The following is a 115,343-nucleotide window of genomic DNA, read 5'->3' as shown; positions in this document are numbered from 1 at the left end:
GGGGGAAGAGCTGCTGCGGGAATCTGCCGTTCCTGTTCAGCGTCAGCGACTTGCGACGGCAGGAGGGGCAGATCTGACGGCCCTGGCCGTCTACCGCAGCTCCGACATCGCAGCGGTCCGGCGACTCATCCGGATCCAGACTTTCGCCCTGGCGGTGCGAGCGCAGATCTGCGCGTTGCGGGAACACCTCGTTGCATCGCGTTGGTCGGCGCTGGATGCTCTGGCGCTGTGCGCGTTTGTGGTGGATTCCAGAGTTCGACGAAGGCGGTGAACCTGGTGCGCTCGCCACCGAAGAACGCGAGCGGCGCGGGCTGTCGTCAACGCCGGTCGACTGAAACTCACCAGGACCCCTGCGGTGGGCTCAATCTTGATGCCTGCACGTTCATTTCGGTCAGTCGATAGTCGAGCCAGTTGGCTGGCAAGATTGGACCATGCGTGGCCCGACTTCGATTCATGCTCACGCCCGGTAATGGGCGCGCGAGGTTGAGCCAACCCTGAACGTGCCGTAATCTATGAGCATGTGCACCCGAAATGGTGCACCGATGATACGTATAAGAGTTCGAATCCCCCTCGGGCACCAAATTTCGTGGAAAGTCACGACAAGTAGGTGAGAGCAACTGTCTCATTTGGGCTTACTTAGGGTCCAATTCGGTTGACAGGAAATGGCGTCCGTTCGCGGCGCGCTGACCGTCGCAGATTGGCAGTGCCGGGGCCTGCGCCTCCCGAAGGGACCTTCCCGCTACCGGAATCGGAGCGGAAAGGTCCCTTCGTCACGTCTCAGAGCGTAAGGGTCCAGGTGTTGATGTAGCCGGTGTCACCGGAGAAGACATCTCGCACTCGAAGCAGCCAGGTGCCGTTCGCCGGCTCGGTGGAGAGATTCGCGGTATAGGTGGTGTTGACGTTGTCGGCACCGTCGAAGAAGCTCTGGTTCTTCAGTCGGTAGGCCGTACCGTCCGGTGCCACCAGATCGATGATCAGGTCGCCGCGGAAGGTGTGCACGATATTGACGGCCACCGTGGACGCCGAGGAGGCGTTACGGTTGCAGTCGGTGATGACAATGCCGCTGGTCACCGCCGTGTTGCTGTCCGGTATCGCCACATCGGTGCCGTTGGTGCCCGAGCAGCCGCCGCCGCCCGAACCGGTCACTGTCAACGAGTAGGTGGCGCTGCGCGTACCCGCAGTACCGGCACCTGTGACACTGACGCTGTAGGTGCCGGAAGGAGTGCTCGCCGAGGTGGCGATGGTGAGCGCGGACGAGCTGCCCGAGGTCACCGTGGCTGGACTGAACGAGGCGGTGGCGCCACTCGGCAGCCCGCTCGCCGACAGGCTCACCAACTGCGCCGAGCCGCTGGTGGTCGCGGTAGTCACGGTGGCGCTGACCGAGCCGCCCGGCGCGGTCGAGCCGGCTGCCGGCGACACCCCGACGGAGAAGTCGTCCGCCGGTGGAGTGCCGTCGTTGACCACGTAGAGCAGCTTGTTCGGAGAACCGGTGCCGGGGTTGGTCACCACGTTGTTTGTCGCGTTGTTCACCAGGTAGTCCCGGACCTGCTGGGGGGTCCAGGTGGGGTTGGCGGAGGCGACCAGGGCAGCGGCACCGACCACGTGCGGGGTGGCCATCGACGTACCGCTGATCGTGTTGGTCGCGGTGTCGCTGTTGTACCAGGCCGAGGTGATCGATGAGCCGGGCGCGAAGATGTCCAGGCAGGTACCGATGTTGGAGAAGGACGACCGGGCGTCGGTGCTGGTGGTCGAGCCGACCGTGATCGCCTCTGTCGTCCGGGCCGGCGAGGTGTTGCAGGCGTTGGCGCCGTTGTCGTTGCCCGCGGCGAGACCGTAGGTCACACCCGAGTTGATCGAGTTGCGGACCGCAGTGTCGAGCGAGGAGTTCGCCCCGCCGCCGAGGCTCATGTTCGCCACGGCCGGCTTGATCGCGTTCGCGGTGACCCAGTCGACGCCGCCGATGACGCCGGCGTTGGTGCCACTGCCGGAGCAGTTCAGCACCCGTACGCCGACCAGTTGCACGCCCTTGGCCAGGCCGTACGAGGAGCCGCCGACGGTGCCGGCGACGTGCGTGCCGTGCCCGTTGCAGTCGTCGGCGGACCCGCCGTCGACCGCGTCGTAGCCGCTGGTGGCCCGGCCGCCGAAGTCGTTGTGGGAGAACCGGATGCCGGTGTCGATGATGTACGCGTGCACGTTGGTCGCGGTGTTCGGGTAGGTGTACGAGTTGTCCAGCGGCAGGTTGCGCTGGTCGACGCGGTCCAGACCCCAGGACGGGGGGTTCGGCTGTGTCCCGGAGATGCGGACCGTGTGGTTCTGCTCGACGTACGCGACTTCGGGATGCGCGGCGATCCTGGCCGCCGCCTTGGCACCGGCCGTGATCTCGAAGCCGCGCAAGGCCGTGGAGTAGGTCCGGACGACCGCTCCGCCGTGCTGGCCAACCAGTCCACTGGCGGTGGCGCCGACCTGCGCCCGACTCACCGCGCTCTCCTTGAACACCACGATGTAGCTGTCGCTGACAGCCGTGGCACCGCCGGCACTACGGATGTTGCCCTCCGGTTCGGCCGCCGCGGCTGGCGTGGCGGCTGTGAGTGCCAGCATCGCGACGGCGCCCACCACAATTGATCTTTTCGGGAGACTCATTCTCCCCTCCCTCCGATCGGCACCCGTTCGTCCGCTCGCCCACGACGAGGAATCGACGATGTCCGATTGAGAAGAGATTACTCAATGATGGCGGCAGAAGACAGATGTCAAATCTTCCATATCGCTCGTGAGATGGAAGTCGAGGTATGGCAATCCATTCCAGGCCGCAGGCATGGTGATCATTTCGAGGCGCGCTATCGATTCGTCGACAGCGCCACGCCACCTGAGGTGCCCGACCCCTGAACCAAGCGATTCGGCTACTGATTTTGATGGTTGACAGGCCGTACAGCAACGTGCGAGTGACCTCCGGTCAGCTGACGGCCCTCTGGTTCGCGCCTAACGCCAGCTGGGCGACGTTCCTCGACAAGGTCAAGCAGTTGTAGACAGCGTCGTTCGTCGCCGGTTCGCTTGACGCGCCGATTACCCGCGTCAGACAGCGGCTGGCCTCCCTGCCTTCGTCCTTGCGCGTCGGGTGCCTCCTCCGCCTGCCCGGCCGGTGAGGGCGGCGTGGCCCACATCGGCATCGGCTCCGCCTGAAAACTGGCTCTGGCACACAGCCGCCCCCTTTCCGTAGGTCAATTGGTGTCGACGATCATTCCGGCAGCGATGGTGCGGTTGGTGGTTTCGTCGATGAGGATGAAACCACCGGTCGTGCGGTTACGCCGGTATTCGTCGGCGAGGAGCGGGACGGTCGTACGCATGCGAACGCGGCCGATTTCGTTGAGTCCGAGTTCGGTGGCAGCCTCGTCACGATGCAGCGAGTTCACCTCGAGCCGGTAGTGCAGTTCGCGGATCACGGCCCGGGCGGTACGGGTGGTGTGCTTGATGGCGTACTTCGCGCCGGGGCGCAGCGGGGTGCTCTCGTCCATCCAGCAGATCATCGCCTCGATGTCCTGCGCGACCGCCGGGCCGTTGTTCGGCCGGCAGATCAGGTCGCCCCGGGAAATGTCGATCTCGTCGGTCAACCGGACCGTGACGGACATCGGCGGATACGCCTCGGTGACCGGTCCGTCCGCGGTCTCGATCCCCGCCACCCGGGAGGTGAGCCCGGAGGGAAGAACCAGAACCTCGTCCCCCGGCTTCAGCACACCCGAAGCGACCTGCCCGGCGTAACCCCGGTAGTCGGTGATCGTGGTCGACTGCGGGCGGATCACATACTGCACCGGGAACCGGACGTCGACCAGGTTGCGGTCACTCGCGATGTGCACCCGCTCCAGGTGGTGCAGCAGCGACGGGCCCTCGTACCACGGAGTGTGCTCCGAGCGCGTCACGATGTTGTCGCCGTGCAACGCCGAGACCGGGACGACGGCGAGATCCGGCACCTCCAACTTCGCCGCGAACGCGGTGAACTCATCCGAGATCCGCTCGAACACCTCCTGCGACCAGTCGACCAGGTCCATCTTGTTGACACACAGCACCAGGTGCGGCACCCGCAGCAACGAACACAGGAACGCGTGCCGGCGGGACTGCTCGACCAGACCCTTACGGGCGTCGACCAGGATCAACGCCAGGTCGGCGGTGGAGGCACCGGTGACCATGTTGCGGGTGTACTGGGTGTGGCCCGGGGTGTCGGCGATGATGAACTTCCGCCGGGGGGTGGCGAAGTACCGGTACGCCACGTCGATCGTGATGCCCTGCTCCCGCTCCGCCCGCAGGCCGTCGGTCAGCAACGCCAGATTCGTGTACTCGTCGCCCCGGGCCGCACTGACCGCTTCCACCGCCGCCAACTGGTCGGTGAACAACGACTTCGTGTCGTAGAGCAACCGGCCGATCAGCGTGGACTTACCGTCGTCGACACTGCCCGCCGTCGCGAACCGCAACAGGTCCATCGCCCGCCCCTCGGGCGCCGCGCCCTCGACCACCGGAACCGCGGTGCTGCTCATTAGAAGTAGCCTTCCCGTTTGCGGTCTTCCATCGCGGCCTCACTCACCCGGTCGTCACCCCGGGTCGCCCCGCGCTCGGTGATCCGGGTCGCCGCGACCTCCTCGATCACCAGGTCCACCGTGTCCGCCTCGGACAGCACCGCCGCCGTGCACGAGGCGTCGCCGACGGTCCGGTACCGCACCCGCGCCTTGAACGGCTCCTCCGACCTGCGGGGCGCGATGAACTCGTTCACCGCGTAGAGCATCCCGTCGCGTTCGATCACCGTACGTTCGTGGGCGTAGTAGATCGACGGCAACGCCAACCGCTCCCGGGCGATGTAGTGCCAGATGTCGAGCTCGGTCCAGTTCGACAACGGGAACACCCGGATCGACTCACCCCGGTGGTGGCGCCCGTTGTACAACGACCACAACTCCGGCCGCTGGTTCTTCGGATCCCACTGACCGAAGTCGTCCCGGAAGCTGAACATCCGCTCCTTGGCCCGGGCCTTCTCCTCGTCCCGCCGCGCCCCACCGAACGCCGCGTCGAACCGGTACTTCTCCAGCGCGGCCAACAACACAGGCGTCTGGATCCGGTTGCGCGTCCCGTCAGCGGGCTCGCGGACCAGGCCCGCCTCCAGCGCCTCCGGCACGCTCGCCACCACCAACTGCAGGCCGAGCTCGGCCACCTGCTGGTCCCGGTAGTCCAACACCTCGTCGAAGTTGTGCCCGGTGTCGACGTGCAGCACCGGGAACGGGATCTGGGCCGGTGCGAACGCCTTCTGCGCCAACCGCAGCATGACTATCGAGTCCTTGCCACCCGAGAACAGCAGCACCGGGCGTTCCAGTTCGGCCACCACCTCGCGTATGACGAAGATGCTCTCCGCCTCGAGCGCGTCCAGGTGCGACACCTGGTATGCCGCCGGAGTGGTCATGTCCACCGTATCCATCGGGGGTCAGCCGGCTGCCGTGGCCGTTGCCGGCGTGCGGGTCAGGTGTTGCCGCAGCGCGGCGAGGAGCGGGGTGGCCAGATCCGGCTGGCACACGACCAGATCCGGCAGCCGCGGATCGGCCTCGTTGTAGCTCAACGCTGTTCCATCGATGCGGGAAGCGTGCATTCCCGTGGCCGTCGCCACCGCCACCGGCGCCGCCGAATCCCACTCGTACTGACCGCCCGCGTGCACGTACGCGTCGACCTCGCCACTGATCACCGCGGCGATCTTCGCCCCCGCCGACCCCATCGGCACCAGCTCCGCCCCGACCTGATCCGCCAACTCGGTCAGGAACGCCGGCGGCCGACTCCGACTCACTGCCAAGCGGATCGTCCGACCGCCGACCGCCGTCGGTCGGGGTGGGGGTATCTCGGTGCCGAGGGTACGGAGCTGGGCCGGCAGGGCGATGGCACCCGCGACGAGGCGGTGCTCCGTCGCCGCGTTCCGTTGCCAGAGTGCGACATGCACCGCCCAGTCCGTCCGGCTCGGCTCGGAGAACTCGCGGGTCCCATCCAACGGATCGATGATCCACACCCGGTTGGCGGCCAGCCGCTCCGGCGGAGGGCCGGCCGCATCCGTGGCCCAGGCCTGCCGTGCGCCGTCGTCCTCCTCCGAGAGCACGGCGTCGGCGCTCCTGCACCGGGCCAGCTCATCGCGGAGCAGTTGGTGCGACGCCCGGTCACCCGCGCGCTTCAACGCGGCCGGGTCGGCGTGACCATGTTCGGCGCGGACGCGCAGCAGCAACCGGCCGGCCCGCTCGGCCAGCCAGGCGGCGAAAGCGCCATCCGACGCGGGGGCTTCGGACCTGGGGGGTTCCAGCACGTTCATCGACGAGCACCTCCGGTAGACGCGGGGACCGTGCCGTTCACTGGACGGCACGCCGACTGAAACTTCGTACGCTGGTGACCGTGACCATCGCGGCCACCCCGGTCAGGACCAGCAGACAGACCCAGGCCGGTATGTGCGCGACGTTGGGCAACATGGCCCCGCGTACGCCCTCGGAGACGTAGGTCATCGGGTTGAGGGCGGTGACCGTCTGGAACCAGGGCATCGAGGAGAGCCGCGGCCACGGGTAGTGGATGCAACCGGTCCAGATGATCGGGGTCACGACCAGCGAGAACGTGATGTTGATCCGTTGGATGGGCAGAATCGTCGCCAATGTCATGCCGATGCCGCCCCCGATCCATCCGCCGAGCAGGACCGTCAGCAGGACCATCGGCAGCCGTCCGGGCTGCCAGGGTGCCGAGCCGACCATCAGCGCGCCCAGTGGGTATATGAGGGCTGCGGCGATGAGCCCGCGCAGCATCGCGACCACGAGCTTGCCGACGGCGACCAGGTTCGTCGACAGCGGGGCGAGAAGCCGGTCCTCGATCTCCCGGGTGAAGCCGAACTCCTTCACCAGTGGCAGTGCGACGCTCTGCAACGCGGTGGTGAGCGCGGCGAGCGCGATGATGCCGGGCAGGAACAGGTCGGCGAAGTTCCCGGCGACGACGCCCTGCCCGCCGAGCACCTTGACGAAGACGAAGAGCATGAACAGTGGGGTGAGGCCGACCTGGACCAGGATGACCCAGAGTTCCTTACCGGTGACCAGCAGGTCCCGGCGCAGGATGGCCAGGAAGACCCGGTGCGCGCTGGGTCTCGGAGGTGTCGCGGTGGTGCTCGTCGCCGCTGCCGGCGGAGCGTCGAGGTCGGTCACCGTGGGTCCCTTCCGGTCAGTCCGATGAAGACGTCTTCGAGGCTTGGCTCGGCGATGTGGACGTCGGTGAGGGTCGCCGACCGGGTGGTCACGATGGCGAGCGCCGGCCCGAGCACGGCGGCGGGGTCGGTGGCGAGATGCAGCCGGAACCGGACGCGCTGACGCCCGCCGGGGTCGGGGGTGAGCGTGGCGACCGCCCGTTCCCGGCGGGCCAGTGCGGCCAGTGCGGCAGCCGGTGTACCCGCGCCGAACCCCGCGCCGCCCCCGAGGCCGAGGCCGGAGCGGAGGTTGGCGGCCCCACCGCCGGGCGGTGCGGCCGCGGCGAGCCGTTCACCCTTGCGTACGCCGGCGACCTCGGACAGCGCACGCAACAGCTCGTCCGGTTCGTCATGCGCGGCCGGGGTGACCGTCAGGTCGAGGATCGAACGTCCGGCGAGCCCTCTGACCAGGTTGCCCGGCGTGTCCAGGGTGAGCAGCCGGCCCTGGTCGACGATGCCGACCCGGTCGATCAGGGCAGCGGCCGCGTTCATCTGGTGCGTGGTCAGCACGACCGTCACGCCGCGCCCGCGCATCTCACGGATCTGGCTCCAGATCGACCGCCGGGACTGCGGGTCCAGCCCGTTGGTGGGCTCGTCGAGGAAGAGCACCGCCGGTTCGTGGATCAGTGCCCGGGCGATCATGAGCCGTTGCGCCATGCCGCCCGAGTACGCCTCGATCCGCTTGTCCGCCCGATCCGTCAGGCCGAAACGGTCCAGCAGCGCATCGGCCCGGGCGTTGCGTACGGCGCGGCCGACACCGTGGTACGCGGCGTGGTACAGCAGGTTCTGTCGTGGAGTCAGCGAGCGGTCCAGGTTGTTGTGCTGGGGTACGACGGCCAACTGGGCACGGGCCGCGACCGGGTCGCCGACCACGTCAACCCCGCCGACCAGCGCCCGGCCCGCGGACGCCCGCAGCCGGGTGGTGAGGATGCCGATGGTGGTCGACTTGCCGGCACCGTTCGGTCCCAGCAGCCCGAAGATCTCGCCGGGGGCCACGGTGAAGGACAGCCCGTCCACGGCTGGGGTCGTGCTCCCGGGATAGCGTTTGACGAGGTCGGCGACCTCGACCGCGGCCGGGCTGCCACCACTGCTGGGCATCTGCTGCTCCCTGTCCTGAGTTGTCGGGTGGATGGGCGTCGGTCGGGTCAGCCGCCGGTTCGGGGGTGTGCCTCGAAGAAACGCCAGATGGTCTCGGTCGCGTCCAGTGCGGTCGCGGGTGGATCCAGGCCGAGGAGGCGTTGCGCCTCCGGTCTGGGGCCGGCGGCGCCGGGCCACTGGTGGCCGGCGTCGTCGACGGTGACCAACTCGACAGCCCGTCCCCCGGGGCAGGCGGCGGTCGAGGTACTGACCGGGCCCGCGGCGGTGGTCACCGGCGCGTCGCATCCGTCGGTCTTCCGCCACTGGCCGAGCAGGTCGGGGATGGGCGGGCCGTCGATCTTGACCGGATTGCGTCCGGTCCCGTCGTTGTCCCGTTTGCCCGGGCCACCGTCGAGCGGCACCGTCTGGTCCGCCTTTCCGTGGATGTGGATCACGGAGGTCGGTGCGGGGGACGGGCAGGGGCCGAGTTGGGTCGCCGCCACCGGTCCGATCGCGGCGAACAGCTTCGTGTCGCACGCCAGGCGGTATGCGAGCATCCCGCCGTTGGAGATCCCGGTGGCGTAGACGCGGGCGCGGTCCACCGGAAGCTGGTCGGCCACGGAGGAGACGAGTTGTTGGATGAAGGCCACGTCGTCCACGCCGTCGCGGGCGGGCGGGCCGCAGCAGTCCGGGCTCACCGCCCAGGAACGGCTCAACCCGTCGGGGTACGCGACGACAAAGCCCTCGCGGTCCGCCATCGCGTTCCAGCCGTACGCGGTTTCGGCCTGACTGCCCGTGCCCAGCGCGCCGTGCAGCATGACCACCAATGGGACTGCGGTCGACCGGGCGAGGTTCGCCGGCAGGTAGAGGCGGAAGCCGCGCTCCTGCCCGTCGATCACGAGGGTGTGCGTCGAGGTGCCACTCGGCATGGTGGACACCGGTCCGACGTCGTGCGGCTTCGGGTCGTCCCGGAACATCCCGCAACCGGCCAGCAGGGTGAGCGCTCCGACGAGCGGCAGGACCGCGAGCAGGTGTCGCCACCGGCCGTACCGAATCGAACGGCCAGTCCAAGATCTACTAATTTGCGTCATATTCGCACCCTGGCATAGGGATGTTCGAGATTTGTAAGGATTCGTACTGGATGGTGTATCCGTGCGGTCGGCCCCGCCCGTGGCTGTCGCGACGCACGGACGGGGCCAGCCGGCTAACAGTGCTTCACACTGAGTTGGATCAGTTCCCAGCCGCCCTCGGGAACGTCATCGTCGGGGTCCGTACGCAGGTTCATCGGATTGGCCATGCCAAGGTAGAGGGTCGACCCGTCGGCGACCATGTTGCGGATCCCGTAGTTCAGGTAGTTGCCGAGCCCGCTGTTGTCCACCACCGTGGCCGGCTTGCTGGTCGAGTCGAACACGAAGAGGTCGCCGCCGTAGACCGGTGCCGGCGGGGGGTCGTCGGCCAACACGGAGGCGTCGCCGAGCTCGGCCGCGGCCGGACCGGTGACACCCAACAGCCGGGCGGTCTCCTGGCCCAGATCCTTGGAGATGTAGCTCCAGTCCATGGTGCCCACGTAGAGTTTCCCGCCGGCCACCGCCATCTTCCAGGTGTAGTTGTTGTACGGGTTGCCCATGCCCGAGGGGCCGTACAGCGGGGTGTAGCCGGTCGAGGCGGCCGCCCACAGGCCCGCGCCGCCGTTGCCCGCCGGGTCGTAGGCGGGCAACTGGGGTGCGCCGTACAACAGGTCCACCCGCTGGTGGCTGCCGCCGAAGCTCTTACCTCGGAAGATGCTGATCGCCCGCTGCGTGCTGCGTACCGTGGCGCGTAGCGCGGTCTCGTCCGCCGGTGGGTAGGTCGCGATGTGCACGGTGGTCGCCTTCATCGGCACGTGCATCGTGCCCCAGTAGAGATAGCCGTTGAAGGAGGCGAGCCCACCCAGCGCGTAGGTGCGGGCCACCACCGGGTCGGGCTCGTACCCGTCGACCGACCAGACCTGGGTCCAGCTGTCGGCGTCGGCCGGTGTGAGACCGCGTTCCCCCTGCGACAGCTTCGGGCTCATCCACACCCCGGCGACCCCGGACAGCGGCTCGTCGGTCGTGCCGGGCACGGCCGCCGCCAGGGCGTCGTCACCGGAACCCGTCCAGGTCGTCACGAAGATCCGCCCGTCGTGCACGGTGAGATCCGCGGCCTGGGCCGGCAGGTTCGCGACCTCGACGAAACTGAACGGGTTGCTCCGGGAGCCGGTCCACCGCAGCACGTGCCCCCGGTTGCCGCCGTTCGCGCCCACCCCGACACCCGCGTAGAGCGCGCCGTCGGCAACCACGAAGTGGCGGATGTTGCCGTACGCCAGCAGGTTGACCGAGCCGAGGAAGGCGCCGGTGCCGGTGTCGAAGGCGAACAGGTTGATGCTCTCGCCCAGGGCGGGCCCTCCCAGGAACGCCACGCCCTGATGGGTGCCGGCGGCGCGGATTCCGGCGGTCGTGCTCAGCCGGTTGGCGTCGGTGGTGGAGGCGTTCTTGACCGCGTCGGTCTTCTCCGTCAACCGCCGCGAACGTTTGTCGTACGTGTACAGGCGAGGCGGGCGATGGTCGCCGAGGGTGGCGGGCAGGGTCGGGTTGCGTTTCGCGATCTGACTCTCGCCGTACTCGCACACCCAGTCGTCGTTCAGGTTCGGCGTCGTGTTGCGCAGGTTGCGCCCGCTGGTCAGGCAGTTGACGTTCGCTCCGGTGCCGAACCACAGGCTCTGCTCGGTCTGGGTCATGCCCCACAGGTAGGACTGGTTCACCTTCGACTGACCGGTGGCGCACGGAGGACCGGCTGGATAGGCCACACCGACACCGGCGAAGCACTCGTCCGGGGCACCCTTCCCGATCAGCTTCCGCTCGTAGCGCGGCTGATGTCCGGCCGCACCCGGCGCATCCGCGTCGATCGCCGCGGCGGCCGACGCCGGTGCCGCGAGCACGAACAGCAGTCCCAGTACGGCGGCCGCGGCGAGCGGTCGCCGGCCCGACATCCGGAATGGTTTCACAAATGGTTCCTCTCGTTCGACGGAGTCATGACGGTTGGTGGGGCGCGGACACCCTCAGGCCGCGGCGACCTCTCGGGCCCGGGCGGGCCTGGCCACCCGTCCGGCGACCCGCTGTGCCCAGTCCTCCCAGTCCTCGAACTCCAGGAACCGGGCCAGCAGGCCGAGTTGCCCGACCGGGTCGGCGACCAGGTCCTCGTAGCTCATCCGGTGCAGATGTCGCGGAGGTAGGTCGGTGAGCGCCTGCTCGGCCTGGCTGGTCAGGAACGCGCTCAGACCGAGATAGCGGCGCAGGTCCTGACCCCGGTCCCGGAGCAGGTCGGCGGTGAGGCGGTCCGGCAGGTACCGTTCCAGATCCTCGGGCACCGACTGGCCGGGCTCGATCCGGAACGGATCCAACCCGCACCGGCCGAGGAACTCCACCCGCAGCTGGATCAGCTGGAACGACGAGTGCTGGCTCATCGAGCGGGCGGTCGCCTCCCGGTCGCGGGTCAGGTACACCACCTTCGCCTCGGGAAATGCCCGCAACAGGTACGGAGCGACATGGCTCGACCCGCCGGAACGCTCGACCCAGCGCCGCTTGCCGGTCACCACGGCCAATAGGTCGAGGAACATCCGGTGGTGGTCGCCGACCGACTGTGTCGGGAAGTCCGGCACCCGCTCGGCGAGTTGGTCGAAGAGCCGGTCCGGGTCGGCGGTCAGCTTCGACAGGGTGATGGCGAGGATCCGCGGCAGCTCGATCATCCGGTCCGCCCACCGACCGGTCGCGGGATAGCGCACCTCCTTCGGCGGCAGCCCGATCCGGAAGAGGGTGGCGAGCTCCGCCTTGGGGCTGCTCAGCACCGCCCAGTACGCGGCCCCGGTAAGGATCTCGGAACTGCGCGCCCAGGGTGCGACGGACATGAAGAACTCCTGCGCCGAGAGCGTCTCGGGCTGCTCGGCGATCAGGTCCGAGAGCAGCGTCGAGCCGCACCGGCCGTTGCTGATGATGATCGACCTGCCGGGGACCGGGGTGTCCATCCGAGGACCTCCTGCACGATGGGTTGTCACGGGGCGGTGGCCACCTCGGCCACCTCAACGGAGCACTCCTCGCGGAGCCAGGCCAGGACGAGCCGGCGGACCGCCTCCGGCCGGTCGACCAGGACCGTGTGTTTCTCGCCGGGTAGGACCACGGACCGCGTCTGCGGTAGCAGCCGGACCACGGCCGGTGCCAGCTCGACGACAGCGGAGTTCGCGCCGTAGAGGCAGAGCACCGGTACGCCGATCGCGCTGATCTGCGCGGAACTGGGCAGGGCACTGGCCGGAAGGTCCCGGGCCAGCGTGGTCGTCGCGAGCATTTCGCCGGTGGCCCGGGCCCGGCGGGCCACCCGTTCCCCCCGACCAGCGCTGATCTGTGCCAACGCCTCCGGCCGGGGCAGGAGGTCGGTGGCCCGGTCCAGCCGGCGCGCGACCCGAGCCATCCAGGCCCTGGTCGGTGGTGACGATTCGATCGCCGCGACGGAGGCGACCCGGTCGGGGTGGCGGGCCGCGTAGGCGAATGCGATCGTGCCGCCGAACGAGTTGCCGAGCAGGTGCACCGGATCGGTGACGTCGAGTTCGGTCAGCATCGCCGACAGGTCGTCGACGAAGTCGTCGAGGGCGTAGCCGGTGGGCGGGCGCTGGCTGTGGCCGTGCCCCCGCAGGTCGTACATCAGGACCCGCAGCCCGGCATCGGCCAGGGGCTTGGCCAGCGTGAAATACCAGCTGGCGAGGCTGTCGGAGGCCATCCCGTGGATCATCACCAGGGTGGCCGGTCGCTCACCCCGCCCGGCGTTGCCCCCGCCCGGCCCGTCTGCCGGTGGATCGAGGCGCTCGATGTGCACCTCGATCCCGTTGGCCCGGATCATCGTCACGAGTGGACCGCCTCGACGACGGTGGGGCTGGCGCCGGTCGGCACGTCCCGGCCGGACCCGTCCGCGTCGAGGGAGCGGGCGATGTGCTCGACCAACTGCCCGACCCGCAACTCACCAACGGTCTCCAGGTCCAGCTTGGCGACGAAATGCGCGAAGTTGACGGTGTTGCCGTACCGGGCCTGCAGCCGGCCGGCGAGGGAGACGACGTCGATGCTCTCCATGCCGAGGTCGTCGCGGAAGGTGGTGTCCATGGTGATGGGTTCATCGGCGGCGAAGTCCCCGAGGACCGCGTGGATGATCTCCGTGAGTTCGGCGAGGATGTCGGCGTGCGAGGCGGCCATGGGGCGTACTCCTTCGAATGGTCGGGAATGGGTGCCGGTCACGGCTGATCAGCCAGAGCGCCGGTCTGCGGGCCCCAGGTCCAGGCGACGACGTACCGGCGGGGCGTCAGGTCGTCAGGGTTGCCGACCTCGCGGTGCTCAACCAGGTAGTTCCGCTCGTCGATCTGGACGGTCAGCACCGTGTCCGTGGCGTTCCGCACGGCGAAGCGGCGAGGGCGCCCGTCGAGTCCGGTCCCCTCCGCCTTGCTGACCGCCTCCTTGGCCGCCCAGAACCGGGTGAACCACCGCCGCCGGCCCTCGGCGTCGCCGCCGAGCGAGTCCAGCAGGGCCGTCTCCGCATCGGACAGGGCGAAGTGCACGGTGCTCTCGGGGTGGTCGGCGATCTCGGCGACGTCGATGCCGACGCCCGGCGCGTCGGGTGGCGACGCCGGGTCGCGGGGTTTCGCGATGGCAACCCCGATCTCGGCGCAGTGAGCCAGCGAGACGTCGCAGTCGCGCAGATCACGGCCCGGACGTCCGTGGACCCGGGACCGCCCGCTCGGATCGTTGCCCACCGTCAGCTCGATCGGGTAGATGTCGCTGTGGCCGTCCTCCCACAACCGGAACCGGACGGCGTCCTTCGCCGCGATCCGGCCCAGCAGCCACTGTTTGCGGGATCGGGCCGGTTGCCGCTCGTAGTCCGCGTACGCGGCCGAGCCCAGGATGCCGCGGGCGGCCATGCCCTGGGTGACCAGGTCGGTCCAGCAGTCGAAGGCCATCGTCCAGCCCTCGGGTTGGATCAGCGACATCGGATGCCGCTCGGGGAACCGTTCCGCCGGCCGAGCCTGCGGATGGCTGTCGAAGCGCCGGTCCACCGCGCCGTCGATCTGTGCCCACACCCGGTCGTCGACCACCAGTTGGGTGTCCGCGACGAGTTGCGCGTCGTCGATCGAGCGCACCCGGGCGACACACTCGAAGGCCGTACCGGGTGCCGGCGGGGGACCGAAGTAGCGGATGTGGCCCAGACCCACGGGCAACGCGACGGTACGGAACGGCTGTGTGGTGATGAGCCAGTTGCCGATCAGCTGCAGCGCGTTGTCCAACAGTGCCCCCGGCGGGACGGGTGCGGTGACCACGCCCCGCACGTGCATGTCGCCGAGGGCGTGTACGGCGGTGACGCCCTGGAACTGCGGGCCGTGGAACATCAGCCGCTCGGCGTACATCTCCTCGGCACTGATCCGGGGCGGCCGCTCGGTCGCGGGATCGTGCCGCCACACCTCGGGCGCGTCCGCCGGATAGTCCGCGGCGAGTTCCACTGTCGACCGGGCGTACGGGCCGAGGGTGACCGAGACCACGCCGTCACCGGACGACTTCACCGTGATCTCGACGTCCTGCGCCGGCTCGGCGATCAGCCAACGGTTGAACCTGGCGTCGCGTACGGCCACCGCCCGCATGCCCGGCACGGCCTGTTCGGCCGCGTCGACCATGTGCTGGACCAGGGTGGTCGCCGGCACCACCGGCCACCGGTCCTCCACGTTCGGCCAGTCCGGTGGTTGGACGAAGAAGCAGTGATCCCTCAGGTACGGCATGGTCTCGACGGAGACTCGCAACGTGATCCGCCGGACCGTACCCGCGTTGCCGTTGCCCCCGCTGCCATTGGCCGTGCTGCCGTTGCTGCTGGTGCGACCGGACGCGTCGTCGTTGCCGGTGCGGCCCCCGTTGCTGTTGCCGACGACGACGGTGGGCGCCGCGGGTGGGACGCTCGGAGGTGGCGTGACACCTCCCGGCGGCGCCACCGGTGCCGCCGGTCGGTGTGGTCGGAGCGTGGGTGCGGCGGCGTCCAGCACGCTGACCGCGTCCCGGGCCGTGTCCTGCAACAGTGCGGCGAGTTCCGCCGCCGCGCTGGACCGTCCGGCCAGGCGGTGCAGTGCGGCAAGCGCCGTCGCCGGGTTACCGCCGGTGCCCGCCGGCTCCGGCTCGCGCGTCCCGGCCGGCGCCGACGCGTCGACCGGGGTGCCCGCACCGTGAGCCGGCGGACCGGCGGACAGGTGGCCCGGCCGGGTGTCGTTCACGGACACGCCGAGCAGACCGGCGGCGCCCGCCCCGAGCCTGACCAGTGGCCCACCCAGGTCCAGGGGAATCGACGGGCCACGGCGTGCCGGTTTCCCGGTCGTCTTCGCCGGTGCTGGCGGATCGAGCGCGCCCAGGTTCGGGCTGCCGCCCTCCACCCAGAGCGCGGTGGCGACCCGGCGGAGCTGGTTCAGCCCGCTGCGGTGCTTCACGTTGACCGGCATCGCGAGGTGGTCACGCCCGCGCAGGTTGTCGCTGATCAGCGAGGCGAGTTGTCCGGCGCCGAGTTGGAGGAAGACCCGCACGCCGGCGTCGTACATCGCGCCCACCATCTGACGGAACCAGACCGGCTCCATCATGTGCCGGACAAACAGCGCGTTGACCTGTGCCTCGTCGGCGGGGAACGGTGCCGCCAGGGTCGCCGACCAGACCGGTATCCGGGTCGGGTGCACCTCCCAGCGGCGCAGCGCAGCGCCGATCGACTGCAGGCCGTCGGCGAACACGGGAGTGTGGAAGGCCGACCGGAACGGCAGCTTCTGGCACAGCACGTTCTCCGTACGCAGCGCCTCGACGAGGCGGTCCACCTGGGACTCGGGGCCGTTCACCACGGACTGCGCCGGGGCGTTGTCGTGGGAGAGCACCACCCCCGGGAAGTCGCCGAGCATCGGGGCGACGCGCTCCGCGCCGGCTCCCACCGCGGCGAAGACATATCCGGACACCTCGACCGAGTCGGCGTTGAACAGCTCCAGAAATTCGTCCATCTCGGCCGTGCTGATCTGTCCGCTTGTCGCGGCGGCGGTCCACTCGCCGATGCTGTGTCCCGCGACCGTGTCCGGCAGCACGCCGATGCGGCGTAGCGCCTCGTCGAGCAGCTTGCCCACCTCGATCAGCCCGGCGCCGTGCCGGCCCAGGTCCGCCGCGGACCACTGCTGGTCCGGCAGCCCGAAGTGCCCGGCGATATCCGCGGTACGCGGTGCGAACTCGGCCTCCAGGCCGGGGAAGACGAAGGCGAGACGTCCGGTGCCACCGGCCAGCAGCGGCGACGGACTGAACCAGATGTCCCGCCCACCCCGCCATGCCTGACCTCGGGCCACCGTCTTGCGGGCGACGGCCAGCAGCTTGTCCGTGGGGTTGACGATGCCGATCCGGCTCGTTTCGGCCCCGTTGGCGGGCCTGTCGCTCCGGGCCCGTGCGGTGCCGAGGGCCCGTACCTCGTGGTCGTCGCGGGCCAGCAGGCCGGCCAACCGGACCGGATCCGGCGCGGCGAGCCAGAGCACCTGGTCCGGCTCGGTGACCTCGACAGTCGTCGAGCCGGCCATGGTCGGGGCCGCGCCTTCTGCGACACCCGCTGTCACCGGAACTCCGCCGGCCGGCCGGTTTCGGCTGCCGGCCGGTTCGGGCGGCTGCTCGATGATGACGTGTGCGTTGATGCCGCCGAAGCCGAAGGCGTTCACCGCGGCGCGACGCGGCCCGTCGCTCTCCCAGGGTTGGGCGGTCGCGATCGGGGCGAACCGGGTCGCCGCCATCTCCGAGCGTGGATCGTCGCAGTGCAGCGTGGGCGGCAGCACCCCCCGGTGTACCGCCAGTGTGGCCTTGATCAGGCCGGCGATCCCGGCGGCCGGCATGGTGTGCCCGATCATCGACTTGACCGATCCGATCACCGGGCGCGGGCCGTCACCAGAGTGCGGTCCGAAGACCTCGGCGACCGAGACCAGTTCGGCCGCGTCGCCGGTGGGCGTGCCGGTGCCGTGCGCCTCCAGCAACCCCACCGCGTCCGGCGCGGTCGGGTCCAGCCCGGCCGCCTCCCAGGCCCGCCGGATGGCCAGCACCTGTCCGGAGGAGGCCGGGTTGAACATGCTCGCCGAGCGGCCGTCGCTGGACATCCCGCTGCCCCGGATCACGGCGTACACCCGGTCGCCGTCCCGGACCGCGTCGGACCACCGCTTGAGTACGACCACACCGGTGCCCTCGCCGATCAGTAGGCCGTCGGACTCCCGGTGGAACGGCCGGCTCTCACCGCGCCGGGACAGCGCCCGCAACTGGTTGAACACCGACCAGAAGCTGATGTCGTGCACGTGGTGCACACCACCGGCCAGGACCGCGTCCAACCGCCCGCTGGTCAGCTCGGTGATCGCCTGGTCGACCGCGATCAGCGACGAGGCGCAGGCCGCGTCCAGGGTGTACGCCGGACCGCGCAGGTTGAGCCGGTTGGCCACCCGGGACGCGGCCAGGTTCGGCACCAGGCCGATCGTCCCCTCCGGCTGGTACGGGCCGAGCCGCTCGTCGAACTTCTCGCGGACCAGGTCGAGCCGGCTCTGGTCCAGCTCCGGGATCAGCTCCCGCAGCACCTGGATGACCTGGCTCGACATCCGCACCCGTTGGGCGTAGCGGGCCTGGGCCGGACTGAGGATGCCGCCTCGCCCGAGGATCACACCCACCCGGTCGCCGCCGGGCAGCCGGCCCGCACCGCCGGCATCGTCGATCGCGGCGGCGGCCACGTTCAGGGCGATGAGCTGGTCCGGTTCGATCTCCGCCACCGAGGCGGGCATGATGCCGAACCGCAGCGGCTCGAAGCTCGCGAACTCGTCGACGAACCCGCCCCGGCGGCAGTACATCCGGTCCGGTCGGTGGGCCTGCTCCGGGTCGTAGAACTCGTCGTCCCACCGGTGCGGCGGCACGTCGGTGATCGCGTCCACGCCGTCGACCAGGTTGCGCCAGTAGCTTTCCAGGTCGCCGGCGCCGGGCATCACCGCCGCCATCCCGACGATCGCGACCGGGTCGCGCCGATCGGTGCTCGTATTCATCCTCGACCTCTCGCTCCACTGTCGACGGGTCTGCCGGGGACGCGGCTCAGGCGCCGCCGCGCCTCGTGCACGATCACCAGCCCGAGGCGGTGTAGACCACGGAGTTGATCTTCGGATCGCCCCAGGCCAGCTCGCTCAACAAGCTGAACGCACCCGCCTCGGGGTCGATCAGTTCGATGCCGCGGCGGGCGTACTCCCTGCTCAGCTCGTCACTGACCATTCCGCCGTGCCCGGCACCCGGCGCCCAGGGGCCCCAGTGCACGGTCAGGCAGCGGTTGCCGGTGGCGTCCGCCCACCGGGTGCCGATCGCGTCGATCGCGTCGTTCGCCGCGGCGTAGTCGCCCTGACCCCGGTTGCCGTACGCCGCGGCGATGCTGCCGAACAGCACCACGAAGCGGGGTGCGGAGCCCAGCTCGTCGATCCCGGCCAGCACCGAGCGGGCACCGTCCACCTTGGTGCCGAACACCCGGGCGAACGACTGCGGGTCCTTCTCGGCGATCAGCTTGTCCTCGATCATGCCGGCCGCGTACACGACGCCGTCGACCCGGCCGTGCGTACGCTCGACATCCAGTAGCAGGCCCCGGGTCGCCGACGCGTCCCGCACGTCGAGGGCGTGGTAACGCACCTCGCTGCCCAGTTCCCGTAGCTCGGTGAGGGTGGCCTCGACCTCGCGGGCGGCCAGGACCGCCTGCGCGGCGCGTTCGATCTCCGCCGGTGACCGCATCCCCCGGCGGGCGAGCGCGGCACGCAACGACGCCTTGTCCCGGGCCGACACCAGGTCTGGATCCTCCGGCTCGGTCGGCAGCGGCGTACGGCCGACCAACTCGATCCGGCAGCGGCTCGCCATGGCGACCGTACGGGCGAACCACGGCGTGATCCCGCGCGCCCCGCCGACCAGGACGACCACCGAATCCCGGTCGAGGCCGATCGCCGCCGCCTCGGAGGCGCCGTCACCGGCCGGCCCGGCACCGCTCGTTGCCACCGCTCCCAGCGGCACCGGTGCGAGGTCGACCGCCGTCCGCTCGGTCTCGCCCCGTGCGACAACAGGTGCGTCCCCGCCGACCAGCAACTCGTCGAGCAGGTGTCGGGCGATCCGCTGCGGGTCGGCGGCCGCGTCGACCTCGACGTACCTGGCCGTGACCTGTGGGTATTCCCTGGCGATGGTGCGGAACAGGCCGGCGAGTCCGTCGGTACGGTCGGCCCCGCCAACCGGTCCGGCCGCCAGCAGCCAGCGTGGACCTGTCGCGAGCGCCCGCTTGAGGAACGGGAAGATCTCCGGCAGCAGGGGGGCGCCGGCGCCGGTCAACCCGTCGAGCAGGATCAGCCCGTCGAAGCCGGTGAGCTGATCGGCCTCCTTCCCGTCCACCACACCGGTCTGCCCACCCGCTCCGTGCTCCTGGAGGAGTTCGGCGAGGTACGCGAGCGCCGGGCTGGCGCCGGTGATGAGGAAACTGGTCCCGGCGAGTATCTCGACGGGTTGCCCGGCGAGCGGCGAACCGGCGTCCGCGTCGGGCGGTCCCGCGATCACCTTCGGCTGGGGCAGGAGCCGCTTCGGCGTGATCCCCACGCGGCCGGCGGCGGCGACCTCCGCAGCGACCGCCACGGTGTCGGCGACGACGGCGATCGGCGCGGGTGCGCTGGAGATCGGCGCGGGCGCGATGGCCGGACTCATCGTGGCCAGCGCCGAGGGCGCTCCGCCGGACGGCGCCGTCAGCGGCGGGGGTGCGGCGGTGGTGAGCGCGCGCGCTGCGGGCGGCGGGGGCAGCGTGCCGTTACCCGCTGACGATGCCCCGACGGCCTGCCCCTGCATCTTCTGGTTGAGCCAGTCGACCATGGTGCGTACGGTGCGGGCCTTGACGAGGTCTTCGAGTTCGGCTTCGTCGCCTTCGACGGCGAGGCGTAGTCGGGCGGCGACCTCGCCGGCGACTTCGGCGCGTTTGATGGAGTCGATGCTGAGGTCGGCTTCGAGGTCGAGGTCGAGTTCGATGAGGTCGACCGGGTAGCCGGTGCGTTCGCTGATCACGTCGAGGATGGCGGTCTGGAAGTCGGGGCGGGTCAGCACGACCGTGCTGGTCGCGACCAGAGCGTTGGAGTGCGCCGGCCCGCTCGCCGGGCCGAGTACGGCGGTCGCGTGGATCACGGTGGTGCTCGTCGTCGACCGCATCTTCTGGTTGAGCCAGTCGACCATGGTGCGTACGGTGCGGGCCTTGACGAGGTCTTCGAGTTCGGCTTCGTCGCCTTCGACGGCGAGGCGTAGTCGGGCGGCGACCTCGCCGGCGACTTCGGCGCGTTTGATGGAGTCGATGCTGAGGTCGGCTTCGAGGTCGAGGTCGAGTTCGATGAGGTCGACCGGGTAGCCGGTGCGCTCGCTGATCACGTCGAGGATCGCGGTCTGGAAGTCGGGACCGGACGCGGCGACAGGTACGGCGGTCACGTCGACCGCGACCGCTGGTGCGGCCGGGGGAGCGGCCGCCACCACCGTCGTCGTGACCTGGGCGACCTCGCTCTCCTGACCCGGTAGCACCACGGGCGGGTACGCCTGAGAGGGCTGCCACACCAGCCGCCCACCCACACCGTCGCCGAAGTAGGCGAGCATCACGTCCCGCTGTGAGGCGATCATGTCCCGGCTGGTGCGCAGGAACTCGCTCAGCAACTCGTCGCGGCCGTCCCGGTTACCGAAGGTGGTCCCGTTCGATGCGGTCATCGACAACTCCTTGATCCGTCGTGGGGGTGTCATCCCGCCGGGCAGGCTGTTTCCGAACTGGTCGCGTACGAGCTGGCCGTCGATCGTCCAGAACGGACGCCGAACCGGCTCGACCGTCGCGAGGGCCGCCGTGTCGCGGCCCTGGAACAACCAGCCAGTCCGAACCGGTACGCCGGCACAGGCCAGTTGGGCGACGGTGACGAGGAAGCCGCGCAGTCCCTCCTCGGGACGTGGTTCGGCGGCGACCGCCAGGTGTGGCCGGTCACCGAGGACGGCCCGGACCAGTTTGGTGAGGACCTGACCGGGGCCGGCCTCCACGAAGGTCCGGGCGCCGCTGGCGTACATCGACTCGATCTGCTCGACGAAACGCACGGGTGCACCGATCTGCGCGGCGAGCTGTTCACGTACGCGGTCGGCGTCACCGTCGTACGGGGCGGCGGTCTGGTTCGACCAGACCGGGATCGCCGGCTCGCGTACCGTCCTGGCGGCGAGCGACTCGGCGAAACGTGTGGTGCCGGCGGCCACCACCGGGCTGTGGAACGCGCACGCGACGGAGAGTCCCCGGGCCGACAGCCCGGCCGCGCGCAGCGCCGACACCGCCGACCCGACGGCGGGTGTCGGCCCGGAGATCACCACCTGCGTTGGCGCGTTCCGGTTGGCCAGGACAACCTCGCCGGCCAGTCCCGCCTCGGTGAGGACCCGGTCGACCTGCTCGGCGCTGGCGGTGACCGCTGCCATGGTGCCCGGATCGTCGCCGGTGGCGGCGAGGATCGCCTCGGCCCGTTGCCGGCTCAGCGCGAGCAGGGTCTCCGGGTCGAACGCGTCGGCCACGCAGAGCGCGACCAGCTCCCCGTAGCTGTGCCCGCCGGTCAGGTCGGGTCGGACGCCCAGCCGACGCAACAGGTGGTCGACCGCGAGGCCGCCGATGCCCAGTACGGGTTGGGCGACCCGGGTGTCGCGTACCCGGTCCTCCTGCTCGCGCGCCGTCTCGGGGTCGAACGCCGACGGCGGGAAGAGCAGGTCCGCCCACTCGGCACCGAGGCGCAGGTAGTGCCGTATCTCGGGGAACGCCACGAACAGTTCGGCCAGGGCACCCGGCCGCTGGCTTCCCTGACCGGGAAAGAGGAAGGCCACCTTGCCCGGCCCCGGCTCGTCCGGCGGTTGGACCAGTCCGCGCGCCGGGTCGTGTTCGCCGGCCAGGGCCCGGTCCAACAGTTTGGCGAGTTCGTCCCGGTCGCGGGCGACGACGGCGATCCGGACCGCGCCCGCCCGGTGGTCCGCGTCGTCGACCAGGGACGCGGCCAGGTCACGCAGCGACCACGGCCTGCCCAACTCGTCGCGGTTCGACAGCATCTCCACCAGTCGCCGTACCCGCAGTTGGGCGGCGGGCCGGTCGGCGCCACGGAAGCAGAACAGTTCCGCCGGCCAGGACTGCCGCGTGTGCCGCGGCTCCAGGCCGTTCGGGTGCGCACTGAGCACCGCGTGGAAGTTCGTTCCGCCGAAGCCGAACGCGCTCACCCCGGCCAGCCGCTCGGCTGCCGGCGCCACCCACGGGCGGGCGTTGGTGTAGAACGCGAAGGGACTGCGTTCCGGGCTCCACGCCGGGTTCGGCCGGGTCAGGTGAATGGTGGGTGGCTTGACTCCGGTGTACAGCGCGAGGCTCGCCTTGATCACGCCGGCCAGGCCGGCCGCGCACTTGGTGTGCCCGATCTGCGACTTCACCGAGCCCAGCGCGCAACTACCGGGCTCCGCGCCGGCCTCGTCGAAGAACCGGGTCAGGGTCTCCAGTTCGGTACGGTCGCCGACCACGGTGCCGGTACCGTGCGCCTCGACAAGACCGATCTCCCGGGGCGAGACGCCGGTACGGTGGTAGGCCCGGTCGAGGGCGCGCCGCTGTCCACTCGCCCTCGGCGCGGTGAGCCCGAGCGCGCGTCCGTCGCTGGAACTCCCCACGCCCTTGATCACGGCGTAGATCCGGTCGCCGTCGCGTTCGGCGTCGGCCAGCCGCTTCAGTACGACGCACGCCACCCCCTCGCCGAGGGCGATCCCGTCGCCGGTGCTGTCGAACGTACGGCACCGCCCGGTGGGGGAGAGGGCGTGCGCGGAGGTGAACATGAGGTAGTCGTTGATGCCGTTGTGCAGGTCGGCGCCACCGCAGATCATCAGGTCGCTGCTGCCGGCGCTGAGTTCCTTGCACGCGGCGTCCATCGCGGCCAGCGACGAGGCACAGGCGGCGTCGATTGTGTAATTGGGGCCCCCGAGATCGAGGCGGTTGGCGACCCGACCCGCGATGACGTTCGCCAGCACACCGGGGAAGCTGTCCTCGGTGACCGTGGGGAGTTGGTCCTCCAGTTCGGCCGGCACGTCACCCAGGTAGGCCGGGAGCATGGTCCGCAGCGTCTGGGCGTGACCCATGTCGCTGCCGGCCTCGGCACCGAACACCACCCCGGTCTGGCTGTGGTCCGCGCCGGCCGCGTCGTACGGGTATCCGGCGTCGACGAGCGCCCGGTGTGCCACCTCGAGCGCGAGCAACTGGGTCGGGTCGATGCTGCTCAGCGCCGCCGGGGGAATGCCGTAGCGGATCGCGTCGAACGGGACCGGCTCGATGAAGCCGCCCCATCGGGAGACGCTGATCCGACCGGCCTGCCCAGGGCCCACCTCGGGCGCGTAGTACGTGTCGACGTCCCACCGGTCGGCCGGCACCTCGGTGACCGCGTCGGCGCCACCGAGCACGGTCTGCCAGAAACTGTGCAGGTCGGGGGAGCCGGGCAGGACGCAGGACATGCCGACGATGGCGATGTCCAGTGGCGCGGGCGGCTCGTCGACCGGCACTGCCGGTGGCGTGAGTTCGGCGCGCAGCGCGGCGGTCCGTACCGCGTGGAACTCCCGTGCCTCGGTGGTGACCTGCTCGTGCAGCTCTGCGACCGTGGTCGGTGCGTGGCGCAGCACCGCGACCTGGCCGGCCATGAACATCCCCTCGACGGCCTGGACCGCCTCGTCGACCTCCACCAGGCCGTCGTCCTCCCGGCGTACGCCCTTGCTGGCGATCCGCAGCCGGCCGACGTTCAGCAGCTCCAGTTGTTCCCAGACCTGGCGGTTCTCCACCCCGGCCGATTCCAGTTCCTCCCGCACGCCGTGGAAGTCGTCGACGAACGGGCTCGGCAGGCACCGGGTCGCGTGTCCCGGGGCGGTCTCCAGCAGCGACGTGCCGGTGGCGGAGATGGCCGCACGGTGGAACAGGGGTTGAATCGCGCCCTCCTCGACCGCCTCGCGGGTGAAGAGGTAGGCGGTCCCCATCAGCAACCCGATCTGCGCCCCGCGCCCGGTCAGGGGAGCCGCCATCGCGGCGACCATCGCCGCCGACCGCGCGTCGTGGATCCCGCCCGCGAACAGCAGTTGCAGCCGCCCGGCATCGTCCGGCGTGTCCGCCAGGAACTCCTCCAGCACCAGCAGCTGCGCCTCCCACAGGGGAAAGCTCGCCCGCGGGCCGACGTGGCCGCCGCACTCCGCGCCCTCGAAGACGAACTTGCGTGCGCCCGCCCGCAGGAACTGCCGCAGCAACCCCGGCGACGGCACGTGCAGGAAGGTGTTGATCCCGTCCCGCTCCAACTCGGTGGCCTGCGACGGCCGGCCGCCCGCGATGATGGCGCACGCGGGTCTGATCTCCCGGATCGCCGCAAGTTGTGCCGCGCGCAACTCGTCGGGCGCGAAGCCGAGCACCCCGACGCCCCAGGGCCGGTCGCCCAGCCGGTCGGCGGTCTCCCGGAGCACCCGGCGGGACTGTTCCGCGCCGGACAGGGCGAGCGCGATGAAGGGCAGCGCACCGTCGGCGGCGACCGCGGCCGCGAACGGGGCCTCGTCGCTGACCCGGGTCATCGGGCCCTGCACCACGGGTATCCGTACGTTGAGGGCGTCGGCGAGGGCGGCACCAGGCACCAGGGCGTTCCCGGCGGCCGGTTCGGCGATCGCTTCGAGCAGGGTGGCGCGGATTCCGCGTACGGCTGCGGCGGTGTCGGGCCAGCGCCGGGCGAAGACGGCGGCGAGCCAGCCGTCCTGGCCGATCGGCAGCAGCTGTGAGGTGCTGTCGTGCGGACCGCCTCGGCGGATCCCGCGTACGCCGTCGACCAGGACCGTCTCGGAGCCGTCCAGCCGGCGGATCGCGCCCCGTACGTCCGCCGGTAGCTCGGACTCCGGCATGAGGGCGAGCTGGCTGTCCAGGACGACGCCGGCCGCGCCGCCGATGACACAGGCGACGGCGGTGCGGGGGCCGATGCCGCCGGCGACCCAGATCGGCAGGTCGATGCCGTCGGCTGCGGCCAGTTGCTGGAGTAGGACGAACGAGCTGAGCTCGCTGACCTTGCCGCCACCCTCCATGCCCCGCGCGATGAGCCCGTGTGCCCCGGCGGCGACGGCCAGCCGAGCGTCGTCGAGGCTGGTCACCTCGACCAGCACCCGGTACCTGTCGACCACGTCGGCAAGTTGCCATGGTGTGTCGAGCGGTACGACAACGAGATCGACCAGGCCGTGGCCCGCCCGGTCCACGTCGGCCTGCGTGGCGGTGCAGCCGGCCGGTACGCGTACGCCGATCGGCTCGCTCGACCCGGCGGTGGCCTGGGCCAGGGCGGTGAGTGTCCAGCTGTCGCCGGAGGCGAGGTCCAGGACGCCGTGACCGCCGCCGTGGCGGGCGGCCGTGACGATCCCGGGACTGGGTTCGAGGAGGCTACCGGCGCTGATCGCGATCACCAGATCGCGCGTGTTCGGTGCAGGGCTCATCGGACTCCCAATTCATGTGGCGACGGTTCTCTGAAGCGACCGAATGAATCAAATGATCAACGCGGAGGTGGCCCGTAGACAATTGTCGCTAATCAATCCCGGGCTGCAATTAAGTTAGGCCAGCTTAGTTACGGCTCAGTTAAATCTCTCCAAACATGGCGCTGGCCTGCGGATTCTTCCGGCCAGCCCGCTGGAGCACGCAACATCTTCCGTCCACAGGGGGGTGCACCGACCTGGCCTGGGCGGATGGCTGGCAGCTTCGGTCCAGCCGGAGGCCATCGTGTTACGGATCCACTTGATTTGATTTCCAAAATGTTGCCGATCACCCAGAAAGAGTGACGTTGATCACTATGGTCTTGCCGATCTGGCTTATAAAAGCACTCTTAGCTGGTCGGTTTGGTTGGGCCGGAACCATTCCTATCTGCCGAGTATGGAATTCGTCCGGGTCGGCTCCCCGTCGAATGCGCCGAATGCCGACCGGAGAGGGGGGGAATCGACCGACAAAATTCCTTGTCACCGCGCGGAGCGGCCCGGTCGTCATCGTTGAACCGACCATCGCCGGGCGGGCCCGGTCCGCTACACCGGGCCGCACCGGTCGTGCTTCGCGAGCCCTTCAGGGCGTACGTCCGCTCCTCGACACCCTCGGGGTCGATGGGCCGCAACGCCTGCGCGTGCCCAGCTGCACCGCCGGGTGCCTGTCGGCGATCACCGCACCGGCAAGACCCCGCCGATGGGCCGCCCACCCGCCTGTCCAAACCCGAGCCCTCAGCTCCCCACCCCCACCTGCCCTCGACGAACTGGTGGTCCCTCATGCGCAAAATCCTCCTGCTGGCCCTGGTTGGCCTCGGTGCCCAACTGGTCGACGGCAGCCTCGGCATGGCCTACGGCGTGACCTCGACGACCCTGCTGCTCGCCGTCGGCGTCCATGCCGCCGCCGCCTCGGCCACCGTGCACCTCGCCGAGATCGGCACCACCCTCGCCTCCGGTGCCGCCCACTGGCGATTCGGCAACGTCGACCTGAAGGTCGTCGCGCGGATCGGCATTCCGGGTGCGGTCGGCGCCTTCGCCGGGGCGACCTTCCTGTCCAGCCTCTCCACCGACGCGGCGGCCCCGATCATGTCGCTGATCCTGCTCACCCTCGGTAGCTATCTCCTAGTCCGCTTCACCACCTTCGGTCTGCCTCGAGGCAACGTGGGCAAGCCGCTTCGCAAGCGATTCCTCGGTCCGCTGGGCCTGCTCGCCGGCTTCGTCGATGCCACCGGTGGCGGTGGCTGGGGACCGATCGGGACCCCGGCGATCCTGGCCAGTGGCAGGCTTGAGCCACGCAAGGTCATCGGATCGATCGATACCAGCGAGTTCTTGGTCGCCGTCGCGGCGAGCCTCGGCTTCCTGGTGGGGATCGGCGCGGAGAACATCAACTTTGGCTGGGTCATCGCGCTACTCATCGGCGGGGTTGTCGCCGCGCCGGTGGCGGCCTGGCTCGTACGCAAGGTCCCGCCCCGGGTGCTCGGCTCCGCGGTCGGTGGCATGATCGTGCTGACGAACAGTCGAACCCTGCTTCGCGGTGATTGGTTCGATGCCCCGGCCACCGTTCGTTATGGCTGTTACACGGTCATCTGCGCAATATGGGCGGCCGCCGTCGCCCACTCGATCCGTCAACACCTGACGGAGCAGCAGCGGAATTCGGTCGGGATCGCTAGCGACTCGAAGCCTCGACCCAGTTGACCAAATGCCAGCACGTCCCGGTCCACAATCCGGGAGGTGCCGGTAGGTGAGTGCTGGCTGGCACCCATCCTCAATCTGGGCTGCCTTCGTACGTTGTGATCGAAAGTGAGGAGGCTAGAAGCCGGCTGCGGGGACGGGTGGGTACCGAGTGGAGAGTTCCAAGGACAAACGCGGAGGAACGAGCCGAGCAGGCATCAAGAGCACTTAGACGAGCCGTGCCCGTGCTGAACGCCCAGCCCGACTGGATCACCTCAATGGCGCTTCGAGGAGAGAAGGATCCTTCCCAGCCTGTCCCTTTCGATCAGAGATCGGGTCGGTCCGGCCATTGATCCTCTTCCCGGCGTCGTAACCGCAGGAGTCCCGCGGCACAGTGTCGGCGCCCTGCACGCTCTGCGAGTCGATGATCCCCGCCGTCGGCTCCGGGTCACGGCCGTGAGTCACCCGGATCTGCTCGCGTAGTTCGGTCAGGCTCCGCTCGGTCACGCCTCGCCTGTTGAGCCGGGTGAGGTGCGCGTACACGGTCTGCCACGGCGTTATGTGGAATCCAGCCTGTCAAGTGGCACCAAAGATCCTCTTGGACGATATGTGCTGGCCGGATGGGTCGAGGACCGGGAGACTCAAGCGTTGTGAACATGGGGATCTCCGGTTTCGAACCGTCCTTCCTGGTCGGGCTCGACGCGGTTCGGCAGGCGCACGGATCACGCCTCGCGGGACTCATCGGCAGACGGCTGACGCGGTTCGCGCTGGTGCGATTCGCCGAGGACGGGGACTGGTTCGCGGACTGCCCGGTGGTACTGGACTTCGACGGTGTCCAGGCGGAGGTCTGCCACTGGAAGCTCGACGAACTCTCGATCGGCTGGGACACGATTGACACCACGGCGAGCATCGCAGGCTGGGATTGGTTCGAACTCACGCCACAGTGGTCCCGCAACGATGAGCGTCTCGAATCGTTCCTCGGTCAGGAACTGGGCGAGGTCGCCCTCCTCGAATGGCGGCCGTCAGACCGAGACCTGGCGGCTGGGACCGTGGCAGTGGTTCGTCTTCGCCAGCGACTGCCTGCGGATCGTCAACGGCCTCGACGAGAACCGCATCGAGGTCGGCGGCCCACCCGGACTACGTCCGACACCGGCTGGACCGGTGAGTACTACCGCTCGGCCGGTTCTGGTTGATCGCGATGACCGGCAACAGGGGTGGCCTGAGCTGGGATACCAATCTGCCGAGGAGCCGGCCCGGCTGGCGTGGGGATGTCGGTGAGTCGCTCCAGTAGTTGGTCGAGTGCGGCTTGTCCGTCATCTACTGCGGCGCGTTCGTCCGTCAGCGGGATGGCCTCCAGAAGCTGGCCCTTGCTGGACGCCTTCGGGGTGTAGAAGTCGCAGCGCGCGCAGGCCCAGGCGTTCCTGGCTGCCCGGATCAATGCCGGGGCACGGTCAGCCACCGACTCCGGGGGCTGACGACCGGTGGGCCGTGTGCTTCGCGGTACCCCGATCGTCTGGGCCGCCCCTTCGGCCACTGGCAGAGCATGACGGCCACGCGCCGCGGGACGGGACTCGGGCGGCGCGTTTCCGGCGGGAACCGGATGCCGAACGAGGCGCGTGTATACGGTCAGGGTCCGGCGGTGGTGGTGCGGCCATGGCAGTCCCACAGCTGCGCGCCGCTTGCCACCGTGCCGATGTCGATCGTCCAGGCTGATAGGTTGATCTCAGGTGTGCCGGGAAGTCTGGTCGGCGTTGCGATGACGGCTGACCAGAACAGGAGAAGCGCCGAGTGAGCACCCTGGCCTGGATCGCGGTGGCCGTGTTCACCGCCGCCTACGTCCTGATCGCCACCGAGAAGATCAACCGGGTGGCGGTGGCCCTGGGTGGTGCGTCGATCATGCTGGCGATCGGTGCGACCGACGCCGAGCACGCGTTCTTCTCCGAAGAGGCGGGCATCGACTGGAACGTCATCTTCCTGCTGCTGGGGATGATGCTGATCGTCGGCGTGCTGAAACGCACCGGCCTGTTCGAGTACCTGGCGATCTGGAGCGCCAAGAAGGCCCGGGGCCGCCCGTTCCCGATCATGGTCATCCTGGTCGTGGTGACCGCCATGGTGTCGGCGGCGCTGGACAACGTCACCACAGTGCTGCTGGTAGCGCCGGTGACGCTGCTGGTCTGCGAGCGGCTCGGAGTGCCGCCGATCCCGTTCTTGATCGCCGAGGTGATGGCGTCCAACATCGGTGGTGCGGCCACCCTGGTCGGCGACCCACCGAACATCATCATCGCCAGCCGATCGGGGTTGAGTTTCACCGACTTCCTGAACGTCATGGCCCCGTTGGTGCTGATCGTGCTCGTCGTGTTCATCGGCCTGTGCCGGATCATGTTCCGCAAGGCGTTCCGCTACGACGCCGAGCGCGCCGCCCGGGTGATGGCGCTGCGGGAGGCGGACGCGATTCGCGACCGCCGCCTCGTCGTGATCAGCCTGGTGGTCCTCGGCGCGGTGCTGCTCGCGTTCAGCCTGCACACGGTGCTGCATCTGGAGCCATCGGTGGTGGCGATACTCGGCGGCCTGCTGCTGCTGGCGTTGTCCCGCCTGAACGCGGAAGACGTGGCCAAGGACGTCGAGTGGCCGACGTTGGTGTTCTTTGCCGGCCTGTTCATCATGGTCGGAGCACTGGTCGCCACCGGGGTGATCGACAGCATCGCCCGGTCGGCGACCGAGGCAGTCGAGGGCAAGCTGTGGCCGGCCACCATGTTGCTGCTGTGGGCGTCGGCCGGGTTGTCGGCGATCGTGGACAACATCCCCTACGTGGCGACGATGAGCCCGATCGTGAGCGAGTTGGTGAACGCCGAGGGTGGGCTCGACAAGGCTCAGGTGCTGTGGTGGGCGCTCGCCATCGGGGCTGACTTCGGTGGCAACGCCACTGCCGTCGGCGCGTCGGCGAACGTGGTGGTACTTGGCATCGCCGACCGTGCCGGCCACAAGATCACGTTCTGGGGGTTCACGAAGTACGGTCTCATCGTCACCGTGATCTCGGTGGCGATGGCCGTGCCGTACCTGTGGCTGCGGTTCTTCTGACGCTCAGGTGCCAAGCATCCGGTCGAGCAGCCCGTCCAGGGTGATCGCGCCGGTCATCACCCGGTCGCGGTCGACGACAGCGACCAGCGGCACATTCGATCGGGCCATCACCGAGGCGACCTCGAGCAGGGTGGCGTCGGCGCTGACCGCCGGCAGGTCCGGACGATTGCGGGGCAGCAGGTCCGCGACGGTGCGGCTGCCGATACCGTCCAGGATCACGTCGGCAGCGGCCTCGTCGATCACCCGGGCCAGCGCCGGATCGTCCTGGCAGTAGGACGGCAGCGCCATCCGCAGCACCTGCGTGCCGGCCAGCACCGTCGACGGGCGGCCCATGGTGTCCACCACGATCAGGCCGGGTAGATCCTGTGCCGCGAGGATCCGCGCGGCCTCCCGGGCCGGCATGTCCTCGGTGACGGTGTCCATCGAGATCGCCACATCGCTCGCGCGCATGCACCGACGATACGCCCGGGCCACCGCCCCGGCCGCGCTGATGCCGCGCGTCAACCCGGGGCCGACCTACTGCTGGTAGACGTCGGGAACGTCGTCACGGTCACGGTCGACCTGCTCGGCCTCGTAGATCTGCCGGTACACGCGGTTGCGTACCAGCAGAATGACCATGGCGAGCGCGGCGGCGATCAGGGAACCCGCCAGCACGGCGATCTTGACCCGGCCGTCGGCGTCGCTGCCGATGCCGAAGGCGAGTTCGCCGATCAGCAGCGAGACGGTGAACCCGATACCGGCCAGCACGGCCAGGCCAGCTACGTCGATCCAGGCCAGCCCCGCGTCCAGCCGCGCCCGGGTGAACCGGGCGACGAGCCAGGTCGAGAGCAGGATGCCGATCGGCTTGCCGACGACCAGACCCAGCATGATGCCCACAGCGACGGGATCGGTGACCGCCTGCGCCAGGCCGTCGAGCCCGCCGACGGCCACTCCGGCGGACATCAGCGCGAACACCGGCACCGCGACGCCGGCGGAGATCGGCCGGAACCGGTGCTCGAAGTGCTCGGCCAGGCCAGGCCCCGGGCCGGCACCCCTGGAACGCAGCACCGGGACGGCGAACGCGAGCAGCACCCCGGCGACGGTGGCGTGCACACCGGAGGCGTGCACCAGCACCCAGGTCGCGAACGCCAGCGGCAGCAGCAGCCACCAGGAGCGCACCCGCCGCTGCACCAGCAGCGCGAACAAACCCAGCGGCACCGCCGCGGCCAGCAGTGGCAGCACCGACAGGTCGGCGGTGTAGAAGACCGCGATGATGACGATCGCCAGCAGATCGTCCACCACGGCCAGGGTCAGCAGGAAGGTACGCAGCGCGCTCGGCAGATGCCGGCCGATCACCGCCAGCACGGCGAGGGCGAACGCGATGTCGGTGGCAGTCGGAATCGCCCAACCCTTGACCGCGCCACCGGCGTTCACCACCGCGTACAGCAAGGCCGGCACGAGTACGCCACCGAGCGCGGCGGCGACCGGGACCGCAGCCCGGCGGGGATCACGCAGATCACCGGCGACGAACTCGCGCTTGAGTTCGAGACCGGCGACGAAGAAGAAGATGGCCAGCAACCCGTCGGCCGCCCACATCGCCAGCGACAGGTCAAGGTGCAGCGCGTGGGGCCCGACGGTGAGCGCCGTCATCGCCTGGTAGCGGTGCGCCCACGGCGAGTTCGCCCAGATCAGCGCCATGACGGCACCGACCAGCAGCAGCGCCCCGCCGATCGTCTCCTTGCGCAGCACGTCGGCGATGCGACGCGCCTCGGCCCAGGAACCACGGCCGAGGACACGAGGGGGCGACTGAGGGTTCGACGTCACAAGCGGGCCAACTTTCAGAAGACGGGTCGGAGCCATTGCCGACCAGACTTCCCGGCGCACCGGAACCCATCGTACCGGCAGCCACGCCTGGAACGTTCGCTGCGAGCTACGACCGGCGGTGCCCCTCGTCCCTGCGCCTCAGCACGCGCAGGCACCGGTTCCCTGTACCCAACACCACGGCCACCGCGAAGAGGCGCCCCGCAGGAAACCGCGAGGCGAACTGCGGCCGCCAGGTTTCGGCGGCAGTTGCCGAACGTGGTCGACGCGCGGGACATGCTGGATCACTTCGACGACTATGCGACCGGACGCGGTCGGCTCCAGCAGCGTGCCGCTCGCCACGGACAGGATGCGCCGCGCACGTACTCGTTCGCGGTGGCGGTCGATGGCCCTGACGTCGTCATCGCCGTTGGCTCGTACCGCCTCGACGTGCGTCCCATTCGGGATTGCCGAGACAGGTGGATGATCTGCTTGCTCGAGAACCGAGATCGCGATCGTCCCGCCCTTGATCTCAAGTTAGGTTGAGATTTTAGAGTCGCCGGTGACGAAAGGAGTCGCTGTGACGACGTTGGTGACCGGGGCCACCGGAAACACCGGCAGGCACGTAGTGGCGGAGCTGGTCCGCCGGGGCGAGCACGTTCGGGCGCTAACCCGCGACCCGGCTGCGGCCGCGGGACGGTTCCCGGCCGAGGTGGAGCTGGTGGCCGGTACGCACACGGCGCCGGGGACTTTGGACGCCGCGTTCGACGGCGTCCATCGGCTGCACGTCACGGTGACGGCAGGGCTCGCCGAGGCCGGACCCGAGCTGGTACGGCGGGCGGTCGACGCGGGCGTGCGGCGCATCACCGTGGTGTGGGGCGGCTGGGTGGGGCCTGCCGAACAGGCGGTGGCGGACTCGGGCGTCCAGTGGACACGTCTGGAACCGCAGGAGTTCATGTCCAACACGCTCACCTGGATCGACTCGGTCCGGAGCGAAGGGGTCGTGCGGGAACCGTACGACTTCCCCAGCGCGCTGGTCCACGAGGCCGACATCGGCGCAGTCGTGGCGACGGCGTTGCTCGAGGACGGCCACGCGGGGCGTGCGTACAACCTGACCGGGCCGGAATCGCTGACCCCGCGCGAGCGGATCGCCGTCCTGTCCCGGGCCATCGGCCGTGATGTCACCTTCGTCCCGATCACCCACGAACAGGCCGTCGACCGGCTGACGGCCACCGGGCTGTCCCAAGCGGACGCCGAGTATGTCGTAGGCTGGCACGCCACTCCCAGCAAGGAGTCCACCAGCGTGGTGGATACCGTCGAGCAGGTGACCGGCCGCCCGGCCCGTACCTTCGAACAGTGGGTGGCCGAACACGCGGAACTCTTCCGCACCCGGCTGGACCGGCGGGTCTGAACCTCGAAGCAGCGCTCAACCCGCGCTTCGCCGGCACCGGCCACTTCTCCAACGGTCACCCAACACCGTGAACGTTCGTGGTCACGGCATTGGGTGGCAGTGACACTTCGGGTCAGCGTGCAGAGAAGCCGACGGCCGGGAAACTGTCGGAGGCGCGCGAGACGGAGCTGCCTGCCGGCCCGATGGAGCTGGGGATCAATATTGGATTGGTTGGGGCAGGTCAAGCCGGCTGCGGGCCAGCACCGCCGTCGTGTTCGGATTGAGTCGTCTTCCAATGCGGTGGGCGGCCGTTTGCTCCGCCCAACTCCGTCGACAGCGGCCCCTGATTCCGTCCTACGGATCGGCGCATGGCATTGACCAAGGCCAGTTGCGCTCGGGCCGGCGCCACCATCGCCTGATCGAATTGCTCCTGCGACAATGGTGCGGTCGTCGTGTCCACCCCCGTGGAGACGTCCAAGAGTCGCTGTACCGCTTGACCGAACTTATCGATCTCGGCGGTGACCGCGCTCGGCGCGACGAGGCTGGCTGACATCAATGCTGCGCTCCACGCGCCCCAGTCATAGTCCCAGCCCGTGCGTCCCAGGTGGGCGCGTCGCAAGATCATCGAAAACGTGGCGTACTCGCGCAGCAGGTCCTGGTAGGCCATGAGTTGCCGGTCCCGTAGCCAGTGTCGGTCCTGTGCCTGGCGGGTGAGCATCCCACCGACGAAAACCCCGACGGTCGCCGAGAGCGCGCCGCCAACTGTCGTGACGACAATGTCCAGCAACGCCATGAAGCCTCCCCGTGACCGCCGGCACGAGCATCGATGATCGGGGGCTCGTCGTCAACGCATAAGACGAGTTGCAGAGCACGAACCGACGGTGGGTGTGCCGGACAACCCGCCAGTGATCGGTCCCGCCACCGCCCCCGCCCACTGAGGGTCCAAGGCCGAACTGGTCCGGCTGTTGTCCGGACCTGCCGACGGCAGTGTTTCCGTCGTCAGCGGTGGTACTGGACCAGGCAGAACTCGTGGTCCTCCGGATCGGCCATGACGACAACCACGCCGTCGTCGTAGTCGTGCCGTTCGCCGGTGAACCGGCCACCGAGATGGACGACCAGGGCCATGGCCTCGTCGATCTGGTCGACGGAGATGTCGAGGTGAATCCGCACCTTGCCTGTCCTGGCTTCCGACACCGGCTGGAACACCAGCCGTGGCTGAGGATCACCTCGTTCACCGAGGTAGACCCAGCCTTCCTGCGACGGACCGGGCTCGCGGCCGAGCAGGCCGCTCCAGAATCGGGCTACTCGCTCGGGGTCGAGGCAGTCAATCGTCACACCGGACCAGATGTTCGCCATGCGCCGATCCTGACGGATCCTCCGCTGCTCGGCACCATCCGCCTTCGCGGCCGTACGCCTGCTCGCTAAAGACGGTCTGCGCATCGGTTGCTGGGCGTGCTGGTCGTGGCTCACCCCGTACCCAAGCTGGCAACGGCGACGAGGTGACGATCGTCGACGCCGGGCCGATGGTGAGCAGGTCATCGGTGCGCTGGTTCCGCCCAAGATCACGCGGCCCCCTCCGAGGCCACGAACAGGCTGCGACGGTCACCATCGGTGACTACCGCCAGGATTGACACCCCGGCCGCACAACCCTCGAAGGATCTGCGACCGGGACAATTCAGCGGTCGGCCGCTGCCGTCACCGACTGCTCCAGGATGTCGAGGCCCTCGGCCAGTTCCTCATCCGTCAGGGTCAGGGGCGGCATCAGCTTCACCACCTCGTCGGCGGATCCGGACATCTCCACCAGCAGCCCACGGGCGAACGCCTCCTGGGCGACCCGTCGGGCCAGCTGCGGTTCCCGGAAGGCCAGACCCCAGACCAGGCCCCGGCCGCGTGACGTCACTGCGTGCGCCCGGTGCCGACCGGTGAGTTCCGCAAGCCTCGCCTCAAGCAGGATGTCCCGTTCCGCTGTCTGCTTTTCCATTTTGCTGTCGACCCAGAATTCCTTGAGCGCGGCCGCCGCGGTGACGAAGGCGAGGTTGTTACCGCGGAAGGTTCCGTTGTGTTCGCCGGGTTGCCACACGTCGAGTTCGGGGCGGAAGAGCGTGAGGGACATCGGCAGGCCGTACCCGCTGATGGACTTGGAAAGGCAGACGATGTCGGGAGTGATTCCGGCGTGCTCGAAGCTGAAGAACGGGCCGGTGCGACCGCAGCCCATCTGGATGTCGTCGACGATCAGCAGCACCTTGCGGCGGGCGCACAGCTCGGCGAGGTCGGCGAGCCAGATCGCGCGGGCCGGGTTGATACCGCCCTCGCCCTGCACGGTCTCCACGATGACGGCGGCCGGTAGGTCCATTCCGCTGCTGCTGTCGGCGAGCATGGTGTCGAGCAGGGTGAGCCCGGAGACCTGGCCACCGGCGAAGCCGTCGTACGGGACGCGCCAGGTGTTTCCGAGCGGGACGCCGGCACCTGCGCGCAGGGTGGCGTTTCCGGTGACGGCCAGTGAGCCGAGTGACATGCCGTGGAAGGCGCCGGTGAAGGCGACGACGGTGTGGCGTCCGGTCACCTTGCGGGCGAGTTTGAGTGCCGCCTCGACGCTGTTCGTGCCGGTGGGTCCGGTGAACTGCACGCGGTAGTCCAGGCTGCGGGGGGCGAGTACCTGCGATGCGAATTCGGCGAGGAAGTCCTGCTTGGCGGCGGTCAGCATGTCGAGGCTGTGGGTGACCCCGTCCCGCTCCAGGTAGTCCAGCAGGGCTCGCTTGAGGATCGGATGGTTGTGGCCGTAGTTGAGGGCGCCCGCGCCGGCGAAGAAGTCAAGGTAGGCGCGGCCGTCGTCGGCGAACATTCGGCTGCCACGCCCGTGGTCGAACACGATCGGCCAGCTTCGGCAGTAACTACGGACCTCTGACTCGATAGTCGGGGCCATCATGATGTCTCCTCGGAGTTGGAGCTGCCCGTCCATCACGGTTTCGGAGCCGCGTCGATGTAGCTGCCGGCGTCCACGGCCCTGCGCTACGGGCCCTCGGCGACGGGGCGTTGTGCTGCCGCCCCGCCGCTCGCCGTGTTCGGCGGGGCGGGGCGGGGCGGCATGGAGTGTGGTGCGGTACGGACCTCGGCCTCAGGCCCGGGCCATCTGCTCCCGCAGGCTTCGCGGCCGCATGTCCGACCACACCTTCCCGATGTGGTCCAGGCACTCCTGCTTCGACCCGGACGTCCCTTCGGCGGTCCAGCCGAGCGGCAGCTCCCGGTCGGCCCACCAGATCGAGTACTGCTCCTCGTCGTTGCGCACGACGCGGTAGACACCGTCGTCAGTCATGACCCCTCCGGCATGGTCGGGTGATCCGAATAGCTGAGCCCGATGTTGCCGGGCCGACGCGTGCCGTCCATAGAGACGAACACGCAGACGCGTCGTGCGGCTCCGTCCCTGTTCGACGGTCCGCACCTCCCGCAGGCTCTGGGCTCACGGCCGATCGCCACCTGGAAGGGGGCTCGGCATGACCGAGCGACGCCATCTGATCTCCATCGACGACCTCTCCGACGACCAACTGCGCTGGATCGTCCAGCGCGGCGTCGAGTACTCGCGTGGTTCCGCGGGAGCCGACCAGCCCCTGTCCGGGGCGGTCGTCGGCGTGCTGTTCCGCAAGACCTCCACCCGTACCCGGACCGCGTTCTCCGCCGGTGCGCTGCGTCTCGGTGCCGGCCTGATCACGTACGGCCCGAACGACCTGCAACTGGCCACCGGCGAGTCGGTGGAGGACACCGGCGCGGTGCTCTCCGGCATGCTCGACGTCCTGGTCGCCCGCACCGTCGGGCCGGAGTCCGAGCTTCGGGCGTACGCCGCCCAGAAGCGCATGTCGGTGATCAACGCGATGAGTGCGGTCGAACACCCGACTCAGGCCCTCGCCGACCTCACCACGATCGTCCGGCACTTCGGTCGGGTCGAGGGCGTACGGGTGCTGTATGTGGGGGAGGGGAACAACACCGCCTCGGCGCTGACCCTCGCGCTGTCCCGGTACCCCGGTGCCGAGCTGCACCTGCGTACCCCGCCCGGGTACGGCGTGGAGCAGCGGTACCTCGACCAGGCGGCGGTGTCCGCCCGGCGTAGCGGCGCGCGGGTCGAACAGCGGCACGACCTGTCGGGCCTGCCGCCGGTGGATGTCGTCTACACCACCCGCTGGCAGACCACGGGGTCGACGAAGCCGACGCCCGACTGGCGTTCCGAGTTCGCCCCGTTCCAGGTCAATGAGGCTCTGATGGCGGCCTGCCCGGGCGCGGTGTTCATGCACGACCTGCCGGCGCATCGGGGCGAGGAGGTGACCGCGGCGGTCCTCGACGGGCCCGACAGCATCGCCTTCGCCCAGGCCGAGAACAAGTACCACAGCGCCCGGGCGGTCCTGCAGTGGTGCGCCGTCGACTGGCCGAGCGGCGGAGCGGGGCTGTGACCACGTTTCTCGACGACATCCTGACCCACGCCACGACCCGGCCCGACGCACCGGCGATCGTCACCCCGGACACCGCCCTGTGCTACGAGGACTTCGCCGCCCGGACCGACCGGCTGGCCCGGGCGCTGGTCGCCCGGGGCGTCGGACCGGAGCAGGTCTGCGCGGTCATGGTTGACCGGGGCCCGGAGGCCGTCATCGCGATGGCGGCGGTGCTTCGGGCCGGCGGCGCCTTCCTCACCCTCAACACCGAGCTGCCCGATCAGCGACTGGCGGCGATGGTCCGCACCGCCCAGGCCCGGTTCCTGGTCACCACACCGGCCCGGGCCGGGCAGCACGACCTCGCCATCGACGGCCCGACCGTGTTCGTCGACGCGCCTGACGCGCCGGCACCCCTGCGACCGTTGTCGCCCCGATCGCTGGCCTATGTCAGTCACACCTCCGGTTCGTCCGGGCCGCCGAACGCGGTACTGCTGGAGCACCGCGGCGTCACCAACTACCTGCGGTTCATCGTCGACGACTACCAACTCGGTCCGGACACCGTGGTCCTGCAACTCGCGCCGTTCGGATACGACGCCTCGGTCCGCGACACGTTCGCCCCGCTCGTCGCCGGCGGGCAGGTGGTCCTGGTGCCGCGCTCCACCCTGTTGCGCGCCGGTGAGTTCGTCGCGGCCCTCCGCAGGTGGGGGGTGAACACGATTCTGTCGGCCACCCCGACCTTCCTGACGTCGCTGCGGCGCAGCGATCTGCCCGACCTGCGGTTGACCGTGTCCAGCGGTGAGTCGCTGCGACCGCTCCTCGTCGCCGGTGGCCGCGACCGGGTGCCCGGACGGATGATCAACCAGTACGGCCCGACCGAGACCACGATGACCTCGACCCGTTTCGTCGTGCCGCCGGTCCCGGACACGACGGTCGACCTGATCGGGACACCGATCGACGGTGTGAGCGTGCATCTGCTCGACGACGAGCTGCACGCCGTGCCGGACGGCGGTGTCGGCGAGGTGTGGATCGGTGGATGTGGTGTCGCGCGCGGGTACAGCGGCCGGCCGGGGTTGACCGCGGACCGGTTCCTGCCGGACCCACACGGCGCGCCCGGCGCGCGCATGTACCGTACCGGTGACCTGGCGCGTCGGTTGCCCGACGGTGGCCTCGTGTATCTCGGCCGCATCGACCGGCAGATCAAGGTCCGGGGCTACCGGATCGACCCGGCCGAGATCGAGGGCGCGCTGCTGACCCATCGCGCCGTCACCGGCGCGGTGGTCACCGCGGATACCGATGCCGGCGGCCGGGTCTTCCTCATCGCGCACGTCGCCGCCGCGTCGGCGCAGGTGACGGACGCGGCGCTGCGCGCCCACCTGGCGATGACGTTGCCCCACTACATGATCCCGCGACGGTTCGCCCGGATCGACCGCCTGCCGACGACGGTCAGCGGCAAGACCGACCGCAGGGCGGTCACCGTGGACGGGCCATGAGGACGACGGGTGTTGGGCCCACCCTCGCGGACGTGCGCCTGGCCGCCGACCGAATCACCGGCCTGGTGGATCGCACTCCGGTGCTGCCGCTGGATTCGCGGGTGCTGGTCAAGGCCGAGCACCGCCAGCGCGGCGGCTCGTTCAAGATCAGGGGCGCGGCGAACGCGATGCTTACCCGCTACGCCAAGGAGGTCGTGGCGGGTTCCTCCGGTAACCATGGCATCGCCGTCGCCATGCTCGGTGCCGCGTTGGGCATCAGGGTGACGATCGTGATGGCTGCCGGGGCCAGCGACGGCAAGGCCCAAACGATACGGGCACTCGGCGCCAGCGTGGTCCAGGTGACCGGCGGCGTGGTCGAACGCGACCGCCGGGCCGCGGACATCGCCGCGGCGACCGGGGCGGTCTTCGTGCCTTCCTCCGACGACGAGCTGGTGGTGGCCGGGGCCGGCACGGTCGGGCTTGAGGTGCTCGAACAGGTGCCGGGCCTCACGACGATCTTCGTACCGACCGGCGGTGGTGGTCTGCTGGCCGGCGTCTGCCTGGCGGCGTCGGCGCTGTCCCGGCGGGTGCGGGTCGTCGGGGTGGAGCCGATGTCCGCACGCCGCTACGCCGTCTCCGTTGCCCAGGGTGCCCCGACCGAGCTGCCACCGTCCATGACGATCGCCGACGGCCTGCGCGGGCAACGACCCGGTGCGGTTCCCTGGCCGATCATTCGGCACCGGGTCGACGACCTGATCGGCGTGACCGACGAGGCGATCACCCACGCGCTGGGTGTCCTTCGCCGAGCCGGTGTCAGCGCGGAACCAAGCGGTGCGGTAGCGCTGGCCGGCGCGCTACGGCGCGGATCTGCCGGCCGTGCGGTGGTGATCGTTTCGGGTGGAAACGGCGCGACCGGCCGCAGCAGTACGAAGAGAACAGAAGAACCTCCGGCAGAACTGCTGCCGGAGTCAACCGGTGAGTCTGCATGTTCTTCCCTGCGCTGTCTCGATGGTGCGGAGGAATCTCGTAGTAGGCGCATCGCGGCGGATGCAATTCGAGGAGCGGCTCTATGACCGAACAAACCCCCACCGGGTCAGGAGTGCTGGCGACCATCGGAGCGACACCGATCGTCGAGCTGGTGAAGCTCGACCCCGAGAGTCCGTTCAGGACGTTCGCGAAGTTGGAGTCGCACAATCCGGGCGGCAGTATCAAGGACCGCTCGGCGCTGGAGATGCTGCGAGGACGCATACACGACGGGCGACTCGTACCCGGAAGATCGGTGGTGATCGAGTCCAGTTCCGGCAACCTCGGAATCGGGCTCGCACAGGTCTGCGGGTACTACGGAATTCGCTTCATCTGTGTGGTGGACCCGCGCACCAACAAGGACAACATCGCCATCATGCGGGCGCTGGGCGCGCAGGTCGAGGTGGTCACCGATGTCGATCCGGCCACCGGAGAATACCTGCCCGTCCGTATCCGTCGGGTGCGTGAACTCGTCGCCACGATCGAGCACGCGTACTGCCCGGACCAGTATTCGAACCCGCTCAACCCGCAGGCACACCATACGACCGTACGGGAGATCGTGCGCGCCCTGCCGGACATCGACTACCTGTTCTGTGCCACGAGTTCCTGCGGCACCCTGCGGGGGTGCGCCGAATACATCCGGACGCACCAACTGCCGGTGACCATCGTGGCGGTGGACGCGTTGGGCAGTGCGATATTCGGCCCAGCGGTGGGGTGGCGGATGATTCCCGGCCACGGCGCATCGGTGCGTCCGAAGCTGTACCGCAGCGATCTGGCCGACATCGTGGTCCGAGTCGACGATCTCGACGCGATCGTGGCGTGCCGCCGGCTGGCCGCCCGCGAGGCGATTCTCGTCGGTGGCTCGTCGGGTGCCGTCGTGGCGGGCCTGGAGCAGTTGCGCGATCAGATCCGACCCGGGGCCACCTGCGCGATGGTCTTTCCCGACCGCGGTGAGCGGTACCTCGACACCATCTACGACGACGACTGGGTCATGACGTACTTCGGTGACGTGTCGCACCTGTGGACCAAGCCCGACATGGAGGTGGCGCCATGTTGATTCTCGGAGCAGGTGAGGTCCGTTCCGTCCTCGACGGGGGCGAGCGCGACGTGGTGTCCGCGGTGGAGGCGGCGTACCGGTCGCACGCGTTGGGCCGTACCCGGGTACCGCAGTCGGTCTTCCTCCGCTTCCCCGACGGCGAGCGCGAGCGGATCATCGCGCTGCCGGCCTATCTGGGAGGTGAGACGCCGACCTGCGGGGTGAAGTGGGTGTCATCCTTCCCCGGCAACCTCCAGCGGGGGATGCACCGGGCCTCGGCCGTGATGATCCTGAACTCGGTACACACCGGAGTGCCGGAGGCGATCCTCGAAGCGTCGGCGATCTCGGCCGGACGTACGGCCGCGAGCGCCGCCCTGGCGGCGTCCACGCTCTCCTCGTCCAGCCCCGAATCCGCGGTGACGCTGATCGGCTGCGGTCCGATCAACTTCGAGGTGCTGAGGTATCTGCGCACCGTGCTGCCGACGCTGGACACGGTGACCCTGTACGACCTCAGCGCCGAGCGGGCGCAGTCCTTCGCCGCCGAGGCGCGGTCGGTCTGGCCGACGTTGAAGATCGACGTGGCCGAGAACGCGGCCGACGCCATGTCCCGCCACAAGCTGGTGTGCCTGGCTACGACGGCGAGCGCCCCGCACCTGGGTACCGAGCACTGCCGCCCGGGAACGCTGGTGCTGCACCTGTCCCTGCGTGACCTCACCACCGACTCGATCCGCTCCAGCGTGAACATCGTCGACGACGCGGACCACGTGTGCCGGGCCGCGACCTCGCTGGACCTGGCCCAACAGGAAGCCGGCAACCGCGACTTCATCGCCGCCTCGCTCGGCGAAGTCCTGGTGGCCGGTGAGCGGTACGTCAGAAGCGACGAAGCCGTGACGGTGTTCTCCCCGTTCGGACTCGGCTGCCTGGATCTGGCGGTGGCCGACCTGGTCCGGCGTGCGGCGTCGGACCGCGGCCTGGGCACCACATTGGATGACTTCCTACCGACGAAGCAGCAGGTGTGCGCATGACCGACATCCTCGAAACCGACAACCAGCTCCGACTGTCGTTCGAGCAGGAGCAACTGTGGTTTCTCGACCAGGTCCGGTCCGGTACCCAGGAGTACCTGTTGCACTGGGGATTCCGGCTGCGTGGGCCGCTGGACCGGGTGGCGCTGACCGCCGCCCTCACTGACATCGCTGGCCGGCACGAAATTCTGCGCACCCGCTATTCGACGGTTGACGGCCAGCCGGTGCAGATCATCGACGAGCCGGTGGCGGCCGACCTCACGGTGGTGGACCTCACCGGGCACCCGGCAGCTGAACAGGACCGACGGGTACGGGAGATCGGCGAGGCGGCGGTGACCACGCCGATCGACCTGCGCGGATCAGCCCCCTGGCGGCTGACCCTCGTGCAGCTTTCCCCCGCTGACGCGATCTTGATGCTGGTGGTGCATCACATCGCCTTCGACGGCCCGTCGCTGGGAATCCTCGCCCGGGAACTGGGCGTGCTCTACGCGGCCCATGCCGCAGGCGAGAAGTCGCCGCTGGCGCCGCTGGAGCTCCAGTACGCCGACTTCGCCGACTGGCAGCGGAGCCGATGGGACGCGAACGACGCGGCGTTCGTCCGGCACCTGGACTACTGGCGTGAGCGACTGGCCGGACTGCCGTCACTGGAGCTGCCCACGGACCGGCAGCGCCCCGCCGCCTGGGAACCGGCCGGCGACGTGGTGGCGTTCGCGGTGCCGGCCCCGTTGGCGGCCCGGATCAGCTCCGTGGGACGCGCCGCCCGGGCGACCCCGTTCATGGTGTTCCTGGCCGCCTACCAGCTTCTGATCAGCCGTTACGCGGACCAGCTCGACTTCGGTGTCGGGGTGTCGACAAGCGGGCGGAACCGGGTCGAGCTGGAACCGGTGATCGGCTCGCTCGCGCAGACTGTGGTGCTGCGGACCGACCTGTCCGGCGATCCCACCTTCGTCGAGTTGCTCGGCCGGGTCCGCGAGACGGCCCTGGACGCCTTCGAACACAAGGACGTACCCCTGCAACGTCTGGCCGCCGAACTGTCGCCGGACCGCGGCCTGTCCCGCAACCCGCTCTTCCAGGTCGGGTTCGCGGTCCTGAACGGCCAGGGGAAGCCGCTGAGTCTGCCCGGCATCGAGGTCGACTGGGTGCCGACCCCCGTACGCAGTGCCACCTTCGACATGTCGCTTCAGATGACCGAGGAGCCGGACGGATCCTGGGTCGCCCGGATCACCTATCCGACCGCGCTCTTCGACCGGGCCCGGATCCAGCGGATGGCCGACAACTACGTGGCGCTGCTGGAGAACCTGGCGGCGGCGCCTCAGACGACGTTGCGCGACGTGCCGACGGTGGCCGGCGCGGAACAGCAGCAGTTGCTCGGCTGGCATCCCGCACCGCGCGCAGCGACCGACGCGCTGCTGCCGGACCTGTTCCGGGCGCAGGCCGAGGCCACGCCGGACGCGGTGGCCGTGGTCTGCGGTGACACCGAGCTGACCTACGCCGAGCTGAGGTCCAGGACGGACAACCTGGCCAGCTTCCTGCGCACTCGCGGAGTCGGCGTGGAGACCGCCGTCGGCGTTGCCCTGCACCGCGGTACCGATCTCGTGGTCGCGCTGCTCGGCTCGCTCACCGCCGGCGCGGTCTACGTCCCGCTCCCACCCGACCTGCCCGACGAGCGACTCGAGTTCATGATCGAAAATGCGGGCGTCGAACTGGTGCTCACCGACACGGCGCTGCGACAGCGGATCCCGCAGCAGACCCCGGTGGTGGTGCTCGACGAGCAGTGGGACGACATCGCACGCGCCACGCCACCGCCGCCGGTGGCGCGCGACGCCGCGAACGCCGCCTACGTCATGTACACGTCCGGCTCCACCGGTCGCCCCAAGGGCGTCGTGATCAGTCACGGTGGGATCCGGAACCGGGTGCTGTGGGCGGTGGACCGGCTCGGGCTCACCGGTACCGACCGTGTACTCCAGAAGACGACCATCGGGTTCGACGCGTCGATGTGGGAGTTCCTGGCGCCGCTGGTGTCCGGCGGTTCCGTGGTGATGGCGCCGCAGGACGCGCACCGCGACACCGCGGTGATGGTCGGTGCCCTCGCCGCGTACCGGATCACCGTGGTGCAACTCGTCCCGTCCGTGCTTCGCACCGTGGTCGAGGAGCCGGAGCTGGCCGCCTGCGACGCGCTGAGGCTGGTCTGCTCGGCCGGCGAGCCGCTGCCGACCGAACTGTGCGAGCGACTGCTCGGCGTGCGGGAGGTGGAGCTGTACAACACCTACGGCCCGACCGAGTCCTCGATCGACGTGACCGCGTGGCGCTACGCGCGTGGCGAGAGCGACGGTACGGTTCCGATCGGTGCCGCGCTGCCCGGCGTCGACCTGTACGTGGTGGACTCCGCCGGCCGGCTCGCGCCCATCGGCGTACCGGGTGAGTTGTGTATCGGCGGTGTCGGCCTCGCCCGCGGTTACGCCGGGCGCGGCGACCTCACCGCCGAACGCTTCACCCCGAACCCCTTCGCCACCCGGCCCGGCCAGCGGTGGTACCGCACCGGAGACCTCGCCAGGTGGCGTGACGACGGGGTCCTGGAGTTCGTCGGCCGCCTCGACGCGCAGGTCAAGGTGCGGGGGGTGCGTGTCGAACCCGGTGAGGTGGAAGCCGCGCTGCGGGCGCATCCGTCGGTCGCCGCGGCCGTGGTCACCTCCTACCGGTCCGTCACCGGTGACCTGGAACTCGCGGGCTACGTGGTGCCGACCTCCGGGGCGACGGTGGAGACCGACGAGTTGTCTGGATTCCTCGGCACGCGGCTGCCCGCCGCGATGGTTCCCGCCAGCATCGTCGCGCTGGCCGCGCTGCCGTCGCTGCCCAACGGAAAGGTCGACAGGGCGGCGCTGCCGCCTCCCGGCAGCCGCCCGTCCGGCGACGACCCGGATCACGTCGAGCCCGATGACGTGACCGCCGGTCACGTCGCCCCACGGACGGAGACCGAGCGGGCCGTCGCCACCCTCATGGGCGAGCTGACCGGGGTCGAGCGGGTCGGCGTCGCCGACGACTTCTTCGCGCTGGGTGGGCATTCGCTGCTGGCGATCCGGCTCGCGCACCGGTTGCGCCGCAGGTTCGGGTTGGAGCTGACGGTGGCCACCCTGTTCGAGGGACGGACCGTGGAGCGGGTCGCCGCGGCGATCGACGCGGGCACGACACCCGACAGCGAGCCGCAGATCGTGCCCGTACCCCGCGACGGCACCCTGCCGACCTCGTTCGGCCAGCAACGACTGTGGTTCCTGGACCAGCTCGAACCGGGCAGCGCGGAATACCTGGTCCCGATGGTGTACCACCTCACCGGAACGCTGGACACCGCGACGTTGCGCCGCGCGGTGGAGCAGGTCAGCGCCCGGCACGAGGTGCTGCGCACCCGCTACGTCGGGGACAGCGGTGTTCCGCTGCAACTCGTGGATCCCCCCGGCCCGGTGCCCTTCGACGTGGTGGACCTGACCGGCACCGCGGACGCCGCAGAGCGCGCCAGGACGATCGTCGAAGCGGTGAGCGCCCGGCCGTTCGACCTCACCCACGAGCGTCCGCTGCGGGTCACGGTCGTGCACACGGCGGCCGACGAACACCTGGTCGCGATCACCCTGCACCACATCGCCTTCGACAACTGGTCGCTGGGCATCTTCCTGCGCGAGCTGAACGACGCGTACGTGGCCGGGCTCACCGGTACCCCCTGGTCGACGCAGCCGCTTCCGGTGCAGTACGCCGACTTCGCCGCCTGGCAACGCGACCGGCAGGCCGACGGCACCATCGGCAAGCAGATCGAGCACTGGCGAAACCGGCTCGCCGGGCTCGTGCCGGTCGAGCTGACCCCCGACCGGCCCCGCCAGCCTGGGCGTGACCTGCGCGGCGAACTGTTCATCGTCGACATACCGCAGGACACCGGAGCAGCAGTACGCGAGCTGGGCAACCAGACCGGCGCAACCCTGTTCATGGTGCTGCTGGCCGCGTTCGACGTGCTGCTGAGCCGCCACACCGGCCGCACCGACATCGCGATCGGCACCCCGGTCGCCGGTCGGACGCGACCGGAGACCGAGGACCTGGTCGGCTTCTTCGTCAACAACCTCGTGGTCCGGGCCGACCTGGGCGGGAACCCGACCTTCCTCGACCTGGTCGACCGGGTCCGCCGCAGCGCCCTGGAGGCGTTCGCCAACCAGGAGGTGCCGTTCGAACACCTCGTCGACGCCCTGCAACCGGACCGCGACCTGTCCCGCAACCCGCTGTTCCAGATCATGTTCGAGGTACAGCACACCGGTGCCGGTAACGCGGCGTCCACCCTCGCCGGGTGCGCCGCGACCGGCCTGGACAGCGGCCTGTCGGTGGCCAAGTTCGACCTCACCCTGTCCGTGATGGAGCAGCCGGACGGCCGGCTGGAGTGCTGGTTCGAGTACGCCACGGCGCTGTTCGACCGCTCGACGATCGAACGCCTCGCAGGCCAGTACCTGCGCCTGCTGGGCGGCGTGACCGCCGCCCCGCAGACCCGGATCAGCGAGCTGGATCTTCTGTCGGCCGACGAACGCCACACGATCGTGCACCGATGGGCGGACCCCGACGCGGACCGGCTGGACCTGCTCGACCCGCCCGGCGAACGGCACCTCTCGGTACCGCAACTGTTCGAACAGTGGGCGGCCCGGACTCCGGAGGCGACCGCCGTGGTCTTCGGTGCCGAGCGGCTCGGCTACGCCGAGCTGAACGCCCGGGTCAACGAGCTGGCGCACCAGCTCCGTGCGATGGGGGTCGGTCCGGAGGTCATCGTCGGCTCGTGCCTTCAGCGCGGGATCGCACCGGTCGTGGTGCTGCTGGCGGTGCTCAAGGCCGGCGGGGTGTACGTGCCGTTCGACCCGGAACATCCCCCGGAGCGGCTGCGCTACATGCTCGCCGACGCCGGAGCGCACCTGGTGGTGACCACCGGTGCGTTCGCCGACCGGTTCGCCGGGCACGACCGGCCGGTGCTGGTCGTCGACGACGGGGACCGGGCGAGCGGCCGGCCGACGGCCGACCCGGCATCGGTCACCGTTCCGGGCAACCTCGCGTACATCATCTACACGTCCGGGTCGACCGGCCGCCCCAAGGGCGTGACGATCTCGCACCGGGCGTACGCGCACCACTGCCGGGTGGTCGCCGACCAGTACGGCATCCGCCCGGGCGAACGGGTCGTGCTGCTCTCGGCACTCACCTTCGACGTCGCGATGGATCAGGTCGGCGCCACCCTGACCGCCGGTGCCACGATCGTGGTGAGCGACCCGGTCTTCTGGGCGCCGAGCGAGCTGCCGGCCAAGCTGGCGCAGTACGGCGTGACGATCATGGAGATCACCCCGGCGTACTACCGGGAGATGATGGAGTCCGGCGTGGACCGGCTCACCGGGCTGAAGCTCGTCAACGTCAGCTCGGACGTGGTGACCGTCGCCGACGCCCAACGCTGGGCGGCGACCGGCCTACCCGGCCGGTTCCTCTGCAGCTACGGGCCGACCGAGGCGACCGTCACCTGCATGTTCAACCCCGTGTCGGGCGATCTCGCCGACGAGCGCGGCACGGCCACCCTGCACATCGGCCGTGCGGCCGCCGGGACCCGGGTGTACGTGCTCGACACGGAGCTGCGTCCGCTCCCGGTGGGGGTACCCGGCGAGCTGTACCTCGGCGGCGTGCGCCTGGCCCGTGGCTACCACGACCGGCCGGAGCTGACCGCGGAGCGTTTCGTGCCCGATCCGTTCGCCACCGAACCGGGAACGCGCCTCTACCGCACCGGCGACCTGGTGCGGCTCCGGCCGGACGGCGCTGTCGACTTCCTCGGCCGCCTCGACACCCAGGTGAAGATTCGAGGTTTCCGGATCGAACTCGCCGAGATCGAAGCCGTGTTGGCCAGGCACCCCGCGGTGTCCGCGGCCGCCGTCGTCGCGAAGGACGTCGGGCCCGGCGACAAGCGGCTCGTCGCCTACCTGGAGTGGCCCCACGACACCGGACCCGACCTCGACGAGCTGCGGGCGTACCTACGAGAGTCGCTGCCCTCGTACATGATCCCGTCGGCCTGGGTCACCGTCGCGGCGCTGCCGCTGTCACCGAGCAAGAAGGTCGACCGGGCGGCGCTGCCAGATCCGAAACCTTCCGAACTCGACCGCGGCCGCGGGTACGTGGCACCGCGGGACCCGGCCGAGGAGACCATCGCCGGGATCTGGTCGGACATTCTCGGCGTCGACCGGGTCGGCGTCGATGACGACTTCTTCGGGCTCGGCGGCCACTCGTTGCTGGCCACCCGGGTCCTGGCCCGGCTGCGGGCGGCCTTCGCCGTGGAGGTCCCGCTGCGCTGCCTGTTCGAGGCGACCACCGTGGCCGAGCTGGCGGTGGTGGTGACCGACCTGATCACGGCGGAACTCGACGAGTTGACCGACGCCCAGATGAGCGAACTGCTTTCCCAGGATGGTGCCCTGTGACTGAGACAATCGATCGAGCCGGTCTACGCGCGGAGTTGCTTCGGCGCAGGCTCGTAGGTGCCGCGAACACCGCGCCGGACGAGGGGATCACCCGGGTCTCGCGTGAGACGCCGCCCGCGCTGTCGTTCGCGCAGCGCCGGCTGTGGATTCTCGACCAGGTCCGGCCGGGCGGTACGGAGTATCTGGCCAGCGCCGGCCTGCGCCTGTTCGGGCCGTTGGAACCCGGCGCACTGCGGGCGGCGCTGGACGCGATCGTGGCCAGGCACGAGGTGCTGCGCACCCGCTACGTGGTGGTCGACGGTGAACCGGGCCAGGTGATCGACCCTCCGCAGCCGGCCACGCTGCACGAGGTGGACCTGCGTGGCCTCGACCCCGCCGCCCAGGACGAACGGATCGCCGGCTGGATGACCCACGACCGGGCACCCGTCGACCTGGCGACCGGCCCGGTGCTGACCGGAACCCTCGCGCGGCTGGCCGACGAGGAGCACGCGCTGGTGGTGACCCTGCACCACATCGCCTTCGACGGCTGGTCCGAGCAGGTGCTGTGGCGTGAGCTCGACCGGTTGTACACCGCCGCGCTGACCGGCGGGCCGTCCCCGCTGGTGCCCCTACCGGTGCAGTACGCGGACTTCGCCGCGTGGCAGCGCGATGCGATGTCCGGTGCCAAGCTGGACCGTCAGCTCGACTACTGGCGGCAGGCGCTGGCCGGCGCCACCGCGGTGGAACTGCCGCTCGACCGGCCCCGCCCACAGGTTCGGGACAGCGCCTGCGACCTGGTCCCGATCGCGGTGTCCGCGCCGGACGCCCGAGCCCTGCACGAACTCGCCCGCCAGTCCGGCGCGACGCCGTTCATGGTGCTGATGGCCGTGTACGCGATCACGCTGGGCCGGTTCGGCCGGAGCAACTCCGTCACGATCGGCACCCCGGTGGCCTGTCGCGACCGGGCCGAGGTGCAGGACCTGATCGGCTTGTTCCTCAACACGCTGGTGCTGCGCACCGACCTGTCCGGCGACCCGTCGTTCCGCGAGGTGCTCCGGCGGGTCAAGGAGATGGCGCTCGGCGCCTACGCCCATCAGGAACTCCCGTTCGAACGGCTGGTGGACGAGCTGGCCCCGGTGCGCGACGCGTCCCGGACCCCGCTGTTCTCGACCATGTTCCTCTGGGCCAACGGGGACTCCACTGCCCGCCGCGTCGGCGAACTACGCGCCGAGGAACTGCCGGTCGGCGAGAGCGACGCCAAGTTCGACCTGACGCTGGTGGTCGTCGACCAGCCCGACGGCACCCTCACCGGCTTCCTGAACTACGCCACCGCGCTGTTCGACCGGGACACCGTCGAGCGGTTCGCGAGCCACTTCACCACTCTCGTCGGCAGCATCGCGGCCACGCCGGACGCACCGATCAGCCAGCTGGTCGAGTCCCCACCGGCGGAGCGGGAGCTGGTGGTGCGGACGTGGAACGAGACCGAGGTGGCGTACCCGACCGGCACCCTGCCGGAGCTGTTCGCGCGACAGGTGGCCCGGACCCCGGACGCCGTCGCCCTCCGCTTCGAGGGCGAGGACGTCTCCTACGCCGAGCTGGACCGGCGGACCGACCGACTGGCGCGGTACCTCATCGACGCAGGCGTCGGGCCGGAGTCGATCGTCGGCGTGTGCCGCCGACGCGGTGTCGAGCTGGTGGTGGCCCTGCTGGCGATCCAGAAGGCCGGCGGCGCCTACCTGCCGCTGGACCCGGACCACCCGGCCGAGCGCCGGGACTACATGTGCGCCGACGCCGGTGTCACCATCGTGCTCACCGACGGCGAACCGGCCATCACCGGCAGCGGACCGGCACCGGCGAGCACGACCCCGGCGGGACCCGACCACCCGGCTTACGTGATCTACACGTCCGGCTCGACCGGCCGGCCCAAGGGCGTCGTGGTCACCCACCGCGCGATCGTCAACCGGCTGCGCTGGATGCAGGACGCCTACCGGCTGGACGACTCCGACCGGGTGCTGCAGAAGACCCCGTACAGCTTCGACGTCTCGGTGTGGGAGTTCTTCTGGCCGCTGATCACCGGGGCCACGCTGGTGATCGCCCGGCCGGACGGCCACCGCGACCCGCACTACCTGGCCGACCTGATCGCCACCGAGCAGGTCACCACCCTGCATTTCGTACCGTCGATGCTGCGGGTGTTCCTGGCCGAGTCGTTCGGGCCGCTGCCGTCGGTGCGTCGAATGATCTGTAGCGGCGAGGCGCTCCCCGCCGACCTGGTCGCCGCCGTCCACGAGCGGATCGGCTGCGAGCTGCACAACCTCTACGGGCCAACCGAGGCGGCCGTCGACGTCACCGCGGTGCGGTGCGTGCCCGGTACGCCGGTCACCATCGGACGGCCGATCGCCAACACGCGCACCTACATCGTCGACGAGAACCTGCGACCGGTCCCGATCGGAGTGCCGGGTGAGCTGCTGCTGGGCGGCGTGCAGTTGGCCCGCGGATACCTCAGCCGTCCGGGGCTCACGGCACAGCGGTTCGTTCCCGACCCGTTCGAGGAGTCCGGCGGTGGAGGGCGGCTGTACCGCACCGGTGACCTCGCGAGGTACCTGCCGGACGGCCGGATCGACTACCTCGGCCGGCTCGACGACCAGGTGAAGATCCGTGGGCACCGCGTCGAACTCGGCGAGATCGAGGCGGTGGCCGCGGAGCACCCGGGAGTGTCCGCGGTCGCCGTCGCGGTGCACAACGGCCAGCTCGTCGGCTACCTCGTCGCCCGGGACACGGACGCCGGCGTCGAGGTGAGCGACCTGGCGTCGTTCCTGCGCGGTCGACTGCCCGAGGCGATGATCCCGAGCCACTGGCAGCTGCTGCCCGCGCTGCCCCTGACCACCAGCGGAAAGACCGACCGGCGCGCGCTGCCGGCCCCGACACCTGGCCGCACCTGGGCGGCCGGAGCGTACGTCGCCCCCCGCACCGAGGCCGAAGGCGTCGTCGCCGAGGCGCTCGCGGCGGCGCTGGGCATCGAACGGATCGGTGTGCACGACCGGTTCTTCGACGTCGGGGGTGACTCGATCCGCGCCATCCGCGCGATCGGAACCCTGCGCCGGGGCGGGCTGAACCTGTCGGTGCAGGACATCTTCACGCACCAGACCGCGGCGCAGCTGGCGACGCTCGCCGACCGGCCGGCGACCGGTGCGGACGAGCTGCCGGTCGGCCCGTTCGAGCAACTCGACGCGGCCGACCGTGACCGGCTCCCCGACGGCCTGGTGGACGCCTACCCGATGGGTCAGGTGCAGGCCGGCATGGTGTACGAGATGCTGGTCAACGGCTCGCACCCGGCATACCAGAACGTCACCAGCTTCGACATCGTCGACGACGGCCCGTTCTCGCTGGCCGCGTTGCAGCAGGCCGCGCAATGGCTGGTCGACCGGCACGAGATCCTGCGAACCACGTTCGACGTGTCCGGCTACACCGAGCCGATGCAACTCGTCCACGCCGAGGCGCGGGTCGAGGTGGGCTTCGACGATCTGCGCGAGCTCCCGGAAGCCGAGCAGCAGGACATCCTGGAGCGGTACCGGGAGACGATGAAGCTGGCGATGCTGCCCATCGATCACGCGCCGCAACTGCGCTGGCACGTGCACCGCACCGGGGAGCGGACGTGGGTGCTGACCCACACCGAGTGCCACGCCATCCTGGACGGCTGGAGCCACCACTCCCTCATCGCCGAGCTGCGGGACACCTACCGGGCGATCCGGGACGCGGACCCCGATGCGCTGAAGCCCCCGCCCCCGGGGCGGTACGCCGACTTCGTCAGGTTGGAACGGCGATCGCTGTCGGCCGGGCCGGACGAACGGTTCTGGCGGAGCCGGGTCGGTGAGTACGACCGGATCGCGTTGCCGGCGGACACCGCCCCGGCCGGCCACGGCGCGGTGCCGGAGCTGCGGATGTCCTGGCGGCATCTCGAACCGGGGCTGCGTGAGCTGGCCGCGCGGACGCAGACCTCGCTCAAGGCCGTGCTGCACACCGCGCACCTCGCGATGATCGGCGTCATCACCGGCCAGCGGCGGTTCTTCAGTGGTCTGGTCGTCAACGGCCGGCCCGAACTGCTGCGCGGCGACGAGGTGATGGGGATGTACCTCAACACGGTGCCGTTCGCGGTGGATTTGCGTACGCCCCGGTGGCGCGACCTCGTGCGCGCCGTGTTCGCCGAGGAGCTTGCCGTCTGGCCGCACCGGCGCTACCCGATCCCCGCGATGCAGCGCGCCTGGGGCACCGGTACGCCGCTGATCAGCAGCATCTTCTCCTACCTCGACTTCCACGTGCTCGACGCGCAGGAGGACGTTTTCGGCACGGTCGTCGACGACAGCCCCAACGAGTTCACCCTGGTCACGTTGACCTTCCCGGGCGAGCTGCGACTGGAGTGCCGGGCCGGCTGGGCGACCCAGGAGCGGCTGACCGCCCTGGGCGAGACCTTCCTCGAACTGCTCACCGCGATGATCGCCGATCACGGCGCGAACCCGGTCGACCTCAGCTCGACCCCGGCGCACCGGTTCACCGAGCCGCAGCAGGACTGGCCCGCCCTGCCCGAGGCGTGCGTCACCGACCTGTTCACGACCCGGGCGCAGGCCCGGCCGGACGCCGTCGCAGTCGAGTGCGGCGACTCGCGCCTGACCTACGGCGAACTCGACGCCCGGGCCAACCAGTTGGCGTGGGCGCTTCGTGAGCACGGCGTCGGCCCGGAAACGCCCGTCGCGGTCTGCATGGACCGCGGGATCGACGCGGTGGTCGCGCTGCTCGGCATCCTCAAGGCCGGCGGCTGCTACCTGCCGCTCGACCCCAAGTATCCGGACGGCCACATCGAGTACCTCCTCGACGATTCCGGCGCCCAGGTCCTGCTGAGCGGGCCGACCCACGCCCACCGTTTCGCGGCGCGTGCCGGGCTGACCACGCTGAACCTGCACTCCGGCTGGTGGTCGGACGGCAGCCGGCCGACCACTGCGCCACAGGTGACGCTGTCACCGGAGAACCTCGCCTACATCACGTACACGTCGGGGTCCACCGGACGTCCGAAGGGCGTGTTGGTCCCGCACCGCGGCGTCGTCCGGCTGGTGCACGGCCAGGACTACGCGCGGCTGGACGCCGACCAGGTCATGCTGCAAGCCGGCACGCTCGCCTTCGACGCGTCGACGTTCGAGGTCTGGGGCGCGCTGTGCAACGGGGCGCGGCTGGTCGTCTCCCCGGAAACGCCGACCGCCGACGAGCTCGACGAGCTCCTGCGCCGACACGGGGTGACCGTGCTGTGCCTGCCCACCGGCCTCTTCAACACGATGATGGACGTGCGGCCGCAGGCGTTGGCCGGGATACGGGAGGTGGTGGTCGGTGGCGAGGTGCTGCCTCCGCTGCAGGTGCGCAGGGCGATGGAACACGGCGTGCTGGTCAGCAACGGGTACGGCCCGACCGAAAGCACCACGTTCGCCACCGTCCATCCGCGGATCCCACTGCCGGCGCTCACCGACGTCATTCCGATCGGGAAGCCGATCCAGCACACCTACGTGCACGTCGTCGACGAGAACCTCGACCCTGTCCCGTTCGGGGTGCCGGGTGAGCTGCTGCTGGGGGGCCCGGGCGTCGCGCGCGGATACCAGGGCCGTCCGGACCTGACCGCCGAACGCTTCGTACCGGACCCGTCCGGACACGCGCCGGGAAACCGGCTCTACCGCACCGGGGACATGGTCCGCCAGGATCCGGACGGCACGATCCACTTCGTCGGGCGGCGCGACCACCAGGTGAAGATTCGTGGGCACCGCGTCGAGTTGGGCGAGGTGGAGGCCGCTATCGCCGAGCTGTCTACGGTGCGGGCTGCCGCGGCGGCGGCGTACCAGGGCGTGGACGGCATCAAGCAACTCGTCGGGTACGTCGTGCTCGACGCGGACGGCCCGGCCGACCCCGCCCGGCTCGGTGACGTGATGCGCAGCAGGGTGCCCGGCTTCCTGGTCCCGACGGCCTGGGTCCGCCTGGACCGGCTCCCGTTGAACAACAACGGCAAGCTCGACCGGGCCGCGCTGCCCCGGCCGGCGGCGGGAACGTCGGTACGGGAATACAGCGCGCCGCGTACGCCCACGGAAGTGGCTGTCGCCGAGGTCTGGACCGAGGTCTTCCACCTGCCCCGGGTCGGCCGCGACGACGACTTCTTCGACCTCGGCGGGCACTCGCTGCTGACGTTGCGGGCGATCGCGATGCTGCGGGACCGGCACGGCATCGAGACGACAGTGCGAACCTTCGTCGAGCACCGCACGCTCGCGGCGCTCGCCGCGTCGATCGACGGCGAGCGGCAGCCGGTCACGGCGTTGCTCTGGCTGCGCCGGACCGGCGACCAGCCGCCACTGGTGTGTGTGCACCCCGGCGGCGGCAGCGCGCACTGGTACCGGCGGCTGGCCGAGCACCTCGATCCGAATCTGCCGGTGGTCGCCTTCGAATGGCCGGGCCGCGACCCGTCGACCGGCTCGGTTCCGTCCACGGAGGACATGGCGACCCGCTACCTCGCGGAGTTGCGGGAGGCGGTCCCGCAGGGGCCGTACCGGATCTTCAGCTGGTGTGGTGGCAGCGGGGTGAGCACCGAGATGGCCAGCCGACTGGTGGCCGAAGGCGAGGAGGTCACCTTCATCCTGCTCGACCCGGGGCAGGACGCCTGGCAGAAGGAGCACCTCTGGTCGGAATACGGGCTGATCAAGCAGTGTGTGACGAACCTGGAGCGGCTCGACGCGGCGCCACCGGAGGAGGACACCTCGGTGCTCCGGCAGGAGACGCTGGCGCTGCTCGAACACATCGTGGACGACATCGTCGGCAACGACGGGATCACCCTCCCCGAGCGCGGCGCGGGAACGATGTGGCTGCCCGCCGCGCGGATGTGGGAGGAGGTGATGGAAATGGTGCTGTCCTACCGGGACCGCCCGTACGCCGGTCACCTGGATCTGATCGTCAGCGACGAGCTGGCGCTGGGCGAGCACGAGGTGGTCAGCTCCGGCCAGAGCTACCACGACTACCTCCAACGGTGGCGCGAGCGGACCGCCGGGCTGGGGGTACACCGGGCGCAGGGTGAGCACTTCTCGGTCATGAAGGAATACGTGGCGGACCTTGCCGGCATTGTGACGGGGCTGATCGACGAGCCGGCCGGCCGACGGTGAACGGAATGTCGACCGCGCCGTCTCCCGTAACAGGCACCACCAGACGGGCCCTTGCGGCGGTGTATGCCGCCGGCGCCGGGTCCGCCGTCGGGACCCAGATGACGACGCTCGCGCTGCCGTGGCTGGTGCTGGAGAGCACCGGCTCGGCACCGCGGGCGGGTCTGGTCTTCGCCGTGTCGGTGCTCCCCATGGCGGTGCTCGGATTCGCGGGCGGCGAGGTCATCCAACGGTACGGCGCACGCCGAGCCATGGTGATCATCGACTTCGCGCAGTTCGTGGCCATCGGTTCGATACCTGCGCTGGCCGCGGTGGGCCTGCTCAGCTTTCCCCTGCTCCTGACGATCGTCGCGGTGATCGGCGTACTCGGAGTGCCCTACTTCGCCGCGCAACGCGACCTGGCCACCGAACTCGCCGGTCCGGACCCGAAGGCGCTGATGCGGGCGAACAGCGTGCTGGAAGGGTGCTTCAACATCGCCGCGTTGGCCGGCCCGGCCATAGCGGGCGTGCTGATCGCGACGCTCGGCGCGGAGAAGGTGCTGTTGTTCGACGCCGTGACCTCGGCGGTGTCGGGTCTGCTGTTGTGGTGGTTTGTCCCGCGGATGCGGCGGACGGAGCTGGCGACGTCGGCACCGCAGGAGCGGCAGACCCCGGACCACTCGGGAATCCTGGCCGGGGTACGCGCACTGCTCCGGGACGACTTCCTGCGACGGGTGATGGTCACGACCGTCAGCTTCGGCTTCCTCATGCGGGTCCTGATGCTCGCGCTGCCGCTGCTGGCGTTCGCCCGCTTCGCCGGCGATGCCAGGGTTGGTGGGCTGCTGCTCTCCGGCTTCGGTGCCGGCGCGGTCGCCGGGGCGGCCGTCAGCTATCTGATCGGCAGCCGGTTGTCCCCGACGATGGTCTTCGGGCTGGCCGCCTTCCAGCTCGTCCTGCCCTGGTGGGTGCTGCTGTTCGACGTGCCGGTGCCGGTCCTGGTCGCCGCGCTCGCGGTGTCCGGTGCGGCGCTTCCGTTGTCCAACGCTCCGCTCTTCAGCATCCTGGCCACCCGGTTCGCGGCGGACATCCGAGCGAAGGTGATCCAGGCGGTCATGACCATCAGCAACATCGCCGGCCCGCTGGGCTTTCTGGCCGGCGGGATGGCGATCGGCCGCTTCGGCGTGACGACGACCCTGCTCGTCCTCGCGGCCCTGTCCACCCTCGCCGCGGTCAACCTGGTGGTGGCACTGCGGCACTTCAATCCGGTGGCGCCGACGAGCCCGCAGCCCGAGCCTGCGACGGCAGCTGCTCGGTAGCCCGCTCGGGCCCAGTGCCCGTGTTTCCTCGCGGAACGGTTCACCCGACATACGTGAGGGATGTGATGTCCGGGCCGACGCCGGCCCGGACATCACCGGGTGATGACGCGGTGCGCAAGTGCGGCCCACCCGGTGACCGAAGGTCAGCTATGCACTGATGGGCGCGGTTGCAGGTTCGCAACCGCGCCCATCAGGTGGCCGGTGGGGTGCCGGCCGCGCTCGCAGTCTGTCGGGTCGAGGCCGTCCTCAGGCCAGCGTCGACGGGGTTTCCGTCTCGATCGCCGCGACGGCCAGCAGCCGACCGCTTGCGGAGTCCCGCAGTTCCAGGTCGGCGATCTCGGAGAGCGGGTCGGTGACGTTCTGCCATCTCCGGGCGGTGACGGTGAAGAGCGAGCCCAGGTCGGCGTTGCCGAAGAAGCCCACCTTCTGATCGATCACCCGCCGCTGGAGGAACTGCCGCTCGGTGCGGCCGAGCCCACGCCACAGACGCAACAGCGCCGTATCGAAGATCGAGAAGTACGAGGCGAAGTAGACAAGCCCGGCGCCGTTGATGTCCCGCACGGCGTCCAGTGCGTACTCGAAGGACAGCTCGCCTCCGGCGACCGCGAATCCCGGCGGCGCCGGGGTGAGGAAGCTGCCCGCACCGCGGGCGCGGCCGACGAGCGTACGCGGTGAGAACTGATTGGGCAGTCGCGGCAGGTCGGCGTTGTCGAAGCCATCGGGGACGGTCTCGGAGAGAACCCGGTTGCTGCCCGGATTGCCGCGCGAGATCCACCGGTTGAGCGTCTCCGCGTACATGCACTCCGGGTCCGGCGTCTCGTAGACCTCCGCCGGATCGAGGAACGCGGTGCCGAGGCCGGCGCCGGCAGGCGCGAGCCGGTGCAACGTCAGAACCGAGCCGCCGCCGAACTGGAAGACCCTCGACGTCACCTCCAGCTCGTCACCGAAGGCCAGGCCGTGCGGATGAACGACCTTCCCGCCCCGGACCCGGTAGTAGTAGAACGAGAGGTAGGTCGGTTGGCCTTCGGCGGTACGGGCGGCGTGCACGTTGGTGCGGCAGGTCTCGGCCACCGATTCCCACGTCCAGTCGCCGATCCGTCCGAAGATCAGAGAGCCGCCGCTGCACATTCCCGGCGCGACGATCACCTTCCGGTGAAGGGCTGTGTTCTCGGGCATCAGCTCAGCGCTCCAGTCGTGAGTAGTGCCGGTGCGTTGCGGACGCGCCACCGGTGTGCCGCCGCGAGGAACGCGTCGTTGTCCGAGGGCGAACCGAGCGACACCCGGACGCCCTCCCCGTCGAAGACCCGCAGCTCGATTCCGACCCGGGCACACCAACTGCCGAACGGGCCCGCGTTCTCACCGAGCCCGAGCCACAGGAAGTTCGCCTGGCTGGCCGGGACCGCGAAGCCGTCGGCCAGCAGGGCAGCCCGCACCCGGGTCCGCTCGGCGATCGTCTGCCGGACCCGCGTCAGGAGCACGTCCTCAAGGGCGAGGGCGGCGACCGCCGCATGCTGGGCCGGCGCGCTCACCGCAAAGGGCAGCGTCATCTCGCGCAGCGACGCCACGATGCGCGCCGCGCCGATGAGATAACCGACCCGGAGCCCGGCGAGGCCGTACGCCTTCGAGAACGTGCGCAGGACCACCAGGTTGGGATACCTGTCGCACAACGCGAGACCGCCGGTCCCCATCGGCTCGTCGACGTACTCGAAGTACGCCTCGTCGAGGGCGACCAGGCAGGTCGGCGGGACGCGATCGAGGAACGCGCGCAGCCGGTCCAGGCCGAGCAGCGTACCCGTGGGGTTGTTGGGGTTGCAGATGACGACCAGCCGGGTCGTGGCGGTGATGCGATCGGCCATGGCGGCGAGGTCGTGCACGTCGTCGGCGAGTGGCACCCGCTCCGAGTGGACCCCCAGATGGCCGGCGAGGATCGGGTAGTACTCGAAGGAACGCCAGGCGTAGACGGCCGTCGCGCCCGGCCCGGCGAGCTGGAACACCGCCTGGAGCAATGCACAGGATCCGGCGCCGACGGCCACCCGATCCGGTTCGACACCGTGCCGCCGGGCGAGCGCCACGGTCAGGTCGGTACACGCCGGGTCGGGATAGCGGTTGACGTCCCGGCTGCTCGCCGCGACCGCGGCGACGATGTCCGGCAACGGGCCGTGGGGTGACTCGTTGCGCGACAGGGCCCGGGTGACGGCATGGGACGTTCCGGCGGTCGGCCCCGCGGCCTCACGCACGACAGCGCTCCGCGACCAGCTCGGCGATATCGCCAACCGTCGCGAGTTCCAGCAGTTCGTAGTCGGCGACGTGGATGTCCAGCCGCTTGCTGAGCAGGTCCGACAGCTCGACCACGGCGAGGGAGTCGAGGCCAACCTCGACGCGATCGGCCGTGGGCACGACGTCCTCGGTCCGCATCTGCAGATCCTCGACCAGGATGGCCTTGAGTTGGTCAAACATGGCTCGCCGTCCGTTCAGGCTGACCCGTGGACCCGGCGCGCAACGCGAGCGCCACGTCCTCGATGAGGTCCTCCTGCCCGGCCACTGCCTGTAGGCGGCCCAGTTCGAAGAAGACGTCGCGCGGGTCGACGCCCTCGCGGGCGGCGACGTCCAGCACCCGGTTCTTGAACCCGGAGAACACTCCGGCGAGACCACTCACCACGCCGATCGAGTCGATGGTGGGCGGCGCGGGCATCAGCTCCCGCTCGGCGATGTCCGCCGCGTCCAACAGCCGATAGAGATCGATGCCGGTGTCATAGCCCAGCCGTTCGAGCACGGGCACGAGAACCTCCAGCTGCGTGTTGCCGGCGCCCGCGCCGAACCCCCGGGCGCAGGCATCCAGGATGGTGGCGCCCGCCTCGGCGGCGGCGATGGAGTTCGCCACCGCCATACCGAGATTGTTGTGCCCGTGGAACATCACCGGCACGCTGACGGCGGACCGGATGGCCGCGATCCGCGTGCTCACGTCCTGCGGCAGGTAGTGGCCGGAGGAGTCGAGGATGCCGACGCCGGTCGCACCGAACTCGACGAGCCGTGCGCACTCCTCGGCCAGGCGCTCCGGACTGGCCATATGGCTCATCAGCAGCACGCCGTGTGCGTCGACGCCCGCGTCGCGCAGCAGCCCGAGGTGCCGTTCGGCCAGGTCGCTCTCGGTGCAGTGGGTGCCGATTCGGACGAGGTCGACGTCGTACGAGGCGGCCAGCCGGATGCTCTCGGTCGTGCCCCAGCCCGGCAGCATGAAGACGCCGAGCTTGGTGGTGGTCAACGCATCCCGGACCACCGACAGCATCGCCTCGTCGCTGAGCAGGGCTCGGCCGGCTTGCAGGGACGAGGCGCCCAGGCCGTTGCCGTGTCCCACCTCGACGACGGGTACCCGGGCGGCGTCGGCGGCGGCAGCGTACGCCCGAAGTTGCTCCCGCCCGAGCTGGTGGCGGACGGCGTGGTGCCCGTCGCGCAGCGTCGGGTCGTGGATCAGGATGGGTTGTCTCGGCGAACTTTCCGCAGCCTGCTGGCTCATGACACGACCTCCATGGCCTCGATCGGTCGGCGTTGCACCGCACACCGCTCGGCGACCCGGATCGCAGCCGAGTTGATGATGTCGAGGTTGCCCGCGTAGGCGGGTATCTGGTCGCCTGCGGAGGTCACCTCCACGGCGATGAACGCCCTGTTGTCGTTCACGATGCAACTCGTCACGGTGTAGCCGGTGGCGAACGCACGGACGTCGGCGGCGGCGGACGCCACGAGCGGGTGCACCGACTCGTGGGTCAGGCCCTCGCCGAGCAGCGACATGGCCACCCTGAAGGTCGCCGGTGGACGAGCCGGGCTGACGTTGAGGATGGCCTTCACGTCCCCGACGCCGGTGAACTCGCGGAGCGCGTCCTGAGTGGTCTCCACGTACTCATCGAGGTTCAGCCTGGTCCCGCGGCCGACGCTGAGCGTCGCGGCGGTCGCGACCACCTCCACGTAGTCGATGCGGTGCGCTCGGGTGATCGCTCGTACGATCGGCACCGATGCCTGCCCACCGCAACTCACCATGTTCAGGTCGCGGTGAGCGGCGGCCTCCGCGCCGTTGACTGTGGGGACGACCATGCGCCCGATCCGGCTGGGTGTGAGGTCGATCAGCAGCGTGCCGAGCGGTGCCAGCGCCTCGGCGTGCTCGGCGTGCGAGCCGGCGTTGGTGGCGTCGAAGACCACGTCGAGCGGTTCGTCGAGGTCGGCAAGTGACGACAGACCCCGGCTGGCGACCGGCAGCCCCAGCCGAGCGGCCCGCTTGAGACCCGGGCTGTCGGCCGTCCGGCCGGCGACGAGGCGAAGGTCCAGTGCAGCGGACCGCTCGACCTTCACCGCCAGGTCGACGCCGATGAGCCCGGCGCCGAGCACCGCGGCTGACAGCCGTCGTTCTGAGTTCATCGAGGAGATCGCCTTCCTATCCGCGTCGGGACTATGTGTTGGTGACGTGCAGGGTGACCGAGCCCAGATGATCGAATTCGGCGGTGTAGGTGTCACCGGGGCTCAACGGGACCGCGGCGTGCAGGGCGCCAGTCATGATCAACTGGCCGGCCTCCAACGTGACGCCACTTTCGCCAAGCAGGTTCGCCAGCAGCGCCACCACCGCCACCGGGTTGCCCAGGGCGTCGGCGCCCTGACCGGACGCGACCAACTCCCCGTTGCGACGGAAGGCCATTCGCACGAGCCGGTAGTCCAGCTCCGCGATGGCCGGGATCGAGCGTCCCAGCACGGCCGCGCCGTTCGAGGCGAGGTCGGCGATCGTGTCGCCCAGCCGGATGCGCCAATCCGTGATCCGGGAGTCGACGATCTCCAGACCGGCGATGACCTCTCCGATCGCCGCGTGGGCCTGCTCCACGGTGACGCCAGGACCGGTCAACGGCCTCGCCAGCCGAAAGACGATCTCGGCTTCCACCTTCGGCGAGATGAACTCGCCGCGAGCGAAGCACGCACCGTCCGCGCGGACGGTCGAGGCGAACACCGGGCCGTAGTCCGGGGCGTGGACCCCGAACATCTCCTGCATGGAGGCGGAGGTGAGCCCGGCCTTGTAGCCGATCACCCGTTCGCCGTCGGCGATCAGCAGTTCGGTCAGCCGGCGCTGGACGGCGTATCCGCCGGCCGCGTCGAGCGTGGGGCAGGCGTCGGTGAACGGAGCGATCGGCACGCGGTTGCTCCGCGCCTCGTACAGGGCCCTGGCCATGCGCTCGGCGTCGTGCTCCGCCATCGTCGCTGCTCCACCGTTCCGGCTCATCGAGTGGCCACGAAGAGGCGGCTGCCGGGCATTCCCAGGGTGGTGCTGGCCACCTCGGAGAAACCCGCCTGCCGGAAGAGTTCGCACCACCGGTCCTCGGTCGGCAGCCGTACGCCCATCGAGCTCTCGTGCAGGTAACTGAAGAGGGCGCTGAAGGCGCGTTCGCCCGGCGTGTCCACGTACGGCACCGCGTCGGTGACCACCAGGCAGCCGCCGTCGGCGAGGTGCTCGCGGCAGGCCCGCAGGACGCCTGCGAAGACCTCGGGATGCTGGGCGACATCGTGCATGACGAAGCCGGCATGGATGATGTCCGCGCCGTCGAGTGGAGCGGGGTCGTCGACGAGCGTCTCGACGGACCGGTTGACCACCGTGAGCCGGTCGTCCACCTGGGCGTGGCGGCCGGCGCGTTCGGCCTCCTCGCACGCTCCCGGGCTGAGGTCCAGGGCCACGCCGGTGCTGGTGGGCAGCTCGGTCAGCAGCCGGATCAGCAGCGCGCCCGCGCCGGAGCCGAGATCGACGATGTGTCGGGGCTTGCGGCTGATGATCTCGGACAGCACTCCGGGATAGAAACCGCGCGAGCCGATCCAGCGGGACGACACCGCCACCAGTCTGCCGTCGCGCTGGTGCTGGCGGCCGGCCGCGTCCGGCTCACGCAGAAACCGCTCCGCGTGATCGATGTACGGCCGGTTCGCGCTGAGCGACCAGGAGAGGTAGCCCGCCTCGTGCCGCCGGTCCGCGAGCTCCGCGCAGGGCGTGAACGGCCCGGTCTCGGCGTCACGCTCCAGCAGCCCGGCGGCGGACATGGCGCGCAGGAAGAGAAGAGCGCGAGCTTCGGGAACGCCGGTCGCGGTCGTTGCCTCGGCCAGCGTGAACGGCGTCCCGCGATCGAGTAGCGGCGAGAGTCCCAGATTCTCGGCGATCTCCAGAAGAGTGGCGTTCGCCGCAAGGTCTGCGGCGATGTCACTGACGTCAGAACTAATCACTGGTTCACCCACGTCCTACTGATTCGGCGATTTTTCGGTGACGACCCTTGCTTTTCCGATTCGTGTCCGTCCAGGTGGGAGGGCCGGCGATGAGGTGACGGCCTCCATCAACCGTTCCTTCCGTAACGGCGGCAATCGACGTTCTCGGCACGGATCCACAACGGTTGTCAATGTGCCACGGAAACACGGATCGCCTGCAGAGAAGAGTCGGCAGACATACGGGAAGGCTGCCGCCACCGGGTCGGCCACCGGCGCAGCCGTCCGTCGCCCGACAGGCAGGACGACCGGCGCCGACGCGACGATGGCAGGTCGATGCTCCGCTATCAGGCTGCACCGGCGGCCGACAGCGAGTCGACAGCGAGTCGACAGCGACCTGTTAGTCCGTCGCGGAACCATCCGGCCAGGACATTCCGACGCCACGCCCCGGCGTGACGACGAAGGAGGCGTGATGGGGGAACCGATGTGGGTCAACGTCATGGCGACCGACCCCGTGCTGGAGGCGGGCGTGACGAGCGCGATGCTCGGGTGCCCGGACATCGAGGTGGTGACGACGCGGGAGAAGGCGGCGGTCACGGTCCTGGTGGTCGACCATCTGGGCCAGGACGCGCTGGACTCGGTGCGGGCCGTCCGCACCGGCGCGGACCGGCCCGAGGTGGTGCTCGTCGTGCCCGAGGTGGAGCCGGCTGACGCGCTGCGAGCCATCGCGGCGGGTGCGCGCGGCCTGCTTCGGCGCCGGGAGGCGACCGCGGAGCGGCTCACCCGCACCGTGCTGGCCGCCGGTGAGGGGGACTGCACGGTCTCGCCGGACATGCTCGACCGGTTGCTCGCCGCGCCGGCGGTTCCGGCCGGCACCCTGGCGTCGAACATCAGCGACCGCGAGCGCGCGGTGCTGCGGCTGATCGCCGAGGGCCGGGAGACCGGTGAGATCGCCAGGGAGCTGTGCTACTCGACGCGAACGGTGACCAGTGTCGTGCATGACATCACGCGACGATTCCGGCTGCGCAACCGGGCCCACGCGGTGGCCTTCGCCCTGCGGGCCGGGATGTTGTGAACGGCGAACAGGAGAAGATCATGATGGCATCGACCGCACACGTGGTGGCCCCGAACGTGACCATCCGGGCCGAGGTGCTGGCTGCCCTGCGGCGTGCCGGCGTCACACCCGTGCCCGACCCGTACGAATCACCGGACACCGTCATCGTCACGGCGGTCGACACGGTGCACGAGGCGCTGACGGCCTGCCCGACGCGGCCGCGGTCCACGGCGCAGCGGACGCTGCTGGTCGCCGACCGCTTCTCACCGACGGACGTGGTACGCGTACTGCGTTCGGGGACTCTGGTGATGCTCCGCTTCGCCGACGTCACACCGAGCCGACTGGCCGCTGCGGTGCAGGCCGCCCGGGACGGCGAGGTCCGGCTGCCGCACGAGGTGCTGGTCGGGGTGCTCGGTGGAACCGGTACGCCGAACCAGGCCGAAACGTCCTGGACGGCCGGCCGGTCGCCGCTGACGCCCCGTCAGACGAGGGTGCTCGCGTTGATGGCCGAGGGCCAGGACAACGCGATGATCGCCCGGTCGTTGCTGTGTTCCAACCACACCGTGAAGAACGTCATCTACGACATGATGGCGCGGTTGCAGGTTCGCAACCGCGCCCACGCCGTGGCCTGTGGGGTGGCGGCCGGGTTGATCTGAGCCCGTCGTCCGTGGGTGCACACCGGCGTGCAGCCACGGGCGACGTGTCACTCGGGTGCGGTTGGTCGTTTCGACGGTCGGCAGCGGATCAGCGGAGGCCGCGCGGGCGAGGCGACCGTGCCGCCGTCACCACGCGGCTGGCCGACGGCGGTCAGCGGCCGGCATCCGGTCACCGATGACCCGCAACAGATCGGCCGGCTCGGTCGCATAGCTCAATCCGGATCCGGGCAGCTGCACCAGATCGGTGTCGCCGTACGCCGACCAGCCGGCCACCACCTCCGCCTCGATGCCCTGGTCCAGCCACCGAATCGCGGTCAGCGGACAGCGCAGCGGCGCCGGGTGGGGCACTTGATAGGCCCGCAACGCGGCCAGTTCGGCCCGGAGCGCCCGTGCGCCGGCCGCGACGATCGACGGCAGCGGGATGGTGCCCATGGCCACCGCCGTCGCCAGCACCCGCTCGGTCAGTTCGTCGTCGGTCGGTTCGGTGTGCGCCTCGCCGGCATAGCGGCCGAGGAACTGGGGTGCGGGACAGCCCGAGATGAACAGGCGCAGCGGTGCCGGCGCGCCCTGCCGGTCCAGCTCGACCGCGACCTGGTAGCCGAGCAGCGCGGCACCCTCGTGGCCGAACAACGCGAACCTCTCGACCCCTCGGCGCCTGAGGTCCGCCACGAGCTGCGCGGCCCGCTCCGGCAACCCCGAAGGGGGCTGGGCCGCAGACCGCGTTCCCGGTGCTGCGCCGCCCAGATCGCCCACGACCGGCGGGCGGACAACCCACCATGGGCCGACGGTGTCGGGCCATCGGTCGAACTGGAAGTCACCGTTACCGGCGCTGGGTATGCAGATCAGCGTTGCGGTGCCGACATGCGGAGCGGTCCGCTGGTCCAACCATGAGGCCATGAGGAGGGTCGCCTTCGTTGACGGAGAGTAGGCAATTCTTGCTCAACCGTCGTCCCGGGCACCTCCACACCGCTATCGCCGATCGGGTAGGCAGCGGCCGGCGAGGAAAGCGTCGTGATGGGGAGCCGAAAACGGCCGGCCATAGCTTCGTTTCTGTCGGCGGCAGCCGGCACAAGAACCGAAGCAGACAAGGGGTACTGAGTTGCTGGTCTCAATGGTTTCCGGTCCGCGCCTGATCGTCTCGTCGGCCACGTCGGTGGTCGCTGTTGCCGGCGACACGCCGTGGGGCTGATCAGTCTCTCCCGGGCAGGCCGACGGAGGGCCGCCGCAGCGGTGTCCCTCCGTCGGTCAGGTGCCACCTTCCTCACGAAGTCGGAAATGGTTCGGCCATCGCCACGGCTATCTTGCGTGGCCCGGTGAACGGCTCACGGGCGTGAGCCGCAAGCATGTTGTCGACGATCAGTACGTCGTCGCGCTCCCAGTCGAAGCGGCGCCGGGCGGCTCGGTAACAGTCGCGCAGGTGCGCCACGACCTCGTCGGGGATTCGCCCGCCGTCACCGTAGTAGGTGTTGGTGGGCAGGTCCGCCTCGTCGAACATCTCCCGCAGCGCCTCGCAGTCCTCCTCGGGCAGCGTGGTCACGTGGAAGAACGTGAGGTGGTTGAACCAGACGGTCTCGCCGGTCACCGGGTGCTGGTGCACCGCGCGGCGGCGGGCCGTCGTACGCAGGCCGTTGCGCCCGACCCACTGGACCTCCACACCGCTACTCGCGCAGTAGCGCTCGACCTCCGCCCGGTCGGTGGTGTTGAACGCCTGCTGCCACGGCACCCCGAAGCCCTCGGTGAAGTTGCGTACCACAGTCCAGCCGCGCCGGGTGAATTCCTCCCGCACGCTCGGATCGATCGACTGTAGGACCCGGCGGGTGTCGGCCAGCGGTGTGGCACCCTGCGTGTCGGGCGGGGCGATGCAGTAGAAGAACAGCGTCAGCGGCCAGGTCGCCTGGTACGAGTTCTCGTTGTGCAGGAAGATCTCCTCGGTCGGTGGGTAGTCCGTCGAGGTGTAGACCTGGCCCTCGATGGTGCTCCGCGGTGACGACCGCTCGGCGTAGGACAGCGGCGCACCGGACACCGCCCGGACGACCCGTTCGAACCCGCTGACGCCGCCGATGTCGAAGCCGCGCAGCAGGACCGCGCCGTGGGTGTGCAACTGCCGACGGACCGATTCCCGGATCCCGGCGATCTGACTCTCGGCCGGTACGCCACTGCTGGGCGCGGTCAGCACAGCGGGCAGTATCGACTCATCGCTTGACACCGCGGGTATGAGGCGTACGGGCGTGATGTTGCTCGTGGTCACCGTCGGCTCCCTTCATTGCATCTGGTGGTCGGGTCGGATCAGCGGGGCGCCGGGTCGGCGGCTCCGACGTGTCGGCCGGATCCCTGGCGGCACACGTCGCGCCAGGCGGCCGGGTCGTCGGGGTTGTCCGGGACGCGTTCGCAGATGACGTAGCGCCGTGGTGTCATCGCCGTCGGATACGCCTTCACCGCTGCCAGGCAGGCCGCGTGGGCCTGTTCGGGGGTGCGGATGGCCTCGGTCCGCGCCAGCTGAGCGACCAACGGCAGGCCGTCCACCTCCGCGAAGATCCGGGCACCGGTCGACGGCAGGCTGTCGTCGAGCAACCGTTGCACCTCGGCCACCTCGATCCAGCAGCCGTCCACGAGCAGCCAGCCGGGGCCCCGCTGTACCGGGCTGAGCGGGATCGAGTCGCGGATCCCTCGGGCGTCGAGGTCAGCGGACCCGGCCGCGATCAACAGGTTCTCGACCGCCAGGAGCAGCGATTCGACCTCGTCGTCGGGGATACGGCCGGTGTCGCTGCTCCAACAGCCGAGACGCAACTGCCCGTCGGTGCCGTAGAGATCGAAGCGGATCAGCGTGGTCCCGGCGGGCATCGGCTGCCGCCGCAGCTGCGTCGTTCGTCGCGCGGCGACCAGTTCATCCGGCGTGGGTACCGGTGCCGTGGCCCGTCCTGCCGCCCGACCGGACTCGATGACAAGGTTGTTGAACAGCGGTTCGCAATCGAATACGACGCCGCGCTCGTGCTCGATGCGGCGTGCGACGGCACTCTGCCGGTCCACGTCGTAACGGCCGTACCGGCTCGCGTCGACCACAGCAGCCCACGCCTGCCGGACCAGCCGGTCGAAGGTGGTGTCACTGATCGTGAGCGTGATCGACGCGAGCTGCGCGAGGCTGCCGACGTGCTGCCGAAGGTGCGGCTCGAAACGATTGGCCGACAGGGTGGGGAGCACGAGTTCCTGTACGCCGGTCCGGTGCGAGAGCACCGCGCCGATCGCCGCCAGCACGACGCTGGCACGGCTCGTCCTGGTGCGCGCCGTCACCGCTCGCAACGCCGTCCCGGCTGCGGTGGAGGTCATCTCGACGGAGACCGACCCGGTGCCGGCGGCGACCCGTGGGACCGGGTACAGGCACTGCGGGATGCGGGAGAACCGGTCCTTCCAGTAGCTCAGCACCGATTCCTCGTGCCGCAGGGCCTTGGGCGAACGTTCCAGGGCGACCAGGTCCAACGGCTGGATTGGTGGTCCGCCGGCCGGTCGTGCATCGCGGTCACGGATCAGGTCCGCGAACTCCCGCTTGATGATCTCCATGGCCTGATAGTCGACCGCGAGATGCGAGCAGCCGATCACCGCGGCCTGCACCACCCCGGCGGAGCTGGTGGACGCGTCACCGGACGACACCGCGAGGGCGACCCGGACCGGCAGTTCGCCGATGCGGTACGCCCCCGCGGCGCGCAACCGCCGGGTGAGGTCCCTGGCCAGGCTGGCCCGGTCGACGAGTTGTGGGTCAGCGGCCTCGATCGCGTAAACCTCGACGACAAGCTCGCCGGTGGCGTGCACGAACTGCTGCGGTTCGAGGTCGTCCACGTAGGTCGTCCGTAGTCCTTCGTGCCGCTCGATCAGGACCGCGAGTACGCGGGCGACGTCGTCGACCACGGTCGCGGCCGGAACGTCGAGTTCCCCCGCGACGGCCGCGAAGAACTGCTCCGACTCACGACGCAGCCACTGCAGAATGTTGTACTGGCCGATGTTGAGGGGCCCCTCGGCCGATCGCGTTCCGTGGAACCGCACGGTCACCGGTGGCCGTGGCACCAGGCTCACCGATCGCCCCCGACGCCGGGGCGCGCGCGTTCCGGCTGCCTGGTGGGTCCGCGTCGTCCGGGTGCTCGGCGCGGCACTGTCGATGTGCCCTGGTGAGACCATGTGCGCCAGGCTATTGAGCGCTGCACGCCGCGCAGTAGAGAAGGACCGGCAGCGACTCGGGGCTGGGTCGTGTGCGTTGTTCTGCCGGTTGTTCTCTGCGTGTGCCGGCCCGGGCGGGACATCATCGACCTGCGTCCATCATGTGTGCGCCGGCCAGGTCTGCCGGGTGGGTCTGCGTCTCGTCCACTCGGCCGGCCCGTCCGGCAGGTCGCCGACCGCTGGGTGGATGACGACGCACTCGATTGTGGGAGGCTCGAATGAGCGTATCGATCCGTCAGCGGATCACCGCTATCGCGGAGATGTCAGCCGATCGGCCTGCGGTCGTCGGCTTCGACGAGAACTTCGTCGAGCAGGTGCTGACGTGGCGGGAGCTGGCCGAGCGGAGCGGCCGGCGGGCGGACGCACTTCTGGACGCCGCCGCCCGGGGGGCCGGTCCGGGCGTGGTCGCGATCGAGGCGAGCAACACGATCCAGTCGGTGGTCGACATCGTGGCCGTCCTCTCCGCGGAACTGCCACTGCTGCCGCTGAACCCGGCCTCACCCGTACCCGAGCGGGAAAGGCTCCTCAACTTCATCGGTCAGACGTACGGACGGGCCCAACTCATCGACGCCGAGACCGACGCCGAGGCCGACGCGGGACGACCGGCGCGGTCGCCGGCGGCGATGGCCAGCCGGATCGCCTACCTGCTGCCCACCGGCGGCAGTTCCGGCCGGCCGAAGATCGCGATTCGGCCCGGACCGCTCGGCTACGACCCGCACCAGGTGCCGTTGCCCCTGCGCCGTCGCGCCGGCTGGCGGGCCGGTCAGCGGCAACTGATTCTCGGCCCGCTGCACCACGCGGCCCCGTTCACCACGCTGCTGGACGGGCTCCTCGACGGCAACACCACAATCCTGCCGCCGCACTTCCTGCCGGCCTGGACGGTGGAGCTGGTCGAGCGCTACGCCGTGGAGTGGATCCAGCTGACCCCGGCACACATGCGCACGATCCTGATCCTCCTCCAGCCCGACCCGGCGTCCTTCGCCAGCGTGCGTACGGTGATGCACACGGCCGCGTCGTGCGACTCGTTCACCAAGAAGCGGTGGATCGAGATGGTCGGGCCGCAGCACCTGTACGAGGTGTACAGCTCGACCGAGAACATCGGCGGCACCCTGGTGCGGGGGGACGAATGGCAACAGCGGCCGGGCACTGTGGGCCGGGGATTCTTCACGAAGATCAGCATCAGGGACGACGCCGGGAACCGGCTCGGCCCGGGGCAGACCGGCAAGGTGTTCATGCGCGCCGGTCGGGTCTCCAGAGGAGACGCCTACCTCGGCAGCCAGGTGCTCGAAACGACGGCCGACGGTTTCGCCAGCGTCGGCGACTTCGGATGGCTCGACGCGGATGGCTATCTGTTCCTCGCCCCCCGTCGGCACGACGTGATCAACGTGGGCGGTGAGAAGGTCTACCCCAACGAGGTCGAGGCGCAGTTGCTGGAACACCCCGGGGTGCTGGACGCCGTGGTGGTGGCGGTCGAGGACCAGGTGCTGGGCTCCACGGTCGGCGCCTACGTCGTGTGCAGGCCGGGAGCCTCGGTCAGTACCGGTGAGCTGATGGCGCACTGCCGGGCTGGTCTGGTCAACTACAAGGTGCCGACGCGGATCACGTTCGTCGATCAGGTGCCACGCTCGGCCGCCGGGAAGCTCGAACGATGGCGGCTGGCCGGCCAGCGGGGCTGATCGCGGTCAGGTCTTCACCTCGCCGGCAGGCTCGTTCCTGTTGCTCTGTGTCGTCAGCCGGCCGGCGGCCCGGCGCAGCGCGCCCAGCTCGTCGATGGAACGTGAGTGCCATGGGTTGTTCTCCTGCATCGCGAACGCGTTCGCGGCCTGCACGAAGAAGTGTTCCGCGGTATCGAACTCACCCCGGCCCAGGTACACCCGGCCGAGGCCGAACAGGGCGTGTGCATGAACATTCCGCTCCTGCGTCATCCGGCAGATCTCGACCGCCTCGCTGAGGTGAATCTCGGCGACGGTGAACTCGTTCTGCTCCAACATGGCCCCGCCGAGGCCGATCAGGGCGTAGGACTGGCCGATACGGTCGTCCTGCGCCCGAGCCAGATCCAGCGCCGACTGGAAGACAGCCTTCGCCGCCAGCGACTGCTTCGAGTCGGCAAACACCTCACCGAGCCGGTACAACGCCTGGGCCTGAAGGCGCCGGTTACCCAGCTGTTCACCCAGTGCGAGCGACTCTTTCGCCAGGATCTCGGCCTGCTCGGGGGCTCCGAGATCCAGGTGGCTACGTGCGAGTCCACTCAGTACGTGGGCCTGTGCGCCCAGGTCGTCGACTGCCCGGAACTTCTCCAGCGCCTGCCCGTAACGCAGCACCGCCATGTCGGGTCGACCCTGGATCCGGTCCAGGTGCGCAAGGTTGCGCAGCGTCAATGCCACCCCGGCCTGATCGCCGACCGCATCGAACAGGCTCATCGCATGCAGCAGGTTCTCGCCATCGTCCTCGGCGTGTTGGGCGACGCCCAGCGAGCCGAGTGACGCCAACACGGCGGCCTCGCCCCGGCGATTGCCGGCCCTGCTGGTGGCCTCCAGCGCGATGTTGTGAGTCGCACGCCATTCGGCGAACAGGCCGCATCTTTCATACATGGCGACCGAAACGGTGGCCAACTCCCAGCACAGTTCGTCCAGCCCCAGCTCTGCCGCCTGGCGGATCGCCACCTCCAGCGTGATGCGCTCCTCGTCGAACCAGGCGGTGGGATCGCCGAGGAAGCGGTCGAACTCGGCACGTGCGCCGGCCCACCGGGGTGCCGTGCCGTGCAGAACCGCGAACCGCCCCCCGTAGATCCGATGATGAGCCTCCTCGGCGAAGGCGAGCAGGGCACCGAGCGATCGGGTGACCGCCACTATGCAGGTCTCCCGGTCGTCCTGTGTCAGCCGGTGCTCGCTCGCAAACACCCGCACCAGCTCGTGGAATCGGTATCGGGGTTGCTTGGTGAGCGCGGAGAGGTGGGCCTCCAACAGCCGGACGTCCACCAGCTCGTCGAGGAGCGCCGTGGCCCGCCTCGAATCGCAGTCCAGCAGAGCCGCCGCGGTCCACGCGCTGAACTCGTGTAGCTCCAATGCACTGAGCAGCCAGAACAAAGTCTGCGCCGGCACGGTGAGGGACTCGTACACGTCAGCGAGCAACGAGCGGACCGCGACGTCACCGTGGGACAGTTCGTCCAGCCGAGACCGTTCGTCGCGCAGTCGGTCGAGCAGGGTGCCAACGGCCCAGTGCGGGTGCGCGGCCAGTCGCACCCCGGCGATCCGCACGGCCAGGGGCAGGCCACCGCACATCTCGGTCAGCGCCGCCGCGGCCTCGGGCGCCGCGGCGACCCGCTGCTCTCCGCAGATCTGGCCGAGCAGGGTAAGGCTCTCGTCGGCCGACATCATGTCGACGTCGACGGCTCGGGCGCCCGGGATACCGGCGAGCCGGCGGCGACTGGTGATCAGCACCGCCGGGCCTGGCACGCCGGGGAGCAGGTCGGCGATCTGGTCCTCGTTGCCCACATCGTCCAGCACGATCAACAGCCGCCGCGTCGCGAGCTGGCTCCGGAGTAGGTTGATCCGCTGGCCGGGTGCGACCGGGATCGCCGCCGGGGCGACGCCGAGTCCGTGCAGGAGGTCGCTGAGTACGGCTTCGGTCGAGCGTGGCTGCGTGGTGCTCCCGTAGAGGCAGGCGTACAGGCTGCCGTTGACGAACCTGGCGCGCAACAGGTGCGCGACGTGCAGGGCAAGCGAAGTCTTTCCACAGCCCGGCGCGCCGGTGATGACCGCGATCGGCACCTGTTTGGTGTCCTCGCTGGTCAGCGTGGCGGTCAGGGTTTCGATCAGCGCCGCATGGCCGACGAAGTCCGGCAGATCCGCGGGCAACTCCTGCGGACGGTGCACGCTCGTGGCGGTCTCGGTTCGCCTGTCGTCCACTTCGCCGCTGATGCTGCTGTCCTGGCTGAGGATCGCGCGTTCCAGCTTGCGCAGGTACTGGCTCGGCTCGATGCCGAGCTCGCCCACCAGGTTGGTGCGGGCCGTACGGTACGTCGCAAGCGCTTCTGCCTGCCGTCCTGACCGATACAGCGCGAGCATCCGGAACCCCCACAGGCGTTCCCGCAGGGGGTAGTCCGTGGTCAACGCGACCAGTTCCTCGACCAGTTCCCGATGACCGCCCAGGCCCAGACGGATCTCGGCGCGGTCCTCCAGCGCCATGATCCGCCGCTCCTCCAGACGGTGGGAGACGACTTCGGCGGCCCGGCCGGGCACTCCGCCCAACGCCGGTCCGGACCAGATGTCGATCGCGCGGTCCAGGTGCGTCAGCGCCTCGTCCAGCCGACCTTTGGCTGCGGCGGACCGGCCCCGGGCGAGAGCGTCGTCGAACATGAGGTAGTCGAGCTGCTGACGGTCGACCCGGATGGAGTACCCGAGTGGGCTGGTGTCGATGATCTCCGGACTGCCGAGAGCCCGGCGCAACGCGGAGATGCAGATCTGGATCTGACCACGCGCGCTGGGCGGCGGGGAATCGTCCCAGACTGCGCCGATCAGCTTTTCCACGGTCACGACATGGTTGGCGGCCATCAGCAAATTGGCCAGCACTATACGTTGCCGCGGGGAGGTTATCGGCACGGGGGAACCATCGACCACGGCTTCCAATGTTCCGAGAACCCGGAACTCGACTCGCACCATGTCGGCCAGCATACGGTATCACGAAACGACGATCATCAATCACGTTTGTTCCGGAAGTTCGGGCGGCAACCGGGCGCAGTCGAGCGGGGCCGCGGAGCAGGGCTGCCGCGAGTAACCTCAATTCGTCGGGAGGCGGTTTGACCGGTTACAGATCGTCTTACTGATGACCTGTGGCGGGCGAAACCCCGGTAAATTCTGAACGATAGTATGGTCGCTCGATGTCGTGAGGATCCGGCATGTCGTGTGGTTCCGGCTTGATCGGTTTGTCCGACCCGGGGGATGAGGCGGCGCTGCTTCGGGCCCGGAGCCCACCGGGCCTGTCGCTCACCGGCGCCTGATGGGCGCAGTCTGTTCGGCGACGGGGTAGCCGGGCAGGGCCGAGGCCAGAGTCGCGACGGTCGGCCAGTCGAACAGGGCCCGCTCCGGGAGCTGCCGGTCCAGGGCGACGCACAGCCTGGCCACGGCCTGCGTCGCGAGCACCGAGTGGCCGCCGAGGTCGAAGAAGTTGTCGTGTCGCCCGACCTCGTCGAGATTCAGTACCTCGGCCCACACCTCGGCGATGACCCGCTCCGTGGTGGTGCTTGGCCTGTCCTCTTCGGCGAGCGACGACTCTGCATAGCTGATCTCGTTCATCGTCCATTACCTCCTGGCCGGTGACAATATGGCGTCGAATAGCGACAGTCGCAGGTTCGCCACCCTCGGGAGAATTGTGGTTCGCTCGGCCGGCGCGGGCAAGGACAGGCGGGAAGAAGCAACGGCAGTCAACCACTTCCGGAACTTCTGCCGATTCTTCTCTGGGGCCACCCAAGCTTCCGTGGAACCTTGGTGACTGTTGTCAATCCGCGCCGACGGCGCGGATTGCCGCCGTTACCAAAGGAGCGGTTGATGGTTGGCTTGGCCGAGCTCGCATCCACCCTGCTGGGGCATCCGGCCGTGCGTGATGCCCGGGCGACGACGATCCGCCACGACGATCGGGACGTCACGATCGGCGTGGTCGAGTTTTCCCAGTACGTAAGCGGGCCGGAGCTTCGTGGCCACGTGTGGGACCGGCTCGGTGCGGGCTGTGGATTGGACGGTGTGCTGCTCGTCGACGCCATGCCGCTCGCCGGCAACACGCTCGACACCGAATACGTCCGGTCCGCTGTCATCGCCGGCACGTGCACCCTGTTCGAAGGTCCGGCCGACGGCGTCGAAGAGCGGCTCCTGTCGATCTGGTCCAGCACCATGAACCTCAAGTGGATCGGCGTGTACGACGACTTTCTGGACCTCGGCGGCGACTCGATTGTTGCGGTCGAGGTCCTTGCGAAGATCGAGGACGAGTTCGGCACGGCGCTGGACGTCTACGACTTCATGAGCACCTACCACATCCGCGGCGTCGCCGGCCTTCTGAGCGAACCTCGGGTACTGCAGCAGCAGTAGTAGTAGTTGAGTAGGCGAGCCGCAGCAAGTCCCCGCGTGTGCGGGTATGGGTTGGCCTGCGGGTCGGCGGGAGGCGCTATTCGGTGAAAGCGGTATGTCACTGAGATATATTCATGTCTCAGTGACATACCCGAGTGGTGCTGGTCCGCGTCGCCGAGATCGACGCCCCGGGTAAACCGCCCGCGCAGGTCCGGGAGGCGGAACCTGCCGTTGCCCGAGCCGTGGTTGCCGCCGATGACGGCGTGCAGGGCGCGATAGTCCGCCTCATCCAGTTCGGCGCCGGCACAGTAGAGCCAGCCCTGCCCGTGGGCGTCAATCCGCGACGGCGCCCGCCGGGTTCTTGACGAGATCGCGGATCCCGGCTTCCAGCGGCACCGTGGCTCGCCAGCCCAGTTTGGTCCGGGCGGCCGACACGTCCAGGCACACCCGCCCCACCTCCCCGGTGATCCGCGCGACGTGCACGGGCCTGGCCGGGGCGTCCAGCGCGTCGCACACGGCCTGCAGGGCTGCCAGCACGCTTGTCTCCTGCCCCGAGCCGATGTTGAGCACGACCGGCGCGGTCGTCGCCACCGTCAGCCGGAACGCCTCCGCGACGTCGTGGACGTGGACGAAATCGCGCGTCTGCCGACCGTCGCCGATCACCTGCTGCGCCTCGCCCGCGGCCACGGCCCGCGCGAACCGGGTCAGCACACCGGGCCCAGGGCTGCCGTCGAGGTAGCGGCCGTACACGTTGCCCAGTCGGAGGACGGAGACCGGCAGCCCGGTCAACGCACCGTACACGCCGGCGTACGACTCGGCGGTCGCCTTGCTGAGCCCGTACGGGCTGATCGGCCGGGGCTGCACCCGTTCGCTTGTCGCTGCGGCGGCACCGGCCTGCTCGCCGTATACGGCGCCCCCGCTCGATGCCAGGATCACGCGGCACTGCCCGGAATGGGCCGCGGCGTCCAGCATGGTGACCGTGCCGAGCACGTTGGTTCGGGCGTCCCGCACCGGGTCCTGCGTCGACGCGATCACGCGCGGCTGGGCCGCGAGGTGGACGAGGCCGTCAGGCGACCAGCGGCGCACTGCGCGGGCGGCCTCGTCGGTGGTGGCGTCGGTCACGAAGACGTTCTCCTCGCGCAGGCCCAGGCGGACCAGTTCGGTGAGCGTGACCAGCCGGCCGCTCGACAGGTCGTCGAGCACCGCGACCTCGAAGCCCTCGTCGAGCAGCACCCGCGCGACATGGCCGCCGATGAAGCCCATGGCGCCGGTGACCAGGACCCTCATCGACGTGTCCCGGTGAGTCCGGCCGGCTCCGTGGGCGCGGGAGCGCCCATGTGCGGCAGGCGGACCAGCTCCTCCGCTCCCGACAGCAGGTAGCGGGCGACGTCCTTGCCCATGCGCACCGCGTGGTCCATGTTGCCGTGCTCGTACATCCACACACCGAACCGGCCGCGCGAGTAGATCTGGTGGCTTTCCAGGTATCCCAGGATCGTCGCCACGGCCTCGGTGCGGTCCAGGGTCGGTATCGGGTAGGCCAGCGGCACCCGGCGGACGAACGTGGACACCACGCTGCTCTCGTCGGGCAGCAGCCCGGAGCGGACGAGCCCGCGAATCGTGTCCCGGGTGGCCTCGCCGGCGTCCGGCCAGGGGGTGCCGGCCGGCTGTGCGATCTCGGCCATGAACGAGACGTGACCGTCGTACGGCTCGGGCAGGTTCCGCGCCGCGCACAACCCGATGTTGGTGATCCGGTAGAACGGGTAGACCTGCTCGGGGAAGTACAGCCAGTGCCAGTCGGTCCGTACGGTGCCCCTGGCACCCACGCCGACCACGAGAACCTGGTTGTGCCGCAGCGCCCGGGCCGCGTCCCGCACCTCGACCGGGCAGTCGGTAAGCGCGGCGACCAGAGCGGTCAGCGGGATCGTGGAGATCAACTGTTGGAAGCCGAGGCGCTCACCGTTGCCGAGGGTCACCGTGTGCGCGTGCGGATCCACCTGGGTCACCGTTCGCCCGTACCGGACGTCGGGCAACTGGTCGGCCAGCCGGCGGAACGGCTCGCCGATGCCGCCTCTGCCCGGATAGCTGAACGTGCTGTTGGGCCCCCAGCCGGGCGTCACCCTTCCGTGCACCAGGTTGGCGAGCGCCGTGCGCCAGTTCACGGTGGCCACGCGTTCGGCGATCCAGTCCGCGGACATCTCGGTGCAGGGAACTGTCCACACCTTGGCGTTGTAGGGGCGCATGAACCTGTTGGCGACCCCGGCCCCGAAGTTCGTCATGATCCAGTCGTCGAACGTCCGGACCACCTGCCGGGGCCGATCGATGAGGTCCACCATGCACTCCACGGCCTCGTCCGTCGGCAGCATTGCGAGGTTGTGCTGAAACGGATAGGGCACCCAGCGGTCCCCGTACACGACGTAGGAGGAGCGCTCGTGCCTCAGCACGTCGTCGCCCATCATGTCGTCGAGCAGCTCGTCGAAGTCACCGAACGGGCTGAAGGCCACGTGTGCGCCCAGATCCCAGATGAAGCCGCGATCGTCGGTGAACGACGAGGCGAGCCCGCCGGCCGACTGCTCGCGCTCCACGACGATCGGCGTACGGCCGCCGCGGCACAGCTCACGCGCGGCCGCCAGGCCGCACGGGCCGGCGCCGAGGACTACGTGTTCGCCTGCCTTGGGGTTGGTTGATGCCATCGCCTACCTCCATCGCGGCAGTGAGACCGGCCGTCCACATAGGACACCCGGACGCTTCGACCGACCACCAGAGCATCACGGCGTGGGACGTCACACAACAGTTGAGCGGGGGGTGCACCGGTGGTCGGGTGCGGAGCTTGTCGCCTCGTGACCGCGGCTGGAATCGTCGCGGCCATGCCCGTCATCGTCGTTCGTGACCTGGTCAAGCAGTACCACCGGAGCAAGCGGATCACCGGGCGCTGGGGCGCCCTGCGCACCCTGTTCACCCGCCAGCGCGAGGTGGTGTGCGCCGTCGACGGCATCAGCTTCGACATCGAACCCGGCGAGATGGTCGCCTATCTGGGCCCCAACGGCGCCGGCAAGTCGACGACGGTGAAGCTGCTCTGCGGGATCCTGACGCCGACGTCTGGCAGCGTCGAGGTGGCCGGCGTCCGCCCGTGGTTCGACCGCGTGCGCAACGCCCGGCAGATCGGCGTGGTCTTCGGCCAGCGCTCGCAGCTGTGGTGGGACCTGCCGTTGCGCGACTCGCTGGACCTGGTGGGCCGTCTCTACGAGGTACGCCCGGCCCGGTACCGGGAGAACCTGCGCCGGTTCACCGACCTGCTGCAGATGTCCGCCTTCCTGAACACGCCCGTGCGTCAGCTCTCCCTCGGCCAGCGGATGCGGGGCGAGCTCGCTGCCGCGATGGTGCACGAGCCGCGCATCCTGTACCTGGACGAACCGACGATCGGGCTCGACGTGCTGGCGCGCGACCGGATCCGCACGTTCATCCGCGAGTTGAACCGCGACCGCGGCGTGACGGTCATCCTCACCACGCACGACCTCACCGACGTCGAGCGCCTGTGCCACCGGCTCCTGCTGATCGACAACGGCCGCCTGCTGCACGACGGTGACCTCGCCTCGCTGAAGGCGGCCTTCCCCGCCTACCGGCAGCTCGTGGTGCGGATGCCCGAATACACCAGGGCCCCGGAACTGGCGGGTGTCGAGGTCTCGCCGCGCGGTAACGGCGACTGGGTCCTGCGGTTCGATCCGGCCGCGGTCAACGTGGCCGAGCTCGTCGGCACGGTGCTCGGCCGGTATCCGGTCACCGACCTGTCGATCCTCGAGCCCAGCCTGGAGGACGTCGTGCACCGCCTCTACCGGGCGGGAGGCCCGCCGGTGCGTCCCGCCAGCGAGACACAGCCCGCGTGACAGCTGTTCCGTGTTGTTCCGGCCCCACGCGACAATGGTGACGCCTCTCGGCCGTTTCCCACCGACCAGCTCAGTTGGGAGTGCTGTGCCTGGTGTCCGCTTGCCGAGCGCCGTGGTCCGGTACCGGTGCATGATGGCGATTCAGGCCCGCACCTCGCTGGTGTACCGCTCCAACTACCTCGTGAACGTGGTTGCGGTGGTCTTCCAGGTGTACCTGTTGCGGATCCTCTGGACCGCCGTCTACCAGGGCCGTCCCGAGGTCGCCGGGGTCAGCCTCGGCATCATGATCACGTACGCCACCTTCGCCAACGTGCAGACCTGGGTCACCTCTCCGTGGGAGTTCTCGCTGATACCGCCGCGTGTGCGGGAGGGGCAGATCGCCGGGGACCTCACCCGGCCGATCGGCTTCACCACGCAGATCCATGCGCGTCAGGTCGGTCGGGCGCTCGCCACCGCCCCGTTCGTGGCCGCGACGCTGCCGCTGGCCGTGCTGGTCGGCGGGGGACGGGCACCGGCGGGCCTCGCGGCCGCGTTCGGCTACGCGCTGAGCATGGTGCTGGCGTATCTCGTCAGCGCCATGCTCTCCGTCCTGGTCGGCATGATCGCGTTCTGGACGATGGAGACGACCGGCATCTTCGTCATCTACCGCGTCGTCTTCATGTTCTTCTCCGGCGCGCTCGTTCCGCTGTGGTTCATGCCGGACGCGCTGCGCCTGGTCGCCGAGGCACTGCCGTTCCAGGCGGTGACGTACGCGCCACTGGCCATCTATCTCGGCCACGCGGCTGCCGCCGACGTGCCAAACGTCCTCGCTCTGCAGGCGTTCTGGGTCGTTCTGCTGTGGCTCGGCGGTCGGCTGGTCTGGTCGCGGGCGGTCCACCGCGTCGTCATTCAGGGTGGTTGACTCCCAGGAGGTGTCGATGTCTCCCGTACGCGCGTGGTGGATGCTGACCCGAGCCGCGGTCCGGGCACAGGCCCAGTACCGGGTCAACGTCGTCGTCACCATCCTGGCCGGCGTCGTCTACCAGGGCGTCGGGCTCGCGTCCATCGCGGTGGTGCTCCACCGGTTCGGTGACCTGGGCACGTGGAGCGTCGCCGAGGTGACGTTCCTGTACGCGCTCCGGCTCACCGCGCACGGCGTGTGGGTGGCGCCGTTCAACCAGCTGCTGTCGATCGACGAGATCGTGCGCGAGGGACACTTCGATCGTTTCCTGGTACGGCCGGGCAACCCGTTGCTGTACTTCCTGACCTACCGGGTGTCGCTGATGCCGACCGGCGACCTGCTGGGCGGCCTGGTGCTGCTGGCCGCGGCGTCGGCGGTAACGCCGATCGACTGGTCGGTGGCCGCCGTGGCGTACGTCGTGCTCGCCGTGCTCGGCGGCGCCTGCCTGGAATTCGGCATCCAACTCGGCCTGGGCGCCCTGACCTTTCGCACCCTCTCGACGCAGGCGCTGCGGTCGACCATCGACACCGTCTTCAACACCTTCGGCGGGTACCCGATGCACATCTTCTCGGGCACGGCACAGTTCGTGTCGACCTTCGTGCTGCCGCTCGCGTTCGTGGCCTATCTGCCGGGCACGGTGCTGATGAACCGCACCGGCGAACTGCGCGTGCCCGGATGGCTGGCGGCGGGCTCGCCGCTGGTGGGCTGTCTGCTGCTCGCGGGTGCGTACACGATCTGGGTCCGGGAGCTTCGGCGGTACCAGAGCAGCGGACACTGAGGGATCAGCGGGGGCCGCCGCGCAGCGGCCGCAGCAGGTCGGACATCCGGGTGGTCGCTTCCAGGTTCTCCGCGCTCTCCAGCGGGATCCGGAACACCCGGCGGTTCAGCGTGAGCGCGACCTGGACGCCGACGAGCGCGGGGAACGCACCTATCGTCCTCGCCAACAGTCGGAACGGCAGCGGGCCGGGCAGCTCGGGCCGGATCTCCCGGGCCAGGGCGAGATACGTGCGCGCCTTGCCGTAGCGGTGCTCCGCGATGCACACCCGGGCGGCGATCCAGACCAGGAAGTTGACTGCGAACTCCTCGATCGCGCCGTCCATTCGGCCGTGGATGCGGGCGACATCGAGCATCTTCAGCACCGACGTGAAGTACTGCTCGTTGTCGAACCGCATCTGCTGGGTGGCCCGCTCGCCCGGGTGGTTGCGGTAGATCACCCCGACCATCTCGAGCGGTGCGGCCTTCGCGCCGGCCAGCGCGTGCCGGGCGGACAGCTCGATGTCCTCCATGCAGCGCAGATTCTCGTCCCAGGTGCCGAACCTGTCCAGCGTCGACCGACGGTACAGCGGCTGGGACGTCTCCAGGGACGGCACACCGGTGCCGGGCAGGACAAGCGAGTAGACCCAGTCGTGCATGCCCTCGACGCTGCGTTTCAGCTCGTCCTCGGGGAACGCCGGCTCATCGGTGAACTCGTACTCGTCGGGGTAGTGCACGGCGGTGAAGACGAGGTCGAGGCCGGGCTCGGCGCGGAACCTCTCCAGCGACTGCTCGATCTTCGTTGGCATGAGAACGTTGTCGGCGTCCAGGAACTGGATGAACTCGCCCTGTGCCCGGCCCAGTGCCACGTTGCGGGCGTGACAGGCTCCGCCGTTGGGAATGGACGTCACGTCGATCCGGTCGCCGAACTCCGCCAGTACGGCCATGCTGTCGTCGGTCGAGCCGTCGTCGACCACGATGACCTCGACCCTCGGGTGGGTCTGGCGCAGGGCGCTGTTCACGGCGTGGCGCACCCACCTGCCGGCGTTGTAGCAGGGCACGATGACGCTCACCAACGGGGTGTCGACGGACATGCTCGCCTCCTTGCGCGGGAAGATCCAGATCATGGGGATGTGCGGGGCGACCCCCGGTGCCGCGGCCGCTCAGCGATGCGGCGCGAACGCCGCGATGCCGTTCGGGGTGCCGAGGCCGGTCGGCCCGTCCCATCCGCGAACCGCCGTGCAGAGCCGGGTCTCGGCGCAGTCGCCGGTGCTGCCGCTCACCACGTCGAAGAGGCCGGCCCGCGCCCGGTACGGGTAGCTGTTCGCGGTCCTGGCATGGCCGGCCGCCCCGGCGAGCGCGTAGACGCCCGCGATGAAGGGCGCGCCGGCGCTCGTGCCGCCGTCGATACCCCAGCCGGTGTCGCCGTACGTCTGATAGACCGCCACGCCCGCGTCCGGGTCGCCGATCGCCGCCACGTCGGCGGTGGCCCGGCTCGCACACGGTGTGCGTCCACGCTGGAACGACGGCCGGGCCAGGTACGCCGAGCAGCCGCTACCACTGCCCGGCCAGGCACTCTCCGTCCAACCACGCGGGGTGTGCGAGCGTGCCAGGGTGGTGCCGCCGACGGCGGTGACCCTGGGCGAGGATGCCGGATAGACGGGGCCGGCGACGTAGCCGCTGTCGCCGCTGGCCGCGGTGAACACGACCCCGGGATGGTCGAAGACCGGTCCGTCGATCACCGCCTCGAGCGGCTCCTCGGCGGTGCCCCAGCTCATCGACACGTAGGGCGCGCCCAGCCCGACCGCGGTGCCGACCGCCGTGAGCAGGTTCATCGACGCGTCGTCGGCCTCGACGAGCAGGATGCGGCAGGTGGGGCACGCGGCGGAGACCATGGCGAGGTCGAGCGAGATCTCGCCGGCCCAGCCCGCGTCGGCGGCCGGCAGTGGTGCCGGCGCCCCCAGCTGATTGACCTTGCGGAAGCAGCCGTTCGCCGAGGTGCAGGGCGGTAGACCGAAGGTCGCGCGGTAGACCGCGAGGTCGGACTCGGCGTTCGGGTTGTCGTAGGCGGCGACGATCGCGATCGTCGCGTCGGTCGACGAGCGCGGCAGCCGGTATGCCGAGCGCAGGTCGGCCGGACCGAATCCGGCCGGCTTGCCGCCGGACCGCAGCGTTGTCGATGCGGCGCGCCGGTGGGCGAAGCAGCGGAAGTGGGTGGGGTCGGCGGGTGTCGCGCAGCCCAGCCGCCCACCGCTCGGCGCGACTCCGGTGGGAACCGCGACTCCGGTGGGAACCGCGACGACCGGGACCGCCGTGGCCGCCAGCATCGCGGTCACCGAGGCGAGCACCACCGCGCTCCGCAGAGATCTGTGCACGTGGTCTCCTTCGTCGGCCGGTGCGGTCGCATGCATCGATGAGTGTGTAGGCGCGTCTCGGGCAGGCGCAACAGCCGGCACGGCGGCCGTGCCGGCGGCTGTCTCGCCGGCGAGACAGCGGTGCTCCGACCCCCTTCATCGCCCTTGTCGCCCCGCTCGCGCGGTCGGTAGAAAAGGCAGCAGCCCCCCGAATCCGCCATCAGAGGAGAGCCTGATGAGCACGATGCTGGACGTGGTTTGCCCAGGGTGCGATGGCAAGGTCTCGGTTCGGTCAACGGTCATGGTCACCGAGATCGTCGAGTGTGGAGAGTGTCGCGGCGAGCTGGAGGTGGTGGCCACCGCGCCGGTGGTGCTCGCCCTGGCGCCGGAGGTGGAGGAGGACTGGGGCGAGTAGCGGCGGCCGGTCGGGAAGTGGATGCCATGTCCAGACTCGCCATGCTCGGCGGTGAGCCGGCGGTGCCGGCCGGCACGCCGGCGCCCGAGTGGCCGGTGGTGACCGAGGCCGAGCACGCGGCGGTGGCCGAGGTGCTGCGTTCCGGCCGGTTCACCTGCGTCGCCGCCGGGGAACAGGAGATACCGGCTCTGGAACGGGAGTGGGCCGGCCGGGTCGGCACAGCGCACTGCCTCGCCGTGGCCAACGGCACGGTGGCGCTGTCCCTCGCCCTCTGCGCGGCCGGTGTGGCGGCGGGCGACGAGGTCATCGTTCCGGCCCTCAGTTTCGTCGGCAGCGCTCTCGCGGTGGCGCACCTCGGTGCCGTGCCGGTCTTCGCCGACATCGATCCGGTCACCTTCAACCTCGCACCGGACGCGCTGGCGGCGGCGCGGTCGGCGAGAACCGCCGCCGTGCTGCCCGTGCACCTGCACGGCCTGCCCGCCGAGATGGACGAGATCTGTGCGTTCGCCGGGCGGCACGGCCTGGCCGTCGTGGAAGATGCCGCACAGTCGCACGGCGTCGCCTACCGCGGCCGGGTGACCGGCTCGATCGGCGACCTGGGAGCCTTCAGCCTCAACGCCTCCAAGAACCTGCCGACGTGTGGCGAGGGCGGTCTCGTCACCACCGATGACGACCGGCTGGCGGCACAGGTCGGCCGGATGCGGCAGTTCGGCGAGGACATCCCGGCCCGGGGCGAGCGGCCCTACCTATCCCGAAGCATCGGATGGAACGCCAAACTCGGCGTGATCCAGGCCGCGTTCACCCGCCGCCAGCTCACCCGGTTCGACGAGGTGAGTGGGGCGCGGGACCGTGCCGTCCGGCCGTTCCTGGACCGGGTGGGGGCGCTGCCGGGCTTCTCCGTGCCGGTCTGCCCCGAGGACCGCGAGCACGGGTGGCACATCCTGCGGTTCCGGGTGTGTGCCGAGGCGTTCGGCCTTCCCCGCGAGTACGCACCGGCGCTGCGGGCCGCGGTGACCCGAGTGCTGCGCGGTGAAGGCGTGCCGGCATCGCGGTACCAGTCCGTGCCGCTGTCCGAGCAGCCGGTCTTCCGCGACGGCGGGGTCGCGTATCGGGCCATGGACGTGGATGTGTGCCGGGCGGTCGTGGACGACTCGTTCGTCATCCAGCGTGCCCAGCTCAATCCCGGCACGGGCGCGCTGCTGCGGCGATTCGCCGACGCGTTCGAGAAGCTGTGGGCCAACCGCGACGTGCTCGTGGCGATGGCCCGCTCGTCACGGACGGACACGCCGGTCCCGTCGCCCGCGCACACCGACCCGCTCGCGCACACCGACCGGCTCGGGTGCTGAGACCAACGAGGAGAGGGAGCCGGAATGATCGCGGCCACCGGGAAGATACTGCTGCTGTGGAGCGTGCCGCGGGCTCGCTCGACGGCCTTCTTCAGGATGATGCTCCAGCGCGGTGACGTCGTCGCTGTCCACGAGCCGTTCTCCACCCTTGCCGCGGACGGCGTCGCGGAGGTCGCCGGGCGCACGGTCCGCACCGAACGAGCGGTGATCGACACCCTGACCACCCTGGCGCCACACAGGCGCGTGTTCGTCAAGGACACCACCGACGAGGAGTACCCGCGAGTGCTGGCCGATCCGGACTTCCTCCGGTCGCAGGCGCACAACGCGTTTCTCATCCGGGACCCGGCCGAGACCATCGCGTCGTACTACGCGGTCAATCCGCGGGTGCGCCGCGACCAGATCGGCTTCGAGCACCTGGAACGGCTGTTCCTGCGGGTGCGGGAGCTGACCGGCCGTACGCCGTTGGTGATCGACGCCGCCGACCTCGTAGCCGATCCGAGCGGCACGGCCGCACGCTATTGCGCGGACGCCGGCATCGCGTTCCTGCCTGCGGCGATGTCCTGGCCCGCGGGGGACCGGCCGGAATGGCGTGCGTCCGAGCGGTGGCACCGGGATGTCGCGCGCACCACCGGGTTCGAGAACCGCTCGCCGCGTCACGGCGTGGTGCTGGAGGACGTCCCGCACCTGCAGGCGTACCTCGGCCATCACGCACCGATCTACCAGCGGCTGCGTCGACAGTGCCCGACCGGGCCGATCGCATCGGCGCGTCGGCCGTGACCGGCGGTGCCGTCGACGACGGGCCCCGCGTCGGCCTGCTCGCGGCCCGGATCCGGACGGAGGAGCGGGACATCCTGACCGCCCTGCGCCGCCGCGGTGTCGAAGCCGTGCCCGTCGATACCGCCGCGCTCCACTTCCCCATCGACCGCGCGCCCGCCCCGTGGTCGCTCGTGCTGAACCGGGAGATCAGCCTGACCCGGGCGGTGTACGCGGCCCGCTGCCTGGAGGCGTGGGGCATCCTCGTGGTGAACACCGCGGCCACCGCCGCGACCTGCGGCGACAAGTGGCTCACCTCGCTCGCCCTGGACGATCGGAGCCTGCCCACGGCCCGCACGGCGCTCGCCCTCACGCCGGCAGCCGCGCTGGCGGCCCTGGACGAGATCGGCTACCCGGCGGTGATCAAGCCGCTGGTCGGATCCTGGGGTCGGCTGGTCAGCCTGCTGCCGGACCGCGCCACCGCTGTCACGGTGCTGGACTACGTGGCCGCCCTGCCCGCACCGCTGGCCCGGCTGGTCTACGTGCAGCAGTTCATCGCCGACGCGAAACGGGACCTGCGCGTGGTCGTGGTCGGCGACCAGGCGCTCGGGGTGACCTGGCGGCAGGCGCAGGGCTGGCGGGCCAACGTGGCGACCGGCGCCACGAGCGTGCGCTGCGCCCTCACCAGCGAGGTGGCCGAGCTCTCCGTCGCGGCCGCGGAGGCGGTCGGCGCCGAGATCGCCGGCGTCGACCTGATCGAGGACGCTGCGGGCGAGCTGCGGGTCATCGAGGTGAACCACCGCGTGGAGTTCGCCGGCTTCCAGGCCGCGCACGCGGACCGGGTGAACGTCGCCGAGTGCATCGCCGACCACCTGATGCGGCAGGTGGGGGCATGATCCGGGCCATGGTCGTCGGTGCGGGCGGCTACATCGGCGGCGAGCTGCTGCGGTTGCTGCTCGGTCACCCGGACGTCGAGGTCACCGCGGCCGTGTCGGCCGGATCGGCCGGCCGGCGGGTGGACGGGGTGCATCCCAACCTGCGCGGCGTGACCGATCTGATCTTCGCCGGGGCGGCTGATCCGGGGCGCTGCGAGGTGCTGTTCTCCGCGTGGGGGCACCGCCGTGCCATGCGGGAACTTCCGGTCCTGCTCCGTGCGGGCACCACGGTGATCGACCTGTCCGGGGACTTCCGCCTCGCCGATCCGCTGCAGTACGCCCACTACTACGGGGAGCCGCAGCTACGCCCGGATCTGCTCGCCGAATTCGTCACCGGGCTGCCCGAGACACACCGCAAGCAACTTGTCGACGCGGCTCGGATCAGCGTGCCGGGCTGCATGGCGACGGCCGCGATACTCGCGCTCCGGCCGGTGCTGCGGGCCGGCCTGGTCACCGGCGAGGTCTGGGTCGACGCCCGTACCGGATCGAGCGGCTCGGGCCGGCTGCCGAGCGAGGCCAACGTGCACGCCGAACGTTCCGGGGCGATGCGGATCGTCGCGCCGTTCGGGCACCGGCACGAGGCGGAGATCGAGCAGGCGGTCGACTGCCCGGTGCGGATGACCGTGACCGGGGTCGAGGCGGTGCGCGGAGTGCAGGTGGTGTGCAGGGCCGCGCTGGCCGACGGTGCCGACCTGCGAGCCGTGCGAGCCGCGTACCGCACCCGCTACGCCGACGAGCCGTTCGTCCGGGTGGTGGCCGAGCGGCGGGGGCTGCACCGGCTGCCGGAGCCGAAGCTGCTGATCGGTTCCAACTTCTGTGACGTCGGCTTCGCCGTCGACGAGCCGAGGCGTACCGGAATGTTCGTCGCGGCCCTGGACAACCTGGTCAAGGGCGGTGCCGGCAACGCGGTGCAGTGCATGAACATCCGCTTCGGGCTGCCGGAGAGGCGTGGGCTGGAGTTCACCGGTCTGCATCCGAACTGAGGGAGGGCCATGCCGGACATCGTGGTGGTCAAGTGCGCTGGTAACGGCACGGCGGACGTGGCCGCGATCTGCGCCGACGTCGGTGCCCTGACCGGGGCCGGCCGGCAGGTGGTGCTCGTACACGGCGGATCCGCCGACATCGCCCGGCTCGCGGCCCGGCTCGGGGTGCCACAGCGGCAACTGCTGGCACCGGACGGGTCGGTCGGTCGGTACACGGATGCGGCCACCCTGGAAGTGACCCTGCTCGCCCTGGCCGGGGCAGCGAAGCCACGCCTGCTGGTGGGCCTTCTGTGCGCGGGCGTGTCGGCGGTTGGCCTGACCGGCCTCGACGCGGGACTGCTGCGGGCCCGGCGGGTGGCGGCGCATCGGGCAGTCCTGGACGGACGCAAGGTCGTGGTACGCGACGACCATGCCGGCCGGCTGGTCGGCGTGCGGCCCGAACTGCTCACTCATCTGCTGCACGCCGGCCATGTGCCGGTGGTGTCGCCGCCGGCCCTGGGCGAGGACGGCCGGCCGCTGAACGTGAACGCCGACCGGGCCGCCGCCGCCATCGCGGTGGCCCTGCGGGCCAGCGCCCTCGTGCTGCTCACCGGCGCGCCCGGGGTGCTCGCCGACGCGACCGACGAGAGGACGCTGCGCCGCGTCGTACCGGTCGGCGCGGGCCCGCTGCCACCGGGCGCCACCGGCGGGATGGCGGTGAAGCTGTTGGCCGCCCGCTCGGCGGTCGAGGCCGGGATCCCGTCGGTGCGGATAGCCGACGCCCGCGTCCCGGCGCCGGTCACCGCGGCCCTGGCCGATGCTGGCAGCCGGATCGTGCCGGCACCGGCCGTGGCGGCCCGATGAGCGCCCTGGACCCCGTCGGGCTGCTGCGCCGGATGGTGGAGACGCCGTCGCCCTCGGGTGGCGAACGCGGCATCGCCCAGCTCCTGGTCGCCGAGATGACCGCGCGTCGCTTCTCGGCGCGGGTCGACGCGGTCGGCAACGCGGTGGGCGAGATCGGGCCGCCGGGTGGCCCGACCGTGATGCTCGTCGGCCACCTGGACACCGAGGGCGCCACTCTTCCGGTGGCAGTGCGTGACGGCCGGCTGTACGGACGCGGCTCGGTCGACGCCAAGGGCGCGCTTGCCGCCATGGTCTGTGCGGCCGCGGCGAGCCGGTTTCCGGGCCGCCTGGTGGTGGTCGGCGCCGTCGAGGAGGAGATGCCCAGCTCCCGAGGGGCACACCATCTCGGGCGGACCCATCCGGCGCCGGACGCGCTGCTGATCGGCGAGCCCAGCGGCTGGTCTTCCGTGGTGCTCGGCTACAAGGGCCGGACGGACTTCCGCTACCGGGTGCGGTGCGCGCCGGGCCATTCCACCCGGCCCACCCCTCGGGCCGCGGAACTCGCCGCCGCGGCATGGCGAACCTTCCAGTACGCGGTCGGCCCCCGGCTCAGCCACGCCGTCTTCGACCTGCCGGGCACCACGCTGCACGAGATCCGCGGCGATCTCGACACCGCCGAGGCGATGTTCAGCGTGCGCAGCCCTCTCGGCTTCGCCCCGGACGAGCTGCTCGCCGTGCTCCGCGACCGGTTGCCCGAGGGCGAGATCACGCTGGTGAGTTCGGTGCCGGCGTGCCGGGTCGGTCGCCGCGACCCAGTGGTACGCGCACTGAGCAGCGCCATCGACGGGCAGGGCGTCCGGCCGACGTTGAAGGTCAAGACGGCCACCTCCGACATGAACACCCTCGCCGGCTACTGGTCGGTGCCGATGGCCTGCTACGGGCCGGGCGACAGCCGGCTGGACCACAGTGCCGACGAGCATCTGCCGCTCGACGACTACCTGCGCGCCATCGCCGTGCTCGTCGACGCGCTCGACGGGCTCGGCGAGCGGCTCACCGTGGGAGATTGGCCGTGACCGCCGCGACGGAGTTCGCCGCCGCCGCTCTGCGGGTGCGGCGGCGAATCGTGGCGATGTGCGCGTCGCCGGCCGGCGGCCATCTGGGCGGCTCGATGTCGCTCGTCGAGATCCTGCTCGTCCTGTATCGCGACGTCATGCTGGTCGACCCGGTCCGGCCCGCGCGGCCGGACCGGGACGTGTTGTTGCTCAGCAAGGGCCACGGGGCAATCGGGCTGTACGCGGTGCTGGCCGAGTGCGGATTTCTGCCCGAGGCGCTGGTGGAGTCGTACGGGCTGCCCGGAAGCCGGTTGATGGCGCACCCGACCCCCGGTGTGCCCGGCATCGAGGCGCCCACCGGCGCGCTCGGCCACGGCCTGCCGCTGGGCGTCGGCGTCGCGCTCGGCCTGCGGCTGACCGGCTCGGCCCGCCGCTGCTTCGTGATCCTCGGCGACGGGGAGCTGCAGGAGGGCTCGGTGTGGGAAGCGGCCATGGCCGCCGGCGGTTACGGCCTGGACCGGCTGACCGCCGTCGTCGACCGCAACGGCCTACAGATCACCGGAGCTACCGAATCGGTCGTGGGTCTGGAACCGCTGGCCGGCAAGTGGGAGAGCTTCGGCTGGCGGGTGGTCACCGCGGACGGGCACGATGCGACGAGCCTGCGCGGGGCGCTGGGCGCCACCACGCCGGGCCGTCCCACAGTGGTGCTTGCCGCCACGGTCAAGGGAAAGGGCCTGCCCTACGTGGAGAACAAGGTGCACAGTCACTTCGCGCGACTGCGTGGAGCGCAGCTGCGGCGCGCCATCTCCACACTGGACCTGGCGGAACCGCGGGATCCGTCGTGACCGCCGTCGCCGACAGCCGGACGGCCCGGGAGGCGTGCGCTCACCAACTGGCCGACCTGATGCGCGCCGACGACCGGGTGGTCTGTCTCGACAGCGACACGGGGGCCTTCGCCCGGATCGATTTCGGCCCGGCCGCCGCGCGCTACCTCAACCTCGGCATAGCCGAGCAGAACATGATGGGAGTGGCCGCAGGGTTGGCCCGCACCGGGCTGATCCCGTTCGTGCACACGATGGCCACGTTCGCGGCGACCCGGGCGCTGGAGGCGGTGAAGGTGGACCTCGCGTACGCCGGCCTGCCGGTGCACATCGTGGCTTCCCACGCCGGCCTGTCCGCGGCGTCGCTGGGTCCCACGCACCACGCGCTGGAGGACATGGCGATCATGCGCATGCTGCCCGGCATGCACGTGGCGGTGCCGGCCGACGCGGACACCGCGCTCGCCCTGCTACGTCAGGCACCGGCCCTCGACGGCCCGAGCTATCTGCGGCTCGGGCGCGACGCCACCCCGCCACTGCCGGGCGGGCAGGAGCCGGTGCGCTGGGGGAACTGCCGGACGCTGCGCCCGCTCGGCGGCGAGGTGCTCATCGTCGCGTGCGGCCCGTGGCCGGTGTCCGCGGCCCTCGCGGCGGCCGACACGCTGGCGGCGGCCGGCACCGGAGTGACGGTGCTCGACATGCACACGGTCAAACCGCTGGACACCGCGACCCTGAGCCGGGCCGCGCGGACTGCCAGGGCGGTGGTGAGCGTCGAGGAGCACTGGGTCAGCGGTGGGCTGGGCTCGGCGGTGGCCGAGTGGCTGAGCGCGACCGACCCGCGGCCGGTGCACCGGATCGGCGCACCGGACCGGTTCTTCACCCTGGTCGGCGACCACGCACACCTGCTGGATCAGGCCGGCATCACGGCGGAGGCGGTGGTCGCCGCGGCCCGACCCATCCTGGTGACGTCAGACCGGTAGCCGAGCCGCAGCCTGCGCACGCAACGCGAGCGGGGTGCCGTAGCGGACTGTCTCCACAGCCGCCCGGCGGTAGTACCGGGCCACCGGTGCGGCGAGCGTGTAGCCGTACGCGCCGTGCAACTGAACCCCCTCCGCGGTCACGTCCCGGGCCAGCTCCGACACCAGGGCGAGGGCCGCCGCGCTCCCGACGCTCCCGCCCGCGTCGTGCCTGACCGCCAGGGCGCGCACCAGGCGGCCCGCGGCGTGCAGGCGGGTCGCCAGTGCCGCGAGCCGGAACGACACATGCTGGAACGTCGCCACCGGGCGGCCGAACTGGTGGCGACCCTTGGCATACCGCAGGGTCAGCTCGAACGTGTGCCCCGCCAGGCCCAGCAGGTACCCGCTCTGCCGCAGGTACAGGCGGTCCAGCAGGCACCAGTACGCGGGCGAACCGGCCGCGCACACCACGTGCTGCCGGGGCACCGCCGCGTCGGCGAAGCCGACTTCGGCAATCCCGAGTTCCCCGCGCGAGACGATCTGTACGCCGTCCGCGTCCCGGTCCACCATCACCAGCGCCGGCCCGGCCGGCGTCGAGGCGAGCACCAGCAGCCGATCGGCCTGCTCAGCGTCGGCGACGGGCCCGGCGTCGCCGGTCAGCCGGCCGTCGGCAAGCGTCGGCCGGTGGTCGCCGGCCGGCGGCGCGACCGCCACCGTCCGGGTCAGGTCGCCGGCCGCCGGCCCGTCCAGCTCCGCGACGGCGAGTGTGGGCGCCAGCGGTCCGGCGATCAGCAGCCGGCCCAGCTCCTGCATCAGCACCACGGAGTCGGCCAGTCCGGCGGCGGAGCCACCGGCGGACCGGGGCAGGGTCAGGCCGGCCGTGCCGCTGTCGACCAGGGCCCGCCAGACCTCGTCCGGTCCGGGGCCGCCGTCGACCGGTCCGGTACGGATGGGATCGTCACCGGCGGCTCGCAGCGCGCCGGGGAAGGCGTACTCCACGAAGCGCCGGAGCCTCCGGCGCAGCCGGGCGTCGGGGTCGTCGAGCGGTTCGGCGGCTGCGTCGGGAGTTTGTACCCGCAGGTGGCCGCCCGCGATCGCGTACAGCATGATCTCGGAGGTGCCCGCGGAGAGGGTGAGGCCGGGCGCCTCGCCCAGCAACGAACCGGCGCCCGGCAGGCCCACATCGAGGGCGAGCCGAGCCAACGGCCGGCCGACCTCGGTGTTGTACCACTTCGACATGGCCGCGCCCACGCCGTCGAGGCGCCCCTGCGCCTGTTTGCCGATCATCTCCCAGGCGAGCTCCCCGCCAGCCGAGACCTCGCTCTCGAGCGCGGCGAGCGCCTGCGCCACGCCAGGGTCGGAGCCCGCGCCGCCGGCCCGGGCGTGCGCCGCGATGTCGTCGAGCCAGCGGCGCACCTTGAGGTGGGCCTCCAGGCCGGTACGCTCCATCGACAGCGCCTCGTTGAGCAGCGGCCAGCCCTCGTCGACCGCGCCGATCACGTTCTCGGCGGGCACCTCGACGCCGCTCAGCGTCACCCGGCTGAACGGGTTCGCCGAGAGGCACGGCGTGGTGTGCACGGTCACGCCGGCCGCGTCCATCGGCATCCAGAACAGCGTGATCCCGTCGTGCGGCGTGCCCCCAGGATCCGCGGTGCGCGCCGCGACCACGCCGTACCCGGCGTGCTCGGTCGCCTGGCTGTACACCTTGGTTCCGGAAAGCCGGAAGCCGCCCGGCACCGCCTCGGCGCGGCAGCTCAGCGACGCGAGGTCGGACCCGGTCGACGGCTCGCTGTACAGGGTGCACGCGGTGAGCTCGCCGCGAGCCAGGCGCGGCAGGAAAGCTGCGCGGACGGCCTCCCCAGCGGCCGCCAGCAGCAGGTTGCCCACGTAGCAGATGGACACCACGAACAGCAGGTCGGGCACGCCGTGACGGACCAGTTCGCGGTGTACCAACGCCGTCTCGACGGGCCCCCGGCCGGCGCCGCCGTACCGTGTCGGCCAGCCCGCGGCGAGCCAGCCCCGCCGGCCGAGCAGGCGGTGCACCAGGTGCAGCGGCTCCCCGGCGCCCGGGCCGGCGCCCGCGGCCGCCGCGACGGCCGCGGCCATTTCCGCAGTGGCGAAGAACTCGCGCAGCTCGTGCTCGAACAGCCGCTGCTCGTCGCGCAGGGGGATCACGGCGCCTCCCCGGACACCAGACGTTCCACCTCGTCGTCGTCCAGTGCCGCCAGCCTCGCGAGCAGCAGTTCTTCGATGTGGTCGCCGATCCGTGCGACGGTGCGCAGCTCGAAGAGCCGCTCGACGGTCAGCGGAACGTCGAAGGCGTCCCGGATCCGCGTGGTGAGCTGCGTCGCGAGCAACGAGTGGCCGCCCAGCGCGAGAAACTCGTCGTGCAGCCCGATCGGCTGCGCACCGAGCATCTCGGTCCAGAGGCCGAGCAGCACGCGTTCGACCTCGGTGACGGCGGGATCGCCGTCCGGGCCGGCCGGCGCCTGGGCGGGGGCCTCGCTGTCGACGGCGCGGTGGCCGCCGAGGCCGGGGCCCCCGTCGATCCACAGCCGGCGGCGCTGGAACGGATAGCCGGGCAGCGGCACCCGCCGACGTCCGGAGCCGTCGTGGTAGGCGGACCAGTCGATGTCGACACCGGCGGCCCAGAGGCCGCCGGCCGCGTCGGGTACGGCCGCACCGGAGAGCCCGTCGGGACCGGTGGCCGGCAGGGTGCTGATCAGCACCGGTCGGTCCGCCCCGGGCGGGACGGCCGGGCCAGCCAGCCCGGATCCGGGCCCCACCTCCAGCAGCACCCGCGGACCATCGGCCAGCAGATTCCGCACCCCGTCGGCGAAGCGCACCGTGCCGCGCAGGTGGGCGGCCCAGTACTGAGGGCTGGTCGCCTCGTCGGCCGTGATCCAGCGGCCGGTCACGTTGGACAGGTAGGGGATCCGCGGCGCGTTTCGCCGCACGCCCGCCACCACCGCCTCGAACGTGGCCAGCACCGGATCGAGCAGCCAGGAGTGGAAGGCGTGCGAGACGAACAGGCGTCGGGCCGGAACACCCCGGGCGGCCGCCTGCTCCGCCACGGCTGTGATCGCGCTGGTCGTTCCGGAAAGCACGGTGAGACGGGGTCCGTTGATCGCCGCCACCGAGAGCTCGGCGGCCACGCCGGGCCGGCCGATGCCGTCGATCAGCTCGGCCAGCTCGTCCTCGGAGCAGCCGGTGCTCAGCATCGCGGCGTCCGGCATGCCGCTCACCAGCCGGCCGCGAGCGATGACCACCGCCAGCGCGTCCTCCAGCGAGAAGACCCCGGCCACGCAGGCGGCGACGTACTCACCGACGCTGTGGCCGATCATCGCTGCGGGCCGTACGCCCCAGGCTGCCCAGAGCTCGGTCAGCGCGAACTCGACGACGAAGAGCGCGGGCTGGGCGAGCGCGGTGTCGCGCAGGTCCGGCGCGTCCGGGTCGTCCAGCAGCGCGGCGCGCAGGGCGCAGCCGAGCGTGGCCGGGACGAGTCGCAGGCAACGGTCGACCGCGGCCCGGAAGACCGGCTCGTCGCGGTACAGCACCGCGGCCATTCCCCGGCGCTGGGAACCCTGCCCGGGGAAGAGGAAGGTGACCTCCCGACCGCCGACGGTGCCGTCGCCCGTGGCCGGCCGGGCCTTCAGCGCGGCGCACAGCTCGGTCGCGTCCGCACCGCTCACCGCCCGCCGGTAGCGGTGCACCCGGCGGCCCACCTGGGTGGTGTAGGCGACGTCGGCGAGCGGTGCTTCCGGTTCCTCGCTCAGGTGGCGGGCGAGCGCGGCGCCCAGCTCGGTCAGTGCCGCCGGGGTCGTCGCCGACAGGGTCAGCACGTGCCGGGTGCGGCCGGGGGCGGGCGGCGGCGGCGCCGGTGGCTCCTGCAGGATCACGTGGGCGTTCGTGCCGCCCATGCCGAACGAGCTGACCCCGGCCCGGCGCGGACCGTCGCCGGCCGGCCAGTCGCGAACGGCGGCGTTCACGACGAAGCCGGCCTCGCTGAGTCGGCTGCGCGGGTTCGGCGCCCGGAAGTGCAGCGTCGGCGGCAGCACGCCGTGTCGCAGTGCCAGGGCCGTCTTGATGACGCCGACGACTCCGGCCGCCACGTCCAGGTGGCCGATGTTCGACTTCACCGAGCCGATCATGCAGCTCGCGGACGTCCCATCCCGGCCGAGGGCCTCGGCCAGGGCCGCGACCTCGATCGGGTCACCGAGCGCCGTGCCGGTGCCGTGCGCCTCGACGTACCCGATGCTGTGCGGGCTGACGCCGGCCGCGTCCACGGCCTCGGCGACCACCTCGGCCTGGCCCTGCGCGCTCGGCGCGGTGTACCCGGCCTTCCGGCTGCCGTCGTTGTTCACCGCCGAGCCGAGGAGCAGCGCGTGCACGGTGTCCCCGTCGGCGAGCGCGTCGGCCAGGCGCTTGAGAACCACGATGCCGGCACCGTTGCCGGGAACGGTGCCGGCGGCCGCGGCGTCCAGCGGCCGGCAGTGCCCGTCCGGGGACATGATGCCCTGCTCCTCGAACCGGTACCCGGCCAGCTGCGGCAGGCTGAGCGCGACCCCGCCGGCCAGGGCCAGGTCGCACTGACGGGAGAGCAGCGAGTCCACGGCGAGGTGCACGGCGACCAGCGAGGTGGAGCAGGCGGTCTGCACGGTCACGGCCGGGCCGCGCAGGTTGAGCTTGTGCGCCACCCGGGTGGTCAGGTGGTCCTTGTCGTTGGCGAGCAACAGGCGATACCCGCCGACGGTGCGGACCAGCTCCGGGTGCGCCAGCAGGCCCAGCAGGTACATGCTGATCGCCGAGCCGCCGAAGACGCCGATCTGGCCGTCGTACCGCTCGGGGTCGTACCCGGCATCCTCCAGCGCGTGCCAGGCACATTCCAGGAACAGCCGCTGCTGCGGGTCGAGGATCTCCGCGTCCCGCACGCTGTAGCCGAAGAACTCCGCGTCGAACAGCTCGACACCCTCGACGATGGCGCGGGCGGGCACGTACGCCGGGTCGGTGTACTCCTGCTCGGGCACTGCCGCCGCGGCGAGCTGTTCCGGAGTGAAGAAGGTGACGCTCTCGACGCCGTCGCACAGGTTGCGCCACAGCTGCGCGACCGAGGAGGCGCCCGGGAACCGACCGGCCATACCCACTATCGCGATGGCAGTCTCCGGTACCGGTAGGTCGTCGGCGCCGGGGGATGATGTCATGGTTCGCGCCTTTCGCTCGTCGGGCCGCCGGTCGGTGGCCCCGTGACCGCGCGCCCCGTCCGAGCGGCCCGACGCTCGGCTCCCCGGTCGCGGGCGCGGCCCAGCGCGGCAGCTCCCGCCGGATCACGATCGAGCAGGCCGGCAAGGGTGCGCACGGTCGGGTACTGGAAGATGCTGATGACCTCGACGGGCAGCGACTCCGCCCGCATCCGCTGGTGCAGGCGCAACGCGAGCACCGAGTGACCACCCAGATCGAAGAAGTTGTCGTCGATGCCGATCCGGGCGACGCCGAGCAGCTCCGCGAAGATCGTCGCGAGGAGACGCTCGGCCGGGGTGCGCGGGGCGACGTACGGGCCGGTCCGCACCGCCTCCGCGTCGGGCGGCGGCAATGCCCGGCGGTCCGTCTTGCCGCTGGGTGTCAGCGGGATGGCGGGGATCGCCACGAACGCCGACGGCACCATGTAGGCGGGAAGACGTCGGCGCAGGAAGTCGCGCAGCTCGCCGGCCGCAGGTGCGGCGTCGCCGGCGGCGACCACGTATCCGATGAGCCTGTCGCCGCCGGCCAGGTCGGGTCCGGCGACGACGACCGCCTCGGCGACCTGGGAGTGTGCACGCATCGCCGCCTCCACCTCGCCGGGTTCCACCCGGTGCCCGCGGATCTTCACCTGGAGGTCGGCCCGGCCGAGGTATTCCAGGTCGCCGTCGGGCAGGCGGCGTACCACGTCCCCGGTGCGGTAGCCGCGGCGGTCGCCGCCGAGCGGGTCGACGACGAACCGTTCCGCGGTCAGCTCCGGCCGGTTCAGGTAGCCCTGGCTCAGCGGGGGCCCGCCGATCACGAGTTCACCCGGCACGCCGGGTGGCACCGGCCGCAGCCGGTGGTCGACCACGAGGACGCCCGCCCCGGTCAGGGGCCTGCCGATGCGGCTGCGGGCGATGCCCGTGTCGGCCGCGGCGATGTCGCGCCAGGTCGTCCACACGGTGGTCTCCGTCGGGCCGTACATGTTGAAGACCTGCGGCACCTCGTCGCCGTACCGGGAGAACCAACCGGCCAACCGTCCGAACTCCAGCCGTTCGCCGCCGACGAAGACCAGGCGCAGGGCGTCCAGCGCGGCACTGCCCGCGTCGGCGTCGGCGTCGGCGAGACCGTAGAAGGCGGTCGGTGTCTGGCAGAGGACGGTCACCCGCTGCTCGGCCAGGAGGCGACGCAACGCCGCGGGGGAGCGGCTCACCTCCCGCGGCACGATCACCAGCGTGCCGCCGTGCAGCAGCGCGCCGAACAGTTCCCAGACCGACACGTCGAAGGTGTAGGAGTGGAACATCGTCCACACGTCACCCGGGCCGAACCGGACCCACTCACGGGCGGCGCCGAACAGCCAGGCCACGTTGCGATGCGTGACCGGCACGCCCTTGGGCCGGCCCGTCGAACCCGAGGTGTAGATCACGTAGGCCAGGTCCCCGGGTTCGGCCGGCTCGGTGGCGTCGCCGTCGTCGGCCGGCTCGGTGGGGCCGGCCGGCTCGGTGGTGTCGCCGTCGACGGCCAGGATCAGGGCACCGTCTGGGTACGACGCCGCGTCCGACGCCTGCCCGACGAGCAGGACCACGGGGCTCGTCTCCGCAAGGATGTAACGCAGCCGCTCCGGCGGTTCGCCGGGATCGATCGGCACGTAGGCGCCGCCGGCGGCCAGCACGCCGAGAATGCCGGTCACCTGCTCCAGGCCGCGCTCGAGTTGCAGGGCGACCAGCGTGCCGCGGCGGACGCCGTGCCGCCGTAACCGCGTGGCCAGGGCGTCCACCCGCGACTTGAGCTCACCGTAGGTGACCCGGCGGGCCCCATCGACGACCGCGGGCGCGCCGGGTGTGCGCGCGGCCTGAGCGGCGAAGGCGTCGTGCAGGCAGGCGACCGGCGTCGGGGCGGCCGTGGGCGGATACCAGTCCGCCTCGATCGTCGCCCGTTGCCCGGCGTCGAGCAGGTCGAGGTCCCAGACTGTGCGGTCGGGGTCCGCGACGGCACCGGCCAGCAGCGACCGGTAGTGCCCGGCCAGCCGGGCTGCGGTCGCCGGATCGAAGACGTCCGAGTTGTACTCGAGATGGCACTCCAGCGCGTCGCCCGTCTCGACGACGCCGAGCGTCAGGTCGAACTTGGCGGTGCCGGTCAATCCGGACAGCGCGGTGACCGTAACGCCCGGCAGGTCCGGGGCGGCGAACGGGGCGTTGTGCAACACGAACATCGCCTGGAACAGGGGATTACGCGGGACCTCGCGGTCGGCGCCGACGGCCTCGACCACCTTCTCGAACGGCACGTCGCCGTGCCGCAGCCCGGCGGCCACCACCTCGCGTACCCGCCCCAGCAGTTGCCGGAACGTGGGTTCACCGGCCAGCGACGTGCGGAGCGCGATCGTGTTCATGAGCAGGCCGACGAGGCGCTCGGTGGCCACGGACCCCCGGTTGGCCACCGGCGTGCCGACGACGACCTCCTCCTGGCCGCCGAGGCGGGACAACAGCCCGGCGTACGCGCCGAGCAGCACCATGAACAGGGTGGCCTGTTCCCGGCGGGCGAGCTGCCGCAGGGCCGCCGTCAGCGGCGGCGGCACAGTGAACACATGCTCACCGCCGGCGTACGTCGGCACGGCCGGATGGTCGCGATCAGTCGGCAGTTGTAGCGAGCCGGGCGCGCCACGCAGGTGCTCGGCCCAGTACCGGAGCCCTTCGGCGAACCGTTCCTCCGGCGGCCGGGCTCGCTGCTCGTGTGCGTAGTCGGTGTACCGCAACGGCAGCGCCGGCAGGGCCGCAGCCGCACCGGTAGCCCCGGCGACGTAGTGCGTGAGCATCTCGTCCAGCAGGATCCGCAACGACCAGCCGTCGGTGACGACATGGTGCATCACCAGCGCCAGGATGTGCCGCTCGTCGTCCAGCCGGGCCAGGTATGCGCGCATCAGCGGCGCGACCGTGAGGTCGAAGGGGCGCTCGACGCGGGCCCGCACCGCGGCGAGCGCGGCCTCCTCCCGCGCGGGCATGCCGGGCTGCGAAAACGACTGCGTCTCCAGCGGGACGGTGACGTCGTCCGTCACCACCTGCACCGGCCGCCCGTCGGGGCAGCGGATCGAGGTCCGCAGCGCCTCGTGCCGGCGAACCACTGCGGCGAGTGCGAGTTCCAGCCGGTCGGCGTCCAGCGGCCCGTCCAGCCGCGCGGCGAACACCTCGTGGTACGCGCCGCGCCCGGGGTGCATCTGCTCCACCAGCCAGAGCCGCTCCTGCGGGTACGTGAGCGGCGCCGGACCCCGGTGCCGGACCGGGGCCGTCCGCTCCGCGCCGAAGCGCAGCCGGGCCCGCAGCAGCTCCTCGGCGAGCGCACGCCGGGACGTCACCGCCGGCGTCGGATCGGCCGGCATCAGGCGAGTCCTACGGCCCAGGCCGGGCTCTGCGCCCGGACGTGCGTCCGGGCCGCCTCGATGTCCAGCGACTGCTGCCGGTCGGCGTCCAGGAACGGGACGACCGAGCGGAACTCGTCGTAGACCCGCTGGGAGGCCGGGCCCAGTCGCAGCTCCTTGTTGAGGTCCACGGCCTGCGCCGCGGTGGTCAGCTCGATGCCGAGGACGTACTCGCAGTTGTCGAGGATCTGCATGAGCTTGTACGCGCTGGTGCCGCCCATGCTGACGTGGTCCTCCTGCAGTTGGCAGGTGGGGATGGTGTCGACGCTGGCCGGGGTGCTGAGCACCTTGTTCTCGTTGACCAGGGCGGCCGAGGTGTACTGCGGGATCATCAGGCCCGAGTCCAGTCCCGGCACCGGAACCAGGTAGTCCGGCAGGTTGTGCTGACCGGACAACAGCTGGTAGGTGCGCCGTTCGGAGATGTTGGCGAGCTCGCTCATCGCGATGGCGAGGAAGTCCAGCGCGAACGCCGTGGACTCGCCGTGCAGGTTGCCGCCGAGGATCACCCGGTCGTGCTCGGGGAAGAACAGCGGATTGTCCGAGACGCTGTTGCACTCCCGTTCGACGACGGTGCGGGCGAAGCCGTACGTCTGACGCACCGCGCCGTGCACCTGCGGCACGCAGCGGAACGAGTACGGGTCCTCCTTGGCGACGTTGCAGCCCGGCAGGGTGAAGTGGTTGCTGCCCTCGACCATGGTGCGCAGGTTCGCCGCCACCACGCCGCGCTCGGGGTGGCGCGAGGTGTCGTGCAGGATCCGCTCGTAGAACGTCTCGGCGCAGCTGAACGCCTGGAGGCTCAGGGCCGCCACGACGTCGGCGGTGCGCACGAGCCGGCCGGCGCGCACGATGCAGTCGGTGGCGATGGCGTTGATGTACTGCACGCCGTTGGTCAGCGCCAGGCCCTCCTTGGGCCGCAGGGTGATCGGCTTCCAGCCGAGCTCGGCGAGCACCGGCGCCGCGTCGACGAGCTCGCCGTCGTGGTACACCCGGCCCAGACCGATGACGGGCAGCGCCAGGTGGGCCAGGGGTGCCAGGTCACCGCTGGCGCCTACCGAGCCCTTCTTCGGGATCGCGGGGATGACGTCGGCGTTCCAGAGGTCGAGCAGCCGCCCCACCACGTCGAGCGAGATGCCGGAGTAACCGGCCCGGAAGGTCAGCAGCTTGACCAGCATGGCCAAGCGGGAGATCAGCTCGGGCACCACCTCGCCGATGCCGCACGCGTGCGACACCAGATGCTTGTGCTGCAACGCCGACATGGCCGACGGGTCGATGCGGGTCTCGCAGAGGGAGCCGAATCCGGTGTTGACACCGTAGATGTGCCGGTTCTGGAACTGGATCTTCTCGATGTATCGGGCGCCTTCGGCGATCTTCTCGACCACGTCCGCGGCGAGCACGAGCCGCGGCCGGGTCGTGGCGATCTCGTGCAGGTCCTCCAGGGTGTAGTCGGCGAACGTGATCTCAACTGTCTCGGTCGTCATGGCTCCCCTGGTCTTCGGTCGAGGGCTGGTGCTGGCGAACGAGTGTGGAAAGCTCGTCGGCAGTCATGTGGTCGAGCTCCCGCTCGATGGCGGCGAGTTCCGCGTCGTAGTCGATGTCACCGGCGGCGGCCCGCACGGCGGCCGCGGCTCCCGCCACGGTGGGCGCGTCCAGCAGCGCCTGCAGCCTGAGGTCGAGGCCGAGCTCGTCGCGTACCCGGTTGACCAGGCGGGCCGCCTGCAGCGAGTTGCCGCCGATGTCGAAGAAGTCGTCGTACGCGCCGACCTGTTCGATGTCGAGCACCTCGGCGACCAGCGCCGCCAGGGTCCGTTCCAGGAACGTGCGCGGGGCGACGTGACTGGCCCGCGTCGGCCCGGTGGGCGGTGCCGGCAGGGCACCCCGGTCGATCTTCCCGCTGACGGTACGGGGCAGCGCCGGCAGCACGATCACCTCGGCCGGCACGAGGTGTGCCGGGACTCTGCGCCGCAGGTGGTCGCGGAGATCCGGCACCGGCGCCCCGTCGACCGTCGTCACGTACGCGACGAGCCGCTGCCCGCCGCCGGCCGTACGCACCGCGGCGGCGCATTCGCGTACCTGCGGGTGGCCGACGACCGAGGCCTCGACCTCCTCCAGTTCGAGGCGGATGCCGTTGATCTTGACCTGGTTGTCCAGCCGCCCGGCGAACTCCAGAAGCGGCGTGTCGCCGTGCAGGCGGCCCAGGTCACCGGTCCGGTACATGACGCCCGGGCGATCCGGCAGCGGGCTCGGCACGAACCGGCGGGCGCTCTCCCGTGCGTCGCGGTGGTAACCGTCGGCCAGGTACGGGCTGAAGACGCAGATCTCGCCGATTGCGCCCGGCGGGCAGGGCGTGCCGGCCTCGTCGAGCAGCACCAGCTGCCGCCCGGGGATCGGGCGGCCGATCGGCACCACGGCGCCCGGCGGCCCGGCCGCCGTCGCCGGCACCACGTGGAAGGTGGCGGCCACGACCTCGGTGGGTCCGTACATGTTGACGAGCCGGACGTCATCGCCGAGGCGGTTGCGGACCCGATCGGCCCGCTCCGCGTGCAGCGCCTCGCCGACGAACATGACGGTGCGCAGCTCCGGCAGGCCGGCGGCGCCGGCCGCGGCGAGGATCTCGTCGAAGAGCCGCGGGATGACCTGGAGCAACTGGACCCTGTCGTTGCCCAGCCAGGCGGCCAGGAGCGCCGGGTCGGCACTGACGCCGGGCGGCCGCAGGCAGAGCGTGGCGCCGTGGCAGAGCGCCCCGAATATCTCGCAGTAGGCGACGTCGAAGGTGAGGGAGGCGAGCTGCCCCACCCGCAGCCCCGGTCCGATCTCGAACGCTTCGCTCTGCCAGGCCACGAACTGCGCCAGGTCCCGGTGGCGGTGCGGGATCCCCTTGGGACGCCCGGTGGAGCCCGAGGTGTACGCGACGTAGGCCAACGTCTCCGGGTCGACCAATCGCTGCCCGATCTGGTCGGCCCGGCTGGTACCGATCAGCTCGTCGAGCGCCAGGACCGGGACCGGGCCGGTGCGGCGCTCCGGGTCGTCGACGATCAGCAGGGCGGGCGCCAGGTCGGCCAGGATCTCGGCGTGCCGGGTCGGGGGCTGGCGCGGGTCCAGGCAGGCGAATGCCGCGCCGGCCTTGAGAATGCCGAACAGCGCGGCGATGGCCGCCGGGTGGTTGTCCGCCATCAGGGCCACCGGTGCGCCGGCGGGCACACCGTGGGCCACCAGGGCGTTGGCGATCCGGTCGCTCGCCGTGTCCAGCTCGCCGTAGCTGACCCGGCGGTCGCGGTGCACCAGGGCGTCCCGCTCGGGCTGCGCCGTGGCCCACCGGCGGAACCGTGCCACCAGGGTGGCGTCGGGTCCCGGCCCGGCATGACCGGTCAGGGCGTCGAGGACCGCCGGCAGTGTGGGCCCGGCCGCCGAGGGAACCCGGCGAAGCCACCGCGAGACCGGGGTGTCCGGCGACCGGCCGGCCCGCCGCAGCACGTCGAGCAGGTCGGCGGCGAACGCCGCGACGGTCTCCGGACGAAACAGGTCGCGGTCGTAGATCAGCATCGCGTCCATGCCGTCCGCCGTGGGCGTGAGGAACAACGACAAGTCGTTCTGCGCGGTTTCCGGATCGAGGCGCACGGGTCGCAGCCGCAGGCCGGCACCGAGGTCCATCTCCGCGGCGGGCGTGTTCTGCAGGGCGAGCGCGACGCGGAAGGGCGCCGTCGCCGGCCCACGTCGGGTGCTGAGCCGCTCGGCGACGTACTGCAGCGGCAGGTCGGCGTGCGCGAACGCGTCGCCGGTCACGGCCCGACCGCGCACCAGCAACTGCCGGAACGTGGGATCACCGGAGAGGTCGCCGCGAAGCACGACCACGTTGAGGAACGGACCGATCAACCGTTCGGCCGCGGCGTCCGGCCGGCCGGCGACGGGCGCGCCCACCACGACATCGGTACGGCCGGTGCGACGGCTCAGCACCGTCTGCAGGGCGGCCAGGCACACCACGAACGCGGTGGTCGACTCCTGGTCGGCGACCGCGCGAAGCCGTGCGAGGTCGTCCGCGGCCACCCGGAAGCGGTGCGTTCCGCCGCGGAACCGGAGCCGGGCCGGCCGCGGGAGGTCCGGTGGCAGCGTCACCGGCTCGGTGTCGGCGAGCCCGGCCAGCGCCCCGCCCCAGTAGGCGAGATCGCCGGCGAAGCCGTCCGACGCCAGCCGTTCGCGCTGCGCAGCGGCGTAGTCGCGGTACTGGCGGCCCAGAGGTGGCAGGTCGGGCTCCGCGCCGGTGGCATGGGCTCGGTACAGGGCGCCGAACTCGGCCAGGAACACGCCGAACGACCACCCGTCGAAGATCGCGTGATGCGCCACCAGCACCAGGCGATGGTGCGCCGGGGCGTCCGGACCGACGGCCCTCCACAGCGCCGCCCGCACCATCGGCCCGGCCTCGTAACCGAACGGCGCGGCCGCCAGCCTCCGGGTGGCCGCGTCGAGGTCGTCGGCGGGGCAGTCGGAGACGACAAGCCTCGGACCCGCCTGCTCGACCACACCGAGGCACAGCGTGCCGTCGCGCACCGCGAAGCGGGTACGCAGGATCTCGTGCCGCCGGGCGATGGTGTGAACGGCGTGCTCGACGGCGGCCACGTCGAGCTCGCCGTCGATGTCGGCGGCGAACGCGAGATTGTGGACGGCGGTGCCCGGCAGCAGTTGGTCGATGTACCAGAAGCGTTCTTGTGCCAATCCTGCGGGAATTGCGCCGTGGGGCGCGGTGGAGGATCGCACCGAAAGTCACCTCCCGGTCGTTGGTCGGCGCCAGTCTAACGATTCCCGACGGCCGGAAAAGACATTGTCCGGCGGCGTTCCCGTGCTGTCCCGAAGGCATGTCCCGCCGGCGGGACATGCCTTCGGGTGCAGGATCCCCATAAGATCTTGACGGGTTCGCGGGACCGGTCGAGACTCGTATCATCGTCATTTCCCGCGACTCTCGAAGGCGAATCGGGACACCCATGGAGAACGTCGTTCGGGCAGCCAATTTCTCTGCCGTTCCCGTTGACCTGACGGCCTATTTCAACAATATCGGCGCCACCAACCGGGACCGCCTCGCCGAGGGCCGGCTCAACGTCTGGAAGAACTCGTTTCCCGCCGAGGAGCTGCCCGACGGGACGGAACTGTTCCGGTGTACCCAGGTGCCGTTCAGGTTTCCGCGCACCGGCCCGGCCCGCCTCGACAACGTGGTCTGCGCCGGGCAGCGCATCGACCTGCCGCCCGGCCGATGGGACTGGATCTACCTGCTCGCCTGTTCCGAACGGCGGGCCGAGGACGTCGTCCACCTGCACTACCGCGACGGCGTGGCGGACCAGGAGTGGCTACGGGTGTCCGACTTCTGGCCGGCCTCGCCGCCGCACTTCGGCGAGGTCGAGGCGATCACCTGCCGCCGGATCCACTTTCCCCGGCACGTGCAGGCGGGAATCGGACCGCGCATCTGGCAGCAGCGCCTGGCCATCACCCGCCAGCAGGAGCTGGCATACCTGCGCCTGCCGGACAACATCGCGATCCACGTCTTCGCGATGACGCTCGTCGCCAACGGATGGAACTAGCCGATGAAGCTGCTGTTGAAGGACCTCCCGTTCTGGTTCCACGACCTCGGCAACTGCCTGCACGACTGCTTCGGCACGCTGCTGCTGCGCCAGGGCTTCGACCCGGTGGAGGCGCTCGGGGCGGGATGGGAGTTCCACCACGACCCGGCGCAGGTGCGTGGGGAGGAGTACTACCACCCGGCACCCCGGCCGACCCTGGGGGAGAACCTCTTCCCGTTCCACCCGGTGCGGGCACGGTGGCAGGAACCGGCGGACGCGCAGGAGGCGTGGGCCGGCATCCGGGCGTCCATCCAGGACGGCCGTCCGGTGCTCGCCGCCGTGGACAACTTCTACATGCCCATCCGCCCGGCCTTCGGCGACGTACACGCCGCGCATCTGGTCGTGGTGTGGGGCTTCGACGACGAGGCACGCGAGGTGTACCTGCTGGAGGCCACGCCGCCGCTGTTCAGCGGGCCCCTCGCGTTCGACGACTTCCTGCGGGCCCGGGGCTCGGCGAACGAGGCCCGGCCCAACACCAGGGACTACTTCTTCGCCGGCCCCCGGATCCGGCACCGCTGGATCGACGTCGAGTTCACCGGTCCGGCACCGGAGGTCACCGCGGCCTGGGTGGGCGAGGTCGTGGCACACAACGTCCGCGGCTGGCTGGAGCCCGGCGACCCGGGCCGCGGTGGGTTGGCGGGCCTGCGCCACTGGCTGGCCGACGTGGCCGGGCGCGACGATCGGGCCGGCGCCCTGGCGGAGCTCTACAGCGTCGGCTGGGCGGCGCAGGCGGCGGCGGCACTGCACGCGGACTTCCTACGGGCGACGGGGAACCGGTTACGCTGCGACGCGCTGGTGCATGCCGGCCGGCAGGTCGACCGGCTGGCCCACCAGTGGACCGGGCTGCGCATCTTCGGCGCGCACGGTTCCACCACCGGCGACAGGTATGCCGCGGAGCTGAGCCGCCGGACCCGTCTGCTGCTCGCCGACCACGAGGACGTGCTGGAGCAGCTCACCGCCGCGATCCGCCGGCTCGACGAGCCGTCCGGCGATCCACGCCCGTTGGCCGCCGCCGGCGGGCGGCCGCCGGGCGCGCCGTGACCGGCGCGAGCCGGCCGCTGATCGACGCCCTGCTGCGGCGGGCGGAGCGCGAGCCGGCGAGGGTGGGATACCGCGATCTCGACATGGCCACCGGGGCGCTGCGCGACCTCACCTATGCCGACGCGGCCATCCGCGTGGCGGCGGTCGCCACCCGGCTGCGCGAGTCCTGGGTGCCCGGTCAACGGGTGGTGCTCGCCATCCCTGGCGGCCTCGACTACCTGGTGAACCTCCTCGGCATCCTGGCGGCGGGACTGGTGGCCGTGCCGCTGCCGCCCCGGGGCGGCCGGCCGCTGCGGACGACGGAGCTGGCCGACCACCCGATCGTGCGTGACGCCGGCGCGGTGGCCGCGTTCGGGCCGGACGGCCTGGTCGGCCTGGCTCTGCCGGCCGCAGTGGACACCGAGCCCGCCGGGTCGGAACTCGCCGTGCTGCAGTACACCTCGGGCTCGACCGGGATCCCCAAGGGCGTCATGGTGACCCATGCGAACCTTGCGCACAACACCGCCGCCATCACCGACGGGATGTCGCTCACGCCGACGGACCGGGCCCTGATCTGGCTGCCGCCCTACCACGACATGGGTCTGGTCGGTGGCATGTTGTCGCCCCTGTGGTCGGGCATGTCGATGACCTTGATGCCGGCCGAGGCGTTCGTCCGCCAGCCACTGTCCTGGCTGCGACTGGTCAGCGAGGGCCGGGTGACGGTGTCCGGTGGCCCGAACTTCGCGTTCGACCTGTGCGTCGAGCGCATCCCGGCCGACCAGCGGGCCGCCCTCGACCTCTCGGCGTGGGCAGTCGCGTTCACCGGTGCGGAACCGGTCCGGGCCGGTACGCTGCGCCGGTTCGCCGAGGCGTTCGCGGTCGCGGGCTTCCGGCCCGAGGCGTTCTACCCCTGCTACGGCATGGCGGAGGCGACCCTCATCGTCAGCGGCGGCGCGCGCCTCGGCGGCATGCGGGTTCGGGCGGACGACGCGACCGATGCGATCGAGCGCGTGTCCAACGGGTCGGTGCTGGGCGGCCAGACGCTCACCGCGCTCGACCCGGAGACCGGCGCCCCGGCCGGTCCCGGCGAGTCCGGCGAGCTGGTCCTGCGGGGTCCGAGCGTGACCGCCGGCTACTGGCGGCGACCCGCCGAGACCGCCGCCACGTATCGGGCGGACGGGCTGCGCACCGGCGACATCGGCCGGATCGTCGACGGCGAGGTGTTCATCACCGGCCGGCTCAAAGAGATCGTCGTGGTGCGTGGCCGCAACATCCACGCGGAGGACGTCGAGGAGATCCTGCGCGGCGTCGACCCGGTGCTGCGCGGGTCGGCAGCCGCCGCGTTCGCGGTCGAGCCGGCCGACGGGTCAGCGGGAGAGCATCTCGTCGTCGCGATAGAGGCTCCGGCCCGTGTCGTGGAGCTGCCGGCCGATCTCTTCTCGCGGGCGCGGGCCGCGATCATCGCGGCCACCGAGGCGAGTCCGGCGGCGCTGCTGCTGGTTCGTCGGGGTGGGCTCCCGCGAACCACCAGTGGCAAGGTCCGCAGGTCCGTCGCCCGGGACCGGTACCAGCGTGGCGAGCTTCCGGTGCTGCGCGAGGACCGGCCCACCGACGTGACCTCAGAGGCGTCCGTCGACGCACCCGAGGGGCTTGCCGCGGTCGTGGCCGAGCTGCGTGCCCGTGTCGCGGCCGTGGGTGGGGTCGCGGAGCCGCGCGGCGACGTCTCCCTGCTCGAACTCGGCCTCGACTCGCTCGCGCTCCTGCAGCTTCAGGGCGACATCGCCACCCGCTGGGGTGTCGAGGTGCCGGTGGCCGACCTCATGGCCGTGTCCTCGCTGACCGCACTGGCCACGCTTATCGCCGCGGGGCAGGGCACGGCGGCCGCGACGAGCACCGCCGGCGGCGCGGCGATGGCCGATGCCAACGGGGAGGGCATCCGCTACCTGGAGCGGTACCACCCCGGCACGACGATGCACGTGCTCGGCCGCGCGTTCCGGCTCAGCGGCGACGTGGATCCAGACGCCCTGGAGCGGACGCTGCGCCTGCTGCTCGACCGGCATCCCGCCCTGTGCGCCACGACCGCCGCAGCCGCCGGCGAGCCACCGCCGTCACCGGTGCTGAGCCGCCTCGACCTGCGCGGACACCGGGCCGAAGCGGTCGATGCGGCGGTCCACCAGGTCACCAACGCCCCCTTCGAACCGGCCGCCGGGCTGTTGCGCGCCGCGCTCGTCGACACCGACACCGGCCGGATTCTCGCCGTCGCGGTGCACCACGCGGCGGTGGACCTCTGGTCGGCCGCACTGCTGCTCGCCGAGTTCGCCGAGATCCACCGCGCGCTGCGCTCCGGTGTCGAGCCGGTGCTGCCCGAGCCGGGCCGGCTGTCCGGCCCGGGCGACATCGAGGCGCGGGAGCGGCTGCGCGAGTGGTGGGCCGCGGCCTTGCACGGGTACGAAGCGGGGCGCGCCGTCCTCCCGGCGGATCACCCGGTGAACGGGATGTCGGCCGAGCACGTCGGCGTCGTGCGGCGCACGGCCGCCGACCTGCCCGGCGACGCGCTCGCCGCCGTGGCCACCAGGCTGGGCACCACCGCGTACACCGTGCTGGTCGCCGTGCTGGCCGCGCAGCTGGCGCGCTACGGCGGCGGCGGGGACGTCGTGCTCGGCACGCCGGTCGCGGGCCGGGGGTCACCGGCCCTGCGCGGAGTGGTCGGCTTTCTGGCGAACTCGGTGCCGTTGCGCCTCGACGGGGCGGCGGGCAGTCTCGCCGAGCTGGTCCGCCGGACGCACCGGGCGGTGACCGCCGCCCTCGACCACCAGGCGCTGCCGTTCGCCCAGATCGTGGAGGCGGCCGGCGCCTCCCGCCGGGATGGGCGCAACCCACTGTTCGACGTGTTGTTCGTCTACCACCGACCGCCCGCCTTCGCCCCGGCGGGCACCGTGGGCCTCGCCCTCGGCCTGCCCGGCGTTCGGCTCGACCTGGGCGGCCTGTGGGCCGAGACGTTGCCGTTGCCACCGACCGGCAGCTCGGTCGAGCTCACCGTGGAGGTCGGGGACACCGAGGCGGGCACCGTCGTGGCACTGCGGTACGACGCCGACCGGTTCGACGAGGCGACGGCCGCGGCGATGCTCGACGAGTACGTCGCCACCCTCCGAAGCGCCGTGGCCGACCCGTCTGCGCTGGTGACCGGAGCACCCACCGGCACCGATCCGCTGCCGGCTGCCGGGCCCTTCCCGGACGTGCTGGACCGCATCCGGAGGCACTCCCGATCGGACGCGGTCGCCGTGCGACAGGGAGCGTCGGCGCTCACCTACCGCGGGCTCTGGCGGCACGCCAACGGGCTCGCCGCCCGCCTCGCCGCGCGCGGGGTGGGTCCCGAGGTCTGCGTCGGCGTGGCCGTACCGCGCACACCGCAGTTGCTCGTCGCGTTGCTCGGCATCCTGCGGGCCGGTGGCGCGTACTGCCCTGTCGACCTCACGCTGCCGCCCGCCCGGCTGGAGGCGATCCGGCGCGACGCGCACCTCGCGCTCACCCTCGCCACCCGCGCCACCGTGGGCCAGGTGCCGGCCGGCTGGCCCGTGCTGCTGCTCGACGACGGCGACCTCGCGGGCGCCGGGCCCCCGGTCGGGCCGGCCCCGCACCCCGAGCAACTGGCCCACGTGCTGTTCACCTCGGGGTCGACGGGCCAGCCGAAGAGCATCGCGATGACCCGTCGCAACCTCGCCGCGTTCATCGGCTGGGGGGTACGGGCGTACCCGGCCGGCCAGCTCGCCGGCGTCCTGGCCGGCACCCCGCTCACCTTCGACCTCTCCGTCTTCGAACTCCTCGTCACGGTGGCGGCGGGCGGCACCGTGATCATCGCGGAGGATGCGCTGCGACTACCGCGCCTGCCCGAGCGGGAGCACGTGACCCTGCTCAACACCGTGCCCTCGATCGCGGCCCAACTCGTCGCCGACGGCCTGCCGGCGGGCGTCGGCGTGGCGAACCTGGCGGGCGAGCCGCTGCCCGCCGCCCTGGTCCGGGAGCTGGCAGACGCAGGCGTCGGCCGGATCGTCAACCTGTACGGCCCGACCGAGGCCACCACCTACGCCACCGTCGCCGATCAGGACCCGGCCGACCGCCGGCTGGTCACCATCGGCACCGGTCTGCCCGCGGTCGGTGTCCGGGTGCGGGCGGCCGACGGCCGGACGGCCGCTACGGGCGAGCCCGGCGAGCTGTATCTCGGCGGCGCCCAGGTGGCTCGTGGCTACCTGGCCGACGCCGCGGCGACCGCCGACCGGTTCGGCCCCGACCCGGCCGGCGCGCCGGGCACCCGCGCCTATCGCACCGGCGACCTGGTCCGCCGGCGGCACGACGGCCACCTGATCTATCTCGGCCGCGGTGACCGGCAGGTCAAGGTGCGCGGGGTGCGGATCGAGCTCGACGAGATCGAGGCGGTTCTCGGCACCCATCCCGGCGTACGCGAGGCCGCCGTCGTCGTCCACCGGGCCGGCGAGTCGGATGCCGCGCTGGCCGCGTACCACGTCGGCGACGCCGACGCCGACGTACTGCGCGCCCACACGGCAGCCGCGCTGCCGGCGGCCATGGTGCCGGTTCGCTGGCTCCCGTTGGACGCGCTGCCCCGCAACGCCCGCGGCAAGCTCGACCGGGAGGCGCTGGCCCGGATTCCGGTGCCGGTGGAGCACGTCCCGACGCGGCGGACCACCCGCACGCCGACCGAGCGGACCGTCGCCGAGATCTGGGCCGGTCTGCTCGGCGTCACCGACCCGGACCCGGACGCCGACTTCTTCATGGCGGGCGGGCACTCCCTGCTCGCCATGCGGCTGCTGAGCGCCGTCGAGGAACGGACGGGGGTGCGCCTTCCACTGGGCCGGTTGCTGGACCGACCGACCATCGCCGGGCTGGCCGCGCGGCTGGACGAGGTGGGCGCGTCGCCTGTCGACCAGGCACCGGCCACGAACGACGACGGCTACCCGCTGTCGCCGACCCAGGAGCGGCTGTGCCTGTTGCAGGCGCTGGCGCCCGACAGCCCGGCCTATCACGTCGCCGGGCAGGTGCGCCTGCGCGGTCCGCTCGACGCCGGCCGGCTGGAGCGGGCGCTGCGGGCGGTCGTCGAGCGGCACGACGGCCTGCGGGTGCGGTTGGAGACCAGGGAGGGGAACCTCAGGCAGCGGGTCGCTCCGGCGGTGCCGGTGCGCCTTCCCGTCGAGGAGGTGGACGAGGCGGACGTCGCCAGGCTGGCGGTGGAGGCGGCGACCGCCCCGTTCGACCTGACGACCGCGCCGCCGTGGCGGGTACGGCTGCTTCGCGCACCCGCTGGCGACCACCACCTGATCTTCGTGGCGCACCATGCGATCTGCGACGGCTGGTCGCTCGATCTGCTCGCCCGCGACCTGGGCCGGGCGTACACCACGGACCGTCCGCTGCCGCCGGCCGGTTCGAGTGTCGCCATCGCGGCGGCGCAACACGCCGAATCGGCAGCGCGCGGCGATTGCGGGCCCGAGCTGGACTGGTGGCGGGACCGGCTGGACGGGCTGCCCGAGCTTGCGCTGCCCACCGACCGCCCCCGGTCGGCGGTCGCGTCCCGGCGCGCCGCAACCGTGCGCAGTACGCTGGCGGGTGAGGCGCTCGCCGGGCTCGACGCACTGTGCACCGAGACCGGCGCGACCCGGTACATGGCGGTGACCGCGCTGGTGAGCGCGCTGCTCGGCCGGCGCGCCGGCCAGCACCGTTTCGGCCTCGGCCTCGCCGTGGCCGGCCGCGGGGCGAGCGGCACCGCCGAGGTGTTCGGCGCACTGATGAACACCGTCGTCCTCCGGGCCGATCTGACCGGTATGCCGTCGCTGCGCGCCCTGCTCACCCGCACCAGGGCCGAACTGTTCGAGGCGATCTCGCACGGTGACGTCCCGTTCGCCGAGGTCGTCCGGGCCGCCGGGGCCGGTCACCCGGCCCTGACCAACCCGCTGTTCCAGGTGATGTTCGGTGAACAGCCGGCCACCGCCGCGCTCCGGCTGGACGGCGTGCGCGCCGAGGTCACGCCGATACCCACCGGTGTCGCGAAGTTCGATCTCAGCGTGCTGATCGGCGCTGCGGGCCGGCCCGGCCCGTTGGAGGTCACCTTCGAATACGACGCGGACCTCTTCGACGCGTCCACCATGGACCGCCTCGCCGGCCAACTGCTCCAGCTCTGCGCCGTCGGGGTCGCCGCCCCGGACGTGCCGCTGGAGCGCCTCGACCTGATGAACGCGGCCGACCGCGCGCTGCTGGCCGGGTGGTGCGACGGCGGGGAGGTGCCCGATCTCGGCTCGCCCTGGCTGCACGGCGCGATTCTGGCGGGGGCGTCCCGACACCCCGATCGGATCGCGATCGTGGCGCCCGAGGAATCGCTCAGCTACGGGGCGCTGGAGCGCCGGGTGCGCCGGTTGGCGGCCGGGCTGCGCAGCCTCGGAGTGGGCATCGAGGACCGGGTGGCCATCTGTCACCGGCGCACCGTCGACCTGCCGGTCGCCATGCTCGGCGTTCTCGCCGCCGGGGCCGCCTACCTGCCGCTTCGCGACAGCGACCCGGCGGAACGCCATGCCGAGACGCTCGCCGACGCCGGCGCCCGGCTGGTGCTCACCGACGCCGACACGGCGACCTGGCTCGACGCCTGCGACGTGCCGATGGTGACGATCGACGACGCGGTGGCCGCGGCGGGCCGCACCTGTCTGGCGCTCGACGATCCCGCCCTGCTCAGCGTCGACCAGCTGGCGTACGTGCTGTACACGTCGGGCTCGACTGGCCGGCCGAAGGGCGTCGGGGTGACCCACCGCGGGGCACTCGCCCGGATCGCGTGGGGTCGGCAGGCGTTCGGCGCGGACGAGATGGCCGGCGTCCTCGGCGCGACCTCGCTCGTCTTCGACCTGTCGTTGTTCGAGCTGTTCGCCCCGCTGGCAGCCGGCGGCACCGTGGTTCTGGCCGAGTCGGTGCTCGACCTGCCCACGCTGCCGGACCGGGACCGGGTGACGCTGGTGACGACCGTGCCGTCCGCGATGGCCGCCCTGCTCGACATCGACGGGTGGCCCGGCGGGGTACGCAGCGTGGCCCTGGGCGGCGAGCCGCTCTCCGCGCAGTTGGCCCGGCGCGTCTGGAACCGCGGGCCGCAACGGGTCATCAACCTGTACGGCACGACCGAGGACAGCTTCTGCTCGACCTGGACGGAGCTCGACCGCGAGGTGTCCGTGGTGACCGCCGGCCATCCGCTGCCCGGCTCACGCATCGTGGTGCTCGCCCGTGACCTTGCACCGGTGCCGCCGGACGTCGTCGGCGAGATCGTGTCGCCCGGCGTCGGGGTGTCCCGGGGATACCTGGGCCGGCCCGGGCTCACCGCCTCGGTCTTCGTTCCCGACCCAACCGGCCGGCCAGGAGAACGCCAGTACCGCACCGGGGACCGGGGCCGGTGGACGCCGCACGGGCTGGAGGTGCTGGGGCGGCTGGACCAGCAGGTCAAGATCCGTGGACACCGGGTGGAACCGGGCGAGATCGAGTCCGCCCTGTTGGCCGTGCCCGGTGTCGCCGAGGCGGTCGTCCAGGCGACCGGGCACCGCGACGCGCCCGACCGGCGGCTCGTCGCGTACCTGCGGTGGCGGCCCGGGGAGGCTGACCCGGACACCGGCGCCCTCCGCGCGGCCCTGCGCCGCCGGCTGCCGGACTACATGGTGCCGGCCTCGTTCGTCACGCTGGATGCGTTCCCCCGGACGGCGAGCGGCAAGGTGGACCGCGCCGGGCTCGCGGCGGTGCCGGTGCCCGAGGTGACCCCGGATGCCGGCGAGCCACCGCAGGGTGCGACGGAGACGGCGGTGGCCCAGGTGTGGCAGGACCTGATCGGCGTGCCTGCGATCTCCCGGCACGACCGGTTCTTCGAGCTGGGTGGCGACTCGCTGCTCGCGGCGAGAATGACCAGAAGACTCAGCGAGCGGTACGGCGTCGACCTCTCGCTGCGCCTCGTCTTCGACGACGACCGGCTGCTGTCGTTCGCGGCCGAGGTGCATCGCGCCGTCGCCGGTTCACTGCCCACCTGACGGCCGGCAGGCACGAAGCGGGGGGGGGGGGGCCGGGGGGGGGGGGGGGGCGCGCCGCCCGGGCGCGGGGGCGCCCCGCCCCCCCCCCCGCCGGGGGGCCCCCGGCGCCCCGGGGGGGGCGCCCG

General features: G+C 70.9%; 75 protein-coding genes (1 of these 75 only partly in view). 33 read left to right on the top strand and 42 right to left on the bottom strand.

Translation table 11 applies throughout. The annotated features are described in order from the left end of the window. Positions 1–271 carry the 3' portion of a hypothetical protein gene (locus tag ACGFIW_RS19350; protein ID WP_393317273.1) on the top strand. 35 nt of this gene lie to the left of the window's left edge, so the window shows 271 of its 306 coding nt (coding positions 36–306); its start codon lies beyond the left edge, outside the window; its stop codon occupies positions 269–271. 506 nt (positions 272–777) lie between these two features. Here ACGFIW_RS19350 and ACGFIW_RS19345 read toward each other — a convergent pair. The 13 genes from ACGFIW_RS19345 to ACGFIW_RS19285 form a co-directional block, all read right to left on the bottom strand. After that, entirely contained in the window at positions 778–2,640 is a 1,863-nt protein-coding gene (locus ACGFIW_RS19345; protein WP_393317270.1) for a S8 family serine peptidase, read from the bottom strand. 575 nt (positions 2,641–3,215) lie between these two features. Next, complete coding sequence (locus ACGFIW_RS19340; RefSeq protein WP_393317267.1) at positions 3,216–4,523, bottom strand: sulfate adenylyltransferase subunit 1; 1,308 nt, start codon at positions 4,521–4,523, stop codon at positions 3,216–3,218. Next, a complete protein-coding gene (cysD, locus tag ACGFIW_RS19335) occupies positions 4,523–5,434 on the bottom strand; it encodes a sulfate adenylyltransferase subunit CysD (protein WP_393317264.1) in 912 nt (303 codons plus the stop codon). The genes ACGFIW_RS19340 and cysD overlap by 1 nt, the downstream gene beginning before the upstream one ends. 21 nt (positions 5,435–5,455) lie before the next feature. Then, entirely contained in the window at positions 5,456–6,319 is an 864-nt protein-coding gene (locus ACGFIW_RS19330; protein WP_393317261.1) for a 3'(2'),5'-bisphosphate nucleotidase CysQ, read from the bottom strand. A gap of 37 nt (positions 6,320–6,356) precedes the next feature. Beyond that, positions 6,357–7,187, bottom strand: coding sequence for an ABC transporter permease (locus ACGFIW_RS19325; protein WP_393317258.1), 831 nt, complete (start codon positions 7,185–7,187; stop codon positions 6,357–6,359). Continuing rightward, complete coding sequence (locus ACGFIW_RS19320) at positions 7,184–8,323, bottom strand: ABC transporter ATP-binding protein (protein WP_393317255.1); 1,140 nt, start codon at positions 8,321–8,323, stop codon at positions 7,184–7,186. The genes ACGFIW_RS19325 and ACGFIW_RS19320 overlap by 4 nt, the downstream gene beginning before the upstream one ends. Before the next feature lie 47 nt (positions 8,324–8,370). Next, positions 8,371–9,393, bottom strand: a complete 1,023-nt coding sequence (locus ACGFIW_RS19315) for an alpha/beta hydrolase family esterase (protein WP_393317252.1) — start codon at positions 9,391–9,393, stop codon at positions 8,371–8,373. Between the two features lie 113 nt (positions 9,394–9,506). Continuing rightward, positions 9,507–11,309 carry a hypothetical protein gene (locus tag ACGFIW_RS19310; protein WP_393317249.1) on the bottom strand — a complete coding sequence of 601 codons (1,803 nt, stop codon included), beginning with the start codon at positions 11,307–11,309 and terminating at the stop codon, positions 9,507–9,509. A gap of 69 nt (positions 11,310–11,378) precedes the next feature. Then, positions 11,379–12,341, bottom strand: a complete 963-nt coding sequence (locus ACGFIW_RS19305) for a sulfotransferase family protein (protein WP_393317246.1) — start codon at positions 12,339–12,341, stop codon at positions 11,379–11,381. Positions 12,342–12,367: 26 nt separating this feature from the next. Beyond that, positions 12,368–13,207 (bottom strand): alpha/beta fold hydrolase, encoded by an 840-nt coding sequence (locus tag ACGFIW_RS19300; protein WP_393317243.1) that lies wholly within the window; start codon positions 13,205–13,207, stop codon positions 12,368–12,370. A 2-nt stretch (positions 13,208–13,209) separates the two neighbouring features. After that, positions 13,210–13,554, bottom strand: a complete 345-nt coding sequence (locus tag ACGFIW_RS19295) for an acyl carrier protein (protein WP_393317240.1) — start codon at positions 13,552–13,554, stop codon at positions 13,210–13,212. A gap of 38 nt (positions 13,555–13,592) precedes the next feature. Next, positions 13,593–18,407, bottom strand: a complete 4,815-nt coding sequence (locus ACGFIW_RS19290; protein ID WP_393317237.1) for a beta-ketoacyl synthase N-terminal-like domain-containing protein — start codon at positions 18,405–18,407, stop codon at positions 13,593–13,595. Positions 18,408–18,480: 73 nt separating this feature from the next. Further along, a complete protein-coding gene (locus ACGFIW_RS19285) occupies positions 18,481–25,884 on the bottom strand; it encodes an SDR family NAD(P)-dependent oxidoreductase (protein WP_393317234.1) in 7,404 nt (2,467 codons plus the stop codon). 810 nt (positions 25,885–26,694) lie between these two features. On the opposite strand from ACGFIW_RS19285, the gene ACGFIW_RS19280 reads away from it, so the two are divergent. Further along, positions 26,695–27,609 carry a sulfite exporter TauE/SafE family protein gene (locus ACGFIW_RS19280; RefSeq protein WP_393317231.1) on the top strand — a complete coding sequence of 305 codons (915 nt, stop codon included), beginning with the start codon at positions 26,695–26,697 and terminating at the stop codon, positions 27,607–27,609. A gap of 246 nt (positions 27,610–27,855) precedes the next feature. On the opposite strand, the gene ACGFIW_RS19275 is transcribed toward ACGFIW_RS19280, so the two are convergent. Then, positions 27,856–28,092: a hypothetical protein gene (locus ACGFIW_RS19275; protein WP_393317229.1), complete on the bottom strand. Its 237-nt coding sequence runs from the start codon at positions 28,090–28,092 to the stop codon at positions 27,856–27,858. Positions 28,093–28,241: 149 nt separating this feature from the next. On the opposite strand from ACGFIW_RS19275, the gene ACGFIW_RS19270 reads away from it, so the two are divergent. Both ACGFIW_RS19270 and ACGFIW_RS19265 read left to right on the top strand, forming a co-directional pair. Beyond that, the gene (locus ACGFIW_RS19270; protein ID WP_393317226.1) at positions 28,242–28,778 is read left to right on the top strand and encodes a hypothetical protein; all 537 of its coding nucleotides are present in this window, start codon (positions 28,242–28,244) and stop codon (positions 28,776–28,778) included. A 595-nt stretch (positions 28,779–29,373) separates the two neighbouring features. Next, positions 29,374–30,663, top strand: a complete 1,290-nt coding sequence (locus tag ACGFIW_RS19265; protein WP_393317223.1) for an SLC13 family permease — start codon at positions 29,374–29,376, stop codon at positions 30,661–30,663. Between the two features lie 3 nt (positions 30,664–30,666). Here ACGFIW_RS19265 and ACGFIW_RS19260 read toward each other — a convergent pair whose 3' ends face one another. Next, positions 30,667–31,113, bottom strand: coding sequence for a CBS domain-containing protein (locus ACGFIW_RS19260; RefSeq protein WP_393317220.1), 447 nt, complete (start codon positions 31,111–31,113; stop codon positions 30,667–30,669). A gap of 66 nt (positions 31,114–31,179) precedes the next feature. Next, positions 31,180–32,502, bottom strand: coding sequence for a Na+/H+ antiporter NhaA (nhaA, locus tag ACGFIW_RS19255; protein WP_393317217.1), 1,323 nt, complete (start codon positions 32,500–32,502; stop codon positions 31,180–31,182). A 210-nt stretch (positions 32,503–32,712) separates the two neighbouring features. Here nhaA and ACGFIW_RS19250 point away from each other — a divergent pair, with 210 nt between their 5' ends. Together ACGFIW_RS19250 and ACGFIW_RS19245 are read left to right on the top strand one after the other, a co-directional pair. Continuing rightward, positions 32,713–32,988: a hypothetical protein gene (locus ACGFIW_RS19250; RefSeq protein ID WP_393317214.1), complete on the top strand. Its 276-nt coding sequence runs from the start codon at positions 32,713–32,715 to the stop codon at positions 32,986–32,988. 34 nt (positions 32,989–33,022) lie between these two features. Next, positions 33,023–33,853, top strand: a complete 831-nt coding sequence (locus ACGFIW_RS19245; RefSeq protein ID WP_393317211.1) for an NmrA family NAD(P)-binding protein — start codon at positions 33,023–33,025, stop codon at positions 33,851–33,853. A 220-nt stretch (positions 33,854–34,073) separates the two neighbouring features. Here ACGFIW_RS19245 and ACGFIW_RS19240 read toward each other — a convergent pair whose 3' ends face one another. From ACGFIW_RS19240 to ACGFIW_RS19225, 4 genes are all read right to left on the bottom strand, one after another. Then, positions 34,074–34,625: a hypothetical protein gene (locus ACGFIW_RS19240; protein ID WP_393317208.1), complete on the bottom strand. Its 552-nt coding sequence runs from the start codon at positions 34,623–34,625 to the stop codon at positions 34,074–34,076. 206 nt (positions 34,626–34,831) lie between these two features. Continuing rightward, positions 34,832–35,302 (bottom strand): VOC family protein, encoded by a 471-nt coding sequence (locus ACGFIW_RS19235; RefSeq protein WP_393317206.1) that lies wholly within the window; start codon positions 35,300–35,302, stop codon positions 34,832–34,834. Between the two features lie 205 nt (positions 35,303–35,507). Beyond that, the gene (ectB, locus tag ACGFIW_RS19230; RefSeq protein ID WP_393317426.1) at positions 35,508–36,755 is read right to left on the bottom strand and encodes a diaminobutyrate--2-oxoglutarate transaminase; all 1,248 of its coding nucleotides are present in this window, start codon (positions 36,753–36,755) and stop codon (positions 35,508–35,510) included. A 192-nt stretch (positions 36,756–36,947) separates the two neighbouring features. After that, positions 36,948–37,145, bottom strand: a complete 198-nt coding sequence (locus ACGFIW_RS19225) for an MbtH family protein (RefSeq protein ID WP_093402962.1) — start codon at positions 37,143–37,145, stop codon at positions 36,948–36,950. A 178-nt stretch (positions 37,146–37,323) separates the two neighbouring features. Here ACGFIW_RS19225 and ACGFIW_RS19220 point away from each other — a divergent pair, with 178 nt between their 5' ends. Genes ACGFIW_RS19220 through ACGFIW_RS19185 form a run of 8 tightly spaced genes read left to right on the top strand, consistent with a single transcriptional unit; the run spans position 37,324 to position 57,713 of the window. Continuing rightward, positions 37,324–38,271, top strand: a complete 948-nt coding sequence (locus ACGFIW_RS19220) for an ornithine carbamoyltransferase (protein WP_393317203.1) — start codon at positions 37,324–37,326, stop codon at positions 38,269–38,271. Then, on the top strand, positions 38,268–39,740 hold the full coding sequence (locus tag ACGFIW_RS19215) for an amino acid adenylation domain-containing protein (protein WP_393317200.1): 1,473 nt from the start codon (positions 38,268–38,270) through the stop codon (positions 39,738–39,740). The genes ACGFIW_RS19220 and ACGFIW_RS19215 overlap by 4 nt, the downstream gene beginning before the upstream one ends. Then, complete coding sequence (locus tag ACGFIW_RS19210) at positions 39,737–40,792, top strand: threonine/serine dehydratase (RefSeq protein ID WP_393317197.1); 1,056 nt, start codon at positions 39,737–39,739, stop codon at positions 40,790–40,792. Before ACGFIW_RS19215 ends, ACGFIW_RS19210 begins: the two co-directional genes overlap by 4 nt. Next, the gene (gene sbnA, locus ACGFIW_RS19205) at positions 40,789–41,799 is read left to right on the top strand and encodes a 2,3-diaminopropionate biosynthesis protein SbnA (protein WP_393317194.1); all 1,011 of its coding nucleotides are present in this window, start codon (positions 40,789–40,791) and stop codon (positions 41,797–41,799) included. Before ACGFIW_RS19210 ends, sbnA begins: the two co-directional genes overlap by 4 nt. After that, a complete protein-coding gene (gene sbnB / locus ACGFIW_RS19200; protein ID WP_393317191.1) occupies positions 41,793–42,803 on the top strand; it encodes a 2,3-diaminopropionate biosynthesis protein SbnB in 1,011 nt (336 codons plus the stop codon). Before sbnA ends, sbnB begins: the two co-directional genes overlap by 7 nt. Continuing rightward, positions 42,800–49,264, top strand: a complete 6,465-nt coding sequence (locus ACGFIW_RS19195; RefSeq protein ID WP_393317188.1) for an amino acid adenylation domain-containing protein — start codon at positions 42,800–42,802, stop codon at positions 49,262–49,264. The genes sbnB and ACGFIW_RS19195 overlap by 4 nt, the downstream gene beginning before the upstream one ends. Further along, the gene (locus ACGFIW_RS19190) at positions 49,261–56,421 is read left to right on the top strand and encodes an amino acid adenylation domain-containing protein (protein WP_393317185.1); all 7,161 of its coding nucleotides are present in this window, start codon (positions 49,261–49,263) and stop codon (positions 56,419–56,421) included. Before ACGFIW_RS19195 ends, ACGFIW_RS19190 begins: the two co-directional genes overlap by 4 nt. 5 nt (positions 56,422–56,426) lie before the next feature. Continuing rightward, positions 56,427–57,713 (top strand): MFS transporter, encoded by a 1,287-nt coding sequence (locus ACGFIW_RS19185; protein ID WP_393317182.1) that lies wholly within the window; start codon positions 56,427–56,429, stop codon positions 57,711–57,713. 246 nt (positions 57,714–57,959) lie between these two features. Here the strand turns inward: ACGFIW_RS19185 and ACGFIW_RS19180 are convergent, their stop codons facing one another. Genes ACGFIW_RS19180 through ACGFIW_RS19150 form a run of 7 tightly spaced genes read right to left on the bottom strand, consistent with a single transcriptional unit; the run spans position 57,960 to position 63,950 of the window. Further along, positions 57,960–58,889: an LnmK family bifunctional acyltransferase/decarboxylase gene (locus ACGFIW_RS19180; RefSeq protein WP_393317179.1), complete on the bottom strand. Its 930-nt coding sequence runs from the start codon at positions 58,887–58,889 to the stop codon at positions 57,960–57,962. Beyond that, a complete protein-coding gene (locus ACGFIW_RS19175) occupies positions 58,889–59,950 on the bottom strand; it encodes a histidinol-phosphate transaminase (RefSeq protein WP_393317176.1) in 1,062 nt (353 codons plus the stop codon). The genes ACGFIW_RS19180 and ACGFIW_RS19175 overlap by 1 nt, the downstream gene beginning before the upstream one ends. Then, on the bottom strand, positions 59,943–60,170 hold the full coding sequence (locus tag ACGFIW_RS19170; RefSeq protein ID WP_393317173.1) for an acyl carrier protein: 228 nt from the start codon (positions 60,168–60,170) through the stop codon (positions 59,943–59,945). Before ACGFIW_RS19170 ends, ACGFIW_RS19175 begins: the two co-directional genes overlap by 8 nt. Next, a complete protein-coding gene (gene dmpG / locus ACGFIW_RS19165) occupies positions 60,163–61,227 on the bottom strand; it encodes a 4-hydroxy-2-oxovalerate aldolase (protein WP_393317170.1) in 1,065 nt (354 codons plus the stop codon). The genes ACGFIW_RS19170 and dmpG overlap by 8 nt, the downstream gene beginning before the upstream one ends. Further along, positions 61,224–62,120 carry an acetaldehyde dehydrogenase (acetylating) gene (locus ACGFIW_RS19160; protein WP_393317167.1) on the bottom strand — a complete coding sequence of 299 codons (897 nt, stop codon included), beginning with the start codon at positions 62,118–62,120 and terminating at the stop codon, positions 61,224–61,226. The genes dmpG and ACGFIW_RS19160 overlap by 4 nt, the downstream gene beginning before the upstream one ends. 31 nt (positions 62,121–62,151) lie before the next feature. Next, positions 62,152–62,940: a 2-keto-4-pentenoate hydratase gene (locus ACGFIW_RS19155; protein ID WP_393317165.1), complete on the bottom strand. Its 789-nt coding sequence runs from the start codon at positions 62,938–62,940 to the stop codon at positions 62,152–62,154. A 23-nt stretch (positions 62,941–62,963) separates the two neighbouring features. Beyond that, positions 62,964–63,950, bottom strand: coding sequence for a class I SAM-dependent methyltransferase (locus tag ACGFIW_RS19150; protein WP_393317162.1), 987 nt, complete (start codon positions 63,948–63,950; stop codon positions 62,964–62,966). Positions 63,951–64,398: 448 nt separating this feature from the next. Between ACGFIW_RS19150 and ACGFIW_RS19145 the strand changes: the two genes are divergently transcribed. Together ACGFIW_RS19145 and ACGFIW_RS19140 are read left to right on the top strand one after the other, a co-directional pair. After that, complete coding sequence (locus ACGFIW_RS19145) at positions 64,399–65,001, top strand: response regulator transcription factor (protein WP_393317159.1); 603 nt, start codon at positions 64,399–64,401, stop codon at positions 64,999–65,001. 20 nt (positions 65,002–65,021) lie between these two features. After that, complete coding sequence (locus ACGFIW_RS19140; protein ID WP_393317156.1) at positions 65,022–65,636, top strand: LuxR C-terminal-related transcriptional regulator; 615 nt, start codon at positions 65,022–65,024, stop codon at positions 65,634–65,636. A 126-nt stretch (positions 65,637–65,762) separates the two neighbouring features. Here ACGFIW_RS19140 and ACGFIW_RS19135 read toward each other — a convergent pair whose 3' ends face one another. The 3 genes from ACGFIW_RS19135 to ACGFIW_RS19125 form a co-directional block, all read right to left on the bottom strand. Continuing rightward, entirely contained in the window at positions 65,763–66,533 is a 771-nt protein-coding gene (locus ACGFIW_RS19135; RefSeq protein WP_393317154.1) for a thioesterase II family protein, read from the bottom strand. A gap of 364 nt (positions 66,534–66,897) precedes the next feature. Continuing rightward, positions 66,898–67,842 (bottom strand): TauD/TfdA family dioxygenase, encoded by a 945-nt coding sequence (locus ACGFIW_RS19130; RefSeq protein ID WP_393317423.1) that lies wholly within the window; start codon positions 67,840–67,842, stop codon positions 66,898–66,900. 80 nt (positions 67,843–67,922) lie between these two features. Next, the gene (locus tag ACGFIW_RS19125; RefSeq protein ID WP_393317152.1) at positions 67,923–69,692 is read right to left on the bottom strand and encodes a condensation domain-containing protein; all 1,770 of its coding nucleotides are present in this window, start codon (positions 69,690–69,692) and stop codon (positions 67,923–67,925) included. Positions 69,693–70,060: 368 nt separating this feature from the next. Here ACGFIW_RS19125 and ACGFIW_RS19120 point away from each other — a divergent pair, with 368 nt between their 5' ends. Further along, on the top strand, positions 70,061–71,518 hold the full coding sequence (locus ACGFIW_RS19120) for an AMP-binding protein (RefSeq protein ID WP_393317149.1): 1,458 nt from the start codon (positions 70,061–70,063) through the stop codon (positions 71,516–71,518). 6 nt (positions 71,519–71,524) lie between these two features. On the opposite strand, the gene ACGFIW_RS19115 is transcribed toward ACGFIW_RS19120, so the two are convergent. Both ACGFIW_RS19115 and ACGFIW_RS19110 read right to left on the bottom strand, forming a co-directional pair. Continuing rightward, the gene (locus ACGFIW_RS19115; protein ID WP_393317147.1) at positions 71,525–74,503 is read right to left on the bottom strand and encodes a BTAD domain-containing putative transcriptional regulator; all 2,979 of its coding nucleotides are present in this window, start codon (positions 74,501–74,503) and stop codon (positions 71,525–71,527) included. A 324-nt stretch (positions 74,504–74,827) separates the two neighbouring features. Beyond that, complete coding sequence (locus ACGFIW_RS19110; RefSeq protein ID WP_393317144.1) at positions 74,828–75,136, bottom strand: phosphopantetheine-binding protein; 309 nt, start codon at positions 75,134–75,136, stop codon at positions 74,828–74,830. A gap of 252 nt (positions 75,137–75,388) precedes the next feature. Here ACGFIW_RS19110 and ACGFIW_RS19105 point away from each other — a divergent pair, with 252 nt between their 5' ends. After that, the gene (locus ACGFIW_RS19105) at positions 75,389–75,922 is read left to right on the top strand and encodes a phosphopantetheine-binding protein (protein WP_393317141.1); all 534 of its coding nucleotides are present in this window, start codon (positions 75,389–75,391) and stop codon (positions 75,920–75,922) included. Here the strand turns inward: ACGFIW_RS19105 and ACGFIW_RS19100 are convergent. Genes ACGFIW_RS19100 through ACGFIW_RS19090 form a run of 3 tightly spaced genes read right to left on the bottom strand, consistent with a single transcriptional unit; the run spans position 75,862 to position 78,591 of the window. Further along, a complete protein-coding gene (locus ACGFIW_RS19100; protein WP_393317420.1) occupies positions 75,862–76,239 on the bottom strand; it encodes a phage tail protein in 378 nt (125 codons plus the stop codon). The genes ACGFIW_RS19105 and ACGFIW_RS19100 overlap by 61 nt on opposite strands. Further along, entirely contained in the window at positions 76,235–77,188 is a 954-nt protein-coding gene (locus ACGFIW_RS19095) for a GDP-mannose 4,6-dehydratase (protein ID WP_393317139.1), read from the bottom strand. The genes ACGFIW_RS19100 and ACGFIW_RS19095 overlap by 5 nt, the downstream gene beginning before the upstream one ends. Continuing rightward, positions 77,185–78,591 (bottom strand): protoporphyrinogen/coproporphyrinogen oxidase, encoded by a 1,407-nt coding sequence (locus ACGFIW_RS19090; RefSeq protein WP_393317136.1) that lies wholly within the window; start codon positions 78,589–78,591, stop codon positions 77,185–77,187. The genes ACGFIW_RS19095 and ACGFIW_RS19090 overlap by 4 nt, the downstream gene beginning before the upstream one ends. Positions 78,592–78,765: 174 nt before the next feature. Between ACGFIW_RS19090 and ACGFIW_RS19085 the strand changes: the two genes are divergently transcribed. The 3 genes from ACGFIW_RS19085 (at position 78,766) to ACGFIW_RS19075 (ending at position 81,500) form a co-directional block, all read left to right on the top strand. Next, on the top strand, positions 78,766–79,782 hold the full coding sequence (locus ACGFIW_RS19085) for an ATP-binding cassette domain-containing protein (protein ID WP_393317133.1): 1,017 nt from the start codon (positions 78,766–78,768) through the stop codon (positions 79,780–79,782). Between the two features lie 130 nt (positions 79,783–79,912). Continuing rightward, positions 79,913–80,683 (top strand): ABC transporter permease, encoded by a 771-nt coding sequence (locus ACGFIW_RS19080; protein WP_393317131.1) that lies wholly within the window; start codon positions 79,913–79,915, stop codon positions 80,681–80,683. Between the two features lie 16 nt (positions 80,684–80,699). Beyond that, entirely contained in the window at positions 80,700–81,500 is an 801-nt protein-coding gene (locus ACGFIW_RS19075) for an ABC transporter permease (protein WP_393317128.1), read from the top strand. A 4-nt stretch (positions 81,501–81,504) separates the two neighbouring features. On the opposite strand, the gene ACGFIW_RS19070 is transcribed toward ACGFIW_RS19075, so the two are convergent. Together ACGFIW_RS19070 and ACGFIW_RS19065 are read right to left on the bottom strand one after the other, a co-directional pair. Further along, positions 81,505–82,569, bottom strand: coding sequence for a glycosyltransferase family 2 protein (locus ACGFIW_RS19070; RefSeq protein ID WP_393317125.1), 1,065 nt, complete (start codon positions 82,567–82,569; stop codon positions 81,505–81,507). Positions 82,570–82,638: 69 nt separating this feature from the next. Further along, positions 82,639–83,850, bottom strand: a complete 1,212-nt coding sequence (locus ACGFIW_RS19065; protein ID WP_393317123.1) for a S8 family serine peptidase — start codon at positions 83,848–83,850, stop codon at positions 82,639–82,641. Positions 83,851–84,064: 214 nt separating this feature from the next. Between ACGFIW_RS19065 and ACGFIW_RS19060 the strand changes: the two genes are divergently transcribed. The 9 genes from ACGFIW_RS19060 to ACGFIW_RS19020 are packed head-to-tail and all read left to right on the top strand — an operon-like array spanning position 84,065 to position 91,933. Beyond that, positions 84,065–84,244, top strand: coding sequence for a lysine biosynthesis protein LysW (locus ACGFIW_RS19060; RefSeq protein WP_393317120.1), 180 nt, complete (start codon positions 84,065–84,067; stop codon positions 84,242–84,244). A 26-nt stretch (positions 84,245–84,270) separates the two neighbouring features. Then, positions 84,271–85,590 (top strand): DegT/DnrJ/EryC1/StrS family aminotransferase, encoded by a 1,320-nt coding sequence (locus ACGFIW_RS19055; RefSeq protein ID WP_393317118.1) that lies wholly within the window; start codon positions 84,271–84,273, stop codon positions 85,588–85,590. Positions 85,591–85,614: 24 nt separating this feature from the next. Continuing rightward, positions 85,615–86,367, top strand: coding sequence for a hypothetical protein (locus ACGFIW_RS19050; protein ID WP_393317115.1), 753 nt, complete (start codon positions 85,615–85,617; stop codon positions 86,365–86,367). Next, positions 86,364–87,239: a RimK family alpha-L-glutamate ligase gene (locus ACGFIW_RS19045; RefSeq protein WP_393317112.1), complete on the top strand. Its 876-nt coding sequence runs from the start codon at positions 86,364–86,366 to the stop codon at positions 87,237–87,239. The genes ACGFIW_RS19050 and ACGFIW_RS19045 overlap by 4 nt, the downstream gene beginning before the upstream one ends. Beyond that, positions 87,236–88,261 (top strand): N-acetyl-gamma-glutamyl-phosphate reductase, encoded by a 1,026-nt coding sequence (gene argC / locus ACGFIW_RS19040; protein WP_393317109.1) that lies wholly within the window; start codon positions 87,236–87,238, stop codon positions 88,259–88,261. Before ACGFIW_RS19045 ends, argC begins: the two co-directional genes overlap by 4 nt. A gap of 9 nt (positions 88,262–88,270) precedes the next feature. After that, a complete protein-coding gene (argB, locus tag ACGFIW_RS19035) occupies positions 88,271–89,104 on the top strand; it encodes an acetylglutamate kinase (protein ID WP_393317106.1) in 834 nt (277 codons plus the stop codon). Beyond that, on the top strand, positions 89,101–90,156 hold the full coding sequence (locus ACGFIW_RS19030; RefSeq protein WP_393317103.1) for a M20/M25/M40 family metallo-hydrolase: 1,056 nt from the start codon (positions 89,101–89,103) through the stop codon (positions 90,154–90,156). Before argB ends, ACGFIW_RS19030 begins: the two co-directional genes overlap by 4 nt. Then, a complete protein-coding gene (locus tag ACGFIW_RS19025; RefSeq protein ID WP_393317100.1) occupies positions 90,153–90,980 on the top strand; it encodes a transketolase in 828 nt (275 codons plus the stop codon). The genes ACGFIW_RS19030 and ACGFIW_RS19025 overlap by 4 nt, the downstream gene beginning before the upstream one ends. Continuing rightward, positions 90,977–91,933, top strand: coding sequence for a transketolase family protein (locus ACGFIW_RS19020; protein WP_393317097.1), 957 nt, complete (start codon positions 90,977–90,979; stop codon positions 91,931–91,933). The genes ACGFIW_RS19025 and ACGFIW_RS19020 overlap by 4 nt, the downstream gene beginning before the upstream one ends. Here ACGFIW_RS19020 and ACGFIW_RS19015 read toward each other — a convergent pair. From ACGFIW_RS19015 to ACGFIW_RS18995, 5 genes are read right to left on the bottom strand one after another with little or no spacing between them, the layout of a single operon-like run. After that, the gene (locus tag ACGFIW_RS19015) at positions 91,922–94,084 is read right to left on the bottom strand and encodes an acyl-CoA dehydrogenase family protein (RefSeq protein ID WP_393317094.1); all 2,163 of its coding nucleotides are present in this window, start codon (positions 94,082–94,084) and stop codon (positions 91,922–91,924) included. The two genes, ACGFIW_RS19020 and ACGFIW_RS19015, sit on opposite strands and share 12 nt — an antisense overlap. Continuing rightward, entirely contained in the window at positions 94,081–97,110 is a 3,030-nt protein-coding gene (locus ACGFIW_RS19010) for a type I polyketide synthase (protein ID WP_393317091.1), read from the bottom strand. The genes ACGFIW_RS19015 and ACGFIW_RS19010 overlap by 4 nt, the downstream gene beginning before the upstream one ends. Further along, entirely contained in the window at positions 97,107–100,499 is a 3,393-nt protein-coding gene (locus ACGFIW_RS19005) for an amino acid adenylation domain-containing protein (RefSeq protein WP_393317089.1), read from the bottom strand. The genes ACGFIW_RS19010 and ACGFIW_RS19005 overlap by 4 nt, the downstream gene beginning before the upstream one ends. Then, positions 100,499–102,016 carry a histidine ammonia-lyase gene (gene hutH / locus ACGFIW_RS19000; protein WP_393317087.1) on the bottom strand — a complete coding sequence of 506 codons (1,518 nt, stop codon included), beginning with the start codon at positions 102,014–102,016 and terminating at the stop codon, positions 100,499–100,501. Before hutH ends, ACGFIW_RS19005 begins: the two co-directional genes overlap by 1 nt. After that, positions 101,997–105,287, bottom strand: coding sequence for an amino acid adenylation domain-containing protein (locus ACGFIW_RS18995; protein ID WP_393317084.1), 3,291 nt, complete (start codon positions 105,285–105,287; stop codon positions 101,997–101,999). The genes hutH and ACGFIW_RS18995 overlap by 20 nt, the downstream gene beginning before the upstream one ends. 224 nt (positions 105,288–105,511) lie before the next feature. Between ACGFIW_RS18995 and ACGFIW_RS18990 the strand changes: the two genes are divergently transcribed. Genes ACGFIW_RS18990 through ACGFIW_RS18980 form a run of 3 tightly spaced genes read left to right on the top strand, consistent with a single transcriptional unit; the run spans position 105,512 to position 115,218 of the window. After that, positions 105,512–106,102: a hypothetical protein gene (locus ACGFIW_RS18990; RefSeq protein ID WP_393317081.1), complete on the top strand. Its 591-nt coding sequence runs from the start codon at positions 105,512–105,514 to the stop codon at positions 106,100–106,102. 3 nt (positions 106,103–106,105) lie between these two features. Next, on the top strand, positions 106,106–107,182 hold the full coding sequence (locus ACGFIW_RS18985) for a BtrH N-terminal domain-containing protein (protein WP_393317079.1): 1,077 nt from the start codon (positions 106,106–106,108) through the stop codon (positions 107,180–107,182). After that, a complete protein-coding gene (locus ACGFIW_RS18980; protein WP_393317077.1) occupies positions 107,179–115,218 on the top strand; it encodes an amino acid adenylation domain-containing protein in 8,040 nt (2,679 codons plus the stop codon). The genes ACGFIW_RS18985 and ACGFIW_RS18980 overlap by 4 nt, the downstream gene beginning before the upstream one ends. Positions 115,219–115,343 lie beyond the last annotated feature (125 nt).

Source organism: Micromonospora sp. NPDC048935, from assembly GCF_043197875.1.
Classification (GTDB): Bacteria; Actinomycetota; Actinomycetes; order Mycobacteriales; family Micromonosporaceae; genus Micromonospora.
Note: the sequence above shows the minus strand (reverse complement) of the source record. Positions and strands in the feature narration are given on the sequence as shown.

Coding starts and splice junctions, on each gene's coding strand:
- ACGFIW_RS19290 (WP_393317237.1), bottom strand. CDS start 18,407: ATGAATACGAGCACCGATCGGCGCGACCCGGTCGCGATCGTCGGGATG.
- ACGFIW_RS18985 (WP_393317079.1), top strand. CDS start 106,106: ATGAAGCTGCTGTTGAAGGACCTCCCGTTCTGGTTCCACGACCTCGGC.
- ACGFIW_RS19155 (WP_393317165.1), bottom strand. CDS start 62,940: ATGGCGGAGCACGACGCCGAGCGCATGGCCAGGGCCCTGTACGAGGCG.
- ACGFIW_RS19270 (WP_393317226.1), top strand. CDS start 28,242: ATGGGGATCTCCGGTTTCGAACCGTCCTTCCTGGTCGGGCTCGACGCG.
- sbnA (WP_393317194.1), top strand. CDS start 40,789: ATGACCGAACAAACCCCCACCGGGTCAGGAGTGCTGGCGACCATCGGA.
- ACGFIW_RS19210 (WP_393317197.1), top strand. CDS start 39,737: ATGAGGACGACGGGTGTTGGGCCCACCCTCGCGGACGTGCGCCTGGCC.
- ACGFIW_RS19090 (WP_393317136.1), bottom strand. CDS start 78,591: ATGGCATCAACCAACCCCAAGGCAGGCGAACACGTAGTCCTCGGCGCC.
- ACGFIW_RS19120 (WP_393317149.1), top strand. CDS start 70,061: ATGAGCGTATCGATCCGTCAGCGGATCACCGCTATCGCGGAGATGTCA.
- ACGFIW_RS19075 (WP_393317128.1), top strand. CDS start 80,700: ATGTCTCCCGTACGCGCGTGGTGGATGCTGACCCGAGCCGCGGTCCGG.
- ACGFIW_RS19340 (WP_393317267.1), bottom strand. CDS start 4,523: ATGAGCAGCACCGCGGTTCCGGTGGTCGAGGGCGCGGCGCCCGAGGGG.
- ACGFIW_RS19345 (WP_393317270.1), bottom strand. CDS start 2,640: ATGAGTCTCCCGAAAAGATCAATTGTGGTGGGCGCCGTCGCGATGCTG.
- ACGFIW_RS19280 (WP_393317231.1), top strand. CDS start 26,695: ATGCGCAAAATCCTCCTGCTGGCCCTGGTTGGCCTCGGTGCCCAACTG.
- cysD (WP_393317264.1), bottom strand. CDS start 5,434: ATGACCACTCCGGCGGCATACCAGGTGTCGCACCTGGACGCGCTCGAG.
- ACGFIW_RS19185 (WP_393317182.1), top strand. CDS start 56,427: ATGTCGACCGCGCCGTCTCCCGTAACAGGCACCACCAGACGGGCCCTT.
- ACGFIW_RS19315 (WP_393317252.1), bottom strand. CDS start 9,393: ATGACGCAAATTAGTAGATCTTGGACTGGCCGTTCGATTCGGTACGGC.
- ACGFIW_RS19080 (WP_393317131.1), top strand. CDS start 79,913: ATGATGGCGATTCAGGCCCGCACCTCGCTGGTGTACCGCTCCAACTAC.
- ACGFIW_RS19030 (WP_393317103.1), top strand. CDS start 89,101: ATGAGCGCCCTGGACCCCGTCGGGCTGCTGCGCCGGATGGTGGAGACG.
- ACGFIW_RS19305 (WP_393317246.1), bottom strand. CDS start 12,341: ATGGACACCCCGGTCCCCGGCAGGTCGATCATCATCAGCAACGGCCGG.
- ACGFIW_RS19320 (WP_393317255.1), bottom strand. CDS start 8,323: ATGCCCAGCAGTGGTGGCAGCCCGGCCGCGGTCGAGGTCGCCGACCTC.
- ectB (WP_393317426.1), bottom strand. CDS start 36,755: ATGGCCCCGACTATCGAGTCAGAGGTCCGTAGTTACTGCCGAAGCTGG.
- ACGFIW_RS19195 (WP_393317188.1), top strand. CDS start 42,800: ATGACCGACATCCTCGAAACCGACAACCAGCTCCGACTGTCGTTCGAG.
- ACGFIW_RS19170 (WP_393317173.1), bottom strand. CDS start 60,170: ATGTTTGACCAACTCAAGGCCATCCTGGTCGAGGATCTGCAGATGCGG.
- ACGFIW_RS19260 (WP_393317220.1), bottom strand. CDS start 31,113: ATGCGCGCGAGCGATGTGGCGATCTCGATGGACACCGTCACCGAGGAC.
- nhaA (WP_393317217.1), bottom strand. CDS start 32,502: ATGGCTCCGACCCGTCTTCTGAAAGTTGGCCCGCTTGTGACGTCGAAC.
- ACGFIW_RS19145 (WP_393317159.1), top strand. CDS start 64,399: ATGGGGGAACCGATGTGGGTCAACGTCATGGCGACCGACCCCGTGCTG.
- ACGFIW_RS19330 (WP_393317261.1), bottom strand. CDS start 6,319: ATGAACGTGCTGGAACCCCCCAGGTCCGAAGCCCCCGCGTCGGATGGC.
- ACGFIW_RS19060 (WP_393317120.1), top strand. CDS start 84,065: ATGAGCACGATGCTGGACGTGGTTTGCCCAGGGTGCGATGGCAAGGTC.
- ACGFIW_RS19240 (WP_393317208.1), bottom strand. CDS start 34,625: ATGGCGTTGCTGGACATTGTCGTCACGACAGTTGGCGGCGCGCTCTCG.
- ACGFIW_RS19010 (WP_393317091.1), bottom strand. CDS start 97,110: ATGACATCATCCCCCGGCGCCGACGACCTACCGGTACCGGAGACTGCC.
- hutH (WP_393317087.1), bottom strand. CDS start 102,016: ATGACGACCGAGACAGTTGAGATCACGTTCGCCGACTACACCCTGGAG.
- ACGFIW_RS19140 (WP_393317156.1), top strand. CDS start 65,022: ATGATGGCATCGACCGCACACGTGGTGGCCCCGAACGTGACCATCCGG.
- ACGFIW_RS19225 (WP_093402962.1), bottom strand. CDS start 37,145: ATGACTGACGACGGTGTCTACCGCGTCGTGCGCAACGACGAGGAGCAG.
- ACGFIW_RS19105 (WP_393317141.1), top strand. CDS start 75,389: ATGGTTGGCTTGGCCGAGCTCGCATCCACCCTGCTGGGGCATCCGGCC.
- ACGFIW_RS19055 (WP_393317118.1), top strand. CDS start 84,271: ATGTCCAGACTCGCCATGCTCGGCGGTGAGCCGGCGGTGCCGGCCGGC.
- ACGFIW_RS19295 (WP_393317240.1), bottom strand. CDS start 13,554: ATGGCCGCCTCGCACGCCGACATCCTCGCCGAACTCACGGAGATCATC.
- ACGFIW_RS19180 (WP_393317179.1), bottom strand. CDS start 58,889: ATGCCCGAGAACACAGCCCTTCACCGGAAGGTGATCGTCGCGCCGGGA.
- ACGFIW_RS19135 (WP_393317154.1), bottom strand. CDS start 66,533: ATGGCCTCATGGTTGGACCAGCGGACCGCTCCGCATGTCGGCACCGCA.
- ACGFIW_RS19310 (WP_393317249.1), bottom strand. CDS start 11,309: ATGTCGGGCCGGCGACCGCTCGCCGCGGCCGCCGTACTGGGACTGCTG.
- ACGFIW_RS19005 (WP_393317089.1), bottom strand. CDS start 100,499: ATGCCGGCCGATCCGACGCCGGCGGTGACGTCCCGGCGTGCGCTCGCC.
- ACGFIW_RS19220 (WP_393317203.1), top strand. CDS start 37,324: ATGACCGAGCGACGCCATCTGATCTCCATCGACGACCTCTCCGACGAC.
- ACGFIW_RS19115 (WP_393317147.1), bottom strand. CDS start 74,503: ATGGTGCGAGTCGAGTTCCGGGTTCTCGGAACATTGGAAGCCGTGGTC.
- ACGFIW_RS18990 (WP_393317081.1), top strand. CDS start 105,512: ATGGAGAACGTCGTTCGGGCAGCCAATTTCTCTGCCGTTCCCGTTGAC.
- ACGFIW_RS19300 (WP_393317243.1), bottom strand. CDS start 13,207: ATGATCCGGGCCAACGGGATCGAGGTGCACATCGAGCGCCTCGATCCA.
- ACGFIW_RS19110 (WP_393317144.1), bottom strand. CDS start 75,136: ATGAACGAGATCAGCTATGCAGAGTCGTCGCTCGCCGAAGAGGACAGG.
- ACGFIW_RS19285 (WP_393317234.1), bottom strand. CDS start 25,884: ATGAGCCCTGCACCGAACACGCGCGATCTGGTGATCGCGATCAGCGCC.
- ACGFIW_RS19050 (WP_393317115.1), top strand. CDS start 85,615: ATGATCGCGGCCACCGGGAAGATACTGCTGCTGTGGAGCGTGCCGCGG.
- argC (WP_393317109.1), top strand. CDS start 87,236: ATGATCCGGGCCATGGTCGTCGGTGCGGGCGGCTACATCGGCGGCGAG.
- ACGFIW_RS19160 (WP_393317167.1), bottom strand. CDS start 62,120: ATGAACTCAGAACGACGGCTGTCAGCCGCGGTGCTCGGCGCCGGGCTC.
- sbnB (WP_393317191.1), top strand. CDS start 41,793: ATGTTGATTCTCGGAGCAGGTGAGGTCCGTTCCGTCCTCGACGGGGGC.
- argB (WP_393317106.1), top strand. CDS start 88,271: ATGCCGGACATCGTGGTGGTCAAGTGCGCTGGTAACGGCACGGCGGAC.
- ACGFIW_RS19085 (WP_393317133.1), top strand. CDS start 78,766: ATGCCCGTCATCGTCGTTCGTGACCTGGTCAAGCAGTACCACCGGAGC.
- dmpG (WP_393317170.1), bottom strand. CDS start 61,227: ATGAGCCAGCAGGCTGCGGAAAGTTCGCCGAGACAACCCATCCTGATC.
- ACGFIW_RS19095 (WP_393317139.1), bottom strand. CDS start 77,188: ATGAGGGTCCTGGTCACCGGCGCCATGGGCTTCATCGGCGGCCATGTC.
- ACGFIW_RS19070 (WP_393317125.1), bottom strand. CDS start 82,569: ATGTCCGTCGACACCCCGTTGGTGAGCGTCATCGTGCCCTGCTACAAC.